The following is a 115,343-nucleotide window of genomic DNA, read 5'->3' as shown; positions in this document are numbered from 1 at the left end:
GCCATAGCCGGTATTCTGAATATGGTGTTCTTCTACCTGGAAGTAATTCTCGAACAGTTGTTCCAGATATTCCGGGGCAATTCCTCTACCGGTATCGCAGATCTTTACTTTTAAGGCTTTTGCACTGGTTTTGATCTCGATGGTAATCCGGCCAGCTTCCGGCGTAAATTTAAAGGCATTGGAAAGCAGGTTAAAAAACACCTTTTCTAACTGTTCTTTATCAAAATAGAGTAACAGGGGCGACTGATTCAAAGGGGCGGACTCCTCATATTTCAAAGAGAAGTCGATGTTCTTTTTGGCAGACAATTCGGTAAAGCTGCTGTAAATCTCCTGTATAAAAGGGATGAAATCATGTTCTGCGACTTTCAGCTTTAGATTCTTTGTTTCCGCTTTGCGGAAATCCATCAGCTCATTGACCAGTTTCAACAATCGGTCTGCATTGTTCTTTACCTTGTGTAACTGCTGTTTCAGGGGGCTATCGCCATCTTGTCCGGCCAGGAGGTTTTCTATAGGGGCCATGATCAGCGTGAGATGAGTCCGGATTTCATGGGAGATATTGGTGAAGAAATTCAGCTTGATCTGGTGGAGTTCTTCGTCTTTGAGTAATAAACCACGGAGGAAAAAAAAGCGGGTGATGAAGAAGAGCATCATGCCAATAATGGCCAGATAGATCAGGTAGGCCCACCAGCTTTTCCAGAAAGGAGGCAGGATTTTGATTTTCATGGCAACCGGCTGGCTCCAGATTCCATCATTATTTGCCCCTTTTACCCATAAGGTGTAATTTCCGGAGGCCAGATTGGTATAGGTTGCTGCGGGGACGGCTGTTTCCACCCAATTCCCGTTAACACCTTCCAGGCGGTAAGCATACTTGTTTTTGTTGGACTTAATATAGTTCAGCAAGGCAAATTCAATGGTAAATATATTTTGCTGGTAAGGGAAAGTCAGGTGATGAGTAAAGCTGATGTCTTGTTGTAGCAATCCGTTTTCCGCATTGATTTGTACGGGCTCATTGAAAAGTTTTAGGCCTGTAAATACCAATGGGGCATGGTAGCTGTTTTTTTCTATGTCTTTTGGCGAAAAATAGCTGAGGCCATTATAGCCACCAAAGTAAAGGTCTCCGTTTTTAGCTTTAAAAAAGGAGTTGTAATTGAACTCGTCGCCGGCCAGGCCATCGCTGGTGGTATAGGTCAGAAACACGGAGGATATCGGGTTAAACCGGGCTAAACCATTAGAGGTACTTACCCACAGCAGGTGTTGATTGTCTTCGAGGATACCGACCACATTGTCGTTCGGCAGACCATCTGCGGTGGTGTAGTTCTTCACAAATCTCTTTTTGCCAGGCTCATATTTGCTGAGACCACCGTAATAAAGTCCCACCCAAATGTTTCCTTTTGCATCTTCCTGAATACAATTGATATAATTTGCGTTGTTGTTGACGCTATTACTTCCTTTGGGCAGTTTGAAAGATTGCAGTTGCTTCCGGTCTGCGGAGAGCAGAAATAAACCTTTGGTACTGGCAATCCATATATTTTTCCGGGAATCTTCGAACAGCACTTTGATGTTATAGTTCCGGATACTGCGCAAAACAGGGATTTCGGAGTAGGGTGTTAACAAGCCGGCTTTTTTGGTAAAGATGCGGATGCCGGTCTGACTACCAGTCCAGAATGCGCTATTATGGTCTTCCATCAGGGCCACCAGCTCAGAGCGCGTCACTTTGGTATTGTCGCCATTGATGAAGAAGCGCTTGAAAGTACGGGTTTGTGGATCAAAAAGGTTTAATCCACCACCATGTGTACCTACCCAGATATCACCTCCTTTATCCTTGTAAATCACTTTTACCAGGTCTGAGCCCAGACTTTCGGGTTCGGAAGCCTTTAGCTTATAAGTAGTAAACTGTTGCGTCTGACGGTTTAAATGGTTTAAGCCCCCACCTTCTGTTCCGATCCATAAGTTATCGTTATTGTCGGCAATAATAGAGCTCACTACATTGTGACTGATTCCGGCCAGTTTTTCATTGTACTGCATGGTTTTAAAATTGGTATCATGCGCATAGCTCACGTTTACCCCGCCATAGTAAGTGCCAATCCATAGGGAGCCATTGGGATCTTCATAAATGCTGTAAATGGAATTTTGATTCAGGCTGCGGCTGACCGACTTTAAATGTTGTTGCGACTGGAATTTCCGGCTCGCAGGGTCCAGGATACTTAAACCTTCCTGTGTACCTATACAGAGGTTTCCGGCTTTGTTGCGGGTCATCCGGCGCACAGAATTGTGGATCAGGGAGTTTTTATTCCCTTCTTCATGGCCATACCGGAGGAAAGTACCGGTACCGGGTTGGAAAAGATTTATTCCAGCGCTTTCTGTGGCTACCCATAAATTCTTTTGCAGGTCTTCGGTAATGGCGGTAACGGAATTGTCGCTCAGGCTACTTGTTTTGGCAGGATTATGGCTAAAGCGGGCCAGTTCTTGCAAGCGACCGTTAAAGCTCAGTTTGCTGAGTCCGGAATTGGTTCCAATCCATAAATAGCCCTGATGATCTTCGAAAATACTGAGCACTTCTGAATTGGCAATGCCGCTTTTAAGGCCCAGTTTATAGGTTGGGGTAAAGGTGTTGGTATTCCGGTTTGTGAGCAGGTAAAGCCCTGTTCTGCCGGCCACCCATAGGTTTCCTTTGCGGTCTTCATAGATCGCATTAACCGGAGCGTATTGTTTGTTGTGCTTATTGCCATCCAGATAGATCCTTTCAAAGGTGTTTTTTTGAGGATTGAACTGGTTTAATCCGTTGGCGGTTCCTACCCATAACACCTTCTTGCGGTCGCTATGTAAAGCGGTAACATAATCATCCGACAGGCTACTGGAATCGTTCGCTTTGCTTTTATACAATTGGAATTGATTGCCATCGTAACGGTTGAGTCCAAATCTGGATCCGAACCACATCAAGCCACGTCCATCCTGAGTAATGGCGAATATGGAGTTCTGAGACAGCCCGTCTTCCGTCTTCAGGTGGTTGAAATTTAGTGTCTGTCCGCTGCTACATAACTGCATCAGCAGCAAGGAAATGCTGAGAATCGTTTGCTTTATCATACCCCTATAATAAATCTGGTTTGGTCTGGTTGATCGTGAAGATCCTATCTATAAATGGTTTATTGCCCGTAATATACGGGTTAACGGGATTTTCACCCCATAAACAATCATTTTTCACCCTCTTGTTTTTTGGAATGGCTACAACTTTACGATAAACCAAATAGGTGGTTGTCCCTCAGGCAACGCATCAACCAAAAAACCAAATATGAAGAAACCTTACTTAAAAGTACAGGGAATGCAAGTCTATGGGAAGTCTCTTTTTAAGGGATTGATGATACTCTTGTTTTTCCCGCTCTCTTTATCCGCCCAGAACCAAAAGGGTGCTAAGGAGCTGAAAAACGTTGCTGAAATCCCTGGCATGGTCAAGGGAACCATCACTACTATTTATGGCGAACCACTGTTTGGCGTATCAGTAAAGGATAAGACCAGCGGAATCACGGTATCTTCAGATAAATCGGGTAACTATTCTCTTTTGATTGATTCGGGAGACGTTGCTGTTTTCAGTTTAAAAGGATACCTGAGCCAGGAATTGGTGGTAAGCGGTAGTAAATTGAATGTGGTCTTGGCAGAGTCTGAAAAACAACAACTGCTTGTACAACGACTTTACGACACCCAGAAAAAGGAAAATAGTATTCTTTCGAGCGAAAGTGTGTATACTAAAGACCTGTTAAGTTCGCCGGTAATTGCTTTAAACAATGCGCTTTCGGGCAGACTTTCTGGATTATCGACCTTACAATCTACGGGACTTCCCGGATTAGATGCTGCGGGATATGCGCTAAGGGGACAAGATCCAATCCTCATCGTGAATGGTATTCCAAGAGAGCTGACTTCTATTGATTTTGATGAAATAGAATCGGTAACGGTACTTAAAGACGCATTGGCTTCAGGAATGTTAGGCTTGCGCAGTGCAGGCGGTGCTATTCTGATTACCACTAAAAAGGGGGAGATCGGGAAGCAAAAAATTTCCTTTACGGCACAAACCGGCTTACAAAGTCCGGTTAACCTACCTAAACCATTAGATGCCTTTAATTATGCGAGCTTGTATAATGAAGCTTTATTGAACGATGGCAAAGCACCGGTATATACTTCAGCCGATCTGGAGGCTTTTAGAACCGGATCTGATCCGATGGGACACCCTAATGTAGACTGGTATAAAGAGATTTTAAGAGACAATGCGCCATTTACGCGCTATAACCTGAATACTTCTGGTGGTGGAAATAGTGCCCGGTACTTCCTGGCAGTTGATTATCTGGATCAGCAGGGCTTGCTAAAAACTTCTGATAAGAACACCTACAATACCAATTCTGATTTCAAAAGATATATTGTGCGTACCAATATCGATGTGGATTTGTCAAAGAATCTGATGGTGAATTTAAACCTCTTTGGTCGTATTGAAAATGGAAATTCTCCGGGTACACTCAATATAGGTAATATAAATGGGCGCCAGGTGAATCTGGGGGTGAACAGGATTTTTAATTCACTGGCGATTACGCCTAATGGTGCTTATCCGGTAAGGAATCCTGATGGATCCTTAGGGGGAAATAAGGATTTTACAAACAATATTTTAGGACAGAGCACACAGTCTGGATATACTTTAAGTTATGGCAGAGAGATGTCTGCGGATGTTTCCTTTAAGCGTACGCTGGATGATGTGACCAAAGGATTGTGGCTGAAAGGTCTGGTATCTTTCAATACCAATTTATCTGAGGTAAATGACAGAGGTAAAACATTTGCCGTCTATCAGGGGGAAAACGGATTAACAGGTATTAATTATAAGCGTTTTGGTACAGACGGAACCATTGTAGCCGGTAAAAGTGCCAACAAGTATCAATATAAGAACTTTTGGCGATCACCATGTGAAAGGATTGGTTAATGCCAATATTCAGAGCATTTATTTAGGCAACAACCTGCCATTAAGCTACCAGACTTTGGCTACCACCCTGGATTACGACTATAAAGGGAAATATCTGGCAGAAGTAGTGATGAGCTATAGTGGTTTAAATCGCTATGCAGACAACAAAAGATTTGGCTTCTTCCCTGTCGCAGGATTGGGATGGAACATGGCCAAAGAAAGCTTTATTGCCGACCATGTGAAATGGTTAAACACCCTGAAACTTCGTACTTCATACGGTCGTACCGGGAATGCAGATCCGGGATACTTTGTGTATAACCAATATTTTGCTGATGGCGCAGGTTATTATTTCGGTGGTGGTTCGGGTACTTTTGTGTATTCTGTATCTGAACTGACGCTTGCCAATGCGAACCTTACCTGGGAGAAAGCAGACAAGTTTAATCTGGGTTTAGACTTGGGTTTATTTAATGATAAACTGACTTTAACAACCGAGTATTACCACAATAAATACTTCGATTTGTTACAGGTGAGAGGGAAAAATACCTCGATTATTGGTAACGCTTATCCTTCGGAGAATATTGGAACCACCAATTACAGCGGTCTGGATTTTACGGCCAGCTACCGCAATCACCTGAACAATTTCAATTACTTTGTTTCCGGAAATTTCACGGCAAACAATAAGATCATCAAATATCAGGATGAGGTGTTTCGCCAGTACGACTGGATGAAACGTACCGGACAGCGTAGCGACCAGACTTTTGGTTATGAGGCAGATGGTTTTTACCAGAATGCGGCCGACATTGCCAGCAGTCCTAAAACCGAAGGTTATAACCCTGTTCCCGGAGATCTAAAATATAAAGACCTGAACGGTGATGGCATCATCAACCTGTTTGATCAGAAGGCTTTAAAAAACAACAAAGCAATAGTTTATTATGGATTGTCTTTTGGGTTTGATTTCAAAGGATTTGATTTTAGTGCATTACTACAGGGTGCAGCAAACCGCATGATCTATTTATCGGGTGCTACGCAATGGGAATTCCAGAACGATGGAAAAGGACAGGCATTTGAGCATCATCTGGAAAGGTGGACTCCGGAGACTGCCGCCACAGCTACTTATCCACGTTTAGGGATAGGTACTAATCCGAACAATCAGGCGAGTTCTTCTTTCTGGTTGCGTTCCGGAAATTACATGAGGTTGAAGAATATGGAGGTCGGTTATACGATTCCACAAAGATTGGCTGCAAGGCTTAAACTGGCTTCGATCAGGGTTTTTGCCAATGGAATGAACCTGTTCACCATTTCTGATAATAAGGGAATCGATCCGGAAGTTTACGGTACAGGTTACCCTGCGCTAAGAGTAGTCAATGCCGGTATTAACATCAAACTATAATCTTATGAAACCATTTATATACATCCTATTCGGCGGATTACTGTGTTTAACCGCGTGTAAGAAAAATAATATTGAGCAAACACCATTGGAACTCTGGACTGATGATGTCATTTTTGACCCTACAGATTCTCTGGGGAATTATGCTAAAAACTTCCTGAATGATACTTATGTGCAATTGCCAACCGGGATTAACCGCGTAGGAACTGTTTTTGGAAGTATCACCGCTAACGATATGTTAGATGCAGCAAGTGATGATGCCATTTCCTCGAAAAATGCAAGTAATATCGAAGGTTTTACCAATGGAAGAATCAGCAGCTCTAATACGATTGATGATGCCTGGGCAAGGAATTATGCCGGTATCAGAAGGGTAAATACCTATCTGGCCAATGTGGGCAGGGTTCCTTTCAAGCAATCGATGTTTGTAGAAAAGAACTACTGGTATGCGGAGAACCGCTTTTTGAGAGCGATGTTCTACTTTGAACTGTTGAAACGATACGGTGGTGTGCCTTTATTGGGCGATAGAGTACTGACTTTACAGGATGATCTGGCTTTAAAAAGAAATAGCGTTGATGAGGTGGCACAGTATATTTTATCGGAGCTGGAAGCGGTTAAAGATCAGCTGCGCCCTAATCCAATCCAGGATTCAGACATCGGTCGTGCTTCAAAAGCAGCAGCATTAGCTTTAAAATCACGTTTGCTATTGTATTTGGCAAGCCCACAGTACAATCCGGGTAATGATCCTGTAAAATGGCTTGCCGCAGCAAATGCCGCAAAAGACCTGATGAATTTAACGGCTACGCTTGGTTTGGAAAGTAGTTTTCAGAACCTGTTTCTGAACCGTAAGAATAAAGAGGTGATCCTTGCTTTTCAAAAGAATGTAAATACCACGGTAGAGGTAGATAATGCCCCGATTGGTTATACAGATGCGGTAGCAAGTAATGGCTTAACTAGTCCGACACAAGAGCTGGTAGATGCTTTTGGTATGAAAAACGGAAAAGCAATTACTGATTCAGGGTCTGGTTATAGCGCCAGCAATCCTTATGTAGGTCGTGATCCACGTTTTTACAATACCATTTTCCACAATGGTATGATCTGGGTAAAACGTGCCGTGCAAACTTTTGAGGGTGGCCTGGATAAGCCGGGGGGTATCGTTACCCAAACGCGTACCGGTTATTATGCCCGCAAGTTTATGGCTGATTTTTCTAATGCAACGACGTATAGCAACCAGACCCACAATCCGGTGATCTTCCGCTATGCGGAAACCCTGTTGAACTTTGCGGAAGCGCAAAATGAGTATAGCGGTCCTTCTACGGAAATCCGCAAAGCAGTAGAAGACATCAGACAACGTGCAGGTTTGGTTCCTTTTGCCTTGCCGACAGGTCTTACTAAAGAGCAACTCAGAACCGCGATCAGAAATGAAAGAAGGGTAGAAATGGCTTTTGAAGAGCAACGTTTCTGGGACATCAGAAGGTGGAAAATCGCTGAACAGGTGTTAAACGGAAAATTGCATGGCATCAAGATCCTGCAAACTACACCAGGCGTATTCACTTATGCTCCTTTTGAGGCGGCAACGGTCAGCTTCGACAAAGCAAAGATGTACAGCTATCCGATTCCATATTCGGAGATCACCAAGAACGTAAACTTAACACAAAATCCAGGTTGGTAAGTCCTTCCGGTTCATTTAAAATATACAAAAACAGGTTATGCAAAGAATTATATATATAACACTTGCAATGGTTTTTTTCCTGCCAGGGCTCATTTTTGCACAAGGCAAGGTGATCAAAGGTTTGGTAAAGGATAGCGGCGGGCCGCTTCCGGGAGCAACCATTACAGAGAAAGGAGTTGCCGGAAATGGCACTCAAACCGGGTCTGACGGTCGTTTTCAGTTGACTTTAAAAGGCAAAAGCCATATCATTATCGTGAAGAGTCTCGGTTATCTGAGTCAGGATGTAAATGTGGGCAATAAAGAGCAGGTCACGGTAACCCTTGCGGTAGATGCTAAAGGATTAGAAGAAGTGGTTGTGGTTGGTTTTGGTAAACAAAAGAAGATCACCAATACCGGTGCGGTAAGTTCCATTAACGGCTCGGAGATCAGACAAAATCCTTCTGCCAGTGTGCAGAATACACTTGCAGGTCGTTTGCCGGGTTTCTTTACCCAGCAAAGATCCGGACAACCAGGAAAAGACGGGGCAGATTTCTTCATTCGTGGGATGAGTAGTTATACGGCCAATCAGCGTCCTTTGATCATTGTGGATGATATCGAGTATAGCTATTCGGATGTTTCGCAACTGGATCCCAATGAAATTGAAAGTATTTCTATCCTGAAAGACGCGGCTACTACAGCCATCTATGGGGTAAAAGGAGCGAATGGCGTATTGGTGATCACCACCAGAAGAGGAACAGTGGGGCCACCGGTTATCAATTTTAAAACGGAGCTTGGCTTACAGCAAAAAACTTTTGATCCGGTGTTTTTAGGTGCTTATGATGCGGCAGTACTGACCAATCAGGCTTTAAAGAACTCTGATCAGCCCTTACGTTTTACGGATAAAGACATTCAGCTTTTTAAAGACGGAACCGATCCTTATGGCCATCCTGATATCAATTGGTACAACACGCTGATGGATCGTTCCTCGTTGATTTCCAGAAATAACCTGGACATTTCCGGTGGTACAGAAAGTGTGAAATATTTCGTTTCTATGGGCTACCTGTGGCAAAACGGAGCGCTAAAAGATTTCAGTTCGGCAAGTGAAGTAAACAGCAAGCATTACTATAAGCGCTATAACTTCCGTTCCAACTTAGATGTACAGGCGACGAAAACCTTAAGTTTCAGGTTAGATATGACCGGTCGTTTTGGCGAAACCAATGATCCGGTGACTAATAGTCCGAATGGGAACGGCTTGATCGGTGAAATTTACAGTTACAATTTTTTGCCGCCATATGCTTATGCACCTTATAATCCGGATGGCAGTTTTGGTACAGGTTCTAATCTGGCCGGTGTCAATGTGGTTGGGCGTTTAACTACACAAGGCTATACCAGAGCTTATGATAACGATTTAAACATCACTTTTGGCGGTACGCAGAAACTGGATATGCTGACTTCGGGATTGACAGCAAAAGCGCTGATCTCTTATGCAAGTGCCCAGTCGAACACCAGGAACTTAAAGCGATCGAACACCAATTTCCCGATGTATTACTACAACCAGGAAACTGGTGTGTACACCCCGAAAGACCTTACCGTATACCGTATTCCGCCTTATGTGCTAACGGGTGGCGGTGGTCCGGCTTCCAGAACAACCAATGTGCAGGCCTCTTTAAACTACGACCGTACTTTTGGCGAGCATCGGGTTTATGCTTTGGGATTGTATAACCAAAACAGTTATATCCAGAACGACAACGACATACCTGATTCCAATATTCCTGCCAATTTTAGGGGGATGACTATGAGAACCGGTTACGATTACAAGCAGAAATACCTTTTCGAGTTCAATGCCGCCTATAATGGAACGGATAAATTTGTAGGTAAGAAACGCTATGGCTGGTTCCCTGCTTTATCTGCGGGTTGGAACATTGCTGAAGAGTCTTTCTTCAAAAAAAGCATTCCTTTTATCAACCTGTTCAAAATCCGTGGTTCTTATGGATTGGTAGGGTCTGATAATATAGGTAATTCGAAGTTCGTTTATGAGCAAACGTATACCAGTGACGGCAGTTATTCCTTCGGACAGCAACACAATAGTTATTCGGGGATTAAAGAAGGGGCCTTAGGAAATGACAACATTACCTGGGAAAAAGAGAACAAAACAGACATCGGTTTAGACGTTTCCATGTTTGAAGGAAAGCTGTCTTTTACGGTGGATTATTTTAACAACAACAGGTATGATATCTTAACGCCAAGAGCCAGTGTACCACTAACCATGGGTGTTGCCCTGCCTCCAATGAATATCGGTAAGGTAAACAACAGGGGATGGGATGGAGAGATCAACTACAAAAACAACTATAAAGACTTGCAGTACTATGCCAGAGGTACCTTTTCTTATGCGAAAAACAAGATTGTATTCAGAGATGAGGCGAATCCGCGTTACCCATGGTTAGCGAGAACGGGACAACCCATCGGACAAGGATTCGGTTATGTATATGACGGTTATTACCAAAGTGCGGCAGACATCAGCAGTAGTGCGGTGCCAACTACCCCGGTTAAGCCAGGTGATTTAAAGTATAAAGACCTGAATGGGGATGGAATCATTGATGCATTGGATCAGAAAGCCATTGGTAGTCCGAATTTACCAAGTACAGTATTGGGTTTAACCTTAGGATTTAGCTATAAAAACATCAGTTTCAGTATGTTGTTGCAAGGCGCTTACGATTACAGTATGAACTTTGATTCAGAAGCGATAGAGCCATTAGTGTCTAATTTCCAGCCGATTCACTTACAGTCATGGACACCGGAACTGGGTAATAATGCGAAGTTCCCTTTATTGGGTACCAACAATACGATTAGTCGTGCTAATGTGTCGCGGTCGGATTTCTGGTTGGTTGATGCGCATTACCTGCGTTTAAAATCAATGGAAATCGGTTACCAGCTGCCAAAATCATGGGTAAAACCTATTGGTTTTAAAGGCATCAGGGTTTACGCTAATGGCTATAACCTGATCACCTGGACTAACGTTGATAAGTTTTATCAGGCAGATCCGGAATCAACGAATACTTCCGGTTCCATCAGTACTGCCGGAGCGATCAGTGCTTATCCAAATCAACGCATCTATAATTTCGGTATTACTTTCTCCTTATAACGATTAAAATCTCAAGACGATGAAGATAAAATTTATACACCTGGTGCTGGCAGTGGTGCTGCTATCTGCAGGGGCTTGCAAAAAGGGAGGTTTCCTGGATGCAAAAATTGCCAATGACCTGAATGAATCCACCACTTTTGCCGATAGTGTGCGCACGATTTCCTTTTTAACCAGACTTTATACCGAGGTCGGATTTAACTTTGATGCCAACAGGTGGGAAGGTGGCGGCCATCCGGTAGTATCGGATGAAGCCGTACCGGTGCGCTATACAGGGCCGCAAAATGATGCGATTCTGATGGCCAGCGGTGCACTTTCTGCCTCCAGTACCAATGTGAGCAAGCAAGCTCAGGTACTTAACAACTGGAAAACGCCATGGGAGAATATCCGCAGGGCGAATGTATTCCTGTTTAATGTGGATAAGAGTCCGCTTAGTGCGGGCTTAAAGACCAAATTGAAAGCGGAAACGCGGTTTTTACGTGCCTGGTATTACTTTCAGCTGGTTAAAGTATATGGTGGTGTGCCTTTGATTGGCGATGCAACCTTCGGGATTTCGGATGATATTGACTTGCCACGTTCCAGTTATAGTGATTGTGTAGCCTATATCGTGAGTGAATGTGAGGCTGCTGCGGCAGATTTACCGGATTTCGATACGCAGCTGCAACAAGATTATGGCCGTGTAACGAAAGGCGCTTGTATGGGCTTAAAGTCAAGAATGCTGCTGTATGCTGCCAGTCCGCTGTTTAATGGTGGCGGAATTGCAACGGATGCTGCTTTGAAAAGTATCACCGGTTACGCAAATGCGGATGCCGAACGTTGGAAGAAAGCCGCAGATGCCGCTAAAGACATCATCAATTCCGGTACTTATTCCTTAACAGAAGACAATGTGACCCGTATGGGCTATGGCTTTTACAACGTGTTTTTAACGCGTTACAACAGAGAATACCTGTTTGGCAGGATGAATGCCCCTAACCGTGAATATGAAAACAATTTATTGCCTACTTCCAGAACAGGTTCCGGAAAATCGAGCGCACCAACACAAAATCTGGTAGATGCTTTTGGAATGGAAAACGGCTTGCCGATTACCGATCCTGCTTCCGGATATAATCCAAATGACCCTTATGTGAAACGCGATCCACGTTTTGGAAACACAGTCATTTATAATGGTTCGAAGTTTTTCCTGGGAACCAGCAATGCGATGGTTGCGGTAAATACATTTTTAGGATCTAGTCCGGACGGACCGATTGCCACAGGACCAATCAGTATTCCTGGTTATTACTGGAGAAAAATGATGGTAGAAGATGGTTCTGGCAATACAGAGCGTGCCTATCCTTTAATCAGGTATGGAGAAATCCTGCTGAACTATGCAGAAGCACTAAATGAATACCAGGGCGCAGTTCCTGAGGTGTACAGTACTTTAATCCAGCTTAGAAAACGCGCCGGTATTTTACCGGGTGCAGATGGCAATTACGGCCTTAAAGCGAATAGCAGCAAAGCAGATATGCGTTTGGTGATTCAGAACGAGCGTCGTGTGGAGCTGGCATTGGAAGAACACCGCATCTGGGATGTGAGAAGATGGAAAATTGCAGAGGTAACGGACAATGTGATCCTGAAAGGCATGAAAATCACTAAAACAGGAACTAACCTGACTTATGAAGTGATTGATTTGAAGCCACACTTTTTCAGAGCTGCATTTTACCTGTTCCCAATTCCGGAGTCGGAAATTGCGAAGTCGCCGAAGTTGGTTCAGAACCCGGGCTGGTAAGTTTCGCGACTGTGCTTTCGTAGCTGATTTTAAAAAGAGAGGGGCTTGGCCTCCTCTCTTTTTAGTACTTTAACAGCAAGAAATTTAATTATAAATAAACAGATCATTTGATCTGTTATACCCCGTAGAAGATGAGTAATAAATCCCTGTTTTGCAGTTTGATGATGGTGTTTTTGTGTGTTGGAGGAATCTCCGCTGCAAAAGCTCAGGAATTGATCAGAAAGAGTAAGTATTATGTGGACAGCCACAATGGAGATGACAACCACAACGGTAAGTCGCAGAAATCAGCCTGGAAATCCCTGGCCAAAGTAAATGCGCAGACTTTGGTTCCCGGAGATCAGGTGCTTTTTAAAAGAGGCGGTAAATGGGACGGTCAGCTGTTGCCAAAAGGCTCCGGAAGTAAAGGCAAGTCCATTGTAATTACTGCTTATGGTAAAGGAGATTTGCCGGCAATCGCTGCAAATGGTCAGTTTAAAGATGCGGTATTGCTGAAAAACATCAGTTATATCACACTGGAAAACCTGGATGTTTCTAACCTGGATACGACCGTTAAAGTGCAGAAAACAGGGCCTACAGGCGTTCGGATTCTATCGGAAGACATTGGAACCATCACTGATATCCGCTTGAGCAATTTATATGTGCATGATGTTAATGGCGACAATAAAAAGGGAAGTAAAGAAGGAAACGGAATATTCTGGGAAACTCAGGGTCCTAAACCCAGTAACATTGAAAACCTGCTGATTGAAAACTGTAGGGTGGTAAAAGTAGACCGTAACGGGATTCGTGGAAACGGGACTTTCGGCTTTCGTAGCAACTGGTTTCCCAACAAGAATTTAATCATCCGCGGTTGTACCTTAGAAGATATTGGCGGAGACGGTATTGTGATCAAAGCTTTTGATGGTTCTTTAGTGGAGCATAACAAGTTGTTTCGCATTAGAAACCGCGCTAAAGACAATGCGGTAGGCATCTGGCCACACAGCAGCGATAACACCATCATTCAATTCAATGAGGTGGCTTACACCAAAAACCTGGACTGGTCTAACGACGGACAATCATTTGATATTGATGGAAATTGCAACAATACCATCATCCAGAACAATTATAGCCATGACAATGACGGAGGCTTTATGCTGGTGATTTCTGATGAGATCAGTGCGAGAAGCACAATGACTACCAATAGTATCATTAGAAACAACCTGAGCATTAATGATGGCAATAAGCGCAAGCGCCTGTTCAATTTCGCTTTAGCAACGGAGAACACGGTAGTTAGCGGGAATGTTTTTTACAACAGTGGTCTTGATTCTGTGAAAATGGAATTGGTAGATATCGAGCATGGCGTCCCTAAGAACGTGGTTTTTGAAGACAATATTTTTTATTACCAGGGATTAGCACAGGGGATTTTCAATAAATCTCCAAAGCAATATGCCGCCTTAAACTGGAATGGAAACGTGTTTAAAGGAAACATCATTGGAAAAAAAAAGCTATTGAATGTTAAAGAAACTGCTGCGGTAAAGAAAAAGAATCTAAAAGAGTTTCCATGGAATTTCATAAAGGTGTTAAAACTTGAAAAAGTGTTATAAATTATTATATTTAAACTATATGTAAATATATAATCATCCACAATCATCCCTAAACCAAATTTATGAGAACCCAATTTTTAGCCCTTTGCCTGTTATTGGCAACCAGTTTTGCTGCGTGTAAAAAATCCGGCATTGCAACAGATTTAAATACGGCAGAATTAACGACGGATACCGTGTACACCAGTCCGCAAGCCCGCAATTTAAACCTGATTTATTTTGTCCCGAATGACCTGGATACGCTTCCAGCCTATGAGCGCCGACTGAGCGAGCTGATGTTATGGACACAGAATTACATGAAGGAGGAAATGCTCCGCAATGGTTATCCGAACAAAACCTTTGGGATGTTCGCTGATCTGGCCATCAACCGTGTAAAGATCATCACCATTCGTGGTACAAAACCTAAGAGCGACTACAGCTATTCTGGTGGTGCAGGAAATGTACAGTCGGAAATTAACGCCTATTTTACTGCTCATCCTACCGAGAAAACCAGTGAGCATACCTTGGTGATCTTGCCGAGATATGAATTTAAACCGGATGGTACGCCTAGTGGTGGTCCTTTTTACGGGATGGGAAAATGGTGCTTTGCCTTAGATTATGAGGGTATGGACATCAAGAACCTGGGTAAGACTGACGTAGATGGAAACCGTTTCAGTGTATGGTTTGGTGGCTTGGTACATGAGCTTGGCCATGGATTAAATCTTCCGCACAACTGTCAGAAAGTTTCTGAAAACAGTACACTGGGCATGGCTTTAATGTGGGCCGGAAACGGAACACTGGGTAAATCAAAGACCTTCCTGACTGCCGCTGATTGCGCGATTCTTAACGTGAACCAGATCTTTAACAGCGATGCTAAAACTTACTATGGTGCTGTGAATGCCAGGGTAACTAAAATTCACGCGGAGTATTCTGCTTCAAAAGCGGCGATTGTACTTTCGGGTAGATTTGCGACCAATACCAAGGTGAACAGTGTGGTTTATTACAACGACCCGAATGTGAACAACGAAGGAGTAGGGGTAAACAAAGATTATAATGCGGTAACCTGGGAGTCTAAAGCCATTGGCACCGACAGTTTCTATGTGGAAATGCCTATTGCCGATTTTAAATATAAAGATGCCAGTCCCTATGAACTGCGTTTGAAACTGGTACACGAAAACGGTACAGTTAGCGAGAATAGCTATGGCTATAAGTTTGTGAATGCGCTGCCGGTTTTAGATTTCAGCACTAAAGCGGAGATCAGTAAAGTGGGTTGGTCAATTGCGGCTTTCAGTTCTCAGGAAAGTGCTGCCCAGGCGTCACGAGTGATTGATAACGACCTTTCTACCGGATGGCACAGTCAATGGTCTGTTGCGCCAGTAGCGAGCTACCCTCATTTTATTACCGTAGATATCGGCAGTCAGAAAACCCTGGATGGTATAACCATCTTAAACGGGGATCGACGTGCGGTTAAAAACGTAGATATTTTAACGAGTACGGATGGCCTCCACTTTACCCTGGCCAGGAATGTAGAAATCCCTAAGCTGGGTTCTATTCAGGCCATTGCCTTTAATACACCATTAACATTCAGATACTTTAAAATCCTGGCAAATTCAAGTTGGGATGGAGAACAATTTGCACAATTCGCCGAGTTAGGCCTTTACAAAAATTAAACGAATGCATCGACAAAAAATTATTGCCACGATCCTTTTCTTTCTGTTTCATCTGGCTGTGACCACAGCAAAACCTGTTTCTAACCTCGTAAATGGTAGAGAAACCATTCCTTTTAATACGAACTGGCAATTTTATTATGCTTACAATTTCGAAACGGGTATTAAGAAAGAGACCGTAAACCTGCCACATACCTGGAATGCCAATGAGGTATTGGAAGGTGTGGCGGAATACAAACGGACTTCTGCGATTTATGAGAACAAATTGAATGTTCCTCAGGCCTGGGCTGCCAAAAGGCTGTTCCTTTATTTTGAAGGGGCCAATAGTGTGGCTACCGTGTTTGTGAACAATAAATCGGTTGGCGAACATAAAGGTGGTTATACCGGTTTTGCGGTAGAAATTACGGATTATGTGAAGCCAGGTGATAACTCAATTACGGTGCAGGTGAGCAATGCTTACCGCTTAGATGTGATCCCATTACATGGCGATTTCAACGTTTATGGTGGTTTGCACCGTCCGGTTTCTTTGATCGTGACAGAAAAAAGCTGCATCAGTCCGCTGGATTATGGTTCTTCAGGGGTGTACCTGAGCCAGAAGGCGGTTTCTGAAAACTCAGCAGAATTGGAAATACTGACAAAATTATCTTTGTCTGATGCTAAAAATTTAACGTTGGTCACTACGCTTATTGATCAGAGTGGGAAAGAAAATATTTCAATCAGCACCCCTGTAAATTCGGGATTGTCTTCGGATGTAAAAACCAGAATGCTAATTGAAAAACCACATTTATGGAATGGTAAAGCCGATCCTTATTTATACCGTGTGCGTGTCAGTCTTTTTCAGGACGGGAAGATCATTGATCAGGTTTCGCAACCGCTGGGCTTCCGTTACTATCATGTAGACCCGGATAAAGGGTTTTTCCTGAATGGGAAATATCTTGATTTGTATGGCGCAGGCAGGCATGAAGACTGGTCGGGCAAGGGTTCTGCTTTAACCGATGCAGATCATGATCAGGATATGGCGCTGATGAAGGAGCTTGGTGCTACGGCAGCGAGGTTAACCCATTATCCGCACAGCAAGCATTTCTATGATTTATGTGATCAGAATGGCCTCGTGTTATGGTCGGAAATTCCATTTGTTGGTCCTGGCGGATATACCGGAACCGGTTATGTGAAAGATGCGCAACTGGAGGAAAACACGAAGAAGATGTTGAAAGAACTGATTCGTCAGAATTACAACCACCCTTCGGTATGTTTCTGGGGTTTATTCAATGAGCTAAAACTGAATTACGACGATCCACAGCCTTTTATTAAAGAACTGAATAACCTGGCAAAAACCGAAGATCCGGGAAGGTTAACCACGCTGGCCTCCAATCTGGGCAGTGCTAACTTTACCGATCTGAGTGATTTGATGGGCTGGAACCAGTATTTCGGCTGGTATGGTGGCAAGTTTGATGAGGTGGCCAAATGGGCAGATCAGACGCATAAAACCTTACCTGGCAGACCGATTTCGATCTCTGAGTATGGAGCTGGTGCAAGTCCTTATAAACATACGGAAGAGCTGAGCGCTCCGGAACCAAAAGGTCGTTTTCATCCGGAAGAATGGCAAACAGCATTCCATGAAAAACATTGGGAGGAGCTAAAGAAACGTCCTTTTGTATGGGGTAAATTCATCTGGGTTCTGGCTGATTTCGGCTCTGCCATCAGAACAGAAGGCGATAACAACGGGATCAATGATAAAGGCCTGGTGACCTACGATCGCAAGATCAAGAAGGATGCTTTCTATTTTTATAAGGCGAACTGGAATCCGGAACCAATGGTTTATCTCGCAGAGCGAAGAAATATGCAACGTACTAAGCCGGTAACGACGGTAAAAGTGTTTAGCAATTTGCCGGAAGCAGAGTTATTTATCAACGGGAAAAGTATGGGCAAAAGAAAAAAGAACGCCATGAATACAATCCTTTGGGATAAAGTAAAGCTGAATAAAGGGAAAAATGAAGTGCTTGTCAAAGCGAAATCTGCTGCGGGAATGCTGGAAGATACGGCTGCCTGGGAGCTTCAATAGCCTCAATAAGGGAATAGGCTGTAATTCCTAAGATTAGATAAGACCGGTTGGACTTTATGAGTATTTCATAAAAGCTAACCGGTCTTTTTTATTTTTATAAATGATAGCCCTGACTTTGCATTTCTGCTGCAATAAAACGCTGGTACTGTTCCATATTGAGTGGATAATCCCAGCATCCCATTCTATGGTATAGTTCTCCGCCGAAACCGGTTTTAAACTTATACAGGCCATATAATGGGTGGGCAGGATCCGGCTGCGGTGCTACGCCAAAGAAGTCATATTCCAGACAACCTCTGTTTTTAGCAATTTTCATGGCTTCCCATTGCAGGGCATAAGTGGCCATATAGTTGCGGTTACTGGAGGAGGAAGCGCCATAAAGGTAAGTGCCTCTTTGTCCGGAGATCACGAGAAACATGGCAGCAAGTGGGATACCATCACTGTCGGCCAGTAAAAGTTCTACCTCTGCCGGCGAAGCCGTATCCTCTGCACGAGCGGCAAGTACCGTTCTGAAATACTCAATATCATTGATGTGAATACGGTTTCTGATGGCCGTTTCCTGATACAGTGCGTACCAAACATGAAGATTTTCCATGCCTACTCTGGTCACATTTACGCCCTTTCTATGCGAAAGGTTAATGTTATACCGGGTTTTCGGTTTCATGGAACTCAGCAAGCTGTCTTCGTCTTTTTGAAGATCGAGGAAAATGGTATTTGAAGGCAGGATATCTGAATTTGTCTTTTTCAGGTTCCAGTTGGTGGTGTTAAAGTTAAAACGAAACTCCTGATATTTCTTTTCCGGCGGACCGTTCCAGATACCGGACTCATCGAAACTGTCGTTTTCTTTTGCCCAATGAGATTCCCAGGCCAGGTCGAACCGGATGAGGATACATTTTTCCGGAAGGTGGGAGCGGAGGTTTTCCGACAACTCTTCCAGGAATTTCCCCTGGTATTCTTCGTTGGGTTCAATTTCCGGGCCGTAGGGAACATAGGCAATGCTATGTTCGCGGTCTAATGGCTGGAGTATTACTAAAAAATCCGCATGGGTATGGGTATTCGATAAAGCATCATGATAAATGTCCTGATTGTTGACTTTAAAATTGAATGCTTTAGATTGGAGGCCTTGTTGGGTTTTTACTTCCGACCAGAATGCGGTTTGCTGAACGATTGAAGTCTCATAAACTTCTTTAATGTGTTTTTTGTCAATGGCTATATTCATCTTTTTCCTTTCCACCTGCAAAGGTCGGGAATTATATGATGATAAGCCAATTTAAGGGCTTTTAGTCTCTGGCATGGAAGCAAGGGCGACATCTTGGCTCGTAGCTATCTTTTTCTCCCAGAAGGACTTTGGATTGATTGGCGACGGTGCGGTAGGAATAGGCTGCCGGACTGCCGCAACGAACGCATATCGCATTTACTTTGGTGACGAGTTCTGCTATGGCCATCAGGTTTGGCATTGGCCCGAATGGCTGACCACTGAAATCCATGTCTAAGCCGGCAACAATGACACGGATGCCGCGTTGCGCTAAAATGTTACAAACTTCAGGAAGGCCTTCATCAAAAAACTGGGCTTCATCAATTCCAACGACCTGCACATCGGTATTTAATAAAAGGATGGCGGCGGAGTTGTCTACCGGAGTAGAAGGGATGGAATTTCTGTCGTGGGAAACCACATCACGATCGTCATATCTGGTATCAGTGGCCGGTTTGAAGATTTCTACTTTGAGTTTGGCAATGGTTGCACGCTTTAATCTTCTTAACAATTCTTCCGTTTTACCTGAAAACATAGAGCCGCAAATTACCTCTATACTCCCGCAAAACTCTCCTCTTCTGTAATTTTGTTCGCTGAATAACATCTATGATCCTGATCTTTATAGCCCACTAATATCGAAATTTTGTAGTACTTTTGAGTAGCAAGTTACCAACATAAAACCTCAAATCTGACGTTATTAACCTATGATGAACCAAGAAGATATTTTTAGAAAGATAGGGCTGATTTTAGAAGAGCTTCAAGATCAATATGCCTATCTGGCAAGAAATCAGCAACAATTAAATGAATTAGAGCTGGAACTTTTTATGGCAAATGCGAGCTTTTTGTCAGATCATGTTCAGATTGTCAGGAAGTTAAATTCCGCGAAAATATTAAAGGAAATTCCTGCACATACCAGTCCGGATCCTGTTCCTGAAATTTCAGCGGCAGTTACGGAGATCAGTTGGGATAAACCATCCTCGCCGGAGCAGAATTTTGGGCATCAAAATGCGACAAATATTTCGTCGGAAACAGTGTTGGAAACTCAGGCGCAGATCGCTGCGGTAGACGTGTCAGTGATTGAAGAGACCACCATTTCAGCAGTCGAAATCCCAATGGAGGAAAGTCCGGTGTTGGAAGCTATACCAGCAGAAAAACCAGTCTTTCAAAGCCCTGTAATCGCAGAAGCTCCGGAATATCCCGGGGAATTGTTTACGGAACCTTCGGCACCTGCTACTTTTGAGTTTATATTTAAGGATTCAGAAAATACGGATAAATTCGATTTCGAAGAGAAAGCGGTGGATGATATTTTTGACCGCCCTTTAACAGCGGAAGAAGAACAAATCATTGCGCAAAAACAGAAGCTAAGAGATCAGGAAGCAGCGGATCAGGAACGAGTGACGGAGAAAGCAGCAGAACCAGTAGCATCAGCTCCAGAACCGGTAGCGGAAAGAAAAGCCCTTAGGGAAGAGGACGATGAAATTGGCCCTGAGCCGTTTTTAGTGGCTAAAGAAGTGTTCGTAGCTAAAGAAGAAGACCTCATTCCTCCTGCACACACAACCTTGCAAGTAGATCCGATTGCAGAAAAAATAATTGAAGAAAAGAAAGTTGAAGAAAGGGTTGCTCCGGAAGCAATACCGGTTCAGCAGCCTGTTGCGGAAGCAAAGGCTCCGGAAACACCGGCCAAACCCTTGTCTTTAAACGAGCGCCTGGCTTCTCAACTGGGGACCAATCTAAATACCGGCAGTTCAGCGCCACAGAAAAACACGCTGACCGACTTAAAACAGGGCATCAATCTAAACGATAAAATGTTGTACATCAAAGACCTGTTTAACGGTTATAACCTTGCTTATGCGGAAGTGATAGACTTGTTGAACAAGATGGCTGATTTGAAAACTGCTGATCACTTCCTGCAACATAACTATGCAGAAAAGAACAACTGGGCATCAAAACCAGGGACAGTAGCTAAGTTTTATGAATTGTTAAAGCAACGTTTTCCGGCTGGCTAAATAAAGCCCATCCGGTTAGAGTCCAGTTTCAAAAAGATAAACAGCAACACGGTGAAACTCCATAGGGAGGAACCACCATAACTGATAAAAGGCAACGGAATACCGATCACGGGAATAATCCCGATGGTCATTCCGATGTTAATGAACACGTGGAAAAAGAGAATGCTGGCCACACAATAGCCGTATACCCTGGAAAAGGTAGAGCGCTGCCGCTCGGCAAGATTGATGATCCGCAGGAGTAGAAAGATGTATAAAGCGATCACGGTAAAGCAGCCTGCAAAGCCCCATTCTTCCCCTATGGTGGAGAAAATAAAGTCGGTACTTTGTTCCGGTACATAACCATATTTCGTTTGTGTACCTTCTAAAAAGCCTCTTCCGGTAAGCTGTCCCGATCCAATCGCGATCTTAGACTGTATCACGTTGTATCCGGCCCCTTTAGGATCTGTCTTAAGTCCTAACAGGATTTCAATTCTGGTACGCTGGTGAGGCTCTAAAATCTTATCATAAGCCACTTTTACCAGGAACAGGTAACCAATGGCAATCAGGGTAACGATGATAGAGGAGATCATCACCTTGTGTTTTCTTCTGTTCTGATAGATAAACAGACCGCCTATGGCAAGGATAAGCGGGATTAATATTTGTGCAGGAATCAGGAAATCGGCAATAAACAGAACGATCATTCCTAAAAAGATCAGCAGGAAATACCCCGACAAACCTTCCCTGTAAAGCGGGAACATGAAAGATAAAAAGACCAGTGCTGATCCCGTATCCGGTTGTAACATGATCAGAAACAGCGGAATCCCGACAATCACAGCCGCAAAAAATATAGATTTTATATCCCTGAATTTGGGGTTAAAGGTGCTCACATAACGTGCCATCAGTAAGGCTGTACCGAACTTTGCCAGTTCCGAGGGTTGGAGCCTAAAGCTGCCCAGGGGGATCCAGGCCTGATTTCCGGCTACTTTTCTACCCACAAGCAATACCGCAATGAGCAGTAGCATGGTGATCCCATAAACCACGGGAGAGAAGACACTGAAAAATTTGGCATCCAGTAATAAGATGGAAAATCCAAGGACTAGTCCGGTAATGATATAGATCAGTTGCTTACCATATTTGGCGGCAAAGCTGAACTCATTGGCTTCAGCTCCATTGAAAATGGAGGCATAGATATTTACAAACCCAATGGTACACAAGGCCACATAGAGCAGGATGGTGATCCAGTCTACATTAAAAAAGAAACGGTTGCCTTGCTGTGTAGTCATTTATTTTGTGGGTATGATTGGTTTAACGGTACTGATTCCTGTTTTTACGGCTGCAGGTGCCGGTATGTGTGCTGGTGCGGGTAATATTTTAACCGGCGTTGTTAATGCTTTATGTGCCGAATCCTTTTTCAAAGAATCTACCTGTATGGGTTTCAGTTTTGGCTTTGGTTTTTTCGGAACAGGAAGAACGACTTGTTTTTTCATCCATTCCACACCAGCTCTTTTATTCACTGCAATACTGTCTTTCAGGTATTTTTCTGCGATATAACTGGCAATTGGCGCCGCATACGTACTTCCATAACCTGCATTTTCTACAATGACAGCGATGGCAATCTTTGGATTATCGCGGGGGGCAAAACCGATGAATACCGAGTGATTTTTTCCACGTGGATTCTGAACAGTTCCGGTTTTACCACACATCAGGATGTTATCAATTGCCGATTGTCTGGCCGTACCCCATGGTGCATTTACCGCATCCTGCATCCCGTCAATTACGGGCTCAAAATGTCTGGCATCTACACCAACATAATTTTTGATGGCATATTCCTTTTTGATCACTCTTTTCTCACCGATGGCTTTAATCAGGTGGGGCTTTACATAGTAACCTCTGTTGGCGATGATGGCCATGATATTTGCCATCTGTAATGGCGTCGCATCCATCTCCCCCTGACCAATCCCTAAGGAGATCACGGTGGTATTTCCCCAGCGGTTGCCATATTTCTTGTTGTAATGCTCTGAGGTGTATAGAATTCCTGGTTTTTCTGAAGGAAGATCTACGCCTAGTTTCTGACCAAGCCCAAATTTACTTACCTTTTGCTGCCAGGCATCGTAAGCGATTCGCTCGTTTTTAAATTTCTTCTGTTTCAGTAGTTTCTGGAATACATACAAGGCGTAAACATTACAAGATCTTGCCAGGCCTTTACGCAAACTGATATTACCGTCTACGTGTTCACATTTCACCCTGTGGTTTCCGGCCATAAAATAACCAGGGCAGTTGAAAGTAGTATTGGGATCAATTACGCCTTCCTGCAAACCGATTAAGGCATCCAATGGTTTAAATGAAGATCCGGGAGAATAATAACCCTGAATCGGACGTACATTAAATACACGGTTTGGATTTTTATCCAGGTTAATCAGGTCCATGTAATTGTTTCCCTGATTACGGCCTACCATGAGGTTAGGGTCGTAACCCGGACTACTCACAAAGGCCAGAATTTCTCCTGTGGCGGGCTCAATGGCCACTATACTTCCCACCTTATTTTTTAAGAGTTCTTCACCGAGTTTCTGAATACGGAAATCCAGGGAAGAAACTACTTTCTCTCCGGATCTGGCGAGGGTATCAAATTTACCTTCGGCATAACTTCCTTTCGGAACATTTCTCGCATCGTAAAGCATATTGATGATTCCTTTTTCCCCACGAAGCACCTCATTATATTGTTTTTCGATACCCGCTTTTCCAATATAATCACCGGGGCGATAATAGCCCTCACTCAATTCAATATCTTTTTTGGAGACCTCTTTTACATAACCAAAGAAATGGCCTGCGGCACTATCGGGATAATATCTAACGGTTCTGCTTTGTACAAAGAAGCCCGGAAAACGGGAAAGCTGCTCGGATAAAGCAGCATAAATCTGTACAGAAAGTTGTTTCTCAAAAATGCTGGGTTGGTACCTGGACTGGACGGTCGCTTTATTGAAACTCTTTTTAAAGCGTTTCATATCGATACCGATAATATTGTTCAGCGCCATGGTATCAAATTCTTTCACCTGATTTGGGATCACCATCAGGTCATATACCGGCTCATTCTGAACCAGTACTTTGTTATTTCTATCGAGAATTACGCCTCGGGCAGGGAAGGTATAGAGCTTACGCAATACATTACTTTCCGCAGAAAGGAAGTATTTGTCGCTGGCCACCTGAATATAAAACAGCGTCCCTAACAAGATCAGGGCAACCAGAATAAATAGACCCTGTATAATGTATTTACGGTTAAACAGATTGTCCATTAGCGTGCCTTTCTGTTATAGAATATAAATTCTATGAGTATGATTAAAAATAGGGTAAAGATCGCGCTTAATAAACACCTTAACAAGGTGTAAGAGAATTCTGTGAGGCGGAAAGTTTCCAGGAAAAACAGCACGATATGGTGCGCAAAGGTACAAAGGATGGCATAAATGCTAAACCATTTGAAGCCCATGTTTCCAAGGGTAGGTTCCGGTTCGTCGAAATTATCTTTATTTACGGTGACGGCAATGAAGGAGATCCTGACAAAAGCCAGGGCCACGCAGGCTGCGGCATTTACGCCCAGGGTGTCATAAAACGCATCCAGGGTTAATCCGGTTGCAAAAGCAATCAGGTATAACAGGAGGTTTGGCGTTTTAAAGGGTAGTAAAAGTAAAAACAGAATGTAGACAAAGGGCGTCGCCAGACTGTAAAAGCTCAGGTTTCTGAGTAATAAGATCTGAATAAAAAGTAGTAAGAACCATCTGAAGATGTTTACCAATATTATTTTACTGTTCATTCGGCAATTTTGATTCTAAAGCTTTTTGTTCCTCTGCTAATTTGTCTTTGATGACATAAACATACTGTAAGGTACTAAAATCATTGAAAAGATCGATTTCGATCGTCATGAAATTATCCCCTGTGGCAATGCCTGTATTACTTACCCTGCCTACCAGAATGCCTGGAGGGAAGCGGGAGAAACCAGAGGTGACTACCGTATCTTTTAAGGCGATTTTGAAGTGATTCGGCACATCTTTGATGTAAGCCTTTCTATAATCAAAATTCTTGGCACCCCATATTAAGGTACCCAGGGCATTATTTTTCTTAAGGGTCACACTCACCTTGGTGTCTTTATGTAATAAAGATTCAATGGTGGCGAGGTGTTCTGAAACATCTCTGATATAACCTACTACACCTTTTCCCGGAGAAATCACGGCCATACCACTGGCAATGCCATCGGCAGTACCACGGTTAATCGTGATGATATTATTTCTTAAGGTGATCGAATTCTTGATCACTCTTGCCGAGAGGTAAGTGTATTGAGTTTTGTTGAGCGTGTCTTTAACGACCACATTTTTCGCACTATCGATACTGCTCAGTGCCAGAAGTTCTGTTTTTAGCTTTGCATTTTCTGCAGCGAGGCTATCATTTACGTCCCCTAGATTGAGGTATTTTTTTAATACGTTCAGGTTTTTATAAGCGGTACCCACTACTTCATTTGTGGAGTTAACGGTTACGCTACGCTGATAGGAGTTGTTACTCACTGTCAGATAAATACCAATAGTAAAGAAAATGATAAAAAAGAAAAATGCGTTGTATCTGTTTATAAAAATCCAAAGGTTACGCATACTTTTCGATTCGGGGTTTTATTTTTTGTAAGCTGAGTTTAAGTTTTAAGCTCCTTTAAAGTTTGATCACCAGAGAACTTAAAACTTAAACTCAGGATACGTTATTGCATTAAGAATTTATAACCACCAATGTTTTTCAGGGCGATGCCTGTTCCACGTACTACTGCACGAAGCGGATCTTCGGCAACATGTACAGGAAGCTTGGTTTTTGCCGCTACACGCTTATCTAAACCGCGTAACAAGGCGCCACCACCTGTCAGGTAAATACCAGTCTGGTAAATATCTGCAGAAAGCTCCGGAGGAGTGATTTCTAATGCTTTAAGGATTGCTTCTTCAATTTTCGAAATAGATTTATCCAGACAATGTGCGATTTCCGTATAAGAAACGGTGATTTGTTTCGGTACGCCTGTCATTAAATCTCTTCCTTGTACAGCGAAATCTGCTGGTGGATCAGTAAGCTCCGGCAATGCAGCACCTACTTCAATTTTGATTTTCTCCGCAGTACGGTCACCAATCATGATGTTATGCTGACGACGGATATAATTCACGATATCAGAGTCAAAGTTATCACCGGCAACGCGGATCGACTGGTCGCAAACGATACCTGATAACGCGATTACCGCGATCTCCGTAGTACCACCACCTATATCGATGATCATGTTACCCATCGGCTCTTCTACGTCAATTCCGATACCTACAGCAGCTGCCATTGGCTCGTGAATCAGGTAAACTTCTTTAGCGCCTGCAATTTCTGCTGAATCTCTTACTGCACGTTTCTCTACCTCAGTGATACCGGAAGGGATACAGATGACCATTCTTAACGAAGGGAACATCCATCCTTTACCACCATTCAGCATGCGGATCATTCCTTTGATCATCGCTTCTGCGGCATTAAAATCGGCAATTACACCATCTTTCAAAGGTCTTACCGTACGGATATTATCGTGCGTTTTTCCCTCCATTTGCATGGCCTGACGGCCAATAGCGATGATCTTGTTTGTTTGTCTGTCGAAGGCAACGATGGATGGCTCATCCACTACTACCTTGTCATTATGTATGATTAGAGTGTTAGCCGTACCTAAATCGATAGCTACCTCTTGTGTAAACCAATTAAATAAACCCATTTATTAGGTGATAATTTAAGTATTAAAAATTCTGTATACTATTATAATGTAAAACTACGTCTTTTTATTGTATTCGCAGTTAAATAAATTAGTGTTTAAAATGTCTAATACCCGTGGTAACCATTGCGATGCCTTTCTCATTTGCCATATTGATAGAGTCAGCATCTTTAATAGAACCGCCTGGTTGTAAAACCGCAGTAATACCTGCTTCAGCTGCAATTTCTACACAATCAGGGAAAGGGAAGAATGCATCAGATGCCATTACTGAACCTTCCAACGGGAAGTTGAATGCATTTGCTTTTACGATGGCTTGTTTCAGGGCGTCAACTCTTGACGTCTGACCTACACCACTCGACAACAACTGGTTGTTTTTTACAAATACAATGGTATTAGATTTGGTATGTTTAACAATTTTGTTGGCAAAGAAAAGATCTTTAAGTTCTTCAGCAGTAGGAGTTTTCTCCGTTACTGTAGTCATTTGATCTACATTTTCAATGATTAAATCTTTGTCCTGCTCAATCACACCATTCAATAAAGTTTTGAATTGTTTTTTGCTCAGTTCAACCTCATTTCTCTGTAAGATTACTCTGTTCTTTTTAGCGCGGAAAAGCTCAACAGCTTCCGGTTGATAAGCAGGTGCGATCAATACTTCGAAGAATAATTTGTTGATTTCTGTAGCCGTAGCTAAGTCGATTTCGCGGTTAGCGATTAAAACACCACCAAAAGCACTTACCGGATCACAAGCTAAAGCCGTGTCCCATGCTTCCTTAATGGTTGCTTTAGAAGCTACACCACAAGCATTGGTATGTTTTAAGATGGCAAAGGTAGGCTCTTCGAATTCATCGATTAAAGCTACTGCAGCGTCTACATCAACCAGGTTGTTGTAAGAAAGCTCTTTACCATTCAATTTAGTGAACATGGCGTTTAAATCACCGTAAAATACACCTTGTTGGTGTGGGTTTTCGCCATATCTTAATACCTGCGCAGCATTGATGCTTTGCTTGAATACAGGAAGCGGTTCTTCCGTATTGAAATAGTTGAAGATGGCTGTATCGTAGTGAGAAGAAGTATGGAAAGCAGTTTTCGCATAAGCTTTACGCTGTGCGATAGTTGTTTCTCCATCTTGAGCTTCTAATTGATGTTGTAAGGTTGCGTAGTCGTCTTTTGAAGCCAGAATAACCACGTCATTGAAGTTTTTAGCAGCTGCTCTGATTAGCGAGATACCACCGATATCAATTTTCTCGATGATTTCTTCTTCAGAACCACCAGCTTTTAAAGTTTCTTCAAATGGGTATAAGTCCACAATAACCAGGTCGATTTCAGGGATCTCATATTCATTGATCTGCTCCTGATCTGAAGTCAGGCCTCTTCTGTTCAGAATACCACCGAAAACTTTAGGGTGTAATGTCTTTACCCTGCCTCCTAAAATAGAAGGATAACCTGTAAGGTCTTCCACTGCTGTAACCGGCAGATTTAGGTCTTTAATAAATTGTTCGGTACCACCAGTAGAGAATAACTGGACACCCTGTTTAGCTAACAGGCGAACTAAAGGTTCTAAACCATCCTTGTAATAAACTGAAATTAAAGCGTTTTTGATCTTTATCGATTGACTCATTAGAGAAAAATTTTGAGCCGCAAAAGTACCCATTTTTCTTTTAATCTCAAATGGTTATTTGTAGTATATTAAAGGAAGGTTATCTTTCTAATCCTGACGCTCTTTTTTGCGTCCTTTTTAGAAAGATAACCGGCCCTTGCTACAGTTATTTTTTGATCTTTTTGATAATCGATTCTACCACGCGTGGATAATGGTTATGCTCCAGTTGCTGGCCTTTAAATTTGATCATTTCCAGGTTGTCGTCTTTTTCAATGCGGTATTTTGCCTGGTAAATGTATTCCCCTTCATCGTAGTTTTCATCCACATAGTGAATGGTAATTCCACCTTCAGGCTCATTTGCTGCCATTACTGCATGGTGTACATGATCGCCATACATGCCTTTTCCGCCAAATTTAGGGAGGATTGCAGGGTGAATGTTGACAATACGTCCCGGGTATTCCTGAATCAGATTTTTAGGAATCAGCCATAAGAAGCCAGCCAGTACAATCAGGTCAATTTCCAGATTTTTCAATAAGCCAGTGATCTTATCGGTATGATAAAATTCATTCCTGTCGAAGATGTGTGAAGGGATCTCGAAATTATCTGCACGTTGTAATACGTAAGCGTCAGGGTTGTTGGTCAGTACCAATGCGATTTCTGCTTCCGGATGATGTTTGAAATGCTCCATGAGTTTCTGGGCATTAGAACCCGAGCCCGAAGCGAATATGGCGATGCGTTTTTTCATAGGTGCATTTTATTTAAGGGAAATCAAGCAGGTACTGTTCTGGTCTAAAAAGGCCGGTAATAATTTTTCAAAAATAGTATTTTAAGGCTTCATCGGAAGTTTTTTGTTGCTTTTTGTCTTTTTGTGGCAAATAGGAGGCTGGTTTTCCTTTTCTGAGCGGGGGTTGTGGTCGGGTTGTGGTCGGGAAGAGTGGCATCTTCGGATAGCGCATGGAAAGGGTTCAGCATAAGTTGTTCATAGTTTGCTGTGGGTTTAATTATCCAGACCCTTTCCCATAGTTTAGGCAACCCTAACTAAAAACAGCGCTCTTTCCAACCAGTACCAAAGCGCTTTTCATTGCTTTTCGTACTTTTTCTCTTTATGTCGATTTTTCTGTTACCTTTGTCGCAGAATGCAAAACAGCTGTAAGGCGATGCGCATACTCAATAGCGGATGCTGATCAGGAATTGAAATTTTTAAACAATCCGGGCTTTCTAAAGTATTATAAATCAATAATTAAGATTTATTGAAAATATTTACGAGTTCATTTTGCATATTAAAAACATTAATTCTATATTTGCAGTCCGAAAAAAAGGAAAAACAAAAGGCTGGTAGCGGTTGGGTTTGTGCCCAATATTCTTGAAAGCTTTAAAAGGAATATTATAATATTGAAAAATGGCAAATCATAAATCTTCGTTAAAAAGAATTAGAGCAAACGCAACTAAACGTTTACGTAACAGATATCAGGCAAAAACTACTCGTACCTTTATCAAAAGGTTACGTGCTGCTGAAGATCAAAAAACAGGAAAAGAGTTATTACCGAAAGTAATCTCTATGTTAGATCGTTTAGCTAAGAAAAATGTTATTCACAAGAATAAAGCAGCTAACAACAAATCTAAATTGACTAAATTTGTTAATGCTTTAAAATAAGCATAGCTTTACAATATTATAGACGGGATGTGCTTATGGCATATCCCGTTTTTTTGTTTATGGCTAATTATGAACAGAGAATAGGAATTAAGCAATGGGCAGAAGCAGACCGGCCCCGGGAGAAATTAATGCTTCATGGGCGCAGGCAGCTGACGGATGCGGAACTGATTGCAATATTGATCGGTTCAGGGAATTCAGAAGATACCGCAGTAGATTTGAGTAAGCGCATTCTGGCTTCCTGTAATCAGGACCTGGATGTGCTGGGCAGATTAGAAGTGAAGGATTTATGTAAGTTCCGCGGAATTGGCGAAGCGAAGGCAATCTCCATTGTGGGCGCATTAGAACTCGGCCGAAGGCGTAAACCCGGTACCACAGCAAAGGTCAGGATCGGTGGTTCTGAGGATTGCCACAAGGAGTTTTCCCCGGTACTGACCGATTTACCACACGAAGAATTCTGGATCTTATTGCTCAACAGAGCCAATGAGGTGATTGTCAAACATCAGGTCAGTAAGGGCGGTTTAACCGGAACCGTAGCTGATCCGAAAGTGATCTTTAAGATCGCACTGGAGCATAATGCCGCTTATGTGGTGCTGGCACATAACCACCCCTCCGGAAATTTAAAACCCAGTGCCGAAGATATTACCCTCACCAAAAAACTGGTGGCGGCCGGGAAATTACTCGATCTGTACATTCTGGATCACTTAATTATTACAAACAAATCTTACTTTAGTTTCAATGAGGAAGGCTTACTTTAGCCAGTCATGAAGAAATTGATACAACTCAGTCTCGCTTTGCTGCTTACGGCGGTAACGGCCAGCGCACAGCAAGGGAAACCCTTTCAGGTGATGTCTTATAACATCCGGTTAAATGTAGCCTCTGATGGCGTAAACGCCTGGCCAAACCGCAAGGATGAGGTCAAAGCTTTAGTCAGGTTTCATGATGCTGATATTCTTTGTGTGCAGGAGGCTTTGCCTTTACAGGTAGATCAGCTGTTGGAAAACACCAATTATGCGATGGAAGGGGTAGGCCGTGAAGACGGGAAGCGTGCCGGGGAGTTTTCTGCCATCTATTATGACAAATCCAGATTTGTGAGAAAAGACGGCGGCACCTTCTGGTTGTCGGAAACACCAGACCAACCTTCTAAAGGCTGGGATGCGGCATTGAACAGGATTTGCTCCTGGGTAAGGTTGTACGACCGCCTCAATAAAAAGGAGTTTTTGGTGTTCAATACCCATTATGACCATATCGGAGTGCAGGCAAGGATTGAATCGGCAAAGCTGATTAAGCGTAAAATACAGGAAATTGCACCGGCTTTGCCTGTTGTGCTTACCGGAGATTTAAACGTGACTCCGGAAACGGAGGCGATTGCGACGATTAATTCTTTCCTTACAGATGCTAAAACTGCTTCCATCGAACCTCCTTATGGTCCGGAGGGAACATTTAATAACTTTAAGTTCGACAGCCCTTTAAACCAAAAAATTGATTACATCTTTGTGAACAAAGGTTTTAAGGTGTTAAAGTTTGGCGTGTTATCAGATAGTAAAAATTTGAGGTATCCATCGGACCACTTACCAATTATTGCCCGTTTATCTTTCTAAGAGGTTTACACCGACGGCATTATTTTATATCTTTGCATTTTATACTGAACATAGAACATGAAGATATCATACAAGTGGCTGACACAATTTCTGACAACTGATAAAACTCCTGAAGAACTTTCCTTAATCCTGACTAATATCGGGCTGGAAGTAGAAAGTCTGGAAACCGTACAACCGATTGCAGGTGGTTTAGAAGGTTTGGTGATTGGACACGTCATCAGTTGTGTGCAACATCCTAATGCGGATCGTTTACGCGTAACTACAGTAGATGTAGGTACGGGAACAAATATTCAGGTGGTTTGCGGTGCGCCAAATGTTGCGGAAGGCCAGAAAGTGGTAGTCGCTACAGTTGGTACTACCGTTTATCCAAATGAAGGTGAGCCTTTCAAGATCAACAAATCGAAGATCAGAGGCGAAGTTTCTGAAGGGATGATCTGTGCTGAAGATGAAATCGGATTGGGTGTTTCTCATGATGGGATCATGGTGCTTCCGGCAGATACTGTAGTTGGTATCACTGCTAAAGCTTACTTCAAGCTGGAAGATGATTATTTGTATGAAATCGGATTGACGCCTAACCGGGCTGATGCGGCTTCCCATTTAGGCGTAGCCAGAGATTTAGCGGCTTATTTACGTACGCCGGTAACCATGCCTGATGTTGCTGCTTTTAAAACAGCTAACGAAAGCCTGACGATTCCGGTTACCGTTGAAGATACCGAAGCCTGCCCAAGATATAGCAGCGTTTCTATTTCCGGGGTAACGGTGGCAACTTCGCCAGACTGGTTACAGGACAAATTGAAAATTATCGGCATTCGCCCGATCAATAATATCGTAGACATTACCAATTATGTATTGCATGAATTGGGACAACCTTTACACGCTTTCGATGCGGATCAGCTGACAGGCGGTCAGGTTATCGTGAAGAAATGTGCAGAGGGTACACCTTTTGTAACCTTAGATGGGGTAGAACGCAAGCTTTCTGCAGAAGATCTGATGATCTGTAATGCAGCAGCGCCAATGTGTATTGCCGGTGTATTTGGAGGTAAAAACTCAGGTGTAAGCGAAACTACTACGAACATCTTCCTGGAAAGTGCTTATTTCGATGCTAAATCGGTACGTAAGACTTCCAAAAGACATAACTTGAAGACTGATGCTTCTTTCCGTTTTGAGCGTGGTACTGATCCGGATATGACGGTTTTCGCGTTGAAACGTGCGGCGTTGTTGATTCAGGAATTGGCTGGTGGAGAAATCTCTTCTGCTGTTTCTGATATTTATCCAAATCCAATCCCTGCATTTGATGTGGAAGTAAACTACCACAACATCAATAAACTGATTGGCGTGGAAATTCCTCATGAAGAGATTAAAGCGATCATCACGTCATTGAATATGGAAGTGGTTGCCGAAACTGCTGAAGGTCTTTCTTTAAAAGTACCTACTTATAAAGTAGATGTAACCCGCGAATGTGACGTTACAGAAGAAGTATTGAGAATTTACGGTTACAATAACATTGAGATTCCAACTAAAGTGAATGCTTCTTTATCTTACGGTACGAAACCGAATAAAGAGCAAACCCAACATGTGATTGCGGATATGTTAAGCGCAAATGGTTACCTGGAGATCTGGTGTAACTCACTAACTAAAGGTGCTTATTCTAAAGTACCGGAAGAAGCAGTTCATATTCTGAATCCATTAAGTTCTGATTTGAATGTGATGCGTCAGGCCTTGTTAATGCCGGCTTTAGAAAGTGTAGCGTATAACCTGAACAGAAAAACTACAGATATTAAGTTTTATGAATTCGGTAAGACTTATCATTTGATCAATGAAAAATACGTAGAACGTCCGCGTTTACTATTGGTATTGTCTGGATCCACTCAATCGGAGCAATGGAATCAGAAACCAACACCGGTAACTTTCTATAACCTGAAAGCAGCGGTTGATGCGGTCATCGGTCGTATGGGAATTACCAATTACCAGTCTGAAGAAGTGAGTGATGAAAATTTCGCTTATGGCTTAAAGTATTTCAGAGGCGACAAAGCGATTGTTACTTTTGGTGCGGTGACTGCGGCTGATCAAAAAACTGCTGATGTGGAGAAAGACGTATTTTACGCAGATTTCGACTGGGCATTGATGCTTGACATCATCAGAAAAAATAAAATTGTGAACAAGGAAGTGTCGAAATACCCGGCGGTAAGAAGAGATTTATCGATGTTGGTGGACTTAGATGTGACCTTTGATCAATTGAAAACTATTGCTTTTAAAACAGAGAAGAAGCTGATTAAGAGCGTACAGGTATTCGACGTTTACGTTGGAGACCGTTTGCCGGAAGGAAAGAAATCGTATGCCCTGAACTTCACTTTGCAAGACGAGGAGCAGACCTTAACCGACAAGCAAATTGATGCGGTGATGCAAAAGATTATTTCTAACTTAGCGCAAACAGCAAAAGCAGAAATAAGAAAATAATTTATTGCTTTTATATATTTTTTAGATTAGTACAAAAACTTTAATAACATGTCTTCGGTTGCCGATCAATTAAACTCCGTATTGCAAAAAACAGCCCGCGTAATCGAGCTCTGTAATGCCTTACAGGAAGAAAACGATTTATTAAAGCAAGAAAATCAATCTGTAAAAGTAGCCCTGGATAGCTCCAAAAATCAACGTGCAGACCTGGAAGAAAAGCTCCGTGTACTGAAATTGGCGAAGAGTATTGAGGGTACAAGTGAAAAGACACTTGATATAAAGCAAAAAATTAACGATTTTGTGCGTGAAATAGATAAGTGCGTGGTCTTACTGAAGAAGTAAGGAAAACAGAAAAAGTGAAACAAAGCTAAGAAATGGGAGAAATCTCTATAAAAATAACTATTTCCGATCGTATCTATCCTTTAAAGGTGAATACGGAAGAGGAAGAAATTGTGAGGCGGGCAGCAAAGATTATCAATGAGCGCATAAAGGACTATCAGGAAAATTATGCGGTTAGAGATAAACAGGATTTGCTTTCTATGGCAGTGCTGCATTTTGCAACAGCAGTACTGAGGGTAGAAAACCAGGTTCAGGATCAGGATACTGTAGTCGCCGAAAAGGTAGAGGAACTGGATAGTTTATTAAATGATTTTTTCTCCAAATAGGATCGTTCTTTATATGAGTTAAGATTAGCACAACGATATAGCCGCAGCTAGATTTTTGAGTTTCACAATTTTAAAAACTTAACACTTCAATATTTATAGAATTAAGAGGGTGTATTTCATTTGCATTTATGTACCTGAAAATGACTTAAATTCTAATTATAACTCGTTGAGGTTTTTAATACGTGGGACTCTTTGAACTGGTTGCGGTTTTTTTTACAGGCAAAATTTACGTTGCCGTTATGGGAAAGGAACACCAGGAGTTGTTCGTCCCGCAGGGCAAGGGAAATATATAAATAGAGATGAATTAAAATGGAAATAACAGGAATAATTGGATATGTACTGGCCGGCTTAGTTGTTGGTGTAATCGTAGGTAGATACCTGCTGCGTACCCTGCTTAAAAATCAGGAAATTGCGGCGCAAAACAAGGTGAAAAAAATTCTTAAAGATGCAGAGCTTAAAGCTGAAATTCTCAGAAAAGACAAAGCTCTCGAAACAAAAGAGAATTTTCTAAAGTTGAAAACTGACCATGATCAGGAAATCAACACAAAAAATAATCAGATTAATCAGCGTGAAAACGCGATGAAACAGAAAGAACAATCTGTCAATCAGCGTTTGGAAAACATGACCCGCAAGGAGCAAGAGCTGGATAATCAAAAAAAGAACCTGGAGAAACAAACGGAAGTAACCGTTAAAAAACAGGAAGAAGTAGATGTGTTGAAAAATCAACATGTGAAACAGTTGGAAACCATTGCCGGTCTTAGCGCAGAAGAAGCGAAAAACCAGTTGGTAGAAAACATGAAGCAGGAAGCCCGTACACAGGCGATGATTCAGGTAAAGGATATTGTAGATGAAGCCAAACTAACTGCAACGAAAGAAGCGAAAAAAGTGGTGATTCAAACGATTCAACGTACCGCAGTAGAAGCAGCAATTGAAAACACGGTTTCTATTTTCCATATCGAAAGTGATGAGATTAAAGGTCGTGTAATTGGTAGAGAAGGACGTAATATCCGTGCTTTAGAAGCCGCTACAGGGATTGAAATCATCGTTGATGATACACCGGAAGCAATTATCTTATCTGGTTTTGACCCGGTAAGAAGAGAAATTGCCCGTTTAGCTTTACACCGTCTGGTAACAGATGGCAGGATTCACCCTGCACGTATCGAAGAGGTCGTAGCGAAAACGAAAAAACAAATTGAAGATGAAATCGTAGAAATCGGTGAACGTACCGTGATCGATTTACAGATTCATGGTTTACACCCTGAGCTGATCAGAATGGTAGGTCGTATGCGTTACCGTTCTTCTTACGGACAGAATTTATTACATCACTCGCGTGAGGTAGCTAATTTCTGTGCAACGATGGCTGCTGAATTAGGCTTAAATGCTAAAATGGCGAAACGTGCCGGATTATTACACGATATAGGTAAAGTACCTGATGATAACCCTGAATTGCCTCACGCAATCTTAGGTATGCAACTGGCGGAAAAATATAAGGAACATCCTGAAATTTGTAATGCTATTGGTGCTCACCATGACGAGATCGAGATGACTTCTATGATTTCACCAATCGTTCAGGCTTGTGATGCCATCTCTGGTGCGCGTCCGGGTGCCCGTCGTGAGGTAGTAGAAAGCTATATCAAGCGTTTGAAAGAACTGGAAGAACTAGCCCTTTCTTACCCTGGTGTAGAGAAAACTTTCGCTATTCAGGCAGGTAGAGAACTTAGGGTAGTGGTAGAAAGTGAAAGAGTAACGGATCAGCAGGCAGAATTGTTAGCAGCCGATATCTCTAACCGCATTCAAACAGAAATGACTTACCCGGGTCAGATTAAGGTCACAGTAATCAGGGAAACCAGATCTGTTTCTTTTGCGAAATAATTGATAACCAGCGCTTAAGTAATTAAGCATACTAATATTTAAAGCGAAAGCGGTGGAATTATCCATCGCTTTCTTTATTTTTACTAAAATCCAATATCGGATAGCTACAAAAGATGAAGAATCACATGAAGACGAAAGCAGTAGAGAAAAGCAAAGTGGATGTTCTTTTTGATAAATACGCAGAAAGCCATCAAAATCATACCAATGAACTGATCCATTGGATATGTGTACCCTTAATTGTTTTTAGCCTGTTGGGTTTAGTATGGGCCATTCCTTTTCCACACCTTGCCTTCCTGGGTAAGTACAATGGTTTTGTGAACTGGGCTTCCTTCCTGATCGCCTTCTCCGTGTATTATTACTATAAGCTATCTCCGGTTATGTCTTACCTGATGCTGTTATTCATCTGCCTGATGTCTTTCTTTATCGTGATGCTGGAGAAGTGGGAACTTGCCGGCGGACCAGCAGTATGGTTGGTTTGTGCAGTGATCTTTGTAGGCGCCTGGATCGGCCAGTTTATCGGCCATAAGATCGAAGGTAAGAAACCTTCATTTTTAGAAGATGTTAAGTTTTTGTTAATTGGCCCAATTTGGTTATTGCACTTTATATGCAAAAAAATCGGGTTGAAATATTAAACCAAACCTCATTTAACATGAAGTTAACACGCTGGTAAAGGAATGGTAATTTTCTGCTAATATAAGCCTAACATTGTGGTAATAGCTTTGCCTGAAATAAAAACAGGGAAAATTGAAATCACAACTAAATCTCAAAAAGGCATTAATTACCATTTTATTCGTAATTATTGGCAGCACAGTGTTTGCTCAAAACGGCAAAATTTCTGGTAAAGTATCTGATAAAAAGACAGGGGAAACACTGATCGGTGTAACGGTTAAAATAGCAGGTACCACTAAAGGCACCTCTACTGATGTGGAAGGTCGTTATGTGATTGCAGCTTTGGCAGCAGGAAAGTATACGATCGAAGCTTCTTATATTGGTTATGCCACTAAACTGATCACCGATGTACAGGTGAAAGCTGGTGCTTCTACTCCGATTGATATCGTGATGGAAGAGTCGAATTCACAAAAACTGAATGAGGTAGTGATTACTGCTACAGCAAGTAAGGAATCGGTGAATACGCTTTTTGCCAACCAGAAAGCCAGCATCAGTATTTCAAGTGGTATCTCTGCGGAACTGATTAGAAAGAGCCCGGATAAAAACACTTCCGAAGTGTTGAAGCGTGTGAGTGGCGCAAGTATCCAGGACAACAAGTTTGTGATTGTTCGTGGATTATCTGATCGCTACAACTCAGCCATGCTGAACAACTCGATGCTTCCAAATACTGAAGTAGATAAAAGAGCATTTTCTTTTGACATCCTTCCTTCTAACCTGATTGATGCCATCGTGATCAACAAAACTGCCTCAGCAGATATTCCAGCTGATTTTTCGGGTGGTGTAGTACAGATCACAACCAAAGACTTTCCTGATAATCCTTTCCTGAATTTATCTTTAGGAACGTCTATCAATATGCAATCGGCTTTTAAAGATTTTTATGTAGCACCAAGAGGTGGTCTGGAAGCTTTAGGGATTTATGATAAAGGAAGAGATATTCCAAAAGGTTTCCCATCTACAGATGTGTTCAGAGCCCTGGAACCTAATTCAGCAGAAAGATTTAATTTATCCAGAAAATTCAAAAATAACTGGGGTTATAACAAAGTGACCGCTAAACTGGGTCCGATCTTTCAATTGAATTACGGGACTAGTAAAGTGTATAAAGACGATTCTAAATTCGGAACCGTATTGTCATTGACTTACAGATATGATGAGAAATTGAAAACTTCAGACCAGAAGGCTTATACCGGACAGGCGTTGGGAGATCAGTATCATGACAATCAATATAACTTCAATACCAATATCGGGGCTTTAGCCAACTTCGCTTACTCCTGGGGTACCAATAAAATCACCTTGAAAAACATTTACAACAGGGTGCTTGAAAACCAGTTTACCATTCGTGATGGTAAAGATGATTCTGGTAGCGGATTTATCAGAACCAGTGATTACTTATTGCAACGTTCTTTATTGTCTAACCAGTTAACCGGTGAGCATTTATTAAGCGAAGGCAGTAAAATCAAAATGGATTGGAATTTAAACTATGCCAATACAGATAGAAAAGAGCCGGGTTACAAACGCATGGAGTATTCTAAAGATGGGGTAGCTGCAATTCAACTGGCGAGTGCAGATGCTAAACTTGCTGGTAATTTCAACTCTAAGTTGAACGAGGATGCTTATGGTGCTGCCTTAAACTTTACCATTCCGGTTTCCTGGTTCCAGGATAAAAACAAAATTAAGGTCGGATATTTTGGAAATTATAGAAAACGTGATTTCAGTGCAAGAACTTTAGGTTTCGTTAAAAACGGTAATTTTGATAATTCTTTACTGACTTTACCACAAGATCAGATTTTCGCTCCGGAAAATATCCGCCCGAATGGATTTGTATTGGATGAGATTACCAATGGTGCTGATCGTTATGATGCGAGTGCTTTGCTGAATGCTGGTTATGCCATGTTTGATGGTTATCTGACTGATAAAATTAGATTTAGTGCAGGTGCAAGGTTAGAGTCTTACCAGTTAAAACTGAATAGTAGAGACAATGGTAAACCAGTAAACATAGATTCTACCGCGGTAAATCTATTGCCATCTGCCAACCTGATCTATAACTTAACAGATAAAGCGGATATCCGTGTTTCTGCTTCCCAGACTGTTGGACGTGCGGAATTCAGAGAGCTAGCGCCTTTCCCTTTTTATGATTTCAATAAAAACATGAACATCAGGGGTAATGCTGCTTTGAAGCAATCAAAAACTACCAATCTGGATTTAGGGTATGCCTTTTATCCTGCTTCAGGAGAAACCTTCTCCGTATCTACCTTCTATAAGTACTTCGATTCGCCGATAGAGCAGACACTACAATTGGGTGGTGGTAGATCATTAAGCTATGCGAACTCTGAATCAGCTACTGTTTATGGAATTGAATTGGAATTCAGAAAATCACTGAAATTCCTGGGGGAACGATTCAACAACTTTACCTTCAATACCAATGCTTCTTATATTAAGTCGGAAGTGATTGTTTCTAAGTTGGTAAATAAAAATGGAGTAAGACCATTGCAGGGACAGTCGCCATACCTGATCAATGCAGGCCTAACTTATAATAACACTGCTGCGAATACTTTGGGTGTGACTTTATTATACAACAGGGTTGGTCCACGCATCTGGGCAATCGGTAACGTAGAAGATCCTGATATTTATGAGTATTCAAGAAACGTATTGGATCTTCAGGTTTCTAAGAAGTTTGCAAAATCAAGAGCAGAGGTAAAACTGAACTACAGCGATATCCTGAACAACAAAGCTTATTACTATCAAAAGGTAAAAGGTTCAGATCCAAATGCGTCTTTCGACAAGAAAACGGATAACATAAACATTGCAGACCGTTTTGGTTCTTCAATCTCTATTGGCTTCTCTTACAAAATCAAATAGCCTTAACAATAACTTAACAACTATAGCGGCTATTCTTAATTCATACTTAATATTGGATTAATGTAGCCGCTGTAGATTTGACTAAACAATAAACAGACATGAAAAATAGATTAAACTTAAGCCTGTTAGCATTATTAGTTACAGGAGCTACAGCAATAACTGGTTGTAAAAAAAGTGGTGGTGATTCAATTATCGATCCTATTGTAGACCCTGCTGTTCCTGCTACATTAGCGGATGCGTTTTTTGATAAAGTAAGTTACAGAGGAGCTTTTGGTACAACAGATTGGACTGCCAACTGGACTAACTTTTCACCAAAAACAGCAGTATACGGTGCAACTACTGTGACCTTATCAGGTGATATTTCTGCTAACACCACTTTAGATGCTTCGGTAGTTTATTTGTTAAAAGGATTTGTATATGTTAAAAGTGGAGTTACCTTAACGATTCCTGCGGGAACGGTAATTCGTGGCGATAAAGTTTCTAAAGGTACCCTTGTTGTTACCCGTGGTGGTAAGATCAATGCGGAAGGAACTGCTGCAAAACCAATCGTGTTCACTTCAAATGAAGCAGTAGGCTCAAGAGCTCCTGGTGATTGGGGTGGGATTATTATCCTTGGTAAATCGACCAACAACATTCCTGGTGGTGAAGGTTTGATCGAAGGTGGTTTAACTCTTCCTGAAGGAAATCACGGTGGTACTATTCCTGATGACAATTCTGGTGTACTTAAATATGTACGTGTAGAATTCCCTGGTATTGCCTATACGACTAACAATGAGATCAACGGTATTACTTTTGGTTCTGTAGGATCTAAAACAGTAGTGGATTACGTTCAGGTTTCTTTCTCTGGTGATGATTCATTCGAATGGTTTGGCGGTACTGTAAATGCAAAACACCTTGTTTCTATTGCAAACGTGGATGATATATTTGACTTTGATAACGGTTTCTCTGGTAAACTACAATACTTAGTCGCACAAAGAAATCCGGAATTAGCAGATCAGGCTGGTCAGTCTAACGGGATTGAGTCTGATAACTCGGAGAAAGTTTGGGATTCTAATCCAAGAACACGTCCGGTAATCTCTAACATGACTTTAATTGGTCCTGGTATTACTGCTGATGCAAAACATGAATATGCTAACTTATGGAGAAGAGGTTCGAAAATGGTATTAGCGAACTCTGTATTCATCGGATTTAAATACGGTATCGATATCCGTGATAAAGAAACCGGTGATGCTTTAATGGCTACTACTGATGGAAACTCATTGATCAAAAATAACATTTACCAATCGTTTACAGTAGGTAAAGATATTGTAGCAAGTGGTTCACCTGCATCTTTTGCAAGTGCAGATTTGCTTAAAACTTACCTGACTTCAAAAGGAAATACCTTTATTGATGGAACTGCAGCAGCTTTATTGTTGGAAAGTCCATTTAACTTAACTGCTCCTAACTTCTTATTGAAAGCAGGTTCTGCAGCAGCTGCCGGCGCAACATTCTAAGCTAAGGTAGATACGATATAAAAATCCCCCTGGAGTTTATCTTCAGGGGGATTTTTTGTTGTTCTTAGAAGTTCTTGCCAACCTTCTCCAGCATTTCTGCAGGAATGTTCTGCATATCTACCAGGAGGAATCCATCCAGACAGTCGGAGAATTTAGGGTCAATATTGAAACAGATGATTTTCGCATTCAGGTTCATGTATTGTCTTAATAATACCGGAATCTTAATGTGTGTGTTCTCAATATCTGAGATCAAACTATCCAGGTCCTTTAAAGATTCACTGCTTTCAACCAGCAGGTTCTTATCAATGGCAGATAAGTCTGCTTTAAACTTGTTCTTAGGCTTCACAAAAGCCGCCAGTTCGTAATCAAAGTGGTTCTTCGTAATGTAATCCACAATCAGTGATTTGGAGAACTTAGAGAAGTTATTACTGATACTTACCGGACCGAACATATAACGGTACTGTGGATTGTCGAGCAGGTACTTTAAAATTCCTTTCCAAAGCAAGAACAGTGGTAATGGTTTTAACTGGTATTCCTTGCGGATCCATGAACGGCCAAGCTCTATTCCTTTTCGCAGGATCGGGTAAAACGGTTCTTTAATTTTGAAAAGTTCAGAAAGGTAAAATCCTCTTCTGCCCATGGTATCCAAAATCTCATCGCCTTTACCAATGCGGTAAGCACCTACAATGTTTTGCTTTTCTTTATCCCAGATAAAAAGGTGGTGATAATAGATATCGTAGTTATCCAGGTCGATTTTTTTGTTCGTTCCTTCACCAACTTCTCTGAAAGTAATCTCGCGTAAGCGGCCGATTTCTCTCAGGATATTTGGAATACTAGTGGTTGGCGTGATGTAAACTTCGTAGTTTTTCTCCTGCCATACCCTGAACGTTTCCAGTTCCTCAATCTCCGATACAATCAGTGAACGATCGGTTTCCTCAATGACAGGCTCCGGTTTCTTTTTGATCTTGAAAAGATTGATTGGATTGAATAGCTTTTTCTCTTGTTCCAGGCCTGTTCCTAAGGCATAGGTACGGGCACGTAAGAAGTCGAGCAGCTTATTGGTGTTGTTTCTGTAAGAGATATCCTGGATATGAATCGGCTTTCCTATTCTTACTTTTATTTTAAGGCCTTGCTTATTCAGGAATTCTGAAGGAAGTTTGGCGGTTCTTAACGTTGGGTGAATGAAACTCAAAATATTAAACAGAACACCGTTATTACCATGGAAATAAATTGGCACTACGGGTACTTTTGCACGGGCAATTAATTTACCTACTACCGGATGCCATAGGCGATCGGTAATTTCCTGTTTGTCCAGGCTAAAAGTAGATACCTCACCGGCAGGGAAAATCCCGATTGGTGTTCCGCTTTGCAATAAATCGAAAGTCGCTTTAAGGCCGCTGATGCTGGAAGTATGTTGTACGTTCTCGAATGGGTTAACAGCAACAAAAAATTCGCTGAGGTTAGGGATCTTTTTAAGGATAAAGTTGACCATTACTTTGGCTTCCGGTCTCACGGTACATAGCAGTTTTACTAGTGCTAAACCTTCAATACCGCCGTAAGGATGATTGGCTATCGCAATAAAACCGCCGGTTTTAGGGATGCTTTTCAGGTCGTCCTCATCAAAATCTATCGTAACGCCAATGGTCTCTAATATTTTGTCAACAAATTCTAATCCGTTATAATGTTTGTTCTGAGAAAAAACCTTGTTGATGTCATTCAGTTTCATCATCTCCATAAGCAAGGCTGCCAGGCCAGGCACGCCCAGCTTATCTATTTTTGTGGCCTCTGCAAACTCTTCTGTGGTTATGATCTTCATCTAATTTTTTGTGTGAATATAAAGCAATTTCAAAAATAAGATTTATATTTTTAAATAACAGTACCTACATTGTGCAGGTGATCAGAAAATGGCGAAATAACTACTTTGAATTTTCTAAAAGCCAGTTTAACGGACTATTGGTGTTATTTACACTGATTTGTGTATTTGCTATATTTCCACCACTTTACCGGGCTTTAGTTCCTTTACAACCGCCAACATCAGAAGAGCAATCGGCTTTGCTGAAACTGGAGCTGGCCGGAGTTTCGGAAAGCGCCCAAAAGGGCTACACAAATCAGCGCAGCTACGGAAGTCAGGATAGGCGCCGTGTTTCCGAAAAAAGAATACCTTCCTTATTTTATTTTGATCCGAATTTAATCGGACAGGAAAGCTGGCAGCAACTCGGCTTATCCGAAAAGCAGGCGCAGGCGATTTTAAACTACCGGTCTAAGGGTGGTGTATTTCGTAAAGCATCGGATTTGAAGAAGATGTATACGATTCGCCCGGAATTATACCAACAGCTGGAGCCTTTTATTCGAATGGAGGCAGTGTCTGCTGATCGCTCAGATCGCCCTGCGCAAACCTTCCAGCCAAAAGAAATCATTATGGTGGCATTGAATACCGCGGATACCCTGGAGTTGGATCGTATTCGGGGGATAGGGAAAGTATTTGCCAGAAGGATTGTGGCGTACCGGGAGCAGATTGGTGGTTTTCATCAGAAAGAACAGCTGATGGAGGTGTTTGGCATCGATAGTCTGAAGTTTCAGGAAATTAAGGGACAGGTATCGGTAGATCCTGCGTTAGTAAGGAAAATTAATATCAATACGGCAAGCGCCGCTGATTTCAAGCGCCATCCTTATCTCCGTTACCAACAGATCAATGCTTTAATTGCCTATAGAAAACAACACGGAAATTATAGTAATATTGCTGACTTAAATAGGGTGGCTATAATGACACCTCAATTGATTGAAAAATTAGCGCCTTATCTTATTTTTTGAAAAATGATATTAGAGAAAATTAAAAAGACAGTTAGGGACGTAAATGATTTCCCAAAAGCCGGAATTGTATTTAAAGACATTACCCCGATTTTAAAGGACCCTGCTTTATGTCAGGAGATCCTGAAATCTTTAGCTGCACAGTTGGCTGATGAGAAAATTGATGTGGTTGCAGGTATTGAAAGCAGAGGCTTTTTATTTGGACCGGGATTGGCACAATTGCTAAATGTACCTTTTATTCCGATTCGCAAGGCGGGAAAACTGCCTTATAAAACAATCCAGGAGTCTTATGCGTTAGAATACGGAACGGCAACGATTGAAGTCCATGAGGATGCATTATTGCCTGGACAACGGGTTTTGATTCATGATGATTTGCTGGCTACCGGCGGTACAGTGGTTGCTGCCTCAAAACTGATGATGCAATTGGGTGCAACTGTTGCAGCCTATTCTTTCATCATCAGCCTTGATTTTTTAAATGGGAAAGACCGTTTAACACCATATAGCGCTAACGTATATTCCCTGGCAGGTTATTAAGCTTTTTCGGAGGCGGAAGTAGAAATGCAATCCTAAACAGGTTAGGATTGCATATTCATAATATAAAAGGGGGGAGTTATATACTAGTTCGTAATTTTGCAGGCCTGGTAAAAGCAAAAAATGAATAACACGATGGCGATTACCCTTAACAGCAGGATCGTGTAACGGGTAACATAGGATTTGTTGATGTTTTTGGTATACATGGCGTAATATTTATATAGATAATTGATCTGTTTTCTATATTGTTGGAATAGATTTTTGTTTATGTATTTATTTTGCCGTAAAATTACTCCAGGATAAGAGGCTTGTCAACTGAGAAAATACGCAGTTCTTCATTTTTATTCTTTAAAAAGTAACCATATTACAATGAAAATGCAGTCGAGAGAGAACTTTGGGGATTATTCTAAGACATTTATTACTGATGTTCCTACGGATCTGGAAAGTGAAACGGCCATTTTTTTTGCCCGTACTTTACCCAGATTCCCGGATGAAGCGATTTACATTTACTCTTTTAAAGAGAACCGTATGATTTATGCGGGGGGATGGGAAGAGATCTTAGGTTATAAAGACAGCGAAATTAATATGCTGGCCCTTGTTAATATGTCGGCACCAGAGTTTGCCCCTTTTTCTCATGAACTCAATGATAAAGCACTTCAGTTTATTCATCAAAAGAGCAAAGACCTCGAAAAATACAGCTTCAGCATAGAATTGAAGAAAATCCATAAGGATGGGACCGCAGTTCCGATTTCTGCAAGGGTAGGGGTATACAGTTCTGAAAACGGAAAGATCACCGCAATTATTGGGCGTTTTCAAGTCAACCGAAGCCTTATTTTTGGTAAAATTATGCGCTATGCTGCTTATGGGCCTGAAAAGGAGAAGTTTGAAGAGGAGCTGAACAAGATTTTATTCAGCTACCTGGCGATTTCTAACAAAGAACGCGAAGCTTTGGAACTGGTGGCAAAGGGCTATTCCTTTAAGGAGATTGCCCATGACCTAAAGGTTTCGCATTCTGCGATAGAAAAACGGATCATCCCTTTATATAAGCGCTTCAATGTAAAAAGCCTGACCCATCTCGTCAGCTTCGCGTACGACAATTCTATTTTACCTTAATATTGGGTCAAGATTTACGCGGACTACGTTTGAATCGGCTATGCCGATCTGTTTAAATAAGTGTTCCCAACGCTCTTCCTGGTTTTCTGTGGCTTCTTCCTCATTACCCATCACCCAAATTGTATTCATCTTTTTCAGGTTTTCTTTGTTGAAAGGACCATATTCCGGATTATCCAGCAATTCATAGAATATAGGTGCCCGAAGGATGTCTTTCCTGATCTGGCCACCTGGATTGATGTCATCTATAATCAACAGGGAAGAATCATGCCATGCCCAGGAGCCGGGAGAGATGGCCACCCGCTCTGCTTTCTCAAAAAACATAGACAACAATTTTGTGGCGGTTACATAACTGCATCGGTTGTTTTTAATTGATAGTTCAGTGGCTATGGCTACAGAAAGAGAGGTTTTCCCACTTCCTTTAGAGCCAAATAGTAAGAGGTGTTTTCCACTTTGTGGATTTTTCACGAAATCTGTAATCACTGCTTTGTGATCCTCCTCAATCTTGAATTTCCATTGGCTTAGTCGTAACTGGAAAGGATACCCTGCATTTTGAAGGTGCATTTTGGTCGAATACCAATAATAAGAAGGGTAAATAACCAGTACAGACAGGACCAGGAAGATCACCAGGGCGGAGATAGTATAGGCACAAAGTAGGCTACAGGCAAATGCACCTAGTCCGAAAAAACATAAATCCGTCAGTGTATCAAAGGTGATATTCCCCCATTCGGGATGAAATATATAGCCGGTGTTCTTAATGGCCTGATTTTTTGAATTGGCATTAAACAGCAGCGGGCCAAGGAAGTTGTACAGTTCAAATAAAATCCAGCATCCCCAGATGATGGCGGGTGCCAGGAGTTCCGGTCTGGATACTTCCGTTTTGGAGCTGAGGAAAGTATATAGTATAAAGGTTGGTATAAAGCCCAGGGAGAAATGGCCGAACTGATTGGCCATCCAGGAATAGGTAAGGGTCACTCCACGGTAGGCATCTTTTCCAATCAGGTCATTTTTTAGCTGTTGAAGGATGTCTTTTCGGGTAATAAATCTCATGATCGCGTTTAATTTGTAGTTTTTTCAGAACTAAATTAAAAAAAATATAAATAACTATTATGCGCTATAGCTTTCCTTAAAAATGAAGGGGTACGGTTAATGAACTAAATACCGTTTCGTTCTATCAGGAGGCGAATTTTGAACTGTGGTTGCTATAGTTTTTATTCCTTATAATTGTTCAAATTCAAACAATAAGATATGTTAGAAACGATGGATAGTTCTGTAGGATACAACTTTAGTATTTCAGAAGATCAGGAGATGATCAGGAAGATGGTAAAAGATTTTGCTGAAAAAAATATTCGTCCTCAGGTAATGGAATGGGATGAAGCGCAACATTTCCCGGTAGAGGTTTTCAAGAAACTCGGCGGATTGGGATTGATGGGGGTGCTGGTTCCTGAGATTTATGGAGGATCTGGTTTTGGCTATCAGGAGTATGTAGATGTGATTGTGGAGGTAGCTAAAGTCTGCGGCTCTATCGGTTTATCCGTAGCAGCACACAATTCTTTATGTACAGGACATATTTTAGCTTTTGGTACAGAAGAACAAAAACATAAATGGTTGCCTAAGCTGGCTACTGCAGAATGGATTGGTGCCTGGGGTTTAACGGAAGCAAATACGGGTTCTGATGCTTTGGGAATGATGACCACTGCGCGCTTAGAAGGCGATGAGTATGTAATCAATGGCGCTAAAAACTGGATTACTCACGGAAAAAGTGGTGATGTAGCGGTAGTCATGGTTCGTACCGGTGAAAAAGGAGATTCAAAAGGGATCTCAGCAATCGTGGTAGAACGTGGTACACCTGGTTTCTCTGCCGGTAAAAAGGAGAATAAACTGGGAATGCGTGCTTCGGAAACCACGGAGATGATATTCGACAATTGTCGTGTGCCTAAAGAAAACCTGTTGGGTAAGGTAGGAGAAGGTTTTAAACAGGCCATGAAAGTATTGGACGGTGGACGGATCTCTATTGCTGCTTTATCGTTGGGAATTGCCAAAGGTGCGTATGAAGCAGCAGTTGCTTATGCAAAGGAACGCCATCAGTTTGGACAACCTATTGCCAGTTTTCAGGGCATCAGCTTTAAACTGGCGGATATGGCCACAGAGATTGAGGCTGCTGAGTTATTGATCAGACAGGCTGCTGATTTGAAGAACCGTGGACTACCAATGACCAAGGAATCGGCCATGGCTAAGTATTTTGCTTCTGAAGTGTCGGTACGTTGCGCCACAGAGTCTGTACAGATTTTTGGCGGGTACGGATACACGAAAGATTTTCCGGTAGAGAAGTTTTACAGGGATAGTAAATTGTGTACCATTGGGGAGGGAACTTCCGAAATACAAAAAATTGTGATCGCAAGGGAGATTTTAAAAGATTAAATAGGTATATTACCTATTATATAATAGCATATTCTAACCAAATATAAACAGTAACGGATACGGCGACCTTTAGGGTCGCCGTATTTTTTTTATTTTTTACTGGATGGAAATGATTTCATAGACAACATAATTACTATAACCTCTCCATGGTAAAGCTCCCATATACTCTTTGTAACGGAGTTCAAATACTTTTCCGCTGTTCAGCATCATCTTCTCCGCTATAGCTGCATTTTCTACAGAAAACTCGAACTCATTGGATTGAATGTTTCCGGATTGTTTGGATTTAAGTCCGGTTTGAATCAGTTTCCCCTCGTAGGTTTTAAACAGATAACCTTTTTTGACTACATAGTTGAGTTCTCCGGCCTTTACGCCTTCTCCGAGTACAAAGTAGAAGCGGAAGTAGACAAAGCTGGCCAGAGCGAGCAGGACGATCCCGAGGATGATGAAAATCGTTTTTTTGGATTTCATAGGTTTTTGAGTAAGTGTTAATGCATAGACAAAATTAATTGGGCATTGTTTTAAATAAAAATACACTTATTGTTTTGAGAATCAAAACAAAGCTCTATCTTTGCAATCCTAAAAACAACGAGAGGGGGTATATTTACGTTATGATTATCATTAATATTAAAGACGGCGAATCACTAGATAAAGCCTTGAAACGTTTCAAAAAGAAATTTGAAAAAACAGGTGTGTTAAGAGAATTGCGTAGCCGCCAAGCTTATGAGAAAAAATCTGTAGCTCGTCGTACGTTAGTTAAACATGCTATTTACAAGCAGAACATGCAACTTGAAGGAACTGTATAGTTTCTAAAAAGTTTCTATGATATTAAAGCGCTATTGGTGAACCCAGTAGCGCTTTTTTATTTTTAATGTGAAATTTCTGAGGGTTTCACGAGGGATCTTTTGTATATTCACTTATCGTGTTTTACAAATAGTATGCCTATGGTTATTGCGCAATTCCTCCTTTATCTCCAGCACGAGAAACGTTATTCTCCACATACCCTGAAGTCTTATGAAACGGACTTGTTGCAGTTTAGTGATTACCTGCATCAGAGTTTTGAATTGCCGGTAGTTGAAGCCGGTCATCCCCAGGTGAGAAGTTATATGGTAGCCTTAATGGAAGCGGAGGTTTCAGAGCGTTCTATAGGCAGGAAGCTTTCTACGCTTCGCAGCTTCTATAAATACCTGTTGCGTGAAGGTTTAATCAGCGCGAGTCCGATGACGCTGGTCAGGGCACCAAAAATCCCCCAAAGACTTCCTGTATTTATAGAAGATCAGAAATTAGATGTTTTACTGGACTCCGCTGAATTTTTCGACGAGACTTTTCCTTCTGTTCGTGATAAACTGGTGATTGAAACTTTGTTTGGAACAGGTATGCGTTTGGCGGAATTACTTTCGCTCCATACGGAAAGCATTGATTTTTACGGCGCTACGATCCGTGTGACGGGTAAAAGAAATAAAGAAAGAATTATTCCCATGAGCAAAGTTCTTGCGGATCAGCTGAAAGCGTACATTGACATAAAAACTTTACAAAATTTTCATAACAAAATGGGTCCCTTATTCGTTACAGATAAAGGAACACCAGCTTATCCTAAACTAATTTATAGGATTGTGACCAGTTATTTGACATATATATCCACACAGGATAAGAAGAGCCCCCATGTATTGCGTCATTCTTATGCGACAAGCCTTTTAAACAGGGGGGCGGATTTGAATGCAATAAAAGAGTTATTAGGACATGCCAGCCTTGCAGCTACACAGGTATATACGCATAACTCTATAGAGAGATTAAAATCAATATATAAACAAGCCCATCCAAAGGCATAAAAAAGGAGGAAACAATGAAAATTACAGTTCAATCGATCCATTTCAATGCAGACCAGAAATTGTTGGAGTTTATTCAAAAGAAAACAGATAAGTTAGACCAGTACTTCGACCAGATTATTAGTGGGGAGGTTTATTTGAAATTAGAAAATGTAGAGGATGAAGCAAACAAAATAAGTGAGATCAAACTGATCGTACCGGGCGTTACGATGTTCGCAAAGGAACAATGTAAATCTTTTGAAGAGGCCACGGATTTGGCAATTGAGTCGTTAAGGAAGCAAATCACTAAACACAAAGATAAAACGCGAGAAAAATTAAGCGAACATAAAGCAATTTTAAATGCCGACGAAGTATCTGATTATTAGGCTGATATTTTGAAGAATTTTAATAAAAAGGGTGGCAGGATTAAGTCCTGCCATTTTTTTTTTAAAATAATTTTGGATCATATTAAAATTGGTGTACATTTGCAATCCCAATCAGAGAGGGCGTTTCTCTTAAAAGATTCGGATTAGTTCTGTGAAAGATTAAAATTTGAAAAATCATTGTGCACACCATTGCAATGATGATATTAGCCTCCTTAGCTCAGCTGGTAGAGCAACTGACTTGTAATCAGTAGGTCATTGGTTCGATCCCGATAGGAGGCTCTTTTAACTTCGATACTGCAAAGTATTGGCAGGTTAAAGGTAGGGGGGGATACCAGAGTGGCCAAATGGGACAGACTGTAACTCTGTTGTCGCAAGACTTCGAAGGTTCGAATCCTTCTCCCCCCACAATAAAAAAGCGAAAGTAGCTCAGTTGGTAGAGCGATAGCCTTCCAAGCTATAGGTCGCGAGTTCGAACCTCGTCTTTCGCTCAAAATTGGAAAAGCTGGAGAATCGGCAAGGAATTGAGTAGTTCAATTCGAATATCAAAATTGAACTACTTAATTTAATTTAGATTGAAGCTGAGATTAAAAGCCGAAGTAGCTCAGCGGTAGAGCACTTCCTTGGTAAGGAAGAGGTCGTGGGTTCAAGTCCCATCTTTGGCTCAAGATAAAAACAAGCTTTGTTGAATCTGTCGTTTATAGCAGTTGAACAAGGTTTTTTGTGTTGAATTTGTATCAAAACAATTAATTAATAAAAAGTTATAACCTACTAATAAGTATAAAAACATGGCAAAAGAAAAGTTTGACCGCAGCAAGCCGCACTTAAACATCGGCACAATCGGTCACGTTGACCACGGTAAAACAACCTTAACAGCAGCTATCACTAAAGTGTTATCTGATGCTGGTTTATCTGAGGCGCGTTCATTTGATTCTATTGACTCTGCTCCAGAGGAAAAAGAAAGAGGTATCACTATCAATACAGCACACGTTGAGTATTCAACTGCTAACCGTCACTATGCACACGTTGACTGTCCAGGTCACGCGGATTATGTAAAGAACATGGTTACTGGTGCTGCACAAATGGATGGAGCTATCATCGTTGTAGCTGCTACAGATGGTCCAATGCCACAAACTCGTGAGCACATTCTATTGGCTCGTCAGGTTGGTGTTCCTTCATTGGTAGTATTCATGAATAAAGTGGATATGGTTGACGATCCTGAATTACTAGAATTAGTAGAGATGGAAGTTCGTGAATTGTTATCTTTCTATGAATTCCCTGGTGATGATATCCCTGTAATTCAAGGTTCAGCTCTTGGTGGCTTGAACGGAGATCCTACTTGGGTTGCTAAAATCATGGAATTAATGGATGCTGTAGATAGCTACATTCCAATCCCTCCACGTTTAACTGAACTTCCATTCTTAATGCCTGTTGAAGATGTATTCTCGATCACTGGTCGTGGTACTGTTGCAACTGGTCGTATTGAGCGTGGTGTAATCAACTCTGGTGATCCTGTTGAGATCCTGGGTATGGGTGCTGAAAATCTTAAATCAACTGTAACAGGTGTTGAGATGTTCCGTAAGATCCTTGATTATGGTGAAGCTGGTGATAACGTAGGTCTATTGTTACGTGGTATTGAGAAAACTGATATCCGTCGTGGTATGGTAATCTGTAAACCAGGTTCAGTAACTCCTCACACAGATTTCAAAGCTGAGATCTATGTATTATCAAAAGCAGAAGGTGGACGTCACACTCCATTCTTTAACAAATACCGTCCACAATTCTATTTCCGTACTACAGACGTTACAGGTGAAATCACCTTAGTTGAAGGAACTGAAATGGTAATGCCAGGTGATAACGTTACTATCAATGTTAAATTGATCAACGCAATCGCAATGGAAAAAGGTCTACGTTTCGCAATCCGTGAGGGTGGTAGAACAGTAGGTGCTGGTCAGGTAACTGAAATTGTAAAATAATTTAAAGCTGAAAGGCATTAAATAACCAGATAAAACAAAGTAGCGGGCTTTAACCGCCCACTACTTTGTTTCTAATAAAGCTGCTAAATCCAAGTTGAAGGGATAAAGCATAATACACACACGGGAATAGTTCAACGGTAGAATAGAGGTCTCCAAAACCTTTGATCAGGGTTCGAATCCTTGTTCCCGTGCTAATAAAAGATTATGGCTAAAGTAGTTCAATTTATTAAAGAATCGTATGAAGAAATGACCCAGAAGGTTACTTGGCCTACATGGGGAGAATTGCAAAATTCTGCAGTGCTGGTTCTGGTAGCTTCGTTTATCATTGCATTAGTCGTTTTTGCAATGGATAAGGGATCTACTTTTGTTTTAGATACTTTTTATAAATCACTTTCTAATTAATATAGCTAAATGGACGATCAGTTGAAATGGTATGTAGTTAGGGCGGTAAGCGGTAAAGAGAAGAAGGTAAAACAGTATATCGATTCTGAAATTAGCCGTTTAGGTTTTTCTCACCTTGTTCCTCAGGTATTAATCCCAATGGAGAAATACTATCAAATGAAAGAAGGAAAAAAGATTGCGAAAGAACGTAACTTCTATCCCGGATATGTTTTGATTGAAGCGAATTTGGACGGAGAGCTAGAGCACATTATTAAGAATGTTAATAGTGTAATTGGTTTTCTGGGAGATAAAGGCGGAAACCCGGTGCCTATGCGTCAAGCAGAGGTTAATCGCATTTTAGGTAAAGTTGATGAGATGAGCCAGCAAGGTGAAACCATGAACGTAACTTACTATGTTGGAGAGAACGTAAAAGTAATGGATGGACCATTTAATGGTTTTACCGGCGTGATTGAAGAGGTGAACGAAGAGAAGAAAAAACTCAAAGTAATGGTTAAGATTTTCGGAAGAAAAACTCCACTGGAGCTTAACTATATGCAGGTAGAAAAAGAATAGAAATATTATATAAGATCTTAAATGTTACTTGCTTCCAACATTATAACATTGAGTATTAAAATTAACAAAACAGAAAATGGCAAAAGAAGTCAGTGCACTTGTTAAGTTACAAATCAAAGGTGGAGCTGCAAATCCATCACCACCAGTAGGACCTGCTTTAGGTGCTAAGGGGGTGAACATTATGGAGTTTTGCAAGCAATTCAATGCTCGTACCCAAGATAAGCCAGGTAAAGTATTACCAGTTGTAATCACTGTTTATGCTGACAAGTCTTTCGAATTTATCATCAAAACCCCTCCGGTTGCTATCCAGTTAAAGGATGCTACTAAATTAGCGAGTGGTTCTGCTGAGCCCAACCGTAAGAAAGTTGGTTCGGTGACTTGGGATCAGGTTAAGTCAATTGCTGAAGATAAAATGACTGATTTAAATGCTTTCACTATCGAATCGGCAATGAGTATGGTTGCCGGTACAGCACGCAGTATGGGAATCACCGTTAGCGGTGATGCACCTTGGACAAATTAATTAACAAAAAACAGTTTACAACAGTGGCTAAATTAACAAAAAATCAAAAAAAGGCACATGCTAAACTAGAATCTGGTAAAACGTATTCTTTACAGGATGCGGCTGCTTTGGTAAAAGCAATAACTACTACTAAATTTGATGCATCGGTTGATATCGACGTAGCATTAGGAGTAGATCCACGTAAAGCCAATCAAATGGTTCGTGGTATTGCAACTTTACCACACGGTACAGGTAAAACTGTACGTGTATTAGTACTTTGTACTCCTGATAAGGAAGAAGAGGCTAAAGCAGCAGGTGCAGATTTTGTAGGTTTAGACGAATATGTAGCCAAGATTGAAGGTGGATGGACAGATGTTGACATTATTATCACTACTCCTGCTTGTATGGCAAAAGTAGGTAAACTGGGCCGCGTTTTAGGTCCACGTAACCTTATGCCAAACCCTAAGTCAGGTACTGTAACTAACGAAGTTGGTAAAGCAGTAACTGATGTAAAAGGCGGAAAGATTGATTTTAAAGTTGACAAAAGTGGTATCATTCACGCATCAATAGGAAAAGTATCATTCCCAGCAGAAAAAATATATGAAAACGCATTAGAAGTACTTCAGGTAATTTCTAAGCTAAAACCATCTGCTGCAAAAGGAACTTATTTTAAGAGCATTCATGTTTCTTCTACTATGAGTCTTGGAATTGCAATCGAAACTAAATCAGTAGCGGGGATTTAATTATGAACAGAGAAGAAAAACACGTAGTAGTTTCAGCACTTCTAGAGAAGATGCAGGAATTCGGTAACTTTTACATTGCCGATACATCAAGCTTATCTGTTGAGAAAATTAACATGATCCGTCGCAAATGTTTCGAAAGCGGGATTGAAATGCAGGTAGCTAAAAATACTTTGATCAAAAAAGCGATCGAAGGATTAGAAGGCGATGCATCAGAGATCTTTGTTGCGCTTAAAGGTCAATCAGCATTATTATTCTCTACAACAGGTAATGGTCCAGCTAAGCTGATCAAAGCCTTGAGAAAAGGATCTGATAAACCACAACTTAAAGCGGCTTATATCGATTCAACAGTATTCGTTGGTGATAACCAATTAGATACTTTAGTGAGCTTGAAATCAAGAGAAGAGCTTATTGGAGACATCATTGGATTATTACAATCACCAGCTAAGAATGTTATTTCAGCTTTACAGTCAAGCGGTAACAAAATTGCAGGAATTGTTAAAACTCTTCAAGAGAGAGAAGGTTAAGGAACACCTCATAAGTTCAAATTATAAATTATTATTTTACGTAAATTTTTAAAATCTATAAATATGGCAGATTTAAAAGCGTTTGCTGAGCAATTGGTAAACTTAACAGTTAAAGAAGTTAACGAATTAGCTCAAATCTTAAAAGACGAGTATGGTATCGAACCAGCTGCTGCTGCAGTTGCTGCGGCTCCTGCTGGTGATGCTGCTCCTGCAGCTGAAGAAAAATCAACTTTTGATGTTATCTTAAAAGAAGCTGGTGGTTCTAAATTAGCAGTAGTTAAATTAGTAAAAGACTTAACTGGTCTAGGTTTGAAAGAAGCTAAAGATTTAGTTGATGGCGCACCAAAAGAATTAAAAGCTGGTGTTTCTAAAGACGAAGCTGAAGCTTTGAAAAAACAATTAGAAGAAGCTGGAGCTGTAGTTGAAATTAAGTAATCACTTAATTTTAATATAACTTTAAACATAGACTCCGACTGTATAGTCGGAGTCTATACCTGTTTATAAACATTTCATCTTGTTTGGCTGGTGAAAACGTTTAACGGCAAACCAAACAAATAGTTTATTCTTAAACTAAATTAACTTTAGTCCATTGGCAAATAAAGTCGACCAAAGAGTAAATTTTGCACGTAGTAAGCACATCATAGATTACCCGGATTTTCTAGATGTACAGTTGCAATCATTCAGAGAATTTTTTCAGATCGAGACCACTTCAGATAACCGTCATACAGAAGGTTTATTTAAGGTGTTTGCTGAAAACTTCCCAATCACAGATTCTAGAAATATTTTTGTTTTAGAATTCCTAGATTATTTTATTGATCCACCGCGTTATGATATACCTGAGTGTATTGACCGTGGGTTAACGTATAGTGTTCCATTAAAAGCGAAGCTGAAACTTTCTTGTAATGATGCAGAACACGAAGATTTTGAAACCATCATTCAAGATGTGTACCTGGGAACTATTCCATATATGACCCCTAAAGGTACCTTCGTAATCAACGGTGCAGAGCGCGTAATTGTTTCTCAATTACACAGGTCGCCAGGTGTGTTCTTCGGTCAAAGCCGTCACACAAATGGTACTAAGCTTTATTCTGCGCGTGTGATTCCTTTCAAAGGTTCATGGATCGAGTTTGCTACTGACGTTAATAACGTGATGTATGCTTATATCGACCGTAAGAAAAAATTCCCGGTAACTACACTATTGCGTGCAATCGGTTATGATTCTGATAAAGACATCCTTGAATTGTTTGATCTTGCTGATGAAGTAAAAGTTAGCAAATCAGGTTTAAAGAAATATATCGGACGTAAACTTGCTGCAAGAGTTCTAAGAAAATGGGTTGAAGATTTTGTGGATGAGGATACCGGTGAGGTAGTTTCCATTGATCGTAACGAAGTAATCTTAGATAGAGATACTGTTTTAGAGGATGAGCACATTGATATGATCATTGATGCAGGTGTTAAAACGATCATCTTATCTAAAGATGATGGTGCCAGTCAAGCTGATTATACCATTATCTATAATACTTTACAAAAAGATACTTCAAACTCTGAAAAAGAGGCTGTTGAAAACATCTACCGTGCTTTGCGTAACGCAGAACCACCTGATGAGGAAACTGCAAGAGGTATCATTGAGCGTTTGTTCTTCTCGGATAAACGTTATGACTTAGGAGATGTTGGTAGATACCGCATCAACCGTAAGTTGAAAATGGATACTCCTGATCACGTTAAAGTATTGACAAAAGCAGACATTATTGCGATTGTTAAATACCTGATCAAACTGATCAACTCTAAAGAAGAAGTGGATGATATTGATCACTTGTCGAATCGTCGTGTTCGTACAGTAGGTGAGCAATTATACGCTCAATTTGGTGTTGGTTTAGCGCGTATGGCTCGTACCATTCGTGAGCGTATGAACATTCGTGATAACGAGGTGTTTACCCCAACAGACTTAATTAATGCCCGTACATTATCGTCGGTAATTAATTCATTCTTTGGTACCAACCAGTTATCGCAGTTCATGGACCAGACAAATCCTCTGGCAGAGATTACGCACAAACGTCGTCTTTCAGCCTTAGGCCCAGGTGGTCTTTCCCGTGAACGTGCCGGTTTCGAGGTACGTGACGTTCACTATACTCACTACGGTCGTCTTTGTACGATTGAAACTCCGGAGGGTCCAAACATTGGTTTGATCTCTTCTCTTTGCGTTCACGCGAAGATCAATAACTTAGGTTTCATTGAAACTCCATACAAAAAAGTTAAAGACGGAATTGTTCAGGTAGATGAGGATGTGATTTACCTGTCTGCAGAAGATGAAGATGGTAAAACTATTGCACAAGCGAATGCTGCTTATGATGATCAAGGTAATTTCACCACTGCACGTGTTAAAGCACGTTACGAGGGTGACTTCCCGGTTATTGAGCCTGAGAAATTAGACTTAATGGACGTGGCACCTAATCAGATTACATCGATCGCTGCTTCGTTGATTCCGTTCCTTGAGCATGATGATGCGAACAGGGCCTTGATGGGATCCAACATGCAACGTCAGGCCGTACCATTGTTACGTCCTGAAGCACCAATCGTTGGTACAGGTTTAGAAGGTCGCGTAGCCCGCGATTCAAGAACACTGATCAATGCTGAAGGTGAAGGTGTAGTAGAATATGTGGATTCAAATGAGATCACTATTAAGTATGTTAGAAACGATGCAGATCGTTTGGTTTCATTCGAAGGTGATAGCAAAACATATAAATTAATCAAATTCAAGAAAACCAATCAGAACACTTGTATCAACTTAAAACCAATCGTTAAGAAAGGTCAGAAAGTAGTAAAAGGACAAGTACTATGTGAAGGTTATGCTACTGAAAATGGTGAATTGGCATTAGGAAGAAACTTAAAAGTTGCTTTCATGCCTTGGCAAGGATACAACTTTGAGGATGCGATCGTAATTAGCGAGCGTATTGTTCGTGAAGATATCTTTACTTCATTACACATTGAAGAGTTTGAATTAGAAGTGCGTGATACGAAACGTGGAGAAGAGGAATTAACACCAGATATCCCTAACGTTTCTGAAGAAGCTACTAAAGATTTAGATGAAAACGGTATTATCCGTGTAGGTGCTGAAGTTAAAGAAGGAGACATCCTGATTGGTAAGATCACTCCTAAAGGAGAATCTGATCCTTCGCCGGAAGAGAAATTACTACGTGCGATCTTTGGTGATAAAGCAGGTGATGTGAAAGATGCATCCTTGAAAACTCCTCCTTCGATCAAAGGTGTTGTAATTGATACTAAGTTATTCTCAAGAGCTAAGAAAACTACTAAAGCTGAAGAAAAAGCAGCGATAGAAAAATTAGATAAGAGATATGACCTTGCAACTACTAATCTGAAAAATGAGCTTGTAGATAAATTGTTCCAGATTGTAAACGGTAAAACATCTCAGGGTGTATTCAATGTTTACAAGGAATTATTATTCCCTAAAGGCGCTAAGTTTACGCAGAAAAGTCTTGCTGATCTGGAATATGCTCACATCAACCCATACAAATGGACTACTGATGAAGAGAAAAATGACCAGATTAAATTGCTGTTGCACAACTATGGTATTCGTGTGAACGAAGAATTAGGTGCTTACAAACGTGATAAATTCGCCATCAGTGTTGGTGATGAATTGCCATCAGGTATTGTACAAATGGCTAAGGTTTATGTAGCTAAAAAACGTAAATTAAAAGTAGGTGATAAGATGGCTGGTCGTCACGGTAATAAGGGTATTGTAGCCCGTATCGTTCGTGATGAAGATATGCCGTTCTTAGAAGATGGAACACCTGTTGATATCGTGTTGAACCCACTGGGTGTACCTTCACGTATGAACTTGGGCCAGATCTATGAAACTGTATTGGCATGGGCCGGTAAAGAATTGGGTGTGAAATTTGCAACTCCGATCTTTGATGGTGCTAAACATGACGAGGTAGAAGACTGGATCGCTAAAGCTGGTGTACCTGCTTCAGGTAGAACTTACTTACATAACGGTTTAACGGGTGAGAAATTTGACCAGCCAACAACTGTAGGTATTATCTACATGTTGAAACTAGGGCACATGGTTGATGATAAGATGCACGCTCGTTCAATCGGACCATATTCATTAATTACACAACAACCATTGGGTGGTAAAGCTCAGTTCGGGGGTCAGCGTTTTGGTGAGATGGAGGTTTGGGCATTAGAGGCATTCGGTGCGGCTAATATCCTGCAAGAGATCTTAACTGTTAAGTCAGATGATGTGATCGGTAGGGCCAAAACTTATGAGGCGATTGTAAAAGGCGAAAACCTTCCTACGCCAGGTGTACCAGAATCATTCAATGTATTGGTACATGAGTTACGCGGATTAGGTTTAGATATTACGTTAGACTAATGTTGAATTTTTTAATGCTGGAACGGACCACAGTTAAGCTGGTGTCCGTTCCGGCTTTTTAAATTTTCAAATTCAAACAAAAGAGCTATGTCTTACAAAAAGGATAATAAATTAAAAAGCAATTTCACCTCGATCACCATTAGTTTGGCATCGCCGGAGGCTATTTTAGAGCGCTCTAGTGGTGAGGTGTTAAAACCTGAGACGATAAATTACCGTACTTACAAACCTGAGCGTGATGGTTTGTTCTGCGAGCGTATTTTCGGTCCGGTTAAAGATTACGAATGTCATTGTGGTAAATACAAACGTATCCGTTATAAGGGTATTGTGTGTGACCGTTGTGGTGTTGAGGTTACGGAAAAGAAAGTACGTAGAGAGCGTATGGGGCACATCAATTTGGTGGTTCCTGTTGCGCATATCTGGTATTTCCGTTCTTTACCAAATAAAATTGGATACTTATTAGGATTGCCTACAAAGAGATTAGATTTGATCATTTACTACGAGCGTTATGTAGTAATTCAAGCTGGTTTCATGGCAGAAGAAGGTATTCAATATATGGATTTCTTAACTGAAGAGGAATATCTTGATATTCTTGATAAGTTGCCAAAAGAAAACCAATATTTAGACGATAAAGATCCTAATAAATTCATCGCCAAAATGGGTGCTGAAGCATTAGAAGATTTATTGAAACGTATTGATTTAGATACTTTATCTTATAACTTACGCCACCAGGCTGCAAACGAAACTTCTCAGCAACGTAAAAACGAAGCTTTGAAACGTTTACAGGTAGTGGAAGCTTTCCGTGGTGCAAGAACCCGAATTGAGAATAACCCGGAGTGGATGATCATCAAGATTGTTCCTGTTATTCCACCGGAATTGCGTCCGTTAGTACCTCTTGAAGGTGGTCGTTTTGCGACTTCAGATTTAAATGATCTATATCGTCGTGTGATTATCCGTAACAATCGTTTGAAACGTTTAATCGAGATCAAAGCGCCGGAAGTAATTTTACGTAACGAAAAACGTATGTTACAGGAAGCGGTAGATTCGTTATTTGATAACTCACGTAAAGTAAATGCAGTTAAAACTGAAGGTAACCGTGCTTTAAAATCTCTTTCAGACATTCTGAAAGGTAAACAAGGTCGTTTCCGTCAGAATTTATTAGGTAAACGTGTGGATTATTCTGCTCGTTCGGTAATTGTTGTAGGTCCAAACCTTAAATTACATGAATGTGGTTTACCTAAAGATATGGCTGCGGAGCTATTCAAACCGTTTATCATTCGCAAGATGATAGAAAGAGGTATCGTTAAAACAGTAAAATCTGCAAAGAAAATTGTAGACAGAAAAGATCCATTAGTTTGGGATATTCTGGAGAATGTTTTAAAAGGTCACCCGGTATTACTGAATCGTGCACCAACACTACACAGATTGGGTATCCAGTCTTTCCAACCTAAATTGGTGGAAGGTAAAGCAATCCAATTACACCCATTAGTATGTACCGCATTCAACGCGGATTTTGACGGTGACCAGATGGCAGTACACTTACCATTAGGACACGCCGCAATCTTAGAAGCACAAGTATTAATGCTTGCTGCACACAACATTCTAAACCCTGCAAACGGTACTCCAATTACGGTACCTTCACAGGATATGGTTTTGGGTCTTTACTATATTACTAAAGGCCGTAGAACTGATGAGCAACGTGTAGTTAAAGGACAAGATTTCTCTTTCTACTCTCCTGAGGAAGTAATCATCGCTTATAATGAGAAAATGATTGATCTTCACGCGTTTATTAAAGTTAAGGTAAATGTGAAATTGGAAGATGGATCAATCGTTAATAAATTGATGGAAACTACTGTAGGTCGTGTACTATTTAATCAAATGGTTCCGGCAGAAGTTGGTTATATCAATGAGCTACTAACTAAGAAATCTCTTAGAGATATCATTGGTCATGTGGTAAAAATTACCGGTATGTCACGTGCAGCTAGATTCTTAGATGATATCAAAGAATTAGGTTTCCAAATGGCGTTTAGAGGAGGTTTATCATTTAATTTACAAGATGTAAACATTCCGGTTGAAAAACAAGCGTTATTAGAGCAAGCTTCTGCTGAAGTTGAAGAAGTAAGGAATAACTATAACATGGGATTCATTACCAACAACGAGCGTTACAACCAAATTATCGATATCTGGACTCGTATTAATAACCGTTTAACATCATTCGTGATGACTCAGTTATCAAGCGATAATCAAGGTTTCAACTCAGTTTACATGATGTTAGACTCTGGAGCCCGTGGTTCGAAAGAGCAGATTCGTCAGCTATGCGGTATGCGTGGTTTGATGGCTAAGCCTCAGAAATCAGGTTCAGGTGGTGAGATTATTGAAAATCCGATTCTATCTAACTTTAAGGAAGGTCTATCGGTATTAGAATACTTTATCTCTACTCACGGTGCGCGTAAAGGTCTTGCGGATACGGCGTTAAAAACGGCGGATGCGGGTTACCTTACACGTCGTTTACATGATGTAGCACAGGATATGATCGTTAATGCAGAAGATTGTGGTACTTTAAGAGGTATGTACACTACTGCATTGAAAGATAATGAAGACATCGTTGAGCCATTATACGACAGATTATTAGGTCGTATTTCTCTACATGATGTATTCAATCCTTTGAATGGTGAATTATTAGTTGGAGCTGGCCTTGATATTGATGAAGACATTGCGAAAGCAATTGAAGAATCACCATTAGAAGGTGTTGAAATTCGTTCGGTATTAACCTGCGAAAACAAACGAGGAGTTTGTGCGCTTTGTTACGGTCGTAACTTAGCAACTGGTAAACGTGTTCAAAAAGGTGAAGCTGTCGGTGTAATTGCTGCACAGTCAATCGGTGAGCCGGGTACACAGTTAACACTTCGTACGTTCCACGTTGGGGGTACTGCATCGAATATCGCTGCAGAATCTCAAATCAATGCTAAATTTGATGGTATCATCGAGTTTGAAAATGTTCGTACAGTAGAGAATGATACTGAAGATGGTATAAAACAAATTGTTTTAGGTCGTTCAGGTGAATTCAAAATTGTTGAAGCAGGCACAAACAAAGTGATCATGACCAACAACATTCCTTACGGTTCATTCTTATATGTTGAGGATGGAGCTAAAATCGCTAAAGGCGATAAGATTTGTTCATGGGATCCATACAATGCGGTAATTATCTCGGAGTTCGCCGGTAAAATCGAATTTGATGCAATCGTTGAAGGTGTAACCTTCCGTGAGGAGTCTGATGAGCAAACTGGTCACCGTGAGAAAGTAATTATCGATACACGTGATAAAACTAAAAACCCTTCTGTACGGGTTGTGGATAAAAAAGGTGAATTGATCAGAGGATATAACATCCCTGTTGGAGCCCACATCGCTATCGATGAAGGTGACGCAGTTAAAACTGGTCAGATCCTTGTTAAGATTCCTCGTTCAACTGGTAAAACAAGAGATATCACGGGTGGTTTACCACGTGTAACTGAGCTTTTCGAAGCACGTAACCCTTCAAACCCTGCTGTAGTAACAGAGATTGATGGTGTGGTAACCTTAGGTGGCGTTAAACGTGGTAACCGCGAAATGACGATTGAATCTAAAGACGGAGAAGTTAAAAAATACCTTGTTCCATTGTCTAAACACATCCTGGTTCAGGATAATGACTTTGTGAAAGCTGGTATGCCTCTATCTGATGGTTCTATCTCTCCAGCGGATATCTTAGCGATTAAAGGCCCTGCGGCTGTACAAGAATACTTAGTAAATGGTATTCAGGAAGTTTACCGTTTACAAGGTGTAAAAATCAATGATAAACACTTTGAGGTGATTGTACACCAGATGATGCAAAAAGTTCACATTGAAGATCCGGGAGATACCACTTTCTTAGAGAATAATCTAGCAGATCGTTGGGACTTCATGATTGAGAATGACGAGATCTATGACAAAAAAGTTGTGATAGAAGCTGGTGATTCAAACACAGTGAAACCAGGACAAATCCTTTCTCTACGTAAATTAAGAGACGAAAATTCTCAATTGAAACGTAAAGATCTGAGACAAATTGAAGTTCGTGATGCAAGACCTGCAACTGCGAGTTCAATGTTACAAGGTATCACACGTGCTTCATTAGGAACGAAATCGTTCATCTCTGCAGCATCCTTCCAGGAAACTACAAAAGTGTTAAACGAAGCAGCAATCGCTGGTAAACGTGATAACATGCTTGGATTAAAAGAAAACGTTATTGTTGGACACTTAATTCCTTCAGGTACAGGTGTACGTGGATATGAGCGTATCATTGTAGGTTCTCAAGAAGAATACGATAAATTATTAGCTTCGAAACAAGAAGAAGTAGATGCTTAATATTTAAATATCTTTTGAAAAGTCCCCCTTCTGATAAAGTCGGGGGACTTTTTTTATGCGTTTTGGTTTGGAAAATAATTGCGCATCCGCTACCTCGGTATGGATTAAAGTAATAGTTTTGTGTTATGGAAGAACAGCAAAACGAAAACCAATTAAATATTGAACTTTCTGAAGAAGTTGCAGAGGGGATTTTTTCAAACCTGGCCATCATTACGCATTCCAACACGGAGTTTGTACTGGACTTTATCAGAGTGATGCCGGGTGTGCCTAAAGCAAGAGTGAAATCAAGGATTATCCTGACACCAGAACACGCTAAAAGGTTAATGGTAGCAATGCAAGATAATCTGGAGAAATATGAGGCTGCTTATGGCAAGATTAAAACGCAGGATGAGCCTCCTGGATTTCCAATGAACTTTGGCGGACCAACAGCTCAGGCTTAAGATTCTAATACGTTATTGATATGAAGGATGACGGCTTTGCTGGCATTGGGTTCAAACCAGGCAGTGTTGTCATCCCTTCTAAACCAGGTCAGCTGTCGCTTTGCAAAACGACGTGTGTTTTGCTTGATCTTATCTACCGCAGTCTCCAGTGGGATATTACCATCCAGATAATCGAATAATTCGGAATATCCTACGGTATTTAAGGCATTATATTTTCTGTAAGCTTGTAGCCCTTTTACCTCCTCCAGCAGACCTGCACCCATCATTTGATCAACTCTATGGTTGATGCGCTGATAGAGCGCTGCACGGTCCATATTGAGCCCTATTTTGATGATATTGAAAGGTCTTTGTTTTTTACTGTTGGTTTGGTAGGAAGAAAGCTTCTCGCCTGTAGAAAGAAAGAATTCCAGTCCTCTGACCATCCGTTGCGGATTGGCCTGGTCTACCTTCTCATAATATTCAGGATCATGAATTTTTAGCTGTTGTTTGATGGATTCAATACCTTCCAGTTCCAGCTGTTGTTTTAATTGTTCGCGGATGTTGAGGTCTGTATCCGGAAGATCATCGAGTCCATTACAAACGGCATCGATGTATAAACCGGATCCGCCGACCATAATCAGCAGATCCTGTTTTTTAAAAAGTTCCTCCATTAGCTGTAACGCTTGTATTTCAAAGTCGCCGGTGCTGAACAGGGTTTCTATACTATGGGAATTGATGAAATGATGCGGAGCTGCATTTAACTCTTCCGGAGAAGGTTTAGCAGTCCCGATTTCCATTTCCTTAAAGAATTGACGGGAATCAGCCGAAATAATTTCTGTAGAAAAGTGTCTGGCCAGTTCAATAGCCAGCGAAGTCTTTCCTATTCCGGTAGGGCCGACAACTACAATTAAGGTTTTATCCAATAACATGATGGAATATTAATAATCGTCGTCTTTACCACCACCGTACTCATCATCTTCGTAGCTGTCGTCATCGCTACCATACTCATCGGTATCCGCTGCATCTTCTTCTGAATCGTCATCAATTGTTTTTTCTGCGGTATTGATACCTCTTCCGTCCATTGCGGCCAGTTCTTCAGTATCTCCAGGAACAAAGTCCAGTTCGTTCAGAAAATCAAAGTCAGAAGATTCTTCATCAGTTGATACTGCAACGGCATTAAAATTATCTTTATCGATGATTTTAGGGGCTTCTCCCTGACTTTTAACCAGTACAGGGTACTCAAGGTTAGGATCAGTTTCCAGAATGATCTTGATCAGTTCTACATGAAAATCAAATGGACGGTCGAAATTGTAGATATAATAGAATTTCTGGTGTGGATCTTCAATGAAATTGCTCAGTTTAGCTTTTTCCATTAAAGTTACACCTCTATCTGCTTTACGTTGATTCGGCAGGTAGGCAATTTCGTCTCCTTTGATCCAATGATCAGTACTTACATAAAAAGACGAGGATTTTTCAGCAGAATATCCTGTTGAGCGATGTATCGCGCGATGTAAATCTTCAAATGTCTGGTTTGGTTTGATATCGATTTCCCTAACTACCTCATCGAAATCCTCGAAACTTATTCTAAATCTATAAATTGCCATCTGAGCTTTTTTTCTAGCTATAAAATTATAAAATATTATTGTACTTTGTATTAGCGCTTTACGGGTTGCAGGCCGAATTCTTTGGCTTTTTCCAGCATGAACTGTAAAGCTTCCTCGTAGTCGTTTTTGATCTCTCCTTCCAGAATTGCTTCTCGAATGGCATTTTTAATCAGTCCTACTTCTTTACCTGCGCCTAATCCGAATATTTCCATGATATGGGTACCAGTAATTGGTGGCTGCCAGTTTCTTACTTTGTCCCGTTCTTCCACATCTTTCAGCTTCTGTTTAACCAGCTCAAAGTTATTACGGTACTTTTTTACTTTGTACTCGTTTTTTGTGGTGACATCGGCATTGCAGAGCATCATTAAGCTCTCTATATCTTCGCCGGCATCAAAAAGTAACCTTCTGACTGCTGAATCCGTAACCACTTCCTGTGCCAATACAATGGGCCTTAGGTGTAACTGTACGAGTTTCTGCACCAATTTCATCTTCTCATTTAATGGAAGTTTCAATTGATTGAAAATCTGAGGTACCATTCTCGCACCTTTGTCTTCATGGCCATGAAAAGTCCAGCCATGTCCTTCTTCAAAACGTTTGGTTGCCGGTTTGGCAATGTCATGAAGAATAGCTGCCCAACGGAGCCAAAGGTCGTCGGTAGCTTCACAAATATTATCGAGAACCTGCAAGGTATGATAAAAATTGTCTTTATGTCCCTTTCCGTTAATGATGTCTACTCCGTAAAGGTTGGCCATTTGTGGAAATACCAGGTGTAAAAGCCCGGTATCAAACAGGTATTTGAAACCTATAGAAGGTGTTTTAGAAAGGATGATCTTGTTAAGTTCATCGGTAATGCGCTCTTTAGAGACAATACTGATTCTTTCTTTCTGTGTTTTTATTGCGTTGATGGCGCTTTCGTCTATGCTAAACTCTAGTTGAGTGGCAAAACGAATGGCCCTCATCATCCTCAATGGATCATCTGAAAAAGTAAGTTCAGGATCAAGTGGGGTTCTGATGAGTTTTTGCTCCAGGTCATTAATTCCGTTAAAAGGATCAACGAGTTGAGCAAAATTGTCTTTATTCAGGGAGATGGCCAGGGCGTTGATCGTGAAATCTCTTCTCAGCTGGTCGTCTTTGATGGTGCCGTTTTCTACGATAGGTTTGCGGGAATCTGAGCGGTAGGACTCTTTTCGGGCTCCTACAAATTCTATTTCCAGATCGCGGGTTTTAATCATGGCAGTGCCAAAGTTTTTAAATACCGCAACCTTGGTTTTGAGTTGTTTACCTACTAATTCGGCAAACTCAATTCCATTCCCTAACACCACAATATCGATGTCTTTAGAAGGTCTTTTTAAGAAAATATCGCGCACATACCCACCTATTACGTATGCTTCAATCTGATGTGTTTGAGCAATATCGGCAAGGACTTTAAATATTGGATTTTGTAAATGTTTTTCCATTAATGAGTTACAAAAGTAATAAAACTTACTTTCTAATAAAGGAAAATTGACCTCCCGGCGCTAATTTCATGATGGTGGACGGTTTCTTTGGTGCCTGTAGCTCTTGTTCCCAATCAACTATGTAATCTACTGCGGCTTTAATTTCTTCTGAAATCTCATCAAAGATCAGGGGAGAAGGTTCACCGGATTTATTAGCAGAAGTAGAAGTAATGGGTTTACGGAAGCGTTGAATAAGCTGCTGACAGAAGTCATGCTTTACAATTCTGATGCCTACGCTACCATCTTCATTGATCACATTCTTCGCCAGGTTTTTTGCAGCGGAGAAGATGATGGTTAATGGGTTTTCTGCGTATTCGATTAAGTCGTAAGCCACATCAGGGACCTCTGTAACATAACTTTGGATTTTGGAATCATTGTCCAGCAGGACGATAAAACTCTTATCCGCAGTACGCGCTTTGATCTCATTTATTTTGGCTACCGCTGCTTCATTTGTAGCATCGCATCCTAATCCCCAGACCGTATCTGTGGGATAAAGAATCACCCCTCCGTCTTTTAATACCTGAAGGGTTTTTTCAATTTCTGTTCTAAGCATAACCTGTTATTTCTGGTGATTGGAGAGTACCCGGGTATAAATTTCAATCATTTCCTCTGTGAGGACCCGTGTGTCAAATTTTTTAACATATTCCAGCCCTTTCGCCTTCATTGCTGTGGCGAGGGTAGGGGTGTTCAATACTTTATTGATGGAAAGGGAGAGCGCTTTGTGGTCAAATGGTGAGACATATAAGCTATGTTCGCCTCCGGCCTCTTCCAGACAAGAGCCTGTTGCTGCAATTACGGGAACCCCGGAATACATGGCTTCTATTATTGGAATGCCGAACCCTTCATATAAAGAAGGGTAAACGAAGGCACTGGCCAACTGATAAACGGAAGGCAGTTCATCAAAGGGCACATTTTGTAAAAAGGTAACTTTGGATCTCAAACCAAGCAAGTCAATTTCTTTGTTGACAAGCTCCGTATAAGCTGTTTTTTTTCCTACTACCACGAGCTGATACTCTGGATTAATTTCTGGTAATGCCTTAATCAGTGTGAGTAGATTTTTGCGGGTTTCAATCGTACCAACATTCAAAATGTACTTTTCTGGCAACTGGTGTTTAGTCCGGACTTCCTGTTTTTTCTTTTCATCCGCAGTAGATTTGAAACTATCGTCGCAGCTTTGGTAAACCACCTCGATTTTATCAGGATCTGTTTGGAAAAAATGAACCAAGTCTCTTTTTGTACATTCACTAATGGCCACAACTTTGTCTGCATGTTTGCAGGCATAGCGGAATTTCAGTTCGTAAATGAAGCGGTCTATCCTTCCAAAATATTGAGGGAAGCGGAGAAAAATAAGGTCATGTATGGTAACGACACTTCGAATTCCGGAATGTTGAATGCCCAGGGGGATTTCATGACTTAAGCCATGGAAGAGCTCTATCTGATCTTTTAGCAGTTGTTTTTTTATGCCCGAAGTTCTCCAGAACCATCCGGGAGTATCTGGTAGCGCTATCTTAATCCCTTTAATCTGCAAAAAACGGGAGATTTGCGCATGTTCCTTTACTTTGGGTGTATAAACAAAATATTGGTTTTGAGGGAAAAACTCGGCCAGGTGGGTAATTAAAGACCTGCTGTAATTTCCCAGCCCTGTTAAATTATTCGCTGCCCTCTTTCCGTCAAAACCAATCTTCATTATATTATACTGCTACATTATTTTCTCTCAATGCATCATTTAGAGAAGTCTTTTTATCTGTAGATTCTTTACGTTGACCGATGATCAGGGCGCAAGGAACCTGGAATTCTCCAGCCGGGAATTTCTTAGCATAGCTACCTGGAATAACTACTGAACGTGCTGGAACGATACCTTTATATTCAATTGGCGTGCTTCCTGTTACGTCGATAATTTTTGTAGAGGCTGTTAAAACTACGTTTGCACCTAAAACGGCTTCTCTTTCTACGCGAACACCTTCCACAACGATTGCTCTTGAACCCACGAAAACGTTGTCTTCAATGATTACCGGAGCAGCTTGAATTGGCTCTAAAACACCACCAATACCAACACCACCACTTAAGTGAACATGTTTACCAATCTGCGCACATGAACCTACAGTAGCCCATGTATCCACCATTGTACCTTCGTCAACGTAAGCACCGATGTTTACATAAGAAGGCATTAAAATCACACCTTTGGCTAAATAAGCGCCATAACGAGCGATACCATGAGGTACAACGCGTACACCTAATTCTTTATAATTGGTTTTCAATTTCATTTTATCATGAAATACGAAAGGACCAACTTCAATTTCTTTCATTTCTCTGATTGGAAAATAAAGGATTACTGCCTTTTTGATCCATTCATTCACAGCCCATGAGTTCAGTACTGGTTCAGCAACGCGCAATTCACCCTTATCAAGTTGCATAATGACCGTTTCTATTGCCTCGCAATATTCACTATATCCTAATAAAGTTCTGTCTTCCCAAGCGGCTTCTACTAACTTTTTTAATTGTGCTATCATGTTTTAAGTTATTTTTTGACAAAATAAATCAATTTTATGTATAGACCATTGTTTTCTATAATGTATTTTTGATTTTTTATGGCAGAGCAAGAAAAATTACGGATAGATAAGTACTTATGGGCAATAAGATTATTTAAGACCAGGAGTTTGGCGACAGAGGCTTGTAAGGCTGGTCGGGTAAAATTAAATGGTAATAATCTTAAAGCTTCTGCAATCGTAAAACCTGGAGAGGTGTATCAGGTATCCAAGGGAATAGAGAAGAAAGTGATTGAAGTAGTGGAGCTTTTATACAATAGGGTAGAGGCGAAAATTGCGGTCACAAAATATAAAGATATTACTCCTTTGGAAGAGACCCAGGGGTATAAATCTATGTTTCATGCTCCGGTGTTGATCAGAGATCGTGGTGCAGGAAGGCCAACAAAGAAAGATCGTAGAGAAATCGATGACCTGACTGGTGGTCTTTTTGAGGAAGAAGAAGGAAAAAAAGAGTCTTAGGTTATTTTAACAGTCTCATTCTATAGGCTTGCATCGCTGTCGTACCCAATAATTTAATCAATTGATAATTGGCGACGGCACCTACAGCAGCACCAACTATAGGTAAGAGCTGGGCGAGTTTGGCCAGATCGATGTAATCCCGGTATTCCTGTTGAAATGTTTTCCAGTCAAAGCTGTCCACGTTTTCAGGAAGTATATGAAGCTTATTTTCCCAGTTCTCCATGTGCATGAAAACCTTTGTGCGTCCCTGCTGACTGGAGAAAGCGAGCTGAAAAATATACAGCAAATATAAACGCTCTCTATAGTCTTTTACATCAAAGCCATATAGGGCGGCAATTTCGAACAACAGTTTCATTTTTATGCCGATGAGGATTGGAAAATCAGCCATGCTCATTAGAAAACCACCCGCACCGGTAATTCCCCCTTCTGCGGCCCCGGTTTTACAGTAATTGTCAATTTTCGACTTCACCAAAGCTTCTCTATGGACCAGGCTCATTTCCAAAGGGGGAGGATTAGAACTGGTGTAGGCAGAACCATAAAGTACACCTTTGATCATATTTTTGATGGTTACGGTAATCGCAGTATGAATTTTTTCAGGGATATAACTGTTGATTTTCTTTTGAATAGTATTGGTCATCTTATTGAAAAATGAGGGTTTTAATCTCATTTTCCGCTTCCAGAATTCCAGTTCTATGGCTATTTTTTCTTCGTAATTCACGCTTGCATATTACAACAATTATTCCTTAAAGATTAAAGTTTAAGTATTTGCTTATTGATTGGGAAAACTATATATTTAGTTATTCCTAAATAAACCTAAATACTTGATTATGTTCATCTCAAAGAAAATTATTTTTTCACTCTTGCTATTCAGTTCCGCTTCTGCCGGAGCCCAGCAGGTCGTGTTCAGTAGCAAAGCCCCTAAGGGAGGCGAACCACTCAGTTTCACTTATGATCCCGCCGGTGGCACTTTCGCTAATGAAAAGGAGCTTCAGTGTATGGCGCAATCTTTTGTGAACCTTAACCGAAAATCTGTCAACGTTACCCTCAAAAAGGAAGGGAATGTTTTCAAAGGTATCGTCAATCCTGTGGACAGCACAGACCTGGTCTGTCTCGTTTTTTCAGCAAAAGAACCTACTGACCTCAGTCCCCAGGGACATTACACCCTGTTTTATGATAAAGGAACTGTTAAGGCGAATGCTTATCTGGCAGAAGCGCAATTGCTCACCGCGATGAGCAGAATGGCAGGATTAAAGGCCGATCCGGCTAAAGCAGTAGTATCTTATGAAAAGGCATTTGCTGCACAACCAGCTTTGAAAGAGAAATATACAGTCGCCTATTTGAGTACCTTATACGGACTGGATAAAGTGAAAGGAAAAGAATTGATCAACAGTAAGATTAAGAGCTATCAGTTAGAAAAAGCGCCTAAGGAAGTTGATTTGATGACTTTAATGTCATTACATGTTTTACTCAAGGATAAAGCAGCGGCAGATGCTTTAAAGCCGGTTATTGTTGCCCGATATCCCAAAGGAGACCTGGCTTTTACTGAAGCAAGAGCATCCGCCTATCAGGAGAAAGATCCGGATCAGATCGCGCTGAAATTAGCCGCGATGCTGAAACAGTTTGACCTTGATCAGAAAAGGACAGCCGATGCTGCGAAGATCAGTGGTTTATATAGCCAGCTCGTTTACAATTACGGCCAAAAAAGAAATTTGGAGAAGTTCAATTTATACGCTCCAATGATTACCAATAAAATGAGCCTGGCCTCCTTATCTAATTCCCTGGCCTGGCCGCTCGCTGAGAAAAATGAAGACATAGATTTTGCAGCAGTGTTATCAAAAAAATCATTGGCCTTACTGGATGAAGCAAAAAATGAGAAGGTGCCAGCTTTTTATGCTTCAAAAGAACAATATATTCAGGGTATTGAAAGGATGTATCAGACAAATGCGGATACGTATGCGCTGATTTTACACCATAAAGGAAATGATAAAGAGGCCGTTATTTATCAGGAGAAAGCGGGTTCTGCCGCAGATGCTGAAGGTAATGCCCGTTATGTGATGTATCTGGAATTAGCTGGTAATCCGGAAAAAGCATTTAAAGTAGCTGATGAATTTTTGAAAGCTGGTAAGGGTACAGGAGAGATGAGAACAAGGTTTCAAAAGCTTTACGAAGGACAGACTTTAAGCACTCCCTTCAACACCTATATGGCAGATGTTGATAAAACCGTATTTGCAATTAAGCGCGCAGCTACGGAGAAAGAAATGATTAACCTTCCTGCACCTGCGTTTAACCTGAAAAACTTAAAAGGAGAATCTGTGAGTTTAGCCAGTCTCAAAGGAAAAGTCGTGATTCTGGATTACTGGGCGACCTGGTGTGGGCCATGTGTGGCTTCTTTTCCAGGTATGCAAAAGGCCCGGGAAAAATATGCAGCTGATAAAGATGTGGTGTTCCTGTTTGTGAATACCTGGCAGCGGGAAGAAAACAGAGACAAGGTGGTCAGAGACTTTTTAACGGAGAAAAAATATGATTTCAACGTGCTTATGGATACGAAGAACGAGCAGAACCCGGAAGTTTTTGATGTGATTACTGCTTACAAAGTAAGCGGCATACCTACTAAATTTATCATAGGACCGGATGGCAACATCAAGTTTAAAGCTGTGGGCTTTTCAGGGTCAACTGATGGGGTGGTAGAGGAGCTGGATCATATGATCAGCCTGGCCAAATCAAAGTAAGAAGGAATATAAAGCCATCCTTAAAGGAATGTTTAGTTAAACGCAAGATAATGCGCTTTAATATTCCTTTAAAGATGGCTTTTTTGAGCCTAATAAGTTACTCTCATTGGAGATTTCTCCCAGAGTTTAAAAGCCTGAATGGCTTCATCTCTTAGCATTTGCTGTATAGGTAAACTGCGCGCTGTCATCGGCTTTTCGAGTTCTTCATAGATGAATTGGTCATCGAAGCCTATATTTGCCGCATCGACCTTCGTATTGGCATAATAGATCATGTTTATCCTGGACCAGTAGACCGCACTCAAACACATCGGACAAGGCTCGCAACTGGTGTAAATCACACAGCCAGTTAGGTCAAAAGTCTTTAGTTTTTTACAGGCGATCCGGATAGCTGATACTTCTGCATGCGCTGTCGGATCATTTGTGCTGGTTACCTTATTGCCGCTTTTTGCGATCACTTTACCATCTTTAACAACCACTGCACCAAATGGACCACCAAGTTCATCGGTTACGTTTTTTTCGGAAAGGCCGATGGCCATGCGCATAAATTTCTCGTGTTGTTGTTGCGTTGTAATACCCATTATAATGATTTATGTATTTAATTTTGAAGGATTGGAAACAGGAGCTCAGCGTTCCCGCCAAAAAATAAGCACAAAAAAAATGCCCCGATTACACGGAGCATTTAATTTCATCAACCGATGATTATTTTTTGTAGGCTGCGTTCAATCCTACGATCACTTCGCTGGTTACGTCTAAAGACTCATCAGCAAATAAGATTGCACTGTTACCTTTTGAATAAGTTAACACCATTTTGAAGCCTTTACCTTTTGCATAAACTTTCAGGTATTCCGCAACTTTATCATATAATTTTTCATTCTCAGTAGCTTGCTCATTTTGAAGTGCAGCACCTGCATTTTGAGAATAAGCTTGTAATTCTTGTTGTTTACGTGCTAATCTTTCTTCAGTAGAAGCTCTTTGATCAGCAGGTAACGTATTTTGTTGTTGTTGATATTGTGCTACTTCACGTTGGAAAGCTTGTTGTTTAGAAGCAAGATCTGTTTGTGCAGCTTTCGACTTTGCATCAAGCTTAGTTTTTAAGTCTTTGAAATACTGATATTTTGTTAACAGGGAATCAGAATTTACATAGACGATTTTTTCAGCGCTTGTTACCGTGGCCGACTCAGTTTTTGGAGCAGTGGTACCTGCGTTTTCTTTGTTCTGGCAAGAAGCCATAACGGAAACTAATGCAACTGCAGTAGCAATGCTGCCAAGTTTTAATGTTGATCTTTTCATCTAATGATTATAATTGATTTTTTTGTTTTAGTTTTTCGAATCGATCATCCTTCCAGCTGTTTTAAAACTGGTTTTTCCGAACATTTCAAGTCCTCTGGAATGATAAATTTCAACAAATATAAAATTTCAAATTTAGTATCCTAAAAAACTACGGTTTTTAGCTCATTTTTAGTGGTTTTTCGGTCAAATAGTTATCCACATTTGCGGTTAATTAGGCTAAAATGGTTATTTTTGAATCTAATTGTTTTTTTAAAAATTATGAGCGAAGAAAAGGATCCAAAGTCAAATTATTCGGCAGATAATATACAGGTTTTAGAAGGTTTAGAAGCGGTGCGTAAGCGCCCTTCGATGTATATAGGAGACACCGGAGTAAAAGGATTACACCATTTAGTTTACGAGGTAGTAGATAACTCTATTGATGAGGCGTTGGCAGGTCATGCTGACACGATATATGTAAATATTCTTAAAGACAACTCGATCAGAGTTGAAGATAACGGTCGTGGTATTCCTACCGGAATTATGCAGAAAGAGCAGAAATCAGCTCTGGAAATCGTAATGACGGTATTACATGCCGGGGGTAAATTTGATAAGGATACTTACAAAGTTTCTGGTGGTCTGCATGGTGTGGGGGTAAGTTGCGTGAACGCATTATCAACGCATTTAAAAGCAGAAGTTCACCGCGACGGACAAGTTTGGGAGCAGGAATATCAAAAAGGAAAGCCACAATACGATGTTAAAGTGGTGGGTGTGTCAGATAAAAGAGGAACGGTAATTACTTTTACTCCGGATCCTGAAATCTTTACACAGACTTTAGAGTACCGTTATGATACTTTAGCGAGCAGATTAAGAGAACTTTCTTTCCTGAATAAAGGAATTAAATTAACACTTACTGATGAGCGTGAACTGGATGAAGAAGGAAACCCGATAACGGAACTTTTCCATTCTCAGGGAGGCTTAAAAGAATTCGTTCAGTTTTTAGATGGAGGTCGCCCTTCACTGATTGCAGAGCCGATTTATGTAGAAGGTATCAAAAATGGTATTCCGGTAGAGCTTGCTTTACAATACAATGATAGCTATGCAGAAAACGTACACTCTTATGTGAACAACATTAACACACATGAAGGTGGTACACACATTGCAGGTTTCAGAAGAGGTTTAACCAGAACGTTAAAAGCATATGCAGATAAGTCTGGATTGCTTAAAAACGTGAAATTTGAGATTACTGGTGATGACTTTAGAGAAGGATTAACCGCTGTTATTTCTGTGAAAGTACAGGAGCCACAGTTCGAAGGTCAGACGAAAACAAAACTGGGTAACTCTGAGGTAATGGGTGCAGTTGATATCGCCGTAGGTGAAGCACTGAACAATTATCTGGAAGAATATCCAAGAGAAGCGAGACTGATCGTTAATAAAGTAATTCTTGCCGCTACGGCACGTGCAGCAGCACGTAAAGCACGTGAGATGGTGCAACGTAAGAGCGTAATGGGTGGTTCAGGTTTACCTGGTAAGCTAGCCGATTGTTCTGATAGTGATCCGGAAAAATGTGAGATCTACCTTGTCGAGGGAGATTCCGCTGGTGGAACTGCCAAACAAGGCAGGGACCGTAACTTCCAGGCTATTCTTCCACTGAAAGGTAAAATCCTGAACGTAGAGAAAGCAATGGAGCACAAAATCTACGAAAACGACGAGATCAAGAATATGTTTACCGCATTAGGTGTAAGCATTGGAACTCCTGAAGATGATAAAGCGTTAAACCTGACTAAGCTTCGTTACCATAAGGTAGTGATTATGACGGATGCGGACATCGATGGATCACACATTACCACCTTAATCCTTACTTTCTTCTTCAGATACATGAAAGCATTGATTGAAGCCGGCTATGTGTACATCGCAGCGCCACCATTGTACCAGGTTAAAAAAGGAAAAGAGCATGAATATTGCTGGAATGACCAACAACGTGATCAGGCAGTACAACGCTTAAAAGGTGCAGGTAAAGAGGAAAGTGTACATATCCAACGCTATAAAGGTCTTGGAGAGATGAACGCAGAGCAATTATGGGATACTACCTTAAACCCTGCTACACGTACTTTGCTACAGGCAACTATTGAGAATGCTGCTGAATGTGACCATACCTTCTCCATGTTAATGGGTGATGAAGTTGGTCCAAGAAGAGATTTCATCGAGAGAAATGCTAAATATGCTAAGATCGACGCTTAATTAGCGGATCAAAATAACAATTAAACAAAAAAGGAGGTGCCGTATAGTACCTCTTTTTTTGTTTAATAAAATCAGCGCATCGCTATTTCCAGCTATACATAGCTCTCATTTAGGAGCAAATAGCTAGTTGCTATAAAGGAACAGCTTAAGCTTTTTATAATTGATCAGGGCATCATATTTCAGGAGGATATCGCTGCCAATAATACCGGCAATTGTGGGATGTCCCATTTGCTCATAAGCCTGGTTTACGCTTTCCAGATCCAGGGCTACCGTTTCATAGTCATGAATAACCAATCTACCCATCTTAATTTTAGGTATAGTGGCCTGTATGGTACTGGAAGTAGCAAATAAAGTAGTCGCATGAGTTTCCTCACTATATTCCAGTTCTGCAATATTGTTTTTAATCAGCGTCATATCGAACACGGAGCGGGAGGCTCCCGTATCTAAAACCACAAAAGATTTCTTCCCAAAAACAACAATTTCCACCAAAAGGTGGAAACCGTCATCTTGTAGATTTATTAAGGTTAAGGGAACAGTAATCGTTCTCATTAATTTTATACTAGTTTCATGTCGTGTAAAACGCTGTTCATGGCACGAACGGCATCAGCACTTTTATTAAAGGAAGCCTGTTCCTCCTCATTCAATTTATAATCAATCACCTTTTCCCAGCCATTGCGGCCAACAATCACCGGGACACCTAAACAGATGTCCTTCTGTCCGTATTCGCCATCCAGGGCTACACAGCAGGTAAATAATTTCTTTTCATCACGCACAATACTTTCTACCAAAGCAGCACCTGCGGCACCTGGAGCGTACCAGGCAGAAGTACCCAGCAGACCAGTTAACGTAGCACCACCAACCATGGTATCAGCGGCAACCTTATCTAAAGTTGCTTTATCTAATAACTCAGTGACTGGCAAACTCTGGTAAGTTGCGTAACGTGTTAAGGGGATCATGGTCGTGTCACCATGGCCACCGATTACAAAACCCTGCAGGTCGTTGGAATTGCAGTTTAAAGCAACACTTAAATAGTATTTAAAACGGGCGCTATCTAGAGTTCCACCCATACCAATAATTCGGTTTTTAGGTAATCCTAATGATTTTAAGGCCAGGTAAGTCATGGTATCCATTGGATTACTGATCACGATAATGATCGCATCCGGAGAATATTTAAGAATATTTTCTGCAACACCTTTAACGATTCCGGCATTGATGCCGATCAGTTCTTCGCGGGTCATGCCCGGTTTACGTGGTAATCCCGAAGTAATCACGGCTACGGTAGAACCTGCAGTCTGACTATAATCATTGGTCACCCCTTTTATTTTTGTATCAAAGCCCAATAGAGTGGCCGTTTGCATCATATCAATTGCCTTACCTTCGGCAAAACCTTCTTTGATGTCTAATAAAACAAGCTCTTCTGCTAATTCTTTTCTGGCAATATTATCTGCACAAGTGGCACCTACAGCGCCGGCACCTACAACCGTTATTTTCATAATGAATCTAATTTTATTTTAAGCGTAAGCAAGCTTGCGGCCTGTTTACAGGGGTTAAATCTATTGTTTTTAAATGGGCGTTGATATTATAATTTACAATTTAATTATTTATTAAAGCAAAGCTAATCAGGTTAGCCTTGCTGCCTAAGGTATAAATTTTGGGCAGTTTTAAAAACGCTTTTTAAAACTTTCTTCAACCTTGCTGGTTTTATGATAAAGAATTTACATTTGCTTAATAGTACTAAACTAACTAACCTATTATGGATAATGTGCCCGTAGAAAAAGTTGATATCATGTCGTATGCAGGGAAGTGGTACTCTTTATATTCGATACCCACTTTCATTGATAAGCACTGGCGCCAAACAGTGGAGACATATGTCATCCATCCTGATGGTTATTATGCTGTTTTTACTGGTTATAAAGTACAAGGTGAGGATAAACAAAAATATTTCAGGTCTAAATTGTTTGTAGTTCGTGGCAGTAGAAATGCCCGTTTTAAAGCAGAATTTATCTGGCCGGTAAAAGTAGATTACTGGGTGATCGAACTTGCTGAGGATTACTCTTATGTGGTAGTTGGCCATCCCAAATTCAAGTATCTCTTCATTATGGCGAGAAAGCCAAATATTGATGAGTCCTTGCTTGCAGAAATTATAGAGCGCTGTCAGAAAAAGGGTTACGATACCAGTAAGCTTGTTTCTCAGGAACACCAGGCTTCCGGGCCGATTCCTGTTTCCATTCTGTGTAAAGATTAGCACCCTTCTGTGTAAAAATTCAGGACTTCAATTACAGGAAGAATGGAAATTTCCGTATTTTTGATCAATCATATTGATTTCTAAAAAGACGATTTTCTAATTACCCAGCTATGTATTTGATTTTTGATACCGAAACAACGGGATTGCCACGCAATTGGAATGCGCCGATTACCGATACGGATAATTGGCCGAGATGTATCCAGATTGCATGGCAGTTACATGATGCGCTTGGAAATCTGATCGAGCATCAGGATTTTCTGGTTAAACCGGAAGGCTTCAATATCCCTTACGATGCGGAGCGAATCCATGGTATTTCGACAGAACTGGCGGCCGAACAAGGTATTCCTCTGGCAGTAGTATTAGATAAATTTAATGAAGCCCTGTCAAAATCCAAATTTGTTGTCGGACAAAATGTAGGCTTTGATGTCAACATTATGGGCTGTGAGTTTCATCGTTTAGGCGTAGAAAGTCCAATGGCGACCATGCCGGTACTGGATACCTGTACTGAGGTTACCGCAGAATTATTGCGTATTCCAGGTGGTCGTGGAGGTAAATTTAAATTGCCAACACTGACAGAATTACACCAATATCTTTTCGGTACACCATTCTCAGAGGCCCACAATGCTACGGCAGATGTGGAAGCAACCACGCGTTGCTTTTTGCAGCTGATCAAAATGGAGGTATTTACGCTGGAGCAATTACATGCGGATGCCAACTATATACCTGCCTTTAAAGAGAAAAATCCAGGGGTAGTAGAAAGAATAGGGTTAAACCATGTCAACCTAAAATCTGCTTCTGAGGAAATCAGAAAACGTCTGCAAAAAACTGAAGCTCCTAAAGTATCTAAAAAGACACTGGAAGAGAACAAGCTGGAACTCGCGAATGTCAGCTTTGCCCATTTACACAACCATACGCAGTTTTCGGTACTTCAATCTACGATTAATATTCCTTCCCTGATTAAAGCGACAGCAGCACATAAAATGCCGGCAGTAGCGATGACAGATCATGCGAATATGATGGGTGCTTTCCATTTTGTGGCGCAGATTCTGAACCATAATAAAGGAGTAGAAGCCAGAAACAAGGAGGCCATAGAAAAAGGAGAAACACCAGAAGAACTGATCATTAAACCTATTGTAGGTTGCGAATTCTTTGTCTGTGACGATCATTTAGATAAGAAAAGAAAAGACGACGGCTACCAGGTGGTCTTATTGGCGAAGAATAAACAGGGTTATCATAACCTGGCAAAAATGTCTTCTATCGCTTATACGAAAGGATTTTACTATATCCCACGTATCGATAAGGCGGTTATAGAACAATATAAAGAAGACATCATCGTCCTTTCTGGTAACTTATATGGAGAGATTTCCAGCAAATTGCTGAATCTGGGTGAAAAACAAGCAGAAGAAGCATTGTTATGGTGGAAATCGCAATTTGGCGAAGATTTCTATGTTGAAGTGATGCGTCATAACCAGGAAGATGAAGACATTGTCAATGTCTCTTTAATCGCCCTGGCTAAAAAACATGATGTAAAGCTGATTGCCACTAACAATACCTATTATATTAATAAAAGAGATGCCAATGCCCACGATATTTTATTGTGTGTAAAAGACGGAGAGAAACAGGCTACACCTATCGGGCGTGGCAGAGGATACCGTTTTGGCTTACCAAATCAGGAGTACTATTTCAAAACTCCTGAAGAAATGAAAAACCTTTTCGCCGATTTACCAGAGGCGATTATCAACATACAGGAAATTGTAGATAAAATTGAAATCTTCAAATTAGCCCGTGAAGTCCTTTTACCTAAGTTCGATATTTCAGAAGAATTCCTGGTTAAGGAAGATGAAGAAGACGGCGGTAAAAGAGGGGAAAACAAATATTTGCGCCACCTGACCTATGAAGGGGCGAAAAAACGTTACGGAATCATCACGGATGATATTGCTGAACGTCTGGACTTCGAATTACAGACGATTGAGAAAACCGGTTATCCGGGATATTTCCTGATCGTTCAGGATTTCATTGCCAAGGCCAGAGAATTAGATGTGTCTGTAGGCCCTGGAAGGGGATCTGCGGCAGGATCAGCAGTAGCCTACTGTCTGTGGATTACCAATATTGACCCCATTAAATACGACTTACTATTTGAGCGTTTCCTGAATCCTGATCGTGTTTCCATGCCCGATATCGACATCGATTTTGATGACGAAGGACGTGGAAGGGTAATGGACTATGTAATCAATAAATATGGCTCCAACCAGGTGGCACAAATCATCACCTATGGTACCATGGCGGCCAAATCTTCCGTTAAGGATACCGCAAGGGTATTGGATCTGCCACTTTATGAGGCAGAGAAAATCGCAAAGCTGATTCCCAACATGAAGCTGGCTAAAATATTTACGCTGGATGAGAAGGCGCTTAAAGGCGCACTTCGTGCAGATGAATATGAAAAAGTTTTAGAGCTGAAATCTTTGGCAGGAGCCAATGATTTAGGGGCAAAAACACTGGAACAAGCGCAAATCCTGGAAGGCTCTTTAAGAAATACAGGGATTCATGCCTGTGGGGTAATTATTACTCCAAGCGACATTACGAACTTTGTGCCGGTAGCTACCGCCAAAGATTCGGACCTGTATGTGACCCAATTTGACAACTCCGTAGTGGAAAGCGCCGGTTTGTTGAAAATGGACTTTTTAGGGTTAAAAACATTGACCCTGATTAAAGATACCGTGAAGCTGGTTAAATTCAGACATAAGATCGACCTTGATCCGGATGCTTTCCCGATTGATGATGCGAAGACGTATGAGCTCTTCCAACGCGGAGAAACCATCGGAATCTTCCAGTACGAGTCTAACGGGATGCAGAAGTACATGAAAGAGTTAAAGCCAACCGTTTTCGGGGATTTAATTGCCATGAACGCGCTTTACCGTCCGGGACCACTGGAATATATCCCAAGCTTTGTACGCAGGAAAAACGGAGAGGAAGAAATCAAATACGACCTTGATGCCTGCGAAGAATATTTAAAAGAAACTTACGGAATTACCGTATACCAGGAGCAGGTGATGCTTCTTTCCCAGAAACTTGCCGGATTTACCAAAGGTGAGGCCGACGTTTTACGTAAGGCGATGGGTAAGAAACAGAAAGACGTACTGGATAAAATGAAGCCTAAATTTGTGGCTCAGGCTGCAGAAAAAGGACATGATCCAACAGTATTGGAGAAAATCTGGAAAGATTGGGAAGCATTTGCTTCTTATGCCTTTAACAAATCTCACTCTACCTGTTACGCCTGGATTGCTTACCAGACGGCTTATTTAAAAGCGCATTACCCAGCTGAATACATGGCTGCGGTACTTTCCAATAACATGAGCGACATCAAGCAGGTGGCCTTCTTTATGGAAGAATGCAAGCAGATGGGCGTTTCTGTATTGGGACCGGATGTGAACGAATCGGGCACTAAATTCTCGGTAAATACCAGCGGACAAGTACGTTTCGGCCTTTCCGGTATTAAAGGAGTAGGAGAGAAAGCAGTAGAAAGCATTATTTTAGAACGTAATGAAAAAGGTTCGTACAAAAGTGTATACGATTTTGCCAAGCGTTCTAATACCCGTACGGTGAATAAAAAAGCTTACGAAAGTTTTGTTTATAGTGGTGCTTTTGATGGCTTCGGCTATCATAGAGCGCAGTATTTCTTTGTCGGGATTAACGATAAGATGAACGGCATCGAGAAGATGATCAAGTTTGCCAATGATTTCCAGAACAACGAATCTTCTGCGCAATCCTCTTTATTTGGCGGATCGGCTTCCGAAATGGTTTACGAACCGAGTTTACCGGTATCTCCGGAATGGACGCTGATCGACAGGTTAAAATACGAGAAAGACGCTATTGGTATCTTTTTAAGCGGGCACCCACTCGATAACTACAAATTAGAACTTAAAGAATTCTGCCAGCATAAGGTAAGACATCTTTCTGTAGTGAATAAAATCAGAACAGGCGATTCTACGGATGAAGTCCTGGCGGAGTTCGAAGGCATCAAGAATAAAGAACTCGTAGTGGGTGGATTAGTGGTAATTTCTGCGCAAAGAATGACCAAAACCGGCAAGCCTTTCGGTACCATTGTGTTCGAAGATTACGAAGATACTTGTGAACTTGCCTTGTTTGGGGATGACTTCATCAAATTTAAACAGTTCCTTACTGATGGCTACTTCTTACAGATCAGAGGGAGAGTAGGGGAGCGTTTCCGTAAAGAAGGCGACTGGGAGTTCAAGATTACTTCTATCCATTTGCTTTCCGAGCTGCGGGATAAATTGGCAAAGAGTGTCACCATTCAAGTGCCTATTGAAAAGATTACAGACGATTTTATGTTGAAGGTAAATGCCATTCTGGAAGAGAATAAAGCGGGTACGGATCACCAGAACTGTCAGTTATTATTCGAAGTTTACGATAGAGAGCAGAATGTGAATGTGAAGCTGCCTTCCAAATCTTTGAAGATTAATCCTAATAATGACTTTTTAGAACAATTAACTGCTTTAAACGTAAATCCTAAGTTGAACTAATGTCATTTTGGCATTGGTAAGCTGATGGCATTACAATTGATTATATCTTTGCATAGAGTTTGGAATTAAAGGTTAAATTTACCGATTCAAACAAACAGACAATACAATAAAAAACTAATTTAAAATAAGAATTATGGCTTTGGAAATTACAGATGCAAACTTCGAGGAAGTTGTATTAAAATCAGATAAACCCGTTTTGGTTGATTTTTGGGCAGAGTGGTGTGGTCCATGTCGCATGGTAGGACCAGTAGTAGACGAAATCTCAAAAGAATACGAAGGAAAAGCAATCGTAGGTAAAGTAAATGTGGATAACAACCCTCAGATCTCTACTCAGTTCGGTATCCGTAACATTCCAGCGTTATTGTTCTTCAAAAACGGTGAAGTAGTAGATAAACAAGTTGGTGCTGTTCCGAAATCAGTATTGGCACAAAAATTAGATGCACAGTTGTAATTAACTCAACATATACTAGTTAAAAAAGCGTTCATAATTTTATGAACGCTTTTTTTATATTTACCCTATGCAGTATCCAATCGATGAGCAAGCAATTCCTTTCCATGGCAATCTCGAGTTATTAGCCAGACAAGTGGTAGAAGGATTTATAACCGGCCTTCATAAAAGCCCTTTTCATGGCTTTTCTGTGGAATTTGCAGAACATCGCTTGTATAATGTAGGGGATAGCGTAAAAAATATCGACTGGAAGCTTTTTGCTAAAACCGACAAGCTATTCAGCAAACGCTTCGAAGAAGAAACCAATCTGAGGTGTCAATTCATTGTGGATGTTTCTTCCTCCATGTATTTCCCTTCCGGGGAATATAATAAACTTAACTTTTCTGTACAGGCTACTGCCGCTTTGATCTATTTATTGAAAAGACAAAGAGATGCATTCGGACTCAGCTTGTTTTCCGACCATCTGTTGCTCAATACACCTGCCAAATCGACCACTACACATCAAAAGCACCTGTTTAGTCATTTAGAACAAGCCCTAAACACAGCGGCGATGAATGTGCAGACCAATGTGGCCCAGGCCTTACATCAGGTAGCAGAGCTGATTCATAAACGTTCCTTAGTCGTGATTTTTAGTGATATGCTGAACAGCGATCAAGGAGGAGACCATTTGGAAACCCTGTTTTCCGCACTTCAACACCTGAAATTCAACAAACACGAAGTGGTGATTTTCAATGTAACCGACAAATCAAGGGAAGTCGATTTCGAATTTGAGAACCGTCCCTATGAATTTATAGATATGGAAACGGGAACCAGGATTAAAGCGCATACCGCGAACCTGAAAACGGATTATTTAGCCAGAATGAGCCAATATAGAAAGGCCATCGAGTTGAAATGCAGCCAATACAAAATCGACATGATTGATGCCGATATTGCTGCTGGATTTCAACCGATATTGGAGGCCTATCTGATTAAAAGACAAAAAATGAGTTAAGCGGAAGCAAGCAACGCATTTACGTTTCTTAGAATAACCTCGCAGGCATATTCAATTTCCGCTTCTGTAATAATTAATGGTGGAGCTACACGCATAGAATTGCTGCAATGCAGGAACCAGTCGCTGATCACACCATCCGCGATACAGGCATCAATGATTTTCTTATTGATCTCAAAATTTTCAAACTCAATAGCCATCATCAAACCTTTTCCACGCACCTCTTTAATGGCAGGGTGAACCAGTAATTTTTTAAATAACTCGCCTTTTTCGGTAACACCATCCACGATATTCTCGTTTTGGATCGTCTGTAGCGTGGCTAAACCTGCTGCACAGCTCACCGGGTGACCGCCAAAGGTAGTCAGGTGTCCTAAGATAGGATTTGTAGCCAGGGCTCTCATGATCTCTGTAGAACTGATAAATGCACCAATTGGCATACCGCCGCCAATTCCTTTAGCTAATAAAAGAATATCCGGACTAATCCCATAATGTTCAAAACCAAACATCTTTCCGGTACGACCAAAGCCGCATTGAATTTCATCCAGCACCAATAAAGTACCTGTAGCAGTACATTTAGCTCTTAAAGCCTCAAAATAGGCCTTATCGGCAGTTCTTAGTCCAGCTTCACCTTGTACGGTTTCCATAAATACAGCTGCGGTACGTTCCGTAATCAGCTCAAGATCCGGCAAAGCATTAAAATTGATGAAGCTGATATCAGGAAGAAGTGGTCTGTAGGCTTGTTTAAATTCTTCGTTACCCATTAGGCTTAAAGCACCCTGGGTACTGCCATGATAAGAATTATGGCAGGCAATAATTTCGGAGCGACCGGTAAATCTTTTGGCCAGTTTCATGGCACCTTCTACGGCTTCCGCACCGGAGTTCACGAAATAAGTACAGTTTAAATGAGCTGGAAGAATATCTGCTAAGGCTTTAGCAAAGTTTACCTGTGGACTCTGAACAAATTCACCATACACCATAATGTGCATATAGTTTTCCACTTGTTCCTTCACTGCATTAACTACGGCAGGGTGACAATGGCCAACATTACTCACACCGATACCGGCAATTAAATCCAGGTGTTTTTTGCCTGTAGTATCATAAAGATACATACCGCTGGCTTTAGTGAATTCTAAAAGAAGTGGCTCTAATGTAGTTTGGGCGTTATGTTGAAGGAATAATTGACGTTGTGTAAGCATACACAAAAATACAAATTAATTTCGCTCAGGCCTTCCATTTCTGTATCTCGATAAGAGTTCTCTTTTGAAACTCTCCTGAGCACGGTAATATTTTCCTACCGTTTTGATTGGCAGACTGGATTTCAATTTGTAATAATACTTTTTCTCAATGGATAAGTCCCTTTGTTTATAGTTCAGCTCGTTTACAATCAGGCTTTGAATCTCCGTGTCCGATAGGTTATCAATTTCCGTAAGCTTTTTAAAGCTGATCATATTTTGAGATCTTTCTTTACGTAAAGCAGCCTGTTCCTTTTGAAAATCATTGTATATCGGCCAGAAAATCTTCGCCTCCTCTTCAGAAAGATCTAGTTTCTGTGTTAAATAGCTAATTCTTAACGACTCAATTTCAGCAGACCTTTCCGCCGTTTTCTGTGCAGAAGCAAGAAAAGGTAACATAAAAAGCAATGCGGCAACAACTATATTTTTCATCGGGGGTGTTTTTTATTTAATAAGCAGTTTCAGCAATTATAGCGCTGAGGCAATTTCATTCTGACTGTAGTTGCTGAGGATGTAGTTTTCTAAATCAGCTTCTGCAACCAAAGGACTTTCCTGCGTTAGACTATTGGATTGAATATGTTCTATAATGGTGTTTTCATCAATATCATAAAGCATCTGTTCATTTGCTGCATCAGCAGAAAGTGAAAGGGAAGGATTGGTATGCTGATAAAAATACACACCCAATGTACTAATCAATACAAAACATGCTGCGGAAGCATACTTTAATGCCTTAGAATGCCATAAACGGAAAGTCTTTGATACCCTTTCCGCAGTGGTTTTTGTTGCAATCTTTTCTTGTAATTGCTGGAAATAATCTTGTGGTACTGTATAACCCACCACTTCTGCCTGGATCTTTGTAGAAAGTGATTCGAAGTAACCTTGCGGTAGATTAAAACCTGATTCCGGAGTACTTGTTTTTAAGTCGTCCAGGAATATAGCTTCCTCAATATCGGCAGGTAATCCTTCAAAATACCCTTCTGGAATAGAAAAAGGATGTTTCACGCTCAGCCCAGCCAGGTGGGGGGCCTCGTTCATCCATTCGCTATTTTCTAAATCATTTTCCATTGTACTTATATTGATACATTTCAGAGCAAAAGGTTTAAAAGGTAATGTCCTCATTTAGCATAAAAGTTTCAACTTTTTTTACCGCGATATGAAAAGAGGCTTTTAAGGCACCTACACTGGTTCCTGTAATTTCAGAAATCTCCTCATATTTAAGGTCATCAAAATACTTCATGTTAAAAATCAGGCGTTGTTTCTCCGGTAAAGTGAGCAAAGCCTGTTGCAGCTTCATCTGGATTTTATCCCCGTTAAAATAGGAGGATGCGACCAGACTTTCGGCAAGTTCTTCAGAAACCTCATCCAATGGGGTATTGTTGCGTTGTTTCTTCTTATTCAGGAAAGTAATAGATTCATTAGTGGCGATGCGATAAATCCAGGTATACAATTTGGAATCGCTGCGAAACTTATCCAGATTTTTCCAGACTTTCACAAACACTTCCTGAACCAGGTCGTCCGTGTCATCATGGTCGATCACCAGCCGGCGGATATGCCAATAGATCTTTTGCTGGTATTTTTGAAGAAGCAGGTTAAAGGCTTCATTGCGAGTCTCCTTGTTGGAGAATTTCTCTAAAATTTCTGAATCTTCAACCTGCTTCATTTATTATGTTTAATCTGTTAAATATGGACAGATATATTAAAACGTCATTAAAGACTTATTTATTGGCTCTTTTCATAACTTTTTGAACCGCTTCAACGATATTAATCGTATCCAGGCCGTATTTAGTCATCAATTGATCAGGCGTTCCGCTTTCACCGAAGCTATCATTTACCGCTACAAATTCCTGAGGTGAAGGAAGTTCTGTAGACAATAATCTTGCTACACTTTCTCCAAGACCACCGAATTTATTGTGTTCTTCACAAGTTACCACGCAACCTGTTTTCTTCAGTGATTTTAAAATTGCAGCTTCATCTAATGGCTTAATCGTGTGGATATTGATAATTTCTGCATCAATTCCCATGGCTGCCAATTGCTCACCAGCTTCGATTGCTTTCCAAACCATATGTCCGGTAGCTACGATAGTTACATTAGTACCTTCGTTTACCATCCAGGCTTTACCGATTTCAAATTTCTGATCAGGATCTGTAAATACAGGGATTACTGGTCTTCCGAAACGTAGGTAAACAGGGCCTTCATATTCAGCGATGGCGATAGTTGCTGCTTTAGTCTGGTTGTAATCACAAGTATTGATAACGGTCATGCCCGGAATCATTTTCATCAAACCTATATCTTCTAAAATCTGGTGTGTAGCACCATCTTCACCTAGTGTTAAACCAGCATGAGAAGCACAGATTTTTACGTTTTTATTAGAATAAGCAACAGACTGTCTGATCTGGTCATAAACCCTTCCTGTAGAGAAGTTAGCGAAAGTTCCTGTGAAAGGAATTTTTCCACCGATGGTTAGGCCAGCAGCAATACCGATCATATTTGCTTCGGCAATACCAATCTGGAAAAAGCGCTCTGGAAATTCCTTAATGAAGGCATCCATTTTCAAAGAACCTACCAAATCCGCACAAAGTGCAACTACTTCCGGGTTTTTCTGTCCTGCTTCAAGTAATCCTGCTCCGAAACCAGAGCGGGTATCTTTCTTTTCAGTATATGTGTACTTTTTCATGCTTAGTAGTCTTTTAGGGTAGAAGGTAATTGTGCTAATGCTGCGGCAAGTTGCTCATCATTTGGAGCAATACCATGCCATTTGTGTGATCCCATCATGAAATCTACACCATTACCCATAATGGTACTCATTAAGTTTAAAATAGGCTTGCCTTTACCAGTTAGCGTTTTCGCGTAATGTAAAGCTCTGACAATATCCTCCATATCGTTACCGTTAGAAGTGATGACATGCCATCCGAATGCTTCGAATTTAGCCTGTAAACTTTCTAATGAAAGTACTTTTTCTGTAGGACCATCAATTTGTTGTCCATTATAATCAATGGAAGCAATCAAATTGTCAACCTTATTGTGAGGCGCATACATGATGGCTTCCCAATTCTGGCCTTCCTGTAATTCACCATCTCCAAGTAATACGTAAATGGTCGAGTTATCTTTATTTAATTTCTTCGCTTGTGCAGCCCCAATTGCTACAGATAAGCCCTGACCCAAAGATCCGGAAGCAATTCTGATACCTGGAAGGTGCTCATGCGTGGTTGGATGTCCTTGTAATCTTGAATTTAATTTTCTGAAAGTAGCTAGTTCACTGATATCAAAGTATCCTGATCTTGCAAGTACACTATAGAAAACAGGTGAAATATGTCCGTTAGACAGGAAGAATAAATCTTCTCCTTTTCCATCCATAGTAAAATCAGTATTGTGGTTCATGACCTCAAAATACAATGCAGTCATAAAGTCTGCACATCCTAATGATCCTCCGGGGTGGCCTGATTGACAACCGTGCACCATTCTAACAATATCTCTTCTTACTTGAGAAGCGATATCTTCTAATTCATTGATTGTATGTTTCATTAATTGGGGTTGTTGATTAATAGGACAAATGTAATTAAAAATACTTTGGACGTAACATGTTAAGCTAAAGTTCAATAGAAAGACATAAAAATCAACTATTACCTCATTTTTACTTTATTTTTCTATCGATTTTTCAATATAAGCTTGTTATTCCGAAGAATTCTATATTTTTAGGAACTTTAATATTCGATTTTGATAAAAATACTAACCAAACTTCAAAAAGTTGATAACAAAAAATACGCAAATTAAATCATGACAAACCAAACACAAAAATCAGTAATTTCTCCCATTGTAACTATTGGGGCTTTATTCTTCATTTTTGGCTTTGTAACCTGGGCCAATAGTACCTTAATTCCCTTCCTAAAAATAGCTTGCGGACTTAAAACCGACTTTGAAGCCTTTTTGGTAACCTTCGCATCTTACATTGCTTATTTCTTCCTGGCATTACCTTCTTCATGGATCATAAAGAAATTAGGATTTAAAAACGGAATCATTATCGGCTTACTGATTTTAGCATTCGGATCACTTATTTTTATCCCTGCAGCAGATTCCAGAAGTTTTGGTCTGTTTTTAACCGGTATTTTCATTCAGGGAGCAGCCCTTTCCTTATTACAAACGGCTTCTAACCCATATATCAGTATTATTGGTCCAATAGAAAGTGCGGCAAAACGCATGAGTATCATGGGATTGTGTAATAAATTTGCCGGTGTGATTGTACCAGTGATCATGGGTACCATCTTCCTTAAAAATGCAAGTGCTATTGAGACTAAAATCAATGACGTAGCTACAACATTTGCAGAACGCGAATTGCTATTAGAAGAAGTATTGGGTCGTGTACATACACCTTATATTGTATTGGCAATTGTGTTCACGCTTTTTGCGGTATTCATTAAATATACCAACCTTCCGGAAGTTGATGTAGATAAAGAAGATGTAGTTGAGCCAGGCGAATTACAGGCAGGTGAAGCAAAAGTAGCTAAAACTTCTATTTTCCAATTCCCACACTTGTTTCTTGGAGCCTTCTGTATCTTCGTTTATGTAGCTGCTGAGGTAATGGCTGGTGATATCATTGGTGTATATGGAAAGTCGTTAGGTATCAGTGCCGACATTACTAAATACTTTACTACCCTTACTTTAGGTAGTATGCTGGTAGGTTATGTAGTTGGTATTATTGTGATCCCGAAATACATTACACAACAGTTTGCGTTAAAAATCTGTGCCATATTAGGGGTAATTTTTGTATGTGCTTCTTACTTAACACATGGTTATACTTCCGTTATTTTCGTCGGATTATTAGGTTTGGCGAATTCACTAATGTGGCCGGCAATCTTCCCGCTGGGTATAAAAGGCCTGGGTAAATTCACTAAAACCGGATCAGCCATTATGGTGATGGGTATTGCTGGTGGTGCAGTTTGGCCATTGATTTACGGTTACCTGAAAGATTATTTACACATGGATTTCCAATTGGCATTCTTTATTAGTGTATTACCTTGTTACCTATACATCTGGTATTTTGCCGTTGCGGGTCACAAAGTTCGTACTAAAGGATAGTCTACAAAATATAGCTGTGTAAACAGCATCAGTTAAAAAGGAGAAGCGTAAGTTTCTCCTTTTTTGTTTAAGCTCATACTTTCCTATAACAAAGCCTGTTTCACTCCTTTCCTGTTTTTTATCGCTTTAATTTTCCTGATACGGTTGGTATCTTGTTAATACTGAACAAAATGAATGCTTGTTATGAAAAGTTAATAGCGCCCAAATCAGTATTTTTGTTATTATAATTTGCTGTGGGGGGCTTAATCTTAATTTATTCGTATGGATATTGCTGCCTTTAAAAAGCGGGTGAATGGTGTTCCTGTTTTAAGGGCATTATATATATTAGTGTCCCTGATTTTACTTGCCGTGGCCATCAGTTTCTGGGTGATCCTTTTGGCGGACAATCAACAATTTCGCATCTGGTTTTCCATCGCTTCCCTGCTGACCATCCTGGGCTTATGCTATATGCTGATCCGCGGGCTTAAGCAAGTTTTAAAACCGAATGAGGTACGTAAAAAAGACGAACAATCGCCCAGCCTGGAGCGGCTCCATCAAATGCTGGAACTTAAAAATAAAGAATTAAGTGGTTTAGCGCAGGAGCTGATCAAAGAGCAGGAAATCCGGGAGTCTTCGGAAAAAGCCAAACAAATATTCCTGGTCAACATCAGCCACGAAATCCGGACGCCTATGAACGGGATTATGGGGTTCGCTCAATTGCTGGAGGAGTCTCTGATTGATGAAGATCACCATGAATCGTTGCAAATGATCATCAAATCGGCAGATCAGCTCATGGCCATCCTCAACGATATCCTTGACTTTTCAAGACTGGAAGCCGGAGATATCAATTTCCAGAACCTTCCTTTCGCCTTAAAAGATAGCGTACACTCTATATATAGAATGATGGAGCATAGCGCAAAATGTAAAGACCTTGATTTTAGCTACGAGATTCCGGACACCCTGCCGGAGGTATTAAGCGGTGATGCCCTTCGTTTGGGACAAATCCTCTTAAACCTGACTTCCAATGCCATCAAATTCACAGAGAAAGGAAAAGTGAAAATCTCCTTAAAAGTGATCAATGAGCAGGAAGATCGTATTGCTATTGCCTTTAAAGTGCAGGATACCGGAATAGGGATTCCCAAAGATAAACAGGAATGTATATTTGATTTCTTTGAACAGGTAACCAGTGATACCTCCAGAAGGTATGCAGGCACAGGGCTGGGCTTAAGCATCGTAAAGCGCCTGGTAGAATTACAGGGGGGAGATGTAGCCCTGGATAGCGTGATGGGAGAAGGCTCCGATTTTTATTTTACCATGGATTTTGGAAAAGTGACCGATGAGGTTAAAACATCAATATTGAAAACCAGACACCGGCTTCAGCAACCGCTGATACAAAACGGTAAGGGGATTAGGGTCTTGATTGTAGAAGACAATCCGATCAACCAGTTACTGGTGATCAAATTGTTGGAAAATCAGGGTTATGGAATTACTGTGGCCGGAAATGGCCGGATCGCATTGGAGGAATATGATAAGCAATCATTTGATATTATTCTGATGGATTTACAGATGCCGGAACTGGATGGTTATGAAACTACGCGGATCATCAGAAAGATGACCGGAGAAAGAGGAGATATCCCAATTGTAGCCATGACTGCCCATACCATCAAAGGAGAACTGGAAAAATGTGTGAGTATCGGAATGAACGATTATATCTCTAAGCCCTTCAATTCAGCCGAATTGTATCAAAAGATAGAAATCATCATAGAAAAAGCCAGATCCGGCGTCGTTACGGTCAACAAACCCTAAATCTGGCTTTTTGCAAGCTATGCCTCTAGTAATTCTAATACCTGTGCCGTAGCATTTTTGGTGTCTACCTTAGCAATGATATGCGTAATTACGCCATTTTCGTCTATCAGAAAGGTTTTTCTGTTGGTGCCCATATACTTTTTACCGTACATGTTTTTTTCGCCCCAAACGCCATAAGCTTCCACGATCTTTTTGTCCGTATCTGCAAGCAGGGTAAAAGGTAAATCATATTTAGCGATAAATTTCTGGTGAGATTGCTCATCATCTACGCTTACGCCCAATACTACAATGCCTTTAGCCACTAAACCCTGGTAATTGTCTCTGAAATCGCAGGCTTCCGTAGTACACCCAGGAGTATTGTCTTTTGGATAAAAATAAAGTACTACCTTTTTTCCTTTGAACTGATTCAGGGAAACGGTAGCTCCATTCTGGTCCTTTGCGGTAAAATCAGGGGCAGTCATGCCTGCTGTTAATTCACTCATAATATTATTTATAAAACGTGATTGAATAATTTCTGTTATTGCCTTTCATATCCGTAACAATTACCTCCAGGATATGTTTCCCCGGTGCAATGCTACCATCAAAAGTATGCCAAAGGCTGGCGGTCTTGCTGTCGAACTCCATCAAAATCCATTTGCCATCCACAAAACCGTTAAAGCTTTTCAAACCGGACAGGTTATCCCTTAGTTTAAAGGACATCTTAGTGATCCCTGCCATGTTCTTGCCATCGCTGATATTGATAGGCGTAAGGGTAGGAGGAACGGTATCAATCGCAATATAGAAGCTGCCAAAATTCCTTGGTGTAGCCTTCACATAGCCATTGTCGTACACGCCACCTTGTCCGCCGCCACCTTTATTAACGATCAAAGCTTTCTCTTTGTACTTGTCCAGACTGCTGTCGGCCTTAATCCAAAGCTCAAAACCCAGATGCAATGGCGTCAGGTTATTGTGAATCTGATGAACCGCAGAAAAAGCATTGCCGGCAGGTTTAGGGAAGGTCTTATATTGAAAATTAAGGTCGTTATACAAGGTTCCTTTAGGTAAAATAACCTTAACATCCGGTGTGTTGAATTCATTTACATTGCCATAGGCATAAGCGATTCCAGGCGCTTGTTCTGGTGTTTTTAACGTAGCTTTCTCGTCAGACTGAACTTTAAATGGCAGGATACTTTTGTTTCCTTTTCCATCCGTGATGATATATTTGAGCTGATGTAATTTGCCATCATTAAACTCTATGCGGCCATTATTCACCAGGTTACTGTAAATACCCAATGGATTTCCCGGATCTACAAAACTCTTTTGAATACTTTTTTTGGTATTGATAAAAGCAGGGTAGTCGATATGAGAATTGATAGCTTTGCTGTTTTCAAACTTGAATCTTTCCATCGAAGAAGTGAAGACTACTTTGCCATCCAGTTCCAGTTCGATAGAATAAACACCGTTTGTACCCGAGGCACCGTTGTGTTTATCGGTACTGATGACTCCAAATCCAACTTCTCCGCCTAAATTAATGGTATTTACCTGATTCAGCTTGTAATTGCCTGCGCCACCAATTACCTGGAAATATTGCTTTGGCGTCAGTTCATTAAAAGGTTTATTGTTTAAGCGGTACACATACATCGAGTAAATGACCGGGGGAATATTATCCGGAATCTCAAAGCCAAATAATTGAGGGTTGATGGTCGCTTCTGTTTTCGTGTCTCTGATTTCAAAGTGTAAATGAGGACCGCCGGAGCTGCCTGTATTACCTGTATAAGCAATCACATCGCCTTTGCGGACCGGAATTAAGGTCGTTGCAGGGAAATCATCCAGCTCATAAGATTTCCTTTGATACTGCAGGTTTTTCACTTGTTGTCCGATTTTAGGATTAAAGCGCGATAAGTGACCGTATACCGAAGTATAACCGTTAGGGTGGGTCAGGTAAACCGCCAGTCCGAAACCGCTGTTCTGTACTCTTAAACGCGAAACATAGCCATCTGCGATCGCATATACCGGATAGCCTTCGCGCTGATTGGTGCGAAAATCCATTCCGGAGTGAAAATGATTTGGTCTGAGTTCTCCAAAAGAACCAGCCAAAGCCGGTGGAACAATATCCAGGGGAGATCTGAAATCTACCAGTGGATATTTCTGATTACTAAAAACCTGTTGGGCATCGGCTATAAAACTGCAAAGTACCAGTGTCAGCAGTAAGACATTTGCTTTAATCATCTAAACTATTTTATTTCAAAATTTAACAATTGCTGGCCATCCATCCAGGCTTCCAATCGGTCACCTTCGTGTATTTGTCCTACGCCTTCCGGTGTACCTGTGAAAATCAGGTCTCCTTTTTTCAGGGTAAAATATTGAGATATAAAAGAGATCAGGTATTCAAATGAAAAGATCATATCCTGAGTATTCCCTTGCTGACGTGGCTTTCCATTGATCTGAAGTTCAAAAGGAAGCTTATGTAGGTCGCTAAGTTGTGCTTTTGGAACAAATGTCCCCACAGCTGCACTATGGTCAAATGCTTTCGCAAGTTCCCATGGCAAGCCTTTTTCTTTATGTTTCGTCTGGATGTCCCTTGCTGTAAAATCAATACCCAAACTAACTTCTTCAAAATAGTTGCCGGCAAATTTTTCAGCGATATGTTTTCCTTCTCTACAGATTTTCAGGATCACTTCCAGTTCATAATGAATGTCGGAAGAAAATTCAGGAATGTAAAAAGGTTTGTTTTCTCTTAAAGCAGCAGTATCCGGTTTTAGAAATATGACCGGGACCCCCGGGATAGGGTTGTTTAATTCTTGGGCATGCGCAGCGTAGTTGCGGCCAATGCAAATGATCTTCATCTTCAGATTTGGGATTAATAATTATGGAACTAACAAGATTCGGTCCTGAAAGTTTCTTCCTCCCCAAAAATACTAAAGAATAGGGGGAATTATAAAACGGAAATACGTTTTACTATGGTTTCAGATCCGGAAACAACCTTTAGGAAGTAAATTCCACTGTTCAGGCGGTTGGGAATGGAATAGCTTTTTACCTGTTCTCCGGCAGCAACACGCTCATTAGCAAGCGTAACCACCTCGTTTCCTAGCAGATCCATGATTTTAACAGAAAGGTTAGACTCGCGGTCTAATTTCAGAATCAGGTTAATCTGGTCAGTTACCGGGTTCGGATAAACTTTGATGACCGTAAGAATTTTATCGGCTTTGATACCTGTAGCACCTTTCGCATTTGCCAATACATCGTTATATGGAATATACCCGAAAGCAGATTTAGGCTTATAGGTAGGTACATTGGCTTTAATCTGAGGGGTCTTGTAGATTTTTTTTGCCCTTACATTGGAGATGGTACTGTCCGCTTTCTGAGCTAAAACATTTAAGCCGCAGAAAACACTCAGGCATAAAATGCAAGAAATCTTCAAGAGCAGTTTAATTTGTAGTTTTATATTCATGTTTGGATAGTTCCAAAAATATAAATAATTAAACAATAATATCAAGGGTTTTGTTCAATATTTTAATATTTAACAATATTTAACAACTTAATGCGTTCTGTCTTGTTTGTGTTTTTAACCATAAAATTCAGTCTTGGATATTATGGGATTGTAAATTTGTTTATTTACTGTAATTTTACCGCATAATTAGAACAAGGTGTCGAATCAGAAAAATTTAAATGCGCTCAGTGCCGGAGGGTTACTCATTAGTTTAGGTATTGTATATGGAGACATTGGAACCTCGCCACTCTATACTTTAAAAGCGATTTTTACAGCGGTAAAAGGTGCAGGGCAAACGGTAACTCCGGAATTAGTACTCGGTGCAATTTCCTGTATTATTTGGACACTAACCTTACAGACCACGATTAAGTATGTTGTGATCACGCTTAAGGCGGATAACAAAGGAGAGGGTGGGATTTTCTCGCTGTATTCTCTGGTACGAAAGAATGCCAAATGGCTCGTCATACCCGCCGTAATCGGGGGCTGTGCAATGCTTGCCGATGGAATTATTACCCCCAGTATCACGGTTACGACCGCTATTGAGGGATTACAATTGAAATTCCCGGAGGTGCCTGTCATCCCGATTGTTATTGCCATCATTACCGGACTATTTATCATTCAGCAGTTTGGAACTAACCTCGTTGGAAAGCTGTTCGGACCGGTCATGTTTTTATGGTTCAGTGCATTGGGTGTCTTAGGTCTGCTTTTTGTAGTTCAGGATTATACCATATTAAAAGCCCTGAATCCTTATTATGCAGTGATCCTGTTGATCCATAACCCCGCGGCCTTACTTATTTTAGGTGGAGTTTTTCTATGTACAACCGGAGCAGAAGCTTTGTATTCTGATATGGGGCATTGCGGAAAAAACAACATCAGGGTCAGCTGGGTATTTGTAAAAATAATGCTGATTTTAAACTACCTCGGACAAGGGGTATGGGTGTTACACCGTCCTCATTATGAAGTGGAACTCAACCCTTTCTTTGAAATTGTGCCTCCTGCATACCTGTTATTTATGGTAGCCCTGGCTACATTAGCTGCGGTTATTGCCAGTCAGGCGATGATTACCGGTTCATTTACCCTGATATCGGAAGCGGTAAGGTTAAACTTATGGCCTAAAGTAAGGATCAATTACCCAAGTAATCAAAAAGGACAAATCTATGTGCCTTCGATCAACTGGCTGCTTTGGCTGGGTTGTGTGGCCATTGTATTGATATTTAAGAAATCCGGAGCAATGGAGGGGGCCTATGGTCTTGCTATCAACTTAACGTTCTTGTCGACCACCATTCTTGTGGCCGCTTATATGAAACGTAAAAAGGTTCCGGTTTATATTATTGTGATCTTCTTAGTGATTTATGGCGTATTAGAATCTACTTTCTTAGTAGGTAACCTTGCCAAGTTCTTCCATGGTGGCTGGATGACCGTATTGATCGGTTCTGCCTTGTTTACCGTGATGTGGAGCTGGTATGTAGCCAGAAAAATCAAAAACAGATTTGTAAAATACGTAGAGATCGAAGATTACTTCCAGATCATTTCTGAACTGAGTGAAGATATCTCTGTGCCAAAGTACTCTTCTCAGCTGGTGTATTTAACCTCTGCGAATTTTAAAACGGAAATCGAATCTAAAATCATTTACTCGATCATTCAGAAAGAGCCAAAACGTGCCGATATCTATTGGTTGGTGCACGTAGACGTGGTGGATGAGCCGTATACAAGAGAATATAAAGTAGAATTCCTGATTCCAGGGAAGTTAATACGTATCGATTTTAAATTGGGTTTCAGGGTAGAGCAAAGCGTAAACCTACTGTATAGAAAAGTAATTGAAGACCTGGTGAAGAATGGCGAAGTAGACATTACCAGTCAGTACACTTCTTTAAATAAACATAAAATTGCCGGAGATTTTAGATTCGTGTTGTTAGAAAAACACCTGTCGAAATTCTCTAAACTGAGCTTCTATGAGCGCAGTGTAATGGATTATTACTTCATTCTGAAACGTTTCAGTCTTTCTGAAGAACGAAGTTTCGGACTGGATTCCAGTTATGTAGATGTGGAGAAAGTACCATTGATCTTTGTAACACCGGACGATATCGAATTGACGAGGTTACCAGTATAAAGGGGTTTTATAATCCTGAGAAGGCTGTTCATATTCATTTATGGGCAGCCTTTTTTTATGTGATTTTATCACAAATAAAAAAAGGCTCCGGGGAGGAGCCTTTAGCGTTGGTCTTCCGACCGAACAACTATAGGGATAATTATAGGAGGGCAATTTATTGGGTACTAATACCATAACTAAGATAGAGAATTATTTCTGAATACCACGCAATTATTCCTTACGAAAATCAGTGTATGTGTTTGGAATGTCTTTGTATTGATGCCGTATTGCGCTCCAGTTTTCTTAATCTTTAATAGGTCATTGATTAATGGTTGATTAATCCTTGATAGGTCTAAATGACCTTTCAACCATGGTGCAAGGATGGTCTAACTATGGAGGAATTCTGAGCACATATGGAGTACATTCCAAAGTCATCCTGAACTTGCACTAAAAGAAAATATTTCTGGGTAATTGTTTTGCTGCTATTCAACGAATTCAGGCAAAAAAAAACAGGCTGCCGGAAAGGCAGCCTGTACTCTAATTTTATCAATGGAATTAAGAAATCGCTTTGCTTTCTTTGCCCAGTTTACTATGTCTGTAACCGTAAAGGAAATAGACTACCAGTCCGATAGCCAGCCAGATTCCGAAACCGATCCAGTTGGAAATCCCTAGCTCACACATCATATACAAGCAACTCATCAATCCTAAAACAGGAATCAGTGATAAATTTTTGGTGATACAGAAATAAGTGATCACCAGGCAAATGATAAAGAAAATCCACATTGGGATCTTATGTTTAAATAGCGACCAGCCTTCTTCATATTTCTTCTCTACACTAACCGCAGATTGATCTATGAACTGTTGGTATTGTACTTCAGATAACTCGCTTAGGTAAGCTGCGGCATCTAATGTTTCTCCCTGAGCTACTTTTACAGGGCCGTTTTTAATTTCTTCTTTTACAGATTCCAGTTCCGTTCCGTTTAAGGAAGTGATAAAATGAACCGGTTCATTAATTCTTGGCGTATTGAAGATGAATGCATTTGTTTGCTCCTTAAAAGCCGTGAAGCCATAAATTAAGGAAGCGATCAATGCAATAGGAATAATGTATTTTGAGTTTACATAAGGCGTTTTAAATTTACCACGCTGTATGTTCGGCTTATTCTGGAGTACCAATACGCCAGCACAAACCAGCACAAACGCAAATAGCGTACCTATAGAGCAAAGATCGGTTACGATCGTCAGATTCATGAACAAAGAAGGAATGGCGACTACAAAGCCTACTACAATCGTTGCAAAGGAAGGTGTTTTATAAACCGGGTGAATCTTCGAAAAGGCTTTTGGCAATAAACCATCACGGCTCATGCTCATCCAGATTCTAGGTTGTCCCATTTGGAAAACCAATAACACACTGGCCATGGCAAACACCGCAGACACGGCAATAATTCCGCTCATCAGTTTCAGGTTGATATGGTCGAACACAAAAGCAAGTGGATCACCAACTGCTAAAAGACTATAATTAACAATTCCGGTAAGTACCAAAGCAATGGCAACATATAAAACCGTACAAATAATAATCGCCCACATCATCCCCCTTGGAAGGTCACGTTGTGGGTTTTTACATTCTTCGGCGGTTGTAGAAATGGCATCAAAGCCGATGTAAGCAAAGAATACTGCGGATACGCCTTTAAGTACACCTGATACCCCATTTGGAGCGAAAGGATCCCAGTTGGCCGTATCGATATAGAACACACCAACTGCCAGCACCAATAGAATTACGGCTAATTTAACCACAACCATTGCATTACTTGCATTTCTGGATTCCTTCATTCCTCTGTAGATCAGCCAGGTAATCAGGATAATGATCCCTAAAGCTGGAATATCTGCTACAATATGGAAATTACCGATTTTTGGCGCGGTAATCCAGGCATTATTGGCCAGTTTAGTGGCCTCATCCAGGTTAGCGAAGCTTTTTCCGGCAGCAACCAATGCTTCAGCATGTTTATGACCGTTATAGGCAGAAAGGTAGTCCATTGTGGCCCAATCAGGCACATGAATCCCTTTAAGGCCTAAGGCCGGTATATTTATGGAGGAGAGGAGACCCGTAAAGTAGTCGGACCAGGAAATGGCCACTGTAATGTTCCCGATAGAGTATTCCATAATCAGCGACCAGCCAATAATCCAGGCTACTAATTCGCCAAAGGCGACATAAGAATAGGTATACGCACTACCCGAAACCGGTACCATAGAAGCAAATTCCGCATAAGCAAAAGCGGCAAAACTACAGGCAATAGCAGTAAAGATGAATAGAAAAATTACTGCCGGCCCTCCCTCCGCACTCGCTTTTCCAATGGTACTGAAGATACCGGCACCAATAATGGCGGCAATCCCAAAGGCAGTAAGGTCTCTGACTCCTAACGTTTTTTGTAAGGAGTCGCCATGCTCCCCATGGCCTTTTTCTGCATCTTCTAATATCCTGGATATAGACTTCTTTCTGAAGAGTTTTTCAAACATTGAATGGTGGTTAGTTTAGTTTGTAATATTCAAACTTATAAATTACTTCTAAACAATTAACCTAATTTCTGTAATTCGTCTTTTACAAAGGAAGCCAGTTCCTCAATATAGCCCTGACTGAAATCAAATTTAATGCCCGCAGTTTCATAAATTTCATTGATTGGTTTGGTATAACCCAAAGAAAGTGCAGCCAGATATTGTTCCAATGCTTTTTGTGGATTTTCCTTGTAATTTTTCCAGATAGCAATGGCGCCCAATTGTGCAATCGCGTATTCTATATAATAAAAAGGAACCTCAAATAAGTGTAATTGCTTCTGCCATAGGTTGCCAAATTGAGCTTCCTGACCTTCCCAATCCGCAAATCCAGCACCGAAACGCGCATAAATTTGTTTGAACGTTTCTTCTCTGTCGGCCGCATTATGACCTGGATTAGTGTAGATCCAATGTTGGAACTGATCAATCACCGCAACCCATGGCAAGGTTTTCAACACATCTGCCAGTTGCTCTTTTTTAGCGCGTAATAAATCTTCGGGATTGTCGAAATAAACATCCCAATAATCCATAGAAATCAACTCCATACTCATGGAAGCTAGTTCTGCCACTTCAGATGGACAATGTTTAAAGTCGTTCAGCTCCAGATTAGCTGTCATAAAAGTATGTATCGCATGACCGCCTTCATGAACCATCGTGGTTAAATCCCGGAGCGATCCCGCAGAATTCATGAAGATAAAAGGGGCCCCGGTTTCTGCCAATGGATAATTGTAACCTCCCGGAGCTTTACCTTTTCTGCTTTCTACATCAAACAGGTTATTTGCTTTCATCGTAGCCAGCATTTGTCCCAGTTTCGGATCAATTGCGTTAAAACAGGCAATGCTTTTATCAATCAGTTCTGCACCATTTTTAAAAGGCTTTAAGGCCGCTTTACCCGTGGTGCTCACCTCCATGTCCCATGGTTTTAAGGTGGTTAAACCTAGAGCATCGGCACGTTTCTGCGCTTGTTCTTTCAGGATAGGCACCACTTGTTTCTCAATAGCCTCATGGAAATGATAACAATCCTGCGGACTATAATCAAACCTACCCAATGCCTGGAACATATAATCGCGGTAATTTTCGAAACCTGCATTTAATGCCACCTGATGACGCATCACCAACAGTTCATCAAACAAGATGTTTAAATCGTCTTTATCTACTAAACGGCGCTGCTGGATGGTCTCCCATGCCTGTTGCCTAACCGCTCTATCGGTCTCTTTAATGAAGTTTGAAGCTTGTTCAAGCGTATATTCCTGACCATTAATCTCTACACTCATGGCACCGGTAATTCCCTGGTAACGTTGTTGAGCAACCTGTAGTTTGGTCAGCAGTTCCACATTCTCTTCGCGATAAATTTCAATTGCTTTTCTGATCGCTCTGATGTAAACAAAGAACTTTTCCTGATCCAGCTCATCAATAAAAGGACTGTCGTTGAACTTTTGATTTAACTGGTTGGCGATAGGGGAGATTTTCGGCTCGATTTCCGTAGCGAAGTATTGAAAATCTGCGACCAGCTTTTCATTGGCCGTATCACAGCTCATGCGGATATAACGCCAGGCAAAATCTTCCTCTAAGGCAGCTTCCAGCTCACTTTTATCTTTCAGCCATTTTTCCAGTTCCTGTACATCAGCAATTGGACGTTCCAGCAATTCATCTAAAATAGGCGCTAAATTGTCCCATTTCATTTCAAGCTGCTGCGGAATATATGTTCTTTGTTTTACGGGTATATTAAGATTAATCATAGCTGTTTTTAAATTACTATGGCAAATATAATGAACGCAGGGCAGAGGCTTATACTTCTGTTCAAGTAAAATCGGCTGGAATTAAAAAGCCCTTTTCAAGCAGAGCTCGAAAAGGGCTTTTCCAGAATCCTGTGAAAGGATTTGGGAATGTCGTGTAGCGTTAGTACAGCAATGTTCTCATTAATGCATCTGCAAGGAAGCAGGCTGCAAAAATTACCGAAGCAAAACCGTTAGTGGTCATAAAAGCTTTGTCTACTTTACTGATGTCGTTTGGCTTAACTAATAAATGTTGATAGATCAACATCGAGCAGAAAAAGGCAACGCCCAGGTAATAAAACCAGCTAAAGTTATCCGGTTCCAATGCAATAGGTGCAATAACACATATTGCAGAGAGCACATGGAGACCTTCTGAAAGTTTCAAAGCATTTTTGATACCCAATGCTGCGGGAATGGAATGAAGTTTCTCATCGCGGTCAAAACCTTCATCCTGAAGCGCGTAAATAATATCAAAACCACTTACCCAAAAGAGCACTGCAAAAGAATAAAGCACTGGAATCAGGGCAAATTCTCCGGTTACGGCGATATAAGCACCGATAGGAGCCAGCGAAAGTCCTAAGCCCAGTACCATATGGCACAAAGCGGTAAATCTTTTGGTATAGCTATAAAATAAAACTACAAACAAAGCTACCGGGGATAAGTAAAAGCAAAGCGGATTGATGAATGCGGTGGTCACTATAAATAGAATACAGTTGACAATCACAAAGATCAGGGCCTCATTGGCAGATACTTTTCCTGCCGGAATATCACGCATTTGTGTGCGTGGATTTTTGGCATCGATATTTCTGTCCAGGTACCTGTTAAAGGCCATTGCCGCATTGCGGGCAAAGACCATACAGAGCAATACCATGACTAATAACATCCATCTAAATGGGCTGTCGGTGGTAGTTACCCCCAGAAAAAATCCGATCATCGCAAAAGGAAGCGCAAAAACTGAATGCGCAAACAAGACCAGTGAAAAATACTTCTTCATATCACCAATACCTGTTTAGTCTTCCTGAGGCGTTAAAATTGGCATAGCAAAATCCTTATTCGTCTGTTCGATAAATTTCAGGATTTCTTCTTTACCAGCGTATTTTTCCGCAGAAGTTACAAAACAAGGAGGGATTTCTTCAAACCAACCACTCAATTCTTTTTTGAAGGCTGCTACGTTTTTATCCGTTTTTACTGCCGATTGTTTATCTGCCTTAGTGAAAGCCAGTACAAATGGAATCTGGATTTCTCCCATCCAGCAGCAAAACTCGATATCGATCTTTTGAGGTTCTAATCTACTGTCTATCAGTACGAAAACGCATTGTAGGCTTTCTCTTTTAGTGATATAGTTACGGATAAATTTCTCCCAGCTTTCTCTGCTGTTCTTAGAAACTTTGGCATAACCATAGCCTGGTAAATCTACAATATACCATTCGTCGTTGATGAGAAAATGGTTAATTAACTGGGTTTTACCCGGCCTTTGGGACGTTTTTGCTAAACCATGCTGGTTAACCAGCATATTGATTAATGAAGACTTCCCTACGTTGGAACGTCCGATAAATGCATACTCGGGCTTATTGGCAACAGGCAAAGCTGAAACCTTTGTATTACTACAAATAAATGTTGCTGATTTTATAATCATTTGACAAAGGTAGAAAATTAGTTTTCAACAATACTTATCTTTGCAGCTTACCATGAACGAAAAGATCACACCATACCAGTCTGCAACCGCTACTAAAAAGGAACAAGTAGCCTCTATGTTTGATAACATATCTGAAACTTATGATTTTTTAAATCACTTTATGTCGCTCGGAATTGATATTCTATGGCGTAAAAAGGCGATTGGAGAGCTTAAAGCACTACAACCACGTCTGATCCTGGATGTCGCAACAGGTACCGGTGATTTCGCTTTTGAAGCGATAAAAATTCTTAATCCGGAAAAGGTAATTGGCGTAGATATTTCTGACGGAATGCTAGAAATGGCTCGTAAAAAGATAAAAGAGCGTAATTTGGGCGGTGTTTTTTCTGTTCAGATGGGCGATTCTGAAGGTTTACATTTCGACGACAATCATTTTGATGCCGTTACTGTCGCTTTTGGCGTAAGAAATTATGAAAATTTAGAAAAAGGACTGGCAGATATGTACCGCGTTTTAAAACCAGGTGGTAAAATCGTGATCCTTGAATTCTCGAAACCAAGAAAATTCCCGATTAAACAAGGGTATAATTTTTACTTTAACCATATCACGCCATTATTTGGAAAGATTTTTTCTAAGGATAATAAGGCCTATACTTATTTGCCGGAATCTGTAGCCGCATTCCCGGATGGGGAAGCCTTTAATCAAATGATGACTAAAGTTGGCTTTAAAGAGGCAAAAGATAACCGATTAACATTTGGTGTATGTGCAATTTACACTGGTATTAAATAACCATACCTTTTTTAGATCCGTATGAAAATAAAGTTAACCCTTTTCTCCTTTTTGATGCTTGTGGTAGGTACCGCAAATGCGCAGAATTGGGGTGGGGGTATAGATGATACGGATCTGCATTTTGGTTTTACTTTTCAATATATCTCCTCGGAGTATAAGCTGCTCAAAAAAACCGACTGGAAGGAAAGTCCGGGCTATATTGCCGATTTACCGGAATATGTGCCCAGAGGTTTAAGTTCTATCGCGGCAAAACCTTCTGCCGGATTTGGAATCGGCTTTGTGATCAACCAAAAGATATTGGAGAATGTAGATCTGCGTTTAACGCCAATTCTGGTGTTTAACGACCGCTTACTGACCTATCGTTTTGAAAATATTCCGATCATTGCAGGACAACCTTTTTTAGAAGTAGAAAAGAAAGTACAATCGACACTGGTAGAGTTTCCGCTGGGCATAAAATTGAAATCCAACAGGAGGAACAATTTCAGGGCCTACATGATTGGCGGGGTTAAATACTCTACAGACATCTCCTCCAAGAAAAAAAGCGACAATACGAAGGTGACTGATCCAATGGAAATGTTCCTGAACAACAAAAAAAGTTTTCTTTCTTATGAAGCAGGTTTAGGAATGGATCTGTATTTTGAATACTTCAAAATGTCTCCGGAACTGAAATTATCTTATTCATTTGATAGTGTTATGAAAAGGGAAATGCCGCATGTATTTTCCAACCCAATCGATAAGTTAATGCTGCGTCATGTCACGTTCAGCTTGTTTTTTGAGTGATTTGTCAGAATTTTTTTAGTTTTGTTCAAACTATTATCAGCTTAACCGCGCATTACTCCCGGTAAAAAAGGGAAGAAATCATTTTAATAATTAGCATTAAAAACAATAAACCAATGAAAACTGCATTAATTACAGGAGCAACTTCAGGAATTGGAGCGGCATGTGCTGATTTATTTGCTGCACAAGGTTATAATTTGATTCTTGTAGCCAGAAGAGCTGCACTGTTAACAGAGGTTGCCAAAGGTCTGGAAGAGAAATATGGGATTGAGACCAAAACACTGCTGGCAGATGTCAGGATTTTTGACGATCTTTCTGATGCGCTGGAAACTTTACCCGCTGCCTGGAAACAGGTAGATGTGCTGATCAATAATGCAGGATTAAGTCAGGGATTAGACCCGATTGATAAAGGGAGTATTTCGGATTGGGATACCATGATTGATACCAATGTAAAAGGCTTGCTTTATGTCACTAAAATTGTGTCTAACTGGATGATTTTAAGAAAATCCGGACACATTATTAACATAGGCTCTATTGCCGGACAAGAAGTTTATCCAAATGGAAACGTATATTGTGCCACAAAACATGCAGTAGATGCCCTAAATAAAGGGATGCGCATCGATTTATTGCCTCATGGCATTAAGGTTACCGCCATCAATCCGGGAATGGTAGAAACGGAGTTCTCTAAAGTTCGCTTTAAAGGAGATGAAAGTCGTGCTAAAAAAGTATACGACGGTCTGGAGCCTTTAGTGGCCAACGACATTGCGGAGGCCATTTGGTTTGCGGTAAGCAGACCAGCACATGTCAATATTAATGATATGTTGATTATGCCGACGGCACAGGCATCAGGAGCCATTATTAAAAGAGATTAAAATTTCAATTCAAAAGATATGATATCAAATACTATAGATCAGGAGATTAAAAAAGCGATGCTAGCTAAAGATCAGGCGGCGTTAAGAGGTTTAAGAGCGATTAAAGCGGCTATTTTACTAGCGAGAACAGAAAAAGGTTCAGCAGAAGAGATCAGCGAAGAAACAGAAGCTAAGATTCTTCAGAAACTGGTAAAACAACGCAAAGAATCATCAGACATTTACAAAACACAAGGTCGTGAAGATTTGAGCATCATCGAAGAAGAAGAAATTGCAGTGATCAGCCAGTTCTTACCTAAGCAATTGGATCAATCAGAAATTGAAGCTATTGTTGCTCAGATTATTAAAGATTCTGGTGCTACTTCAGCAAAAGAAATGGGAAAAGTTATCGGCCTTGCCAACAAAGAACTTGCGGGTAAAGCAGACGGTAAATTGATCGCTGAAATCGTTAAAACGCAATTGGCATAGTATATGCTGGAATTGTATGTGTTTAAACTTTTTTCCAAAATTAATGTCTTAAATTACATATAATTTAATTTACTGCACTAACTTAGTAGCATTACCTTATTAACACAAAATATGAAATACGAAGTAATAGACGAAGACGGGTTTAAATATATTGAGGCTGGAAAAGGAGAACCCCTGGTATTACTTCATGGTTTAATGGGTGAGTTGAGCAATTGGGAACCAACGATAGATCATTTCAAAGAAAAGTATCACGTTATTGTACCGATTTTACCACTTTATGAACTGCCTATACTTACTTTAGGTGTAAAAAGTTTATCAAAATACGTACACAGATTTTTAAAATATAAGAAACTTAATCAGGTAGTTTTAATTGGTAATTCACTGGGAGGGCACATCGGATTAGTCTTTACTGCCGCTCATCAGGAATACGTAAAAGCACTGGTATTGACCGGAAGTTCGGGCTTATATGAAAATGCATTTGGTGGATCTTTCCCTAAAAGAGAGAACCGCGATTATATCAAAGAAAAAGTACAATATACCTTTTACGATCCGGCAATTGCAACGGAAGAATTGGTAGATGAGGTTTATAAAAGTGTCAATGACCGCTCCAGAGTGATCAGAATTCTGGCCTTAGCAAAATCTGCTATCCGCCATAATATGTCTAAAGAGCTGTCGAGAATTACAATCCCGGTTTCCTTAATCTGGGGAAAACAGGATAAAATTACACCTCCTGAAGTGGCAGAAGAGTTCCATGAACTATTGCCTAATTCAGAGTTAAACTGGGTTGATCAATGTGGACATGCACCGATGATGGAGCGTCCGGAAGTTTTTAATGAATATCTGGAGAAATTTTTGAACAGAATATTACTGAAATAATGTTTGCAACTGAGCTCATATCTAATTCAATTCCCCCGCTAAAGACTTCTGATTCAGTTCAGAAAGCTTTGGAACGGATGACTGAGTTCAAGCTGTACCATTTACCCATTGTCAATGAAACACAGTTTCTAGGCCTACTGGCAGAGGAAGAGTTGATCGAAGTGAGGGATCCCAGTCAGGCAATCGGAAGTTTGCCTTTGTCTATTTTAAACCCTTTTGTGTATGAAGATGCACATATCTACGATATCATCAGGCTTTTCCAACAACTGCATTTATCGGTAATGCCGGTGCTAGACTATAAAAAGAACTATTTGGGGCTCATTTCTATTCATAATCTGCTGGATTATATCGCAGATATTTATGCCGTGAAAGAGCCGGGGGGGATTATTGTGCTGGAAATCAGTAACCGCAATAACTCCCTTTCCCATATGGCACAGATTGTAGAAGCAGACAATGCGCAGATCCTTTCTTCATATGTGCAATCTTTTCCCGATTCCACCAGATTAGAGGTGACTTTAAAAATCAATAAAACTGAATTGTCGGGAATTATCGCCTCTTTTGAGCGGTACGATTACCAGGTAAAAGCTGTGTTTAACAGCACCATTTCAGACAATGGTACCGAAGACAGATATAATTCATTCATGAATTATTTAAACGTATAAACCCCATAAATGAGAACTGCAATATACGGTAGAGAATTCAATAATAGTGTTCTACCTTACGTACAGGAAGTATTCAATGTGTTGGGGGAATTAAAAACACCCATTCTTGTTTACAAAGATTACTTTGATTTTATTAAAGACAAAATAAAGCTGCCTGATGGCATTGTTGTTTTTAGTCACCATACCGAACTGGTAGGTCACACTGATGTGTTGATCAGCCTGGGAGGGGATGGCACGCTACTCGATACGCTATCGCTGATCCGTGATTCCGGAATTCCGGTAGTCGGGATTAACTTCGGCAGATTAGGCTTTTTAGCCAGCATTAATAAAGATGAGATCCGCATTGCGATTGAAGCGTTACGCAGCAAAGCTTATGCTTTAGACAAAAGAACGCTGATCAATCTGGATTCTAAATTAGACCTGTTCGGAGAAGAGAATTTCGCTTTAAATGACATCACCATACACCGTAGAGATAAGTCGGCGATGATGATTATCCATGCTTATATGAATGACGAATTTGTCAATTCTTATTGGGCAGACGGTTTAATTATTGCCACGCCTACAGGTTCTACAGCTTATTCATTAAGCTGCGGTGGCCCGATTATTTATCCGAGTTCACAGAATTTTGTCATCACGCCGATTGCACCGCATAACCTTAACGTTAGACCGGTCATCATTCCTGATGATGTAACCCTGACCTTTGAAGTGGAAGCAAGAAGTGCTAAGTTTCTGGTATCCTGTGATTCCAGAACGGAAACGGTAGACCGTTCCGTGAAACTAACCCTCAATAAAGCGGCTTTTCATGTCAATCTGATCCGGTTAAATGACGAAAGTTATTTGAAGACGTTAAGAAATAAACTACTTTGGGGCATCGATACCCGAAACTACTAAAATGCATTACAGAATTCAGCTCTTCTGTTTCTTTGCCTTGTTTTTCATTGGATCAACCGCCTTTTCCCAGAATCTGGAATTTGGCCTGGTCGGTGGAGGGGCTGGATATATGGGAGATCTGAATCAAAATAAGCCCTTAAAAATTAGTGGAATTTCTGCCGGAGCCAATGTCAAGGTTAACTTTGATCCTTACTGGAGCCTTGGCCTGCATTATATGCATGGGAAGATCAAAGCCAACGACCTGGATTCAGAAAATGAGCAATTCAGACAAAGAGGCCTTAATTTTAAGAGTACTTTAAATGAATTTAGTTTACAGGTAGATTTTAATTTCTTTGAATATTTTGCCGGTGGAGGAACTAAGAATTTCACGCCTTATATATTTGCCGGAATAGGCGGGGTATGGTTTAATCCAATCGGGAAGTATGATATTCCTTCAAATCCTGGAGCAAAAGAATATCAGCTTCGCTTTTACCGGACTGAGGGACAAAAGGATGCCTATCCCAATTCGGCCTTTACAGTGCCTTATGGCGTAGGGTTTAAGGTCAGGTTAAAAGACAACTGGGGTTTATTCTCGCAGATCGGTTACCGCACGGCTTATACGGATTACCTGGATGATGTGAGTGGCAGATATCCTGCCGCTGATTTTACAGCCAATGATGCCGCAGACCTCCGTCTGATCCGTGAGCATTTGTCTGGATTCCGCTCCGATGATCCTTCATTACCAGTTACTAATCTATACGGGACCCAAAGAGGAGACTTAAGAAAAAGAGATACTTATATGTTTGTAGGTATTGGCATATCTTATACCTTTGTGTCCCAAAAATGTTATACATTTTAAGCATATTTGCATTCATAAATGGGATTTAAAGAACAAATTGACGTTACACGCCTACCTGAACACATCGCAATCATCATGGATGGAAACGGGAGATGGGCAAAAAACCAGGGTAAATTCAGGCATTTTGGCCATGAAAGTGGTGTGCTATCTGTGAAAGATATTGTAGAAGGTTGTGCCGATATCGGTATTAAATACCTGACTGTTTATGCTTTTTCTACGGAAAACTGGAACAGACCTATTGAAGAAGTTAACGCTTTAATGGAGTTACTGATCTCTACTATTAACCAGGAAACCGCTACACTCAATAAAAATAACATCCGCTTAAATGCCATTGGCGATATCGCTTCGCTACCTCAAAAATGTATTGATGACTTAAAAAGTGCGATGGACAATACGGCGAAAAATACCCGTTGTACCTTGACCCTTGCCTTAAGTTACAGTGCGAAATGGGAAATCCTGGAAGCTGCCAAAAAACTGGCTCAAAAAGCTAAAGATCAGGAGATTGAAATCGATGATATTAATGAAGACCTTTTTTCTGCCCAGCTAACCACCACCAATATGCCTGATCCCGAACTGATGATCAGAACCAGTGGAGAACATCGGGTTAGTAATTTTCTGTTGTGGCAGATGGCTTATACGGAACTGTATTTTACCGATCAGCTTTGGCCGGACTTCAGAAGGGAAGATCTTTTTGAAGCGATTGTAGACTACCAGAAACGCGAACGCCGCTTCGGTAAAATTAGTGAACAACTGAACTAATTTTACTTTTAACACTTTTTAACATGTGTTTAAATTAACTTAGCATCGATTTTTAGATTGTAAATGAAAAGAATATATCAACTCATACTATTGTTATTGATTGGTTTACCAACAATGGCACAGATCCGTCCTCAGTCCAATCCTGCAACTCCTACATTAAAAGTTAATGGCCTGGATCTGGATTATTTTAACCCCAAGGAGTACACTATTGCAGATGTAACCCTGTCAGGAACGAAATTCTTAGACAAAGATGTGATCATCACCCTTTCGAAATTAATTAAAGGGGAACGCATTGTACTTCCAGGTGAAGCAACAGCAAACGCAATTAAAATCCTTTGGGAACAAGGATTATTTGATGATGTACAATTAGACATTACGAAAATTGAAGGCGATTCCGTTTACTTCGATATCGAAGTAGTTGAACGTCCTAGATTGTCTTCTTTTGATATTCAAGGGGTTAGTAAATCTCAGAAAACGGATATCCTGGAGAAGTTGAATGCGAAGTCTACCAAATCTATTATCAACGAGAACTTATACAATTCTACCACCAGTATCATTAAAAAATACCTGTTGGAAAAAGGATATTTCTTTACGACGGTAACTTACAAGACTAAACCAGACCCAAATCAGGAGAACCACGTGATTCTGGAAGTGATTGTGGACAAAGGCCGTAAGGTGAAGGTTCATGAGATCGACTTTACCGGTAATGAAGTGTTTTCGGACGCTAAATTGCGTAAGTTCCTTAAAAAGACTAAACAACAGGCTTTCTATAAAGTTTTTGGTTCAGGTAAATTCAACAAAGAAAAATACGACGAAGACAAGAAAACACTGGTTGCTAAAATGCAGGACAAAGGTTACCGTGATGCGGTAATTCTGAAAGACAGCATTTACAGATATAATGATAAATCTATCGGTATTAAGATCGACGTATTCGAAGGTCCTAAGTACTATTTCGGAAATATTTCCTGGGTAGGTAATGCTAAATACGCAGGTAAAGACCTGGAACGTATCTTAGGTATTGAAAAAGGCGAGGTTTTTTCTGAAGAGAAATTAGAGAAAAAATTAAGAGGTAGTGCCAATAGTGATGATGTATCGAGTTTATACCTGAACGATGGTTACTTAACGTTTAACGTTGATCCTATTCAGACTAAAATCTATGGGGATACCGTAGATGTGGAAGTTCGTATTTATGAAGGTCCTCAGTACACGAATAACAGGATTACGGTTAAAGGAAATACCATCACTAACGATAGGGTAGTACTTCGTGAGGTACACACTAAACCAGGTGATAAGTTCTCTAAAGATTTATTGATCCGTACCGTTCGTCAGATCGGTCAGTTGGGTAACTTTGATGAGTCTAAAACAGTACCTACACCGAAGCCAAATCCGGCTGATGGTACCGTAGATATTGAGTATGCGGTAGAAGAGAAACCTTCTGATCAGATTGAGTTGTCTGGTGGTTTTGGTGGTGGTAACATCATCGGTACTTTAGGACTTACTTTCAATAACTTCTCTTTAAGAAATCTTTTCAATCCAAGTGCTTACAAACCTTTACCAAAAGGTGATGGTCAGAAATTAAGTTTACGTGGACAAACGAATGGTAAATACTACCAGTCTTACAGTTTCTCCTTCTCTGAGCCATGGTTAGGAGGTAAAAAACCAGTGAGTTTCGGGGTTAGTGCATTTACATCCTTACAGTCTAACGGCTTAAAAACCGGCGAAATTCGCAATGGTCAGACCCAACAAAGAATCCGCTTAAACGGGGTAACAGTTAGTTTAGGTAGAAGGTTAAACTTCCCGGATAACTATTTCCAGTTGAGTCATGCTTTGAGTTTCCAACAGTATATTCTGAATGATTATCCAGGTTATAAATTCAACACGGGTACTTCTTACAATATCAGTTTAGCACAAGAGTTGAGCAGAGATTCACGTGATTCTCCAATCTTCCCTACTGGCGGTTCTTATTTCAAATTCACGATTCAGGCAACACCTCCATATTCATTGATTAACAAATTGAACTATGCGACGGCTCCTGATAAAGAATTCTATAAATTCACAGAATACCACAAATGGAAATTTGAATCTCAATGGTTCCATAGACTTGCCGGTAAATTTGTAGTGAAAGCACAGGCACAATTTGGTTTCCTTGGATCGTATAATAAAGAAGTTGGTGATCCTGCTTTCGAGCGTTTCAAACTGGGTGGTGATGGTATGCAAGGTTTCGACTTCCTACAGGGATCTGAGCTTATTGCAATGCGTGGTTATGCAAACAGTGCTGTTATTCCTAATGGTGCCAATGTACAGATCGCACAACAATCTGGTAGTCCAATCTTCGCTAAATATGTGTTAGAGGTGAGATATCCGGTGATTGCAAGTCCATCCGCTACGGCATTCCTTGTCGCTTTTGCGGAGGGTGGTAATACCTGGAACAAGTTCGCAGATTTCAATCCTTTTAACGTTAGACGTTCTGCAGGTTTTGGTGCGAAGATATTTTTACCGATATTTGGAATGTTAGGTATCGATTATGGTATTCCGTTTGACAAGATTCCTGGAATTGAGAACGGAGGAAAGCAATCGTTTACCTTCAGTATTGCTCAACAGTTAGGTGGATTTAATTAACGTTAGGATAATAAAAAAACAGGCTATGAAAAAATACCTTTTAATATGCTTCTTAAGCTTTACCTGTATGGGAGCTTTTGCACAGAAGTTCGCTTATGTAGATACGGAATACATCTTAAAGCACCTTCCGGAGTATAAGTCTTCCCTGAATGAGCTGAATGTTGCTTCACAACAATGGCAGGCACAGGTTGATCAAAACTTTGTGGAGATCGATAAAATGTACAAAGCTTATCAGGCAGATCAGGTATTGCTTACCGCAGATATGCGTAAGAGAAGAGAAAATGACATCATCGAGAAAGAAAAAGAAGCTAAAGATTTTCAACGTAGAATCTTCGGTCCGGATGGTGAGCTTTTCCAGAAACGTGGTAAGTTATTAGGTCCTATTCAGGACAAGGTAACAAAGACGATTACGGAAGTTGCAAAAGGCAAACAACTGGATTTTATCTTTGATAAAAGCAGTGAAGCAACCATGATGATTTATGCGAGCAGCAATTATGATGTAAGCAATGATGTGATCAGGTTGTTAGGTTTTAAACCGGGAACCATCCTTAAGTAATCAAACACAAATAGATAAACAAGTAAAAACAATTTATTAAGACAAATAGAAATGAGAAAGTCAATTAACGTATTTTTTATCGCAGCGGGGTTATTGTTTACTGCTAACGTAGCGAATGCACAACAAAAATTAG

At 40.7% G+C, this 115,343-nt stretch carries 96 protein-coding genes and 5 tRNA genes (2 of these 101 running past the window's edge); 63 read left to right on the top strand and 38 right to left on the bottom strand.

All coding sequences use genetic code 11. From position 1 onward, the window contains the following. A protein-coding gene (locus R2Q66_RS00915) for a two-component regulator propeller domain-containing protein (protein WP_316745961.1) crosses the window boundary here: on the bottom strand, positions 1-3,084 show its 5' portion. 1,095 nt of this gene lie to the left of the window's left edge; the window shows 3,084 of its 4,179 coding nt (coding positions 1-3,084); its start codon is at positions 3,082-3,084; its stop codon lies off the left edge, out of view. Positions 3,085-3,289: 205 nt separating this feature from the next. On the opposite strand from R2Q66_RS00915, the gene R2Q66_RS00910 reads away from it, so the two are divergent. The 8 genes from R2Q66_RS00910 to R2Q66_RS00875 all read left to right on the top strand — a co-directional run bounded on the left by R2Q66_RS00910 (position 3,290) and on the right by R2Q66_RS00875 (position 18,160). Continuing rightward, a complete protein-coding gene (locus tag R2Q66_RS00910) occupies positions 3,290-4,957 on the top strand; it encodes a TonB-dependent receptor plug domain-containing protein (protein WP_316745960.1) in 1,668 nt (555 codons plus the stop codon). Next, on the top strand, positions 4,899-6,326 hold the full coding sequence (locus tag R2Q66_RS00905) for a SusC/RagA family TonB-linked outer membrane protein (RefSeq protein ID WP_316745959.1): 1,428 nt from the start codon (positions 4,899-4,901) through the stop codon (positions 6,324-6,326). Before R2Q66_RS00910 ends, R2Q66_RS00905 begins: the two co-directional genes overlap by 59 nt. Positions 6,327-6,330: 4 nt before the next feature. After that, positions 6,331-7,992, top strand: coding sequence for a RagB/SusD family nutrient uptake outer membrane protein (locus tag R2Q66_RS00900; RefSeq protein ID WP_316745957.1), 1,662 nt, complete (start codon positions 6,331-6,333; stop codon positions 7,990-7,992). A gap of 37 nt (positions 7,993-8,029) precedes the next feature. Next, positions 8,030-11,113: a TonB-dependent receptor gene (locus R2Q66_RS00895; RefSeq protein WP_316745955.1), complete on the top strand. Its 3,084-nt coding sequence runs from the start codon at positions 8,030-8,032 to the stop codon at positions 11,111-11,113. A gap of 19 nt (positions 11,114-11,132) precedes the next feature. Beyond that, entirely contained in the window at positions 11,133-12,875 is a 1,743-nt protein-coding gene (locus R2Q66_RS00890; RefSeq protein ID WP_316745954.1) for a RagB/SusD family nutrient uptake outer membrane protein, read from the top strand. Positions 12,876-13,006: 131 nt separating this feature from the next. Then, the gene (locus R2Q66_RS00885) at positions 13,007-14,455 is read left to right on the top strand and encodes a right-handed parallel beta-helix repeat-containing protein (protein WP_316745952.1); all 1,449 of its coding nucleotides are present in this window, start codon (positions 13,007-13,009) and stop codon (positions 14,453-14,455) included. A 62-nt stretch (positions 14,456-14,517) separates the two neighbouring features. Next, positions 14,518-16,101 carry a discoidin domain-containing protein gene (locus R2Q66_RS00880; RefSeq protein WP_316745951.1) on the top strand — a complete coding sequence of 528 codons (1,584 nt, stop codon included), beginning with the start codon at positions 14,518-14,520 and terminating at the stop codon, positions 16,099-16,101. A gap of 4 nt (positions 16,102-16,105) precedes the next feature. Continuing rightward, positions 16,106-18,160 carry a glycoside hydrolase family 2 protein gene (locus R2Q66_RS00875; RefSeq protein WP_316745949.1) on the top strand — a complete coding sequence of 685 codons (2,055 nt, stop codon included), beginning with the start codon at positions 16,106-16,108 and terminating at the stop codon, positions 18,158-18,160. Between the two features lie 94 nt (positions 18,161-18,254). Here R2Q66_RS00875 and R2Q66_RS00870 read toward each other — a convergent pair whose 3' ends face one another. Both R2Q66_RS00870 and R2Q66_RS00865 read right to left on the bottom strand, forming a co-directional pair. Next, positions 18,255-19,376 carry a lipid II:glycine glycyltransferase FemX gene (locus tag R2Q66_RS00870; protein WP_316745947.1) on the bottom strand — a complete coding sequence of 374 codons (1,122 nt, stop codon included), beginning with the start codon at positions 19,374-19,376 and terminating at the stop codon, positions 18,255-18,257. Between the two features lie 61 nt (positions 19,377-19,437). Continuing rightward, the gene (locus R2Q66_RS00865; RefSeq protein WP_316745946.1) at positions 19,438-20,013 is read right to left on the bottom strand and encodes a thymidine kinase; all 576 of its coding nucleotides are present in this window, start codon (positions 20,011-20,013) and stop codon (positions 19,438-19,440) included. Between the two features lie 100 nt (positions 20,014-20,113). On the opposite strand from R2Q66_RS00865, the gene R2Q66_RS00860 reads away from it, so the two are divergent. Further along, on the top strand, positions 20,114-21,415 hold the full coding sequence (locus tag R2Q66_RS00860; RefSeq protein ID WP_316745943.1) for a hypothetical protein: 1,302 nt from the start codon (positions 20,114-20,116) through the stop codon (positions 21,413-21,415). On the opposite strand, the gene rodA is transcribed toward R2Q66_RS00860, so the two are convergent. From rodA to purN, 7 genes are all read right to left on the bottom strand, one after another. Next, positions 21,412-22,677 carry a rod shape-determining protein RodA gene (gene rodA, locus R2Q66_RS00855; protein ID WP_316745941.1) on the bottom strand — a complete coding sequence of 422 codons (1,266 nt, stop codon included), beginning with the start codon at positions 22,675-22,677 and terminating at the stop codon, positions 21,412-21,414. The genes R2Q66_RS00860 and rodA overlap by 4 nt on opposite strands. Continuing rightward, positions 22,678-24,684: a penicillin-binding protein 2 gene (gene mrdA, locus R2Q66_RS00850; protein WP_316745939.1), complete on the bottom strand. Its 2,007-nt coding sequence runs from the start codon at positions 24,682-24,684 to the stop codon at positions 22,678-22,680. It abuts the gene before it with no gap. Beyond that, a complete protein-coding gene (gene mreD, locus R2Q66_RS00845; RefSeq protein ID WP_316745937.1) occupies positions 24,684-25,199 on the bottom strand; it encodes a rod shape-determining protein MreD in 516 nt (171 codons plus the stop codon). The genes mrdA and mreD overlap by 1 nt, the downstream gene beginning before the upstream one ends. Continuing rightward, complete coding sequence (gene mreC, locus R2Q66_RS00840; protein WP_316745935.1) at positions 25,189-26,028, bottom strand: rod shape-determining protein MreC; 840 nt, start codon at positions 26,026-26,028, stop codon at positions 25,189-25,191. Before mreC ends, mreD begins: the two co-directional genes overlap by 11 nt. Positions 26,029-26,129: 101 nt before the next feature. Then, positions 26,130-27,152: a rod shape-determining protein gene (locus R2Q66_RS00835; protein ID WP_008246482.1), complete on the bottom strand. Its 1,023-nt coding sequence runs from the start codon at positions 27,150-27,152 to the stop codon at positions 26,130-26,132. A gap of 88 nt (positions 27,153-27,240) precedes the next feature. Beyond that, positions 27,241-28,767 carry a bifunctional phosphoribosylaminoimidazolecarboxamide formyltransferase/IMP cyclohydrolase gene (gene purH / locus R2Q66_RS00830; protein ID WP_316745934.1) on the bottom strand — a complete coding sequence of 509 codons (1,527 nt, stop codon included), beginning with the start codon at positions 28,765-28,767 and terminating at the stop codon, positions 27,241-27,243. 145 nt (positions 28,768-28,912) lie between these two features. Beyond that, positions 28,913-29,491 (bottom strand): phosphoribosylglycinamide formyltransferase, encoded by a 579-nt coding sequence (purN, locus tag R2Q66_RS00825; RefSeq protein WP_316745932.1) that lies wholly within the window; start codon positions 29,489-29,491, stop codon positions 28,913-28,915. Positions 29,492-30,145: 654 nt separating this feature from the next. Here purN and rpsT point away from each other — a divergent pair. The 10 genes from rpsT to R2Q66_RS00775 all read left to right on the top strand — a co-directional run bounded on the left by rpsT (position 30,146) and on the right by R2Q66_RS00775 (position 42,007). Further along, entirely contained in the window at positions 30,146-30,400 is a 255-nt protein-coding gene (gene rpsT, locus R2Q66_RS00820) for a 30S ribosomal protein S20 (protein ID WP_316745930.1), read from the top strand. 59 nt (positions 30,401-30,459) lie between these two features. Next, positions 30,460-31,155 carry a RadC family protein gene (gene radC / locus R2Q66_RS00815; RefSeq protein WP_316745928.1) on the top strand — a complete coding sequence of 232 codons (696 nt, stop codon included), beginning with the start codon at positions 30,460-30,462 and terminating at the stop codon, positions 31,153-31,155. 6 nt (positions 31,156-31,161) lie between these two features. Then, entirely contained in the window at positions 31,162-31,998 is an 837-nt protein-coding gene (locus R2Q66_RS00810) for an endonuclease/exonuclease/phosphatase family protein (RefSeq protein WP_316745927.1), read from the top strand. A gap of 57 nt (positions 31,999-32,055) precedes the next feature. Continuing rightward, positions 32,056-34,455, top strand: a complete 2,400-nt coding sequence (gene pheT, locus R2Q66_RS00805; RefSeq protein WP_316745926.1) for a phenylalanine--tRNA ligase subunit beta — start codon at positions 32,056-32,058, stop codon at positions 34,453-34,455. A 48-nt stretch (positions 34,456-34,503) separates the two neighbouring features. Continuing rightward, the gene (locus R2Q66_RS00800; RefSeq protein ID WP_316745925.1) at positions 34,504-34,794 is read left to right on the top strand and encodes a hypothetical protein; all 291 of its coding nucleotides are present in this window, start codon (positions 34,504-34,506) and stop codon (positions 34,792-34,794) included. Positions 34,795-34,826: 32 nt separating this feature from the next. Then, a complete protein-coding gene (locus tag R2Q66_RS00795) occupies positions 34,827-35,117 on the top strand; it encodes a cell division protein ZapA (protein ID WP_316745922.1) in 291 nt (96 codons plus the stop codon). Positions 35,118-35,426: 309 nt separating this feature from the next. Beyond that, the gene (gene rny, locus R2Q66_RS00790) at positions 35,427-36,989 is read left to right on the top strand and encodes a ribonuclease Y (protein WP_316745920.1); all 1,563 of its coding nucleotides are present in this window, start codon (positions 35,427-35,429) and stop codon (positions 36,987-36,989) included. Between the two features lie 125 nt (positions 36,990-37,114). Further along, the gene (locus R2Q66_RS00785) at positions 37,115-37,621 is read left to right on the top strand and encodes a DUF962 domain-containing protein (RefSeq protein ID WP_316745917.1); all 507 of its coding nucleotides are present in this window, start codon (positions 37,115-37,117) and stop codon (positions 37,619-37,621) included. A 112-nt stretch (positions 37,622-37,733) separates the two neighbouring features. Further along, positions 37,734-40,514: a TonB-dependent receptor gene (locus tag R2Q66_RS00780; RefSeq protein ID WP_316745915.1), complete on the top strand. Its 2,781-nt coding sequence runs from the start codon at positions 37,734-37,736 to the stop codon at positions 40,512-40,514. Between the two features lie 98 nt (positions 40,515-40,612). After that, positions 40,613-42,007 carry a hypothetical protein gene (locus R2Q66_RS00775; RefSeq protein ID WP_316745913.1) on the top strand — a complete coding sequence of 465 codons (1,395 nt, stop codon included), beginning with the start codon at positions 40,613-40,615 and terminating at the stop codon, positions 42,005-42,007. A 64-nt stretch (positions 42,008-42,071) separates the two neighbouring features. Here R2Q66_RS00775 and R2Q66_RS00770 read toward each other — a convergent pair whose 3' ends face one another. Beyond that, the gene (locus R2Q66_RS00770) at positions 42,072-43,823 is read right to left on the bottom strand and encodes a lysophospholipid acyltransferase family protein (protein ID WP_316745912.1); all 1,752 of its coding nucleotides are present in this window, start codon (positions 43,821-43,823) and stop codon (positions 42,072-42,074) included. Positions 43,824-43,894: 71 nt separating this feature from the next. Here R2Q66_RS00770 and R2Q66_RS00765 point away from each other — a divergent pair, with 71 nt between their 5' ends. The 3 genes from R2Q66_RS00765 (at position 43,895) to R2Q66_RS00755 (ending at position 46,459) form a co-directional block, all read left to right on the top strand. Next, positions 43,895-44,818, top strand: coding sequence for a ComEA family DNA-binding protein (locus tag R2Q66_RS00765; protein ID WP_316745911.1), 924 nt, complete (start codon positions 43,895-43,897; stop codon positions 44,816-44,818). Between the two features lie 3 nt (positions 44,819-44,821). Continuing rightward, the gene (locus tag R2Q66_RS00760; RefSeq protein WP_316745909.1) at positions 44,822-45,349 is read left to right on the top strand and encodes an adenine phosphoribosyltransferase; all 528 of its coding nucleotides are present in this window, start codon (positions 44,822-44,824) and stop codon (positions 45,347-45,349) included. Between the two features lie 366 nt (positions 45,350-45,715). Continuing rightward, the gene (locus R2Q66_RS00755) at positions 45,716-46,459 is read left to right on the top strand and encodes a LuxR C-terminal-related transcriptional regulator (RefSeq protein WP_316745907.1); all 744 of its coding nucleotides are present in this window, start codon (positions 45,716-45,718) and stop codon (positions 46,457-46,459) included. On the opposite strand, the gene R2Q66_RS00750 is transcribed toward R2Q66_RS00755, so the two are convergent. Next, positions 46,451-47,506 carry an ATP-binding protein gene (locus R2Q66_RS00750; protein WP_316745905.1) on the bottom strand — a complete coding sequence of 352 codons (1,056 nt, stop codon included), beginning with the start codon at positions 47,504-47,506 and terminating at the stop codon, positions 46,451-46,453. The genes R2Q66_RS00755 and R2Q66_RS00750 overlap by 9 nt on opposite strands. Positions 47,507-47,704: 198 nt before the next feature. On the opposite strand from R2Q66_RS00750, the gene R2Q66_RS00745 reads away from it, so the two are divergent. Then, positions 47,705-48,877: an acyl-CoA dehydrogenase family protein gene (locus R2Q66_RS00745; RefSeq protein WP_316745903.1), complete on the top strand. Its 1,173-nt coding sequence runs from the start codon at positions 47,705-47,707 to the stop codon at positions 48,875-48,877. Positions 48,878-48,973: 96 nt separating this feature from the next. Here R2Q66_RS00745 and R2Q66_RS00740 read toward each other — a convergent pair whose 3' ends face one another. Then, the gene (locus R2Q66_RS00740; protein WP_316745901.1) at positions 48,974-49,345 is read right to left on the bottom strand and encodes a hypothetical protein; all 372 of its coding nucleotides are present in this window, start codon (positions 49,343-49,345) and stop codon (positions 48,974-48,976) included. Between the two features lie 140 nt (positions 49,346-49,485). On the opposite strand from R2Q66_RS00740, the gene rpsU reads away from it, so the two are divergent. The 18 genes from rpsU to R2Q66_RS00650 all read left to right on the top strand — a co-directional run bounded on the left by rpsU (position 49,486) and on the right by R2Q66_RS00650 (position 64,965). After that, on the top strand, positions 49,486-49,680 hold the full coding sequence (gene rpsU, locus R2Q66_RS00735) for a 30S ribosomal protein S21 (protein ID WP_062551169.1): 195 nt from the start codon (positions 49,486-49,488) through the stop codon (positions 49,678-49,680). A gap of 138 nt (positions 49,681-49,818) precedes the next feature. After that, positions 49,819-50,703, top strand: coding sequence for a tyrosine-type recombinase/integrase (locus R2Q66_RS00730; RefSeq protein WP_316745898.1), 885 nt, complete (start codon positions 49,819-49,821; stop codon positions 50,701-50,703). Between the two features lie 14 nt (positions 50,704-50,717). Further along, positions 50,718-51,065 (top strand): ribosome hibernation-promoting factor, HPF/YfiA family, encoded by a 348-nt coding sequence (gene hpf / locus R2Q66_RS00725; protein ID WP_182956989.1) that lies wholly within the window; start codon positions 50,718-50,720, stop codon positions 51,063-51,065. A 206-nt stretch (positions 51,066-51,271) separates the two neighbouring features. Next, positions 51,272-51,344 (top strand) — tRNA-Thr (locus tag R2Q66_RS00720). A 43-nt stretch (positions 51,345-51,387) separates the two neighbouring features. After that, positions 51,388-51,470: transfer RNA gene (locus R2Q66_RS00715), tRNA-Tyr, on the top strand. Between the two features lie 10 nt (positions 51,471-51,480). Beyond that, a tRNA-Gly gene (locus R2Q66_RS00710) sits at positions 51,481-51,553 on the top strand. A 102-nt stretch (positions 51,554-51,655) separates the two neighbouring features. Next, positions 51,656-51,727: transfer RNA gene (locus tag R2Q66_RS00705), tRNA-Thr, on the top strand. A gap of 123 nt (positions 51,728-51,850) precedes the next feature. Beyond that, a complete protein-coding gene (gene tuf, locus R2Q66_RS00700; protein WP_062550293.1) occupies positions 51,851-53,038 on the top strand; it encodes an elongation factor Tu in 1,188 nt (395 codons plus the stop codon). A 120-nt stretch (positions 53,039-53,158) separates the two neighbouring features. After that, positions 53,159-53,229: transfer RNA gene (locus R2Q66_RS00695), tRNA-Trp, on the top strand. Between the two features lie 13 nt (positions 53,230-53,242). Next, the gene (secE, locus tag R2Q66_RS00690) at positions 53,243-53,440 is read left to right on the top strand and encodes a preprotein translocase subunit SecE (RefSeq protein WP_062550292.1); all 198 of its coding nucleotides are present in this window, start codon (positions 53,243-53,245) and stop codon (positions 53,438-53,440) included. Between the two features lie 9 nt (positions 53,441-53,449). Continuing rightward, the gene (gene nusG / locus R2Q66_RS00685) at positions 53,450-53,992 is read left to right on the top strand and encodes a transcription termination/antitermination protein NusG (RefSeq protein ID WP_062550291.1); all 543 of its coding nucleotides are present in this window, start codon (positions 53,450-53,452) and stop codon (positions 53,990-53,992) included. A gap of 76 nt (positions 53,993-54,068) precedes the next feature. After that, positions 54,069-54,512: a 50S ribosomal protein L11 gene (rplK, locus tag R2Q66_RS00680; RefSeq protein WP_037443979.1), complete on the top strand. Its 444-nt coding sequence runs from the start codon at positions 54,069-54,071 to the stop codon at positions 54,510-54,512. A 23-nt stretch (positions 54,513-54,535) separates the two neighbouring features. Further along, positions 54,536-55,234: a 50S ribosomal protein L1 gene (gene rplA, locus R2Q66_RS00675; protein ID WP_265840961.1), complete on the top strand. Its 699-nt coding sequence runs from the start codon at positions 54,536-54,538 to the stop codon at positions 55,232-55,234. Positions 55,235-55,236: 2 nt separating this feature from the next. Then, complete coding sequence (gene rplJ, locus R2Q66_RS00670) at positions 55,237-55,758, top strand: 50S ribosomal protein L10 (protein ID WP_316745888.1); 522 nt, start codon at positions 55,237-55,239, stop codon at positions 55,756-55,758. A gap of 63 nt (positions 55,759-55,821) precedes the next feature. Further along, positions 55,822-56,193, top strand: coding sequence for a 50S ribosomal protein L7/L12 (gene rplL / locus R2Q66_RS00665; protein ID WP_316745886.1), 372 nt, complete (start codon positions 55,822-55,824; stop codon positions 56,191-56,193). Between the two features lie 154 nt (positions 56,194-56,347). Then, positions 56,348-60,151, top strand: a complete 3,804-nt coding sequence (gene rpoB, locus R2Q66_RS00660) for a DNA-directed RNA polymerase subunit beta (RefSeq protein ID WP_062550288.1) — start codon at positions 56,348-56,350, stop codon at positions 60,149-60,151. Between the two features lie 87 nt (positions 60,152-60,238). Continuing rightward, positions 60,239-64,525, top strand: a complete 4,287-nt coding sequence (rpoC, locus tag R2Q66_RS00655) for a DNA-directed RNA polymerase subunit beta' (RefSeq protein ID WP_316745884.1) — start codon at positions 60,239-60,241, stop codon at positions 64,523-64,525. 125 nt (positions 64,526-64,650) lie between these two features. Beyond that, on the top strand, positions 64,651-64,965 hold the full coding sequence (locus R2Q66_RS00650; protein WP_265840822.1) for a DUF3467 domain-containing protein: 315 nt from the start codon (positions 64,651-64,653) through the stop codon (positions 64,963-64,965). Here the strand turns inward: R2Q66_RS00650 and miaA are convergent. From miaA to R2Q66_RS00620, 6 genes are read right to left on the bottom strand one after another with little or no spacing between them, the layout of a single operon-like run. Then, positions 64,962-65,873, bottom strand: a complete 912-nt coding sequence (miaA, locus tag R2Q66_RS00645) for a tRNA (adenosine(37)-N6)-dimethylallyltransferase MiaA (protein WP_316745881.1) — start codon at positions 65,871-65,873, stop codon at positions 64,962-64,964. The genes R2Q66_RS00650 and miaA overlap by 4 nt on opposite strands. Before the next feature lie 9 nt (positions 65,874-65,882). After that, positions 65,883-66,548 carry an IS1096 element passenger TnpR family protein gene (locus tag R2Q66_RS00640; protein WP_316745879.1) on the bottom strand — a complete coding sequence of 222 codons (666 nt, stop codon included), beginning with the start codon at positions 66,546-66,548 and terminating at the stop codon, positions 65,883-65,885. A gap of 50 nt (positions 66,549-66,598) precedes the next feature. After that, the gene (locus R2Q66_RS00635) at positions 66,599-68,005 is read right to left on the bottom strand and encodes a CCA tRNA nucleotidyltransferase (protein WP_316745877.1); all 1,407 of its coding nucleotides are present in this window, start codon (positions 68,003-68,005) and stop codon (positions 66,599-66,601) included. Positions 68,006-68,030: 25 nt separating this feature from the next. Further along, positions 68,031-68,597 (bottom strand): L-threonylcarbamoyladenylate synthase, encoded by a 567-nt coding sequence (locus R2Q66_RS00630; RefSeq protein WP_316745875.1) that lies wholly within the window; start codon positions 68,595-68,597, stop codon positions 68,031-68,033. A 6-nt stretch (positions 68,598-68,603) separates the two neighbouring features. Beyond that, the gene (locus tag R2Q66_RS00625) at positions 68,604-69,731 is read right to left on the bottom strand and encodes a glycosyltransferase family 1 protein (protein ID WP_316745874.1); all 1,128 of its coding nucleotides are present in this window, start codon (positions 69,729-69,731) and stop codon (positions 68,604-68,606) included. A 4-nt stretch (positions 69,732-69,735) separates the two neighbouring features. Then, on the bottom strand, positions 69,736-70,554 hold the full coding sequence (locus tag R2Q66_RS00620) for a 2,3,4,5-tetrahydropyridine-2,6-dicarboxylate N-succinyltransferase (RefSeq protein ID WP_316745872.1): 819 nt from the start codon (positions 70,552-70,554) through the stop codon (positions 69,736-69,738). A gap of 78 nt (positions 70,555-70,632) precedes the next feature. On the opposite strand from R2Q66_RS00620, the gene R2Q66_RS00615 reads away from it, so the two are divergent. Beyond that, positions 70,633-71,049 carry an RNA-binding S4 domain-containing protein gene (locus R2Q66_RS00615; protein ID WP_316745871.1) on the top strand — a complete coding sequence of 139 codons (417 nt, stop codon included), beginning with the start codon at positions 70,633-70,635 and terminating at the stop codon, positions 71,047-71,049. Position 71,050: 1 nt separating this feature from the next. Here R2Q66_RS00615 and R2Q66_RS00610 read toward each other — a convergent pair whose 3' ends face one another. After that, a complete protein-coding gene (locus tag R2Q66_RS00610; RefSeq protein WP_316745869.1) occupies positions 71,051-71,767 on the bottom strand; it encodes an EcsC family protein in 717 nt (238 codons plus the stop codon). A gap of 109 nt (positions 71,768-71,876) precedes the next feature. Between R2Q66_RS00610 and R2Q66_RS00605 the strand changes: the two genes are divergently transcribed. After that, entirely contained in the window at positions 71,877-73,778 is a 1,902-nt protein-coding gene (locus tag R2Q66_RS00605) for a redoxin domain-containing protein (RefSeq protein WP_316745867.1), read from the top strand. Positions 73,779-73,867: 89 nt separating this feature from the next. Here the strand turns inward: R2Q66_RS00605 and R2Q66_RS00600 are convergent, their stop codons facing one another. Together R2Q66_RS00600 and R2Q66_RS00595 are read right to left on the bottom strand one after the other, a co-directional pair. Then, positions 73,868-74,356: a nucleoside deaminase gene (locus R2Q66_RS00600; protein WP_316745866.1), complete on the bottom strand. Its 489-nt coding sequence runs from the start codon at positions 74,354-74,356 to the stop codon at positions 73,868-73,870. Positions 74,357-74,477: 121 nt separating this feature from the next. After that, a complete protein-coding gene (locus R2Q66_RS00595) occupies positions 74,478-75,068 on the bottom strand; it encodes an OmpH family outer membrane protein (protein ID WP_316745864.1) in 591 nt (196 codons plus the stop codon). A 258-nt stretch (positions 75,069-75,326) separates the two neighbouring features. Here R2Q66_RS00595 and gyrB point away from each other — a divergent pair, with 258 nt between their 5' ends. Beyond that, positions 75,327-77,285, top strand: a complete 1,959-nt coding sequence (gene gyrB / locus R2Q66_RS00590) for a DNA topoisomerase (ATP-hydrolyzing) subunit B (protein WP_316745863.1) — start codon at positions 75,327-75,329, stop codon at positions 77,283-77,285. 123 nt (positions 77,286-77,408) lie between these two features. On the opposite strand, the gene R2Q66_RS00585 is transcribed toward gyrB, so the two are convergent. Further along, entirely contained in the window at positions 77,409-77,834 is a 426-nt protein-coding gene (locus R2Q66_RS00585) for an aspartyl protease family protein (RefSeq protein ID WP_316745862.1), read from the bottom strand. A 5-nt stretch (positions 77,835-77,839) separates the two neighbouring features. Beyond that, a complete protein-coding gene (mdh, locus tag R2Q66_RS00580) occupies positions 77,840-78,778 on the bottom strand; it encodes a malate dehydrogenase (protein ID WP_316745861.1) in 939 nt (312 codons plus the stop codon). A gap of 260 nt (positions 78,779-79,038) precedes the next feature. Here mdh and R2Q66_RS00575 point away from each other — a divergent pair, with 260 nt between their 5' ends. From R2Q66_RS00575 to R2Q66_RS00560, 4 genes are all read left to right on the top strand, one after another. Further along, positions 79,039-79,530: a lipocalin family protein gene (locus tag R2Q66_RS00575; RefSeq protein WP_316745860.1), complete on the top strand. Its 492-nt coding sequence runs from the start codon at positions 79,039-79,041 to the stop codon at positions 79,528-79,530. Positions 79,531-79,640: 110 nt separating this feature from the next. Next, entirely contained in the window at positions 79,641-84,071 is a 4,431-nt protein-coding gene (gene dnaE / locus R2Q66_RS00570; protein ID WP_316745858.1) for a DNA polymerase III subunit alpha, read from the top strand. Positions 84,072-84,204: 133 nt separating this feature from the next. Then, positions 84,205-84,522, top strand: a complete 318-nt coding sequence (gene trxA / locus R2Q66_RS00565; protein WP_062550270.1) for a thioredoxin — start codon at positions 84,205-84,207, stop codon at positions 84,520-84,522. A 67-nt stretch (positions 84,523-84,589) separates the two neighbouring features. Next, positions 84,590-85,510, top strand: coding sequence for a DUF58 domain-containing protein (locus tag R2Q66_RS00560; RefSeq protein ID WP_316745855.1), 921 nt, complete (start codon positions 84,590-84,592; stop codon positions 85,508-85,510). On the opposite strand, the gene R2Q66_RS00555 is transcribed toward R2Q66_RS00560, so the two are convergent. The 6 genes from R2Q66_RS00555 to R2Q66_RS00530 are packed head-to-tail and all read right to left on the bottom strand — an operon-like array spanning position 85,507 to position 90,283. Next, positions 85,507-86,703, bottom strand: a complete 1,197-nt coding sequence (locus R2Q66_RS00555; RefSeq protein WP_316745853.1) for an aspartate aminotransferase family protein — start codon at positions 86,701-86,703, stop codon at positions 85,507-85,509. The genes R2Q66_RS00560 and R2Q66_RS00555 overlap by 4 nt on opposite strands. A gap of 15 nt (positions 86,704-86,718) precedes the next feature. Next, the gene (locus R2Q66_RS00550) at positions 86,719-87,171 is read right to left on the bottom strand and encodes a hypothetical protein (RefSeq protein ID WP_316745851.1); all 453 of its coding nucleotides are present in this window, start codon (positions 87,169-87,171) and stop codon (positions 86,719-86,721) included. A 36-nt stretch (positions 87,172-87,207) separates the two neighbouring features. After that, on the bottom strand, positions 87,208-87,804 hold the full coding sequence (locus tag R2Q66_RS00545) for a hypothetical protein (RefSeq protein ID WP_316745848.1): 597 nt from the start codon (positions 87,802-87,804) through the stop codon (positions 87,208-87,210). A gap of 34 nt (positions 87,805-87,838) precedes the next feature. After that, a complete protein-coding gene (locus R2Q66_RS00540; RefSeq protein ID WP_316745847.1) occupies positions 87,839-88,399 on the bottom strand; it encodes an RNA polymerase sigma factor in 561 nt (186 codons plus the stop codon). A gap of 55 nt (positions 88,400-88,454) precedes the next feature. After that, on the bottom strand, positions 88,455-89,414 hold the full coding sequence (locus R2Q66_RS00535; protein WP_316745845.1) for a transketolase family protein: 960 nt from the start codon (positions 89,412-89,414) through the stop codon (positions 88,455-88,457). Positions 89,415-89,416: 2 nt separating this feature from the next. Continuing rightward, entirely contained in the window at positions 89,417-90,283 is an 867-nt protein-coding gene (locus tag R2Q66_RS00530; protein WP_316746609.1) for a transketolase, read from the bottom strand. A gap of 231 nt (positions 90,284-90,514) precedes the next feature. On the opposite strand from R2Q66_RS00530, the gene R2Q66_RS00525 reads away from it, so the two are divergent. Together R2Q66_RS00525 and R2Q66_RS00520 are read left to right on the top strand one after the other, a co-directional pair. Beyond that, entirely contained in the window at positions 90,515-91,813 is a 1,299-nt protein-coding gene (locus R2Q66_RS00525; protein ID WP_316745843.1) for a sugar MFS transporter, read from the top strand. Positions 91,814-92,074: 261 nt separating this feature from the next. Then, a complete protein-coding gene (locus R2Q66_RS00520; RefSeq protein ID WP_316745841.1) occupies positions 92,075-93,598 on the top strand; it encodes a response regulator in 1,524 nt (507 codons plus the stop codon). A gap of 17 nt (positions 93,599-93,615) precedes the next feature. Here the strand turns inward: R2Q66_RS00520 and bcp are convergent, their stop codons facing one another. The 4 genes from bcp to R2Q66_RS00500 form a co-directional block, all read right to left on the bottom strand. After that, entirely contained in the window at positions 93,616-94,080 is a 465-nt protein-coding gene (bcp, locus tag R2Q66_RS00515; RefSeq protein WP_316745839.1) for a thioredoxin-dependent thiol peroxidase, read from the bottom strand. 4 nt (positions 94,081-94,084) lie between these two features. Continuing rightward, on the bottom strand, positions 94,085-95,806 hold the full coding sequence (locus R2Q66_RS00510) for a M23 family metallopeptidase (RefSeq protein WP_316745837.1): 1,722 nt from the start codon (positions 95,804-95,806) through the stop codon (positions 94,085-94,087). Positions 95,807-95,811: 5 nt separating this feature from the next. Then, complete coding sequence (locus R2Q66_RS00505; protein ID WP_316745836.1) at positions 95,812-96,423, bottom strand: fumarylacetoacetate hydrolase family protein; 612 nt, start codon at positions 96,421-96,423, stop codon at positions 95,812-95,814. 89 nt (positions 96,424-96,512) lie between these two features. Next, entirely contained in the window at positions 96,513-97,028 is a 516-nt protein-coding gene (locus R2Q66_RS00500) for a T9SS type A sorting domain-containing protein (protein WP_316745834.1), read from the bottom strand. A gap of 196 nt (positions 97,029-97,224) precedes the next feature. Here R2Q66_RS00500 and R2Q66_RS00495 point away from each other — a divergent pair, with 196 nt between their 5' ends. Beyond that, positions 97,225-99,177 carry a KUP/HAK/KT family potassium transporter gene (locus tag R2Q66_RS00495; protein ID WP_316745831.1) on the top strand — a complete coding sequence of 651 codons (1,953 nt, stop codon included), beginning with the start codon at positions 97,225-97,227 and terminating at the stop codon, positions 99,175-99,177. Between the two features lie 534 nt (positions 99,178-99,711). Here R2Q66_RS00495 and R2Q66_RS00490 read toward each other — a convergent pair. From R2Q66_RS00490 to yihA, 4 genes are all read right to left on the bottom strand, one after another. Continuing rightward, positions 99,712-101,667, bottom strand: coding sequence for an amino acid permease (locus tag R2Q66_RS00490; protein WP_316745830.1), 1,956 nt, complete (start codon positions 101,665-101,667; stop codon positions 99,712-99,714). Between the two features lie 56 nt (positions 101,668-101,723). After that, a complete protein-coding gene (locus tag R2Q66_RS00485) occupies positions 101,724-103,439 on the bottom strand; it encodes a M3 family oligoendopeptidase (protein WP_316745828.1) in 1,716 nt (571 codons plus the stop codon). A 160-nt stretch (positions 103,440-103,599) separates the two neighbouring features. Next, on the bottom strand, positions 103,600-104,469 hold the full coding sequence (locus R2Q66_RS00480; protein WP_316745826.1) for a UbiA-like polyprenyltransferase: 870 nt from the start codon (positions 104,467-104,469) through the stop codon (positions 103,600-103,602). Positions 104,470-104,484: 15 nt separating this feature from the next. Continuing rightward, positions 104,485-105,111, bottom strand: a complete 627-nt coding sequence (gene yihA, locus R2Q66_RS00475; protein ID WP_316745824.1) for a ribosome biogenesis GTP-binding protein YihA/YsxC — start codon at positions 105,109-105,111, stop codon at positions 104,485-104,487. Between the two features lie 52 nt (positions 105,112-105,163). Here yihA and ubiE point away from each other — a divergent pair, with 52 nt between their 5' ends. The 12 genes from ubiE to R2Q66_RS00415 form a co-directional block, all read left to right on the top strand. Then, positions 105,164-105,895: a bifunctional demethylmenaquinone methyltransferase/2-methoxy-6-polyprenyl-1,4-benzoquinol methylase UbiE gene (gene ubiE, locus R2Q66_RS00470; RefSeq protein ID WP_316745822.1), complete on the top strand. Its 732-nt coding sequence runs from the start codon at positions 105,164-105,166 to the stop codon at positions 105,893-105,895. 21 nt (positions 105,896-105,916) lie between these two features. Continuing rightward, positions 105,917-106,675 (top strand): outer membrane beta-barrel protein, encoded by a 759-nt coding sequence (locus tag R2Q66_RS00465; protein ID WP_316745820.1) that lies wholly within the window; start codon positions 105,917-105,919, stop codon positions 106,673-106,675. Positions 106,676-106,788: 113 nt separating this feature from the next. Beyond that, a complete protein-coding gene (locus R2Q66_RS00460; protein ID WP_316745819.1) occupies positions 106,789-107,544 on the top strand; it encodes an SDR family NAD(P)-dependent oxidoreductase in 756 nt (251 codons plus the stop codon). Between the two features lie 18 nt (positions 107,545-107,562). Further along, entirely contained in the window at positions 107,563-108,009 is a 447-nt protein-coding gene (locus R2Q66_RS00455; protein ID WP_316745817.1) for a GatB/YqeY domain-containing protein, read from the top strand. Positions 108,010-108,120: 111 nt separating this feature from the next. Continuing rightward, a complete protein-coding gene (locus tag R2Q66_RS00450) occupies positions 108,121-108,885 on the top strand; it encodes an alpha/beta hydrolase (RefSeq protein WP_316745816.1) in 765 nt (254 codons plus the stop codon). After that, on the top strand, positions 108,885-109,547 hold the full coding sequence (locus R2Q66_RS00445) for a CBS domain-containing protein (RefSeq protein ID WP_316745813.1): 663 nt from the start codon (positions 108,885-108,887) through the stop codon (positions 109,545-109,547). Before R2Q66_RS00450 ends, R2Q66_RS00445 begins: the two co-directional genes overlap by 1 nt. Before the next feature lie 9 nt (positions 109,548-109,556). Beyond that, positions 109,557-110,438, top strand: a complete 882-nt coding sequence (locus R2Q66_RS00440) for an NAD kinase (protein ID WP_316745811.1) — start codon at positions 109,557-109,559, stop codon at positions 110,436-110,438. A 1-nt stretch (position 110,439) separates the two neighbouring features. Then, positions 110,440-111,276 carry a DUF6089 family protein gene (locus R2Q66_RS00435; protein WP_316745810.1) on the top strand — a complete coding sequence of 279 codons (837 nt, stop codon included), beginning with the start codon at positions 110,440-110,442 and terminating at the stop codon, positions 111,274-111,276. A gap of 18 nt (positions 111,277-111,294) precedes the next feature. Then, on the top strand, positions 111,295-112,035 hold the full coding sequence (locus R2Q66_RS00430; protein ID WP_316745808.1) for an isoprenyl transferase: 741 nt from the start codon (positions 111,295-111,297) through the stop codon (positions 112,033-112,035). Between the two features lie 63 nt (positions 112,036-112,098). Next, positions 112,099-114,654 (top strand): outer membrane protein assembly factor BamA, encoded by a 2,556-nt coding sequence (bamA, locus tag R2Q66_RS00425; RefSeq protein WP_410479353.1) that lies wholly within the window; start codon positions 112,099-112,101, stop codon positions 114,652-114,654. Between the two features lie 25 nt (positions 114,655-114,679). Continuing rightward, complete coding sequence (locus R2Q66_RS00420; RefSeq protein ID WP_265840865.1) at positions 114,680-115,210, top strand: OmpH family outer membrane protein; 531 nt, start codon at positions 114,680-114,682, stop codon at positions 115,208-115,210. Between the two features lie 51 nt (positions 115,211-115,261). After that, positions 115,262-115,343, top strand: partial view of an OmpH family outer membrane protein gene (locus tag R2Q66_RS00415; RefSeq protein ID WP_316745806.1) — the start only. Its footprint extends 473 nt past the window's final position; 82 of the gene's 555 nt are visible here — the first part of the coding sequence; it begins with the start codon at positions 115,262-115,264; the stop codon falls past the right edge of the window.

It is taken from the genome of Pedobacter gandavensis (assembly GCF_032677645.1).
In the GTDB taxonomy this organism is placed as follows: Bacteria; Bacteroidota; Bacteroidia; order Sphingobacteriales; family Sphingobacteriaceae; genus Pedobacter; species Pedobacter gandavensis_A.
The sequence above is the reverse complement of the archived record's forward strand: the minus strand, read 5'-3'. Positions and strand labels throughout refer to the sequence as shown.

Excerpts from the sequence above, each read along its gene's own strand:
- radC (WP_316745928.1), top strand. The coding sequence starts at position 30,460 with ATGGCTAATTATGAACAGAGAATAGGAATTAAGCAATGGGCAGAAGCA.
- R2Q66_RS00745 (WP_316745903.1), top strand. The coding sequence starts at position 47,705 with ATGTTAGAAACGATGGATAGTTCTGTAGGATACAACTTTAGTATTTCA.
- mdh (WP_316745861.1), bottom strand. The coding sequence starts at position 78,778 with ATGAAAATAACGGTTGTAGGTGCCGGCGCTGTAGGTGCCACTTGTGCA.
- secE (WP_062550292.1), top strand. The coding sequence starts at position 53,243 with ATGGCTAAAGTAGTTCAATTTATTAAAGAATCGTATGAAGAAATGACC.
- R2Q66_RS00865 (WP_316745946.1), bottom strand. The coding sequence starts at position 20,013 with ATGTTATTCAGCGAACAAAATTACAGAAGAGGAGAGTTTTGCGGGAGT.
- R2Q66_RS00465 (WP_316745820.1), top strand. The coding sequence starts at position 105,917 with ATGAAAATAAAGTTAACCCTTTTCTCCTTTTTGATGCTTGTGGTAGGT.
- rplJ (WP_316745888.1), top strand. The coding sequence starts at position 55,237 with ATGAACAGAGAAGAAAAACACGTAGTAGTTTCAGCACTTCTAGAGAAG.
- R2Q66_RS00555 (WP_316745853.1), bottom strand. The coding sequence starts at position 86,703 with ATGCTTACACAACGTCAATTATTCCTTCAACATAACGCCCAAACTACA.
- yihA (WP_316745824.1), bottom strand. The coding sequence starts at position 105,111 with ATGATTATAAAATCAGCAACATTTATTTGTAGTAATACAAAGGTTTCA.
- mreD (WP_316745937.1), bottom strand. The coding sequence starts at position 25,199 with ATGAACAGTAAAATAATATTGGTAAACATCTTCAGATGGTTCTTACTA.
- R2Q66_RS00585 (WP_316745862.1), bottom strand. The coding sequence starts at position 77,834 with ATGAGAACGATTACTGTTCCCTTAACCTTAATAAATCTACAAGATGAC.
- R2Q66_RS00730 (WP_316745898.1), top strand. The coding sequence starts at position 49,819 with ATGGTTATTGCGCAATTCCTCCTTTATCTCCAGCACGAGAAACGTTAT.
- rpsU (WP_062551169.1), top strand. The coding sequence starts at position 49,486 with ATGATTATCATTAATATTAAAGACGGCGAATCACTAGATAAAGCCTTG.
- R2Q66_RS00885 (WP_316745952.1), top strand. The coding sequence starts at position 13,007 with ATGAGTAATAAATCCCTGTTTTGCAGTTTGATGATGGTGTTTTTGTGT.
- rny (WP_316745920.1), top strand. The coding sequence starts at position 35,427 with ATGGAAATAACAGGAATAATTGGATATGTACTGGCCGGCTTAGTTGTT.
- rpsT (WP_316745930.1), top strand. The coding sequence starts at position 30,146 with ATGGCAAATCATAAATCTTCGTTAAAAAGAATTAGAGCAAACGCAACT.
- R2Q66_RS00500 (WP_316745834.1), bottom strand. The coding sequence starts at position 97,028 with ATGAATATAAAACTACAAATTAAACTGCTCTTGAAGATTTCTTGCATT.
- bamA (WP_410479353.1), top strand. The coding sequence starts at position 112,099 with ATGAAAAGAATATATCAACTCATACTATTGTTATTGATTGGTTTACCA.
- purH (WP_316745934.1), bottom strand. The coding sequence starts at position 28,767 with ATGAGTCAATCGATAAAGATCAAAAACGCTTTAATTTCAGTTTATTAC.
- R2Q66_RS00900 (WP_316745957.1), top strand. The coding sequence starts at position 6,331 with ATGAAACCATTTATATACATCCTATTCGGCGGATTACTGTGTTTAACC.
- rpoC (WP_316745884.1), top strand. The coding sequence starts at position 60,239 with ATGTCTTACAAAAAGGATAATAAATTAAAAAGCAATTTCACCTCGATC.
- R2Q66_RS00540 (WP_316745847.1), bottom strand. The coding sequence starts at position 88,399 with ATGAAGCAGGTTGAAGATTCAGAAATTTTAGAGAAATTCTCCAACAAG.
- R2Q66_RS00630 (WP_316745875.1), bottom strand. The coding sequence starts at position 68,597 with ATGCTTAGAACAGAAATTGAAAAAACCCTTCAGGTATTAAAAGACGGA.
- R2Q66_RS00910 (WP_316745960.1), top strand. The coding sequence starts at position 3,290 with ATGAAGAAACCTTACTTAAAAGTACAGGGAATGCAAGTCTATGGGAAG.
- pheT (WP_316745926.1), top strand. The coding sequence starts at position 32,056 with ATGAAGATATCATACAAGTGGCTGACACAATTTCTGACAACTGATAAA.
- rplK (WP_037443979.1), top strand. The coding sequence starts at position 54,069 with ATGGCAAAAGAAGTCAGTGCACTTGTTAAGTTACAAATCAAAGGTGGA.
- R2Q66_RS00535 (WP_316745845.1), bottom strand. The coding sequence starts at position 89,414 with ATGAAAAAGTACACATATACTGAAAAGAAAGATACCCGCTCTGGTTTC.
- R2Q66_RS00430 (WP_316745808.1), top strand. The coding sequence starts at position 111,295 with ATGGGATTTAAAGAACAAATTGACGTTACACGCCTACCTGAACACATC.
- R2Q66_RS00615 (WP_316745871.1), top strand. The coding sequence starts at position 70,633 with ATGGCAGAGCAAGAAAAATTACGGATAGATAAGTACTTATGGGCAATA.
- R2Q66_RS00545 (WP_316745848.1), bottom strand. The coding sequence starts at position 87,804 with ATGGAAAATGATTTAGAAAATAGCGAATGGATGAACGAGGCCCCCCAC.
- R2Q66_RS00560 (WP_316745855.1), top strand. The coding sequence starts at position 84,590 with ATGCAGTATCCAATCGATGAGCAAGCAATTCCTTTCCATGGCAATCTC.
- R2Q66_RS00635 (WP_316745877.1), bottom strand. The coding sequence starts at position 68,005 with ATGGAAAAACATTTACAAAATCCAATATTTAAAGTCCTTGCCGATATT.
- R2Q66_RS00620 (WP_316745872.1), bottom strand. The coding sequence starts at position 70,554 with ATGATAGCACAATTAAAAAAGTTAGTAGAAGCCGCTTGGGAAGACAGA.
- R2Q66_RS00525 (WP_316745843.1), top strand. The coding sequence starts at position 90,515 with ATGACAAACCAAACACAAAAATCAGTAATTTCTCCCATTGTAACTATT.
- dnaE (WP_316745858.1), top strand. The coding sequence starts at position 79,641 with ATGTATTTGATTTTTGATACCGAAACAACGGGATTGCCACGCAATTGG.
- R2Q66_RS00510 (WP_316745837.1), bottom strand. The coding sequence starts at position 95,806 with ATGATTAAAGCAAATGTCTTACTGCTGACACTGGTACTTTGCAGTTTT.
- R2Q66_RS00795 (WP_316745922.1), top strand. The coding sequence starts at position 34,827 with ATGGGAGAAATCTCTATAAAAATAACTATTTCCGATCGTATCTATCCT.
- tuf (WP_062550293.1), top strand. The coding sequence starts at position 51,851 with ATGGCAAAAGAAAAGTTTGACCGCAGCAAGCCGCACTTAAACATCGGC.
- R2Q66_RS00605 (WP_316745867.1), top strand. The coding sequence starts at position 71,877 with ATGTTCATCTCAAAGAAAATTATTTTTTCACTCTTGCTATTCAGTTCC.
- R2Q66_RS00890 (WP_316745954.1), top strand. The coding sequence starts at position 11,133 with ATGAAGATAAAATTTATACACCTGGTGCTGGCAGTGGTGCTGCTATCT.
- R2Q66_RS00650 (WP_265840822.1), top strand. The coding sequence starts at position 64,651 with ATGGAAGAACAGCAAAACGAAAACCAATTAAATATTGAACTTTCTGAA.
- purN (WP_316745932.1), bottom strand. The coding sequence starts at position 29,491 with ATGAAAAAACGCATCGCCATATTCGCTTCGGGCTCGGGTTCTAATGCC.
- R2Q66_RS00870 (WP_316745947.1), bottom strand. The coding sequence starts at position 19,376 with ATGAATATAGCCATTGACAAAAAACACATTAAAGAAGTTTATGAGACT.
- mreC (WP_316745935.1), bottom strand. The coding sequence starts at position 26,028 with ATGCGTAACCTTTGGATTTTTATAAACAGATACAACGCATTTTTCTTT.
- R2Q66_RS00435 (WP_316745810.1), top strand. The coding sequence starts at position 110,440 with ATGCATTACAGAATTCAGCTCTTCTGTTTCTTTGCCTTGTTTTTCATT.
- R2Q66_RS00640 (WP_316745879.1), bottom strand. The coding sequence starts at position 66,548 with ATGGCAATTTATAGATTTAGAATAAGTTTCGAGGATTTCGATGAGGTA.
- R2Q66_RS00760 (WP_316745909.1), top strand. The coding sequence starts at position 44,822 with ATGATATTAGAGAAAATTAAAAAGACAGTTAGGGACGTAAATGATTTC.
- R2Q66_RS00880 (WP_316745951.1), top strand. The coding sequence starts at position 14,518 with ATGAGAACCCAATTTTTAGCCCTTTGCCTGTTATTGGCAACCAGTTTT.
- nusG (WP_062550291.1), top strand. The coding sequence starts at position 53,450 with ATGGACGATCAGTTGAAATGGTATGTAGTTAGGGCGGTAAGCGGTAAA.
- trxA (WP_062550270.1), top strand. The coding sequence starts at position 84,205 with ATGGCTTTGGAAATTACAGATGCAAACTTCGAGGAAGTTGTATTAAAA.
- hpf (WP_182956989.1), top strand. The coding sequence starts at position 50,718 with ATGAAAATTACAGTTCAATCGATCCATTTCAATGCAGACCAGAAATTG.
- bcp (WP_316745839.1), bottom strand. The coding sequence starts at position 94,080 with ATGAGTGAATTAACAGCAGGCATGACTGCCCCTGATTTTACCGCAAAG.
- R2Q66_RS00595 (WP_316745864.1), bottom strand. The coding sequence starts at position 75,068 with ATGAAAAGATCAACATTAAAACTTGGCAGCATTGCTACTGCAGTTGCA.
- R2Q66_RS00485 (WP_316745828.1), bottom strand. The coding sequence starts at position 103,439 with ATGATTAATCTTAATATACCCGTAAAACAAAGAACATATATTCCGCAG.
- R2Q66_RS00550 (WP_316745851.1), bottom strand. The coding sequence starts at position 87,171 with ATGAAAAATATAGTTGTTGCCGCATTGCTTTTTATGTTACCTTTTCTT.
- R2Q66_RS00460 (WP_316745819.1), top strand. The coding sequence starts at position 106,789 with ATGAAAACTGCATTAATTACAGGAGCAACTTCAGGAATTGGAGCGGCA.
- rplL (WP_316745886.1), top strand. The coding sequence starts at position 55,822 with ATGGCAGATTTAAAAGCGTTTGCTGAGCAATTGGTAAACTTAACAGTT.
- miaA (WP_316745881.1), bottom strand. The coding sequence starts at position 65,873 with ATGTTATTGGATAAAACCTTAATTGTAGTTGTCGGCCCTACCGGAATA.
- R2Q66_RS00770 (WP_316745912.1), bottom strand. The coding sequence starts at position 43,823 with ATGAAGATCATAACCACAGAAGAGTTTGCAGAGGCCACAAAAATAGAT.
- R2Q66_RS00575 (WP_316745860.1), top strand. The coding sequence starts at position 79,039 with ATGGATAATGTGCCCGTAGAAAAAGTTGATATCATGTCGTATGCAGGG.
- gyrB (WP_316745863.1), top strand. The coding sequence starts at position 75,327 with ATGAGCGAAGAAAAGGATCCAAAGTCAAATTATTCGGCAGATAATATA.
- R2Q66_RS00835 (WP_008246482.1), bottom strand. The coding sequence starts at position 27,152 with ATGGGTTTATTTAATTGGTTTACACAAGAGGTAGCTATCGATTTAGGT.
- ubiE (WP_316745822.1), top strand. The coding sequence starts at position 105,164 with ATGAACGAAAAGATCACACCATACCAGTCTGCAACCGCTACTAAAAAG.
- R2Q66_RS00480 (WP_316745826.1), bottom strand. The coding sequence starts at position 104,469 with ATGAAGAAGTATTTTTCACTGGTCTTGTTTGCGCATTCAGTTTTTGCG.
- R2Q66_RS00440 (WP_316745811.1), top strand. The coding sequence starts at position 109,557 with ATGAGAACTGCAATATACGGTAGAGAATTCAATAATAGTGTTCTACCT.
- rodA (WP_316745941.1), bottom strand. The coding sequence starts at position 22,677 with ATGACTACACAGCAAGGCAACCGTTTCTTTTTTAATGTAGACTGGATC.
- R2Q66_RS00625 (WP_316745874.1), bottom strand. The coding sequence starts at position 69,731 with ATGAAGATTGGTTTTGACGGAAAGAGGGCAGCGAATAATTTAACAGGG.
- R2Q66_RS00600 (WP_316745866.1), bottom strand. The coding sequence starts at position 74,356 with ATGGGTATTACAACGCAACAACAACACGAGAAATTTATGCGCATGGCC.
- R2Q66_RS00875 (WP_316745949.1), top strand. The coding sequence starts at position 16,106 with ATGCATCGACAAAAAATTATTGCCACGATCCTTTTCTTTCTGTTTCAT.
- R2Q66_RS00750 (WP_316745905.1), bottom strand. The coding sequence starts at position 47,506 with ATGAGATTTATTACCCGAAAAGACATCCTTCAACAGCTAAAAAATGAC.
- R2Q66_RS00785 (WP_316745917.1), top strand. The coding sequence starts at position 37,115 with ATGAAGACGAAAGCAGTAGAGAAAAGCAAAGTGGATGTTCTTTTTGAT.
- R2Q66_RS00505 (WP_316745836.1), bottom strand. The coding sequence starts at position 96,423 with ATGAAGATCATTTGCATTGGCCGCAACTACGCTGCGCATGCCCAAGAA.
- R2Q66_RS00755 (WP_316745907.1), top strand. The coding sequence starts at position 45,716 with ATGAAAATGCAGTCGAGAGAGAACTTTGGGGATTATTCTAAGACATTT.
- R2Q66_RS00810 (WP_316745927.1), top strand. The coding sequence starts at position 31,162 with ATGAAGAAATTGATACAACTCAGTCTCGCTTTGCTGCTTACGGCGGTA.
- R2Q66_RS00490 (WP_316745830.1), bottom strand. The coding sequence starts at position 101,667 with ATGTTTGAAAAACTCTTCAGAAAGAAGTCTATATCCAGGATATTAGAA.
- mrdA (WP_316745939.1), bottom strand. The coding sequence starts at position 24,684 with ATGGACAATCTGTTTAACCGTAAATACATTATACAGGGTCTATTTATT.
- R2Q66_RS00895 (WP_316745955.1), top strand. The coding sequence starts at position 8,030 with ATGCAAAGAATTATATATATAACACTTGCAATGGTTTTTTTCCTGCCA.
- R2Q66_RS00445 (WP_316745813.1), top strand. The coding sequence starts at position 108,885 with ATGTTTGCAACTGAGCTCATATCTAATTCAATTCCCCCGCTAAAGACT.
- R2Q66_RS00450 (WP_316745816.1), top strand. The coding sequence starts at position 108,121 with ATGAAATACGAAGTAATAGACGAAGACGGGTTTAAATATATTGAGGCT.
- R2Q66_RS00860 (WP_316745943.1), top strand. The coding sequence starts at position 20,114 with ATGATGAACCAAGAAGATATTTTTAGAAAGATAGGGCTGATTTTAGAA.
- R2Q66_RS00455 (WP_316745817.1), top strand. The coding sequence starts at position 107,563 with ATGATATCAAATACTATAGATCAGGAGATTAAAAAAGCGATGCTAGCT.
- R2Q66_RS00420 (WP_265840865.1), top strand. The coding sequence starts at position 114,680 with ATGAAAAAATACCTTTTAATATGCTTCTTAAGCTTTACCTGTATGGGA.
- R2Q66_RS00740 (WP_316745901.1), bottom strand. The coding sequence starts at position 49,345 with ATGAAATCCAAAAAAACGATTTTCATCATCCTCGGGATCGTCCTGCTC.
- R2Q66_RS00775 (WP_316745913.1), top strand. The coding sequence starts at position 40,613 with ATGAAAAATAGATTAAACTTAAGCCTGTTAGCATTATTAGTTACAGGA.
- R2Q66_RS00800 (WP_316745925.1), top strand. The coding sequence starts at position 34,504 with ATGTCTTCGGTTGCCGATCAATTAAACTCCGTATTGCAAAAAACAGCC.
- R2Q66_RS00520 (WP_316745841.1), top strand. The coding sequence starts at position 92,075 with ATGGATATTGCTGCCTTTAAAAAGCGGGTGAATGGTGTTCCTGTTTTA.